This window comes from Streptomyces sp. NPDC001194, assembly GCF_042896985.1.
Lineage (GTDB): Bacteria > Actinomycetota > Actinomycetes > Streptomycetales > Streptomycetaceae > Streptomyces.
This window is the reverse complement of sequence record NZ_JBIAXU010000008.1, coordinates 1-113673: the sequence shown is the minus strand read 5'-3', so window position 1 is coordinate 113673 and position 113673 is coordinate 1. Positions and strand designations below refer to the sequence as shown.

98 protein-coding genes, 5 tRNA genes and 1 pseudogene (1 of these 104 only partly in view) are annotated in these 113673 nt (G+C 71.8%); 31 read left to right on the top strand and 73 right to left on the bottom strand.

Translation table 11 applies throughout. The features are described from left to right. The 3 genes from rsmD to ACFY1T_RS19300 all read right to left on the bottom strand — a co-directional run. On the bottom strand, positions 1 to 86 hold the 5' end (the start) of the coding sequence (rsmD, locus tag ACFY1T_RS19310; RefSeq protein WP_390789205.1) for a 16S rRNA (guanine(966)-N(2))-methyltransferase RsmD. 493 nt of this gene lie to the left of the window's left edge; 86 of the gene's 579 nt are visible here — the first part of the coding sequence; its start codon is at positions 84 to 86; its stop codon lies off the left edge, out of view. Between the two features lie 96 nt (positions 87 to 182). After that, positions 183 to 2387, bottom strand: a complete 2205-nt coding sequence (recG, locus tag ACFY1T_RS19305) for an ATP-dependent DNA helicase RecG (protein WP_390789204.1) — start codon at positions 2385 to 2387, stop codon at positions 183 to 185. A gap of 16 nt (positions 2388 to 2403) precedes the next feature. Continuing rightward, positions 2404 to 4074 carry a DAK2 domain-containing protein gene (locus ACFY1T_RS19300; protein ID WP_390789203.1) on the bottom strand — a complete coding sequence of 557 codons (1671 nt, stop codon included), beginning with the start codon at positions 4072 to 4074 and terminating at the stop codon, positions 2404 to 2406. Positions 4075 to 4324: 250 nt separating this feature from the next. Here ACFY1T_RS19300 and rpmB point away from each other — a divergent pair, with 250 nt between their 5' ends. Then, positions 4325 to 4510 carry a 50S ribosomal protein L28 gene (rpmB, locus tag ACFY1T_RS19295; protein WP_030298506.1) on the top strand — a complete coding sequence of 62 codons (186 nt, stop codon included), beginning with the start codon at positions 4325 to 4327 and terminating at the stop codon, positions 4508 to 4510. Positions 4511 to 4661: 151 nt separating this feature from the next. Here rpmB and thiD read toward each other — a convergent pair whose 3' ends face one another. Both thiD and ACFY1T_RS19285 read right to left on the bottom strand, forming a co-directional pair. Continuing rightward, entirely contained in the window at positions 4662 to 5465 is an 804-nt protein-coding gene (thiD, locus tag ACFY1T_RS19290) for a bifunctional hydroxymethylpyrimidine kinase/phosphomethylpyrimidine kinase (protein WP_390789202.1), read from the bottom strand. Next, positions 5462 to 6445 (bottom strand): thiamine-phosphate kinase, encoded by a 984-nt coding sequence (locus ACFY1T_RS19285; protein WP_030859915.1) that lies wholly within the window; start codon positions 6443 to 6445, stop codon positions 5462 to 5464. The genes thiD and ACFY1T_RS19285 overlap by 4 nt, the downstream gene beginning before the upstream one ends. 244 nt (positions 6446 to 6689) lie before the next feature. Between ACFY1T_RS19285 and ACFY1T_RS19280 the strand changes: the two genes are divergently transcribed. Further along, positions 6690 to 6923 carry an Lrp/AsnC family transcriptional regulator gene (locus tag ACFY1T_RS19280; protein ID WP_030162831.1) on the top strand — a complete coding sequence of 78 codons (234 nt, stop codon included), beginning with the start codon at positions 6690 to 6692 and terminating at the stop codon, positions 6921 to 6923. Between the two features lie 23 nt (positions 6924 to 6946). Then, positions 6947 to 7447 carry a DUF3515 domain-containing protein gene (locus ACFY1T_RS19275; protein ID WP_390789278.1) on the top strand — a complete coding sequence of 167 codons (501 nt, stop codon included), beginning with the start codon at positions 6947 to 6949 and terminating at the stop codon, positions 7445 to 7447. A gap of 83 nt (positions 7448 to 7530) precedes the next feature. On the opposite strand, the gene ACFY1T_RS19270 is transcribed toward ACFY1T_RS19275, so the two are convergent. Genes ACFY1T_RS19270 through ACFY1T_RS19260 form a run of 3 tightly spaced genes read right to left on the bottom strand, consistent with a single transcriptional unit; the run spans position 7531 to position 10487 of the window. Then, positions 7531 to 8688, bottom strand: a complete 1158-nt coding sequence (locus ACFY1T_RS19270) for a D-alanine--D-alanine ligase family protein (protein WP_030859919.1) — start codon at positions 8686 to 8688, stop codon at positions 7531 to 7533. A gap of 39 nt (positions 8689 to 8727) precedes the next feature. Then, a complete protein-coding gene (locus ACFY1T_RS19265; protein ID WP_390789201.1) occupies positions 8728 to 9738 on the bottom strand; it encodes an NAD(P)H-dependent glycerol-3-phosphate dehydrogenase in 1011 nt (336 codons plus the stop codon). Beyond that, positions 9735 to 10487, bottom strand: a complete 753-nt coding sequence (locus tag ACFY1T_RS19260) for a 1-acyl-sn-glycerol-3-phosphate acyltransferase (protein ID WP_030859922.1) — start codon at positions 10485 to 10487, stop codon at positions 9735 to 9737. Before ACFY1T_RS19260 ends, ACFY1T_RS19265 begins: the two co-directional genes overlap by 4 nt. 186 nt (positions 10488 to 10673) lie before the next feature. Here ACFY1T_RS19260 and cofC point away from each other — a divergent pair. Next, positions 10674 to 11333 (top strand): annotated as a pseudogene (gene cofC, locus ACFY1T_RS19255) (2-phospho-L-lactate guanylyltransferase); the annotation flags it as partial. 273 nt (positions 11334 to 11606) lie between these two features. Here cofC and ACFY1T_RS19250 read toward each other — a convergent pair. The 4 genes from ACFY1T_RS19250 to leuC form a co-directional block, all read right to left on the bottom strand. Next, on the bottom strand, positions 11607 to 12275 hold the full coding sequence (locus tag ACFY1T_RS19250; protein ID WP_327133737.1) for an HU family DNA-binding protein: 669 nt from the start codon (positions 12273 to 12275) through the stop codon (positions 11607 to 11609). A 144-nt stretch (positions 12276 to 12419) separates the two neighbouring features. After that, positions 12420 to 12647, bottom strand: coding sequence for a hypothetical protein (locus ACFY1T_RS19245; protein WP_008739877.1), 228 nt, complete (start codon positions 12645 to 12647; stop codon positions 12420 to 12422). Positions 12648 to 12784: 137 nt separating this feature from the next. Next, positions 12785 to 13378 (bottom strand): 3-isopropylmalate dehydratase small subunit, encoded by a 594-nt coding sequence (leuD, locus tag ACFY1T_RS19240; protein ID WP_366100927.1) that lies wholly within the window; start codon positions 13376 to 13378, stop codon positions 12785 to 12787. A gap of 3 nt (positions 13379 to 13381) precedes the next feature. Continuing rightward, positions 13382 to 14806, bottom strand: coding sequence for a 3-isopropylmalate dehydratase large subunit (gene leuC / locus ACFY1T_RS19235; protein ID WP_390789200.1), 1425 nt, complete (start codon positions 14804 to 14806; stop codon positions 13382 to 13384). Between the two features lie 119 nt (positions 14807 to 14925). Here leuC and ndgR point away from each other — a divergent pair, with 119 nt between their 5' ends. Further along, the gene (gene ndgR / locus ACFY1T_RS19230; RefSeq protein ID WP_037837458.1) at positions 14926 to 15642 is read left to right on the top strand and encodes an IclR family transcriptional regulator NdgR; all 717 of its coding nucleotides are present in this window, start codon (positions 14926 to 14928) and stop codon (positions 15640 to 15642) included. A 180-nt stretch (positions 15643 to 15822) separates the two neighbouring features. Here ndgR and ACFY1T_RS19225 read toward each other — a convergent pair. The 9 genes from ACFY1T_RS19225 to ACFY1T_RS19185 form a co-directional block, all read right to left on the bottom strand. Next, a tRNA-Glu gene (locus tag ACFY1T_RS19225) sits at positions 15823 to 15895 on the bottom strand. A gap of 15 nt (positions 15896 to 15910) precedes the next feature. Then, positions 15911 to 15982, bottom strand: a tRNA-Gln gene (locus ACFY1T_RS19220). Positions 15983 to 16003: 21 nt separating this feature from the next. After that, positions 16004 to 16076: transfer RNA gene (locus tag ACFY1T_RS19215), tRNA-Glu, on the bottom strand. 63 nt (positions 16077 to 16139) lie between these two features. Next, positions 16140 to 16212: transfer RNA gene (locus tag ACFY1T_RS19210), tRNA-Glu, on the bottom strand. A gap of 27 nt (positions 16213 to 16239) precedes the next feature. Next, a tRNA-Gln gene (locus tag ACFY1T_RS19205) sits at positions 16240 to 16311 on the bottom strand. A gap of 85 nt (positions 16312 to 16396) precedes the next feature. Next, on the bottom strand, positions 16397 to 17125 hold the full coding sequence (locus tag ACFY1T_RS19200; RefSeq protein WP_390789199.1) for an HAD family hydrolase: 729 nt from the start codon (positions 17123 to 17125) through the stop codon (positions 16397 to 16399). 168 nt (positions 17126 to 17293) lie between these two features. Then, a complete protein-coding gene (gene gltX, locus ACFY1T_RS19195) occupies positions 17294 to 18769 on the bottom strand; it encodes a glutamate--tRNA ligase (protein WP_390789198.1) in 1476 nt (491 codons plus the stop codon). Then, positions 18762 to 19550, bottom strand: a complete 789-nt coding sequence (locus ACFY1T_RS19190) for a fumarylacetoacetate hydrolase family protein (protein ID WP_030859936.1) — start codon at positions 19548 to 19550, stop codon at positions 18762 to 18764. Before ACFY1T_RS19190 ends, gltX begins: the two co-directional genes overlap by 8 nt. Before the next feature lie 98 nt (positions 19551 to 19648). Next, positions 19649 to 19831 carry a hypothetical protein gene (locus ACFY1T_RS19185; protein ID WP_030859938.1) on the bottom strand — a complete coding sequence of 61 codons (183 nt, stop codon included), beginning with the start codon at positions 19829 to 19831 and terminating at the stop codon, positions 19649 to 19651. 565 nt (positions 19832 to 20396) lie between these two features. Between ACFY1T_RS19185 and ACFY1T_RS19180 the strand changes: the two genes are divergently transcribed. The 8 genes from ACFY1T_RS19180 to ACFY1T_RS19145 all read left to right on the top strand — a co-directional run bounded on the left by ACFY1T_RS19180 (position 20397) and on the right by ACFY1T_RS19145 (position 30764). After that, positions 20397 to 24062 (top strand): nitrate- and nitrite sensing domain-containing protein, encoded by a 3666-nt coding sequence (locus ACFY1T_RS19180; RefSeq protein WP_390789197.1) that lies wholly within the window; start codon positions 20397 to 20399, stop codon positions 24060 to 24062. Positions 24063 to 24071: 9 nt separating this feature from the next. Continuing rightward, entirely contained in the window at positions 24072 to 24485 is a 414-nt protein-coding gene (locus tag ACFY1T_RS19175) for a roadblock/LC7 domain-containing protein (RefSeq protein ID WP_008739864.1), read from the top strand. A gap of 150 nt (positions 24486 to 24635) precedes the next feature. Next, the gene (locus tag ACFY1T_RS19170; protein ID WP_030859942.1) at positions 24636 to 25028 is read left to right on the top strand and encodes a DUF742 domain-containing protein; all 393 of its coding nucleotides are present in this window, start codon (positions 24636 to 24638) and stop codon (positions 25026 to 25028) included. Further along, the gene (locus ACFY1T_RS19165; RefSeq protein WP_048475966.1) at positions 25009 to 25590 is read left to right on the top strand and encodes an ATP/GTP-binding protein; all 582 of its coding nucleotides are present in this window, start codon (positions 25009 to 25011) and stop codon (positions 25588 to 25590) included. The genes ACFY1T_RS19170 and ACFY1T_RS19165 overlap by 20 nt, the downstream gene beginning before the upstream one ends. Before the next feature lie 333 nt (positions 25591 to 25923). Continuing rightward, positions 25924 to 29124, top strand: a complete 3201-nt coding sequence (locus ACFY1T_RS19160; RefSeq protein ID WP_390789196.1) for a nitrate- and nitrite sensing domain-containing protein — start codon at positions 25924 to 25926, stop codon at positions 29122 to 29124. Positions 29125 to 29134: 10 nt separating this feature from the next. Further along, positions 29135 to 29548 (top strand): roadblock/LC7 domain-containing protein, encoded by a 414-nt coding sequence (locus ACFY1T_RS19155; protein ID WP_008739857.1) that lies wholly within the window; start codon positions 29135 to 29137, stop codon positions 29546 to 29548. Positions 29549 to 29641: 93 nt separating this feature from the next. Continuing rightward, positions 29642 to 30202 (top strand): DUF742 domain-containing protein, encoded by a 561-nt coding sequence (locus tag ACFY1T_RS19150; RefSeq protein WP_390789195.1) that lies wholly within the window; start codon positions 29642 to 29644, stop codon positions 30200 to 30202. Beyond that, the gene (locus ACFY1T_RS19145; RefSeq protein WP_037792108.1) at positions 30183 to 30764 is read left to right on the top strand and encodes an ATP/GTP-binding protein; all 582 of its coding nucleotides are present in this window, start codon (positions 30183 to 30185) and stop codon (positions 30762 to 30764) included. The genes ACFY1T_RS19150 and ACFY1T_RS19145 overlap by 20 nt, the downstream gene beginning before the upstream one ends. An 84-nt stretch (positions 30765 to 30848) precedes the next feature. Here the strand turns inward: ACFY1T_RS19145 and ACFY1T_RS19140 are convergent, their stop codons facing one another. Both ACFY1T_RS19140 and ACFY1T_RS19135 read right to left on the bottom strand, forming a co-directional pair. Continuing rightward, positions 30849 to 31052 (bottom strand): acyl-CoA carboxylase subunit epsilon, encoded by a 204-nt coding sequence (locus ACFY1T_RS19140; protein WP_030857470.1) that lies wholly within the window; start codon positions 31050 to 31052, stop codon positions 30849 to 30851. Between the two features lie 21 nt (positions 31053 to 31073). Beyond that, on the bottom strand, positions 31074 to 32657 hold the full coding sequence (locus ACFY1T_RS19135; protein WP_229336310.1) for an acyl-CoA carboxylase subunit beta: 1584 nt from the start codon (positions 32655 to 32657) through the stop codon (positions 31074 to 31076). 265 nt (positions 32658 to 32922) lie between these two features. On the opposite strand from ACFY1T_RS19135, the gene ACFY1T_RS19130 reads away from it, so the two are divergent. Then, on the top strand, positions 32923 to 33534 hold the full coding sequence (locus ACFY1T_RS19130; protein WP_390789194.1) for a YceI family protein: 612 nt from the start codon (positions 32923 to 32925) through the stop codon (positions 33532 to 33534). A 50-nt stretch (positions 33535 to 33584) separates the two neighbouring features. Here ACFY1T_RS19130 and ACFY1T_RS19125 read toward each other — a convergent pair whose 3' ends face one another. From ACFY1T_RS19125 to ureA, 6 genes are all read right to left on the bottom strand, one after another. Then, positions 33585 to 34931, bottom strand: coding sequence for a hypothetical protein (locus ACFY1T_RS19125; RefSeq protein WP_390789193.1), 1347 nt, complete (start codon positions 34929 to 34931; stop codon positions 33585 to 33587). 96 nt (positions 34932 to 35027) lie between these two features. Continuing rightward, complete coding sequence (cimA, locus tag ACFY1T_RS19120; protein ID WP_390789192.1) at positions 35028 to 36662, bottom strand: citramalate synthase; 1635 nt, start codon at positions 36660 to 36662, stop codon at positions 35028 to 35030. Positions 36663 to 36957: 295 nt separating this feature from the next. Beyond that, positions 36958 to 37566 carry a TetR/AcrR family transcriptional regulator gene (locus ACFY1T_RS19115; RefSeq protein ID WP_390789191.1) on the bottom strand — a complete coding sequence of 203 codons (609 nt, stop codon included), beginning with the start codon at positions 37564 to 37566 and terminating at the stop codon, positions 36958 to 36960. A 29-nt stretch (positions 37567 to 37595) separates the two neighbouring features. Beyond that, on the bottom strand, positions 37596 to 38633 hold the full coding sequence (locus ACFY1T_RS19110; RefSeq protein WP_390789190.1) for an agmatine/peptidylarginine deiminase: 1038 nt from the start codon (positions 38631 to 38633) through the stop codon (positions 37596 to 37598). Between the two features lie 45 nt (positions 38634 to 38678). Further along, positions 38679 to 40412 (bottom strand): urease subunit alpha, encoded by a 1734-nt coding sequence (locus ACFY1T_RS19105; protein WP_390789189.1) that lies wholly within the window; start codon positions 40410 to 40412, stop codon positions 38679 to 38681. Continuing rightward, complete coding sequence (gene ureA / locus ACFY1T_RS19100) at positions 40409 to 41131, bottom strand: urease subunit gamma (protein ID WP_390789188.1); 723 nt, start codon at positions 41129 to 41131, stop codon at positions 40409 to 40411. Before ureA ends, ACFY1T_RS19105 begins: the two co-directional genes overlap by 4 nt. A 156-nt stretch (positions 41132 to 41287) precedes the next feature. Here ureA and ACFY1T_RS19095 point away from each other — a divergent pair, with 156 nt between their 5' ends. Further along, the gene (locus ACFY1T_RS19095; RefSeq protein ID WP_390789187.1) at positions 41288 to 42730 is read left to right on the top strand and encodes a cytosine permease; all 1443 of its coding nucleotides are present in this window, start codon (positions 41288 to 41290) and stop codon (positions 42728 to 42730) included. Between the two features lie 81 nt (positions 42731 to 42811). Here the strand turns inward: ACFY1T_RS19095 and ACFY1T_RS19090 are convergent, their stop codons facing one another. From ACFY1T_RS19090 to ACFY1T_RS19070, 5 genes are all read right to left on the bottom strand, one after another. Next, positions 42812 to 43246, bottom strand: a complete 435-nt coding sequence (locus tag ACFY1T_RS19090; RefSeq protein ID WP_099889316.1) for a hypothetical protein — start codon at positions 43244 to 43246, stop codon at positions 42812 to 42814. Between the two features lie 398 nt (positions 43247 to 43644). Further along, positions 43645 to 44745, bottom strand: coding sequence for a branched-chain amino acid aminotransferase (locus tag ACFY1T_RS19085; protein WP_030857447.1), 1101 nt, complete (start codon positions 44743 to 44745; stop codon positions 43645 to 43647). A gap of 242 nt (positions 44746 to 44987) precedes the next feature. After that, positions 44988 to 46028 carry a 3-isopropylmalate dehydrogenase gene (locus ACFY1T_RS19080; RefSeq protein ID WP_390789186.1) on the bottom strand — a complete coding sequence of 347 codons (1041 nt, stop codon included), beginning with the start codon at positions 46026 to 46028 and terminating at the stop codon, positions 44988 to 44990. Between the two features lie 81 nt (positions 46029 to 46109). Next, the gene (locus ACFY1T_RS19075; protein WP_266625109.1) at positions 46110 to 46238 is read right to left on the bottom strand and encodes a hypothetical protein; all 129 of its coding nucleotides are present in this window, start codon (positions 46236 to 46238) and stop codon (positions 46110 to 46112) included. A 261-nt stretch (positions 46239 to 46499) separates the two neighbouring features. Further along, positions 46500 to 47393: a LysR family transcriptional regulator gene (locus ACFY1T_RS19070; RefSeq protein ID WP_390789185.1), complete on the bottom strand. Its 894-nt coding sequence runs from the start codon at positions 47391 to 47393 to the stop codon at positions 46500 to 46502. A 101-nt stretch (positions 47394 to 47494) separates the two neighbouring features. Here ACFY1T_RS19070 and ACFY1T_RS19065 point away from each other — a divergent pair, with 101 nt between their 5' ends. Beyond that, a complete protein-coding gene (locus tag ACFY1T_RS19065; protein WP_390789184.1) occupies positions 47495 to 48511 on the top strand; it encodes an NADP-dependent oxidoreductase in 1017 nt (338 codons plus the stop codon). A gap of 119 nt (positions 48512 to 48630) precedes the next feature. Further along, the gene (locus tag ACFY1T_RS19060) at positions 48631 to 50658 is read left to right on the top strand and encodes a phosphocholine-specific phospholipase C (RefSeq protein WP_390789183.1); all 2028 of its coding nucleotides are present in this window, start codon (positions 48631 to 48633) and stop codon (positions 50656 to 50658) included. A 4-nt stretch (positions 50659 to 50662) separates the two neighbouring features. Here ACFY1T_RS19060 and ACFY1T_RS19055 read toward each other — a convergent pair whose 3' ends face one another. Continuing rightward, on the bottom strand, positions 50663 to 51199 hold the full coding sequence (locus ACFY1T_RS19055; protein ID WP_390789182.1) for a GNAT family N-acetyltransferase: 537 nt from the start codon (positions 51197 to 51199) through the stop codon (positions 50663 to 50665). Between the two features lie 98 nt (positions 51200 to 51297). On the opposite strand from ACFY1T_RS19055, the gene ACFY1T_RS19050 reads away from it, so the two are divergent. Then, positions 51298 to 51999, top strand: coding sequence for a nitroreductase family protein (locus ACFY1T_RS19050; protein WP_390789181.1), 702 nt, complete (start codon positions 51298 to 51300; stop codon positions 51997 to 51999). Here ACFY1T_RS19050 and ACFY1T_RS19045 read toward each other — a convergent pair. Next, complete coding sequence (locus ACFY1T_RS19045) at positions 51996 to 52448, bottom strand: MarR family winged helix-turn-helix transcriptional regulator (protein WP_390789180.1); 453 nt, start codon at positions 52446 to 52448, stop codon at positions 51996 to 51998. The two genes, ACFY1T_RS19050 and ACFY1T_RS19045, sit on opposite strands and share 4 nt — an antisense overlap. An 88-nt stretch (positions 52449 to 52536) precedes the next feature. Between ACFY1T_RS19045 and ACFY1T_RS19040 the strand changes: the two genes are divergently transcribed. Further along, complete coding sequence (locus ACFY1T_RS19040; protein ID WP_390789179.1) at positions 52537 to 53463, top strand: zinc-binding alcohol dehydrogenase family protein; 927 nt, start codon at positions 52537 to 52539, stop codon at positions 53461 to 53463. Positions 53464 to 53561: 98 nt separating this feature from the next. On the opposite strand, the gene pruA is transcribed toward ACFY1T_RS19040, so the two are convergent. Together pruA and ACFY1T_RS19030 are read right to left on the bottom strand one after the other, a co-directional pair. Beyond that, complete coding sequence (gene pruA / locus ACFY1T_RS19035) at positions 53562 to 55193, bottom strand: L-glutamate gamma-semialdehyde dehydrogenase (RefSeq protein ID WP_390789178.1); 1632 nt, start codon at positions 55191 to 55193, stop codon at positions 53562 to 53564. Positions 55194 to 55224: 31 nt separating this feature from the next. Then, on the bottom strand, positions 55225 to 56151 hold the full coding sequence (locus ACFY1T_RS19030; protein WP_390789177.1) for a proline dehydrogenase family protein: 927 nt from the start codon (positions 56149 to 56151) through the stop codon (positions 55225 to 55227). A 198-nt stretch (positions 56152 to 56349) separates the two neighbouring features. Here ACFY1T_RS19030 and ACFY1T_RS19025 point away from each other — a divergent pair, with 198 nt between their 5' ends. Both ACFY1T_RS19025 and ACFY1T_RS19020 read left to right on the top strand, forming a co-directional pair. After that, complete coding sequence (locus ACFY1T_RS19025) at positions 56350 to 57552, top strand: helix-turn-helix domain-containing protein (RefSeq protein ID WP_390789176.1); 1203 nt, start codon at positions 56350 to 56352, stop codon at positions 57550 to 57552. A gap of 114 nt (positions 57553 to 57666) precedes the next feature. Continuing rightward, a complete protein-coding gene (locus ACFY1T_RS19020) occupies positions 57667 to 59205 on the top strand; it encodes an MFS transporter (RefSeq protein ID WP_390789175.1) in 1539 nt (512 codons plus the stop codon). An 82-nt stretch (positions 59206 to 59287) separates the two neighbouring features. Here ACFY1T_RS19020 and serA read toward each other — a convergent pair whose 3' ends face one another. From serA to ACFY1T_RS18990, 6 genes are all read right to left on the bottom strand, one after another. Beyond that, a complete protein-coding gene (serA, locus tag ACFY1T_RS19015) occupies positions 59288 to 60877 on the bottom strand; it encodes a phosphoglycerate dehydrogenase (protein WP_132756984.1) in 1590 nt (529 codons plus the stop codon). Between the two features lie 272 nt (positions 60878 to 61149). Continuing rightward, positions 61150 to 62151: a ketol-acid reductoisomerase gene (ilvC, locus tag ACFY1T_RS19010; protein WP_030857428.1), complete on the bottom strand. Its 1002-nt coding sequence runs from the start codon at positions 62149 to 62151 to the stop codon at positions 61150 to 61152. 113 nt (positions 62152 to 62264) lie between these two features. Beyond that, positions 62265 to 62789, bottom strand: a complete 525-nt coding sequence (gene ilvN / locus ACFY1T_RS19005) for an acetolactate synthase small subunit (protein WP_030857425.1) — start codon at positions 62787 to 62789, stop codon at positions 62265 to 62267. Between the two features lie 32 nt (positions 62790 to 62821). Further along, positions 62822 to 64708 (bottom strand): acetolactate synthase large subunit, encoded by a 1887-nt coding sequence (locus ACFY1T_RS19000; protein WP_390789174.1) that lies wholly within the window; start codon positions 64706 to 64708, stop codon positions 62822 to 62824. Between the two features lie 204 nt (positions 64709 to 64912). After that, positions 64913 to 67813 carry a putative bifunctional diguanylate cyclase/phosphodiesterase gene (locus ACFY1T_RS18995; protein ID WP_390789173.1) on the bottom strand — a complete coding sequence of 967 codons (2901 nt, stop codon included), beginning with the start codon at positions 67811 to 67813 and terminating at the stop codon, positions 64913 to 64915. A gap of 282 nt (positions 67814 to 68095) precedes the next feature. Next, positions 68096 to 69043 (bottom strand): 2-hydroxyacid dehydrogenase, encoded by a 948-nt coding sequence (locus ACFY1T_RS18990; RefSeq protein WP_390789172.1) that lies wholly within the window; start codon positions 69041 to 69043, stop codon positions 68096 to 68098. Between the two features lie 79 nt (positions 69044 to 69122). On the opposite strand from ACFY1T_RS18990, the gene ACFY1T_RS18985 reads away from it, so the two are divergent. The 3 genes from ACFY1T_RS18985 to ACFY1T_RS18975 all read left to right on the top strand — a co-directional run bounded on the left by ACFY1T_RS18985 (position 69123) and on the right by ACFY1T_RS18975 (position 71759). Next, entirely contained in the window at positions 69123 to 70130 is a 1008-nt protein-coding gene (locus ACFY1T_RS18985; RefSeq protein WP_390789171.1) for an aldo/keto reductase, read from the top strand. Positions 70131 to 70316: 186 nt separating this feature from the next. Next, positions 70317 to 71540, top strand: a complete 1224-nt coding sequence (locus tag ACFY1T_RS18980; protein WP_390789170.1) for a PQQ-dependent sugar dehydrogenase — start codon at positions 70317 to 70319, stop codon at positions 71538 to 71540. A gap of 33 nt (positions 71541 to 71573) precedes the next feature. Then, a complete protein-coding gene (locus ACFY1T_RS18975) occupies positions 71574 to 71759 on the top strand; it encodes a DUF6191 domain-containing protein (RefSeq protein WP_390789169.1) in 186 nt (61 codons plus the stop codon). Here ACFY1T_RS18975 and ACFY1T_RS18970 read toward each other — a convergent pair. The 5 genes from ACFY1T_RS18970 to ACFY1T_RS18950 all read right to left on the bottom strand — a co-directional run bounded on the left by ACFY1T_RS18970 (position 71725) and on the right by ACFY1T_RS18950 (position 78955). Continuing rightward, positions 71725 to 74826, bottom strand: coding sequence for an AAA family ATPase (locus ACFY1T_RS18970; RefSeq protein WP_390789168.1), 3102 nt, complete (start codon positions 74824 to 74826; stop codon positions 71725 to 71727). The two genes, ACFY1T_RS18975 and ACFY1T_RS18970, sit on opposite strands and share 35 nt — an antisense overlap. Positions 74827 to 74858: 32 nt before the next feature. Beyond that, a complete protein-coding gene (locus ACFY1T_RS18965) occupies positions 74859 to 75026 on the bottom strand; it encodes a hypothetical protein (RefSeq protein ID WP_390789167.1) in 168 nt (55 codons plus the stop codon). A gap of 232 nt (positions 75027 to 75258) precedes the next feature. After that, the gene (locus tag ACFY1T_RS18960; protein ID WP_390789166.1) at positions 75259 to 75864 is read right to left on the bottom strand and encodes a hypothetical protein; all 606 of its coding nucleotides are present in this window, start codon (positions 75862 to 75864) and stop codon (positions 75259 to 75261) included. Positions 75865 to 76078: 214 nt separating this feature from the next. After that, positions 76079 to 78328 (bottom strand): MMPL family transporter, encoded by a 2250-nt coding sequence (locus tag ACFY1T_RS18955; RefSeq protein ID WP_390789165.1) that lies wholly within the window; start codon positions 78326 to 78328, stop codon positions 76079 to 76081. Positions 78329 to 78553: 225 nt separating this feature from the next. Then, positions 78554 to 78955 (bottom strand): signal peptidase I, encoded by a 402-nt coding sequence (locus ACFY1T_RS18950; protein ID WP_390789164.1) that lies wholly within the window; start codon positions 78953 to 78955, stop codon positions 78554 to 78556. Between the two features lie 61 nt (positions 78956 to 79016). Here ACFY1T_RS18950 and ACFY1T_RS18945 point away from each other — a divergent pair, with 61 nt between their 5' ends. Together ACFY1T_RS18945 and ACFY1T_RS18940 are read left to right on the top strand one after the other, a co-directional pair. Then, complete coding sequence (locus tag ACFY1T_RS18945) at positions 79017 to 79820, top strand: GNAT family N-acetyltransferase (RefSeq protein ID WP_390789277.1); 804 nt, start codon at positions 79017 to 79019, stop codon at positions 79818 to 79820. Positions 79821 to 79853: 33 nt separating this feature from the next. Next, positions 79854 to 80354 carry a DinB family protein gene (locus ACFY1T_RS18940; RefSeq protein WP_030857402.1) on the top strand — a complete coding sequence of 167 codons (501 nt, stop codon included), beginning with the start codon at positions 79854 to 79856 and terminating at the stop codon, positions 80352 to 80354. Positions 80355 to 80407: 53 nt separating this feature from the next. On the opposite strand, the gene ACFY1T_RS18935 is transcribed toward ACFY1T_RS18940, so the two are convergent. Next, a complete protein-coding gene (locus ACFY1T_RS18935) occupies positions 80408 to 81142 on the bottom strand; it encodes a siderophore-interacting protein (RefSeq protein ID WP_390789163.1) in 735 nt (244 codons plus the stop codon). A gap of 66 nt (positions 81143 to 81208) precedes the next feature. Between ACFY1T_RS18935 and ACFY1T_RS18930 the strand changes: the two genes are divergently transcribed. The 3 genes from ACFY1T_RS18930 to ACFY1T_RS18920 all read left to right on the top strand — a co-directional run bounded on the left by ACFY1T_RS18930 (position 81209) and on the right by ACFY1T_RS18920 (position 85861). Next, entirely contained in the window at positions 81209 to 83323 is a 2115-nt protein-coding gene (locus tag ACFY1T_RS18930; RefSeq protein WP_390789162.1) for a penicillin acylase family protein, read from the top strand. Continuing rightward, positions 83320 to 83934 carry a GNAT family N-acetyltransferase gene (locus ACFY1T_RS18925; RefSeq protein ID WP_390789161.1) on the top strand — a complete coding sequence of 205 codons (615 nt, stop codon included), beginning with the start codon at positions 83320 to 83322 and terminating at the stop codon, positions 83932 to 83934. The genes ACFY1T_RS18930 and ACFY1T_RS18925 overlap by 4 nt, the downstream gene beginning before the upstream one ends. 73 nt (positions 83935 to 84007) lie before the next feature. Then, the gene (locus ACFY1T_RS18920) at positions 84008 to 85861 is read left to right on the top strand and encodes a protein kinase (protein WP_390789160.1); all 1854 of its coding nucleotides are present in this window, start codon (positions 84008 to 84010) and stop codon (positions 85859 to 85861) included. Between the two features lie 98 nt (positions 85862 to 85959). Here the strand turns inward: ACFY1T_RS18920 and gatB are convergent, their stop codons facing one another. The 11 genes from gatB to ACFY1T_RS18865 form a co-directional block, all read right to left on the bottom strand. Further along, positions 85960 to 87471, bottom strand: a complete 1512-nt coding sequence (gene gatB / locus ACFY1T_RS18915) for an Asp-tRNA(Asn)/Glu-tRNA(Gln) amidotransferase subunit GatB (RefSeq protein WP_390789159.1) — start codon at positions 87469 to 87471, stop codon at positions 85960 to 85962. 16 nt (positions 87472 to 87487) lie between these two features. After that, positions 87488 to 87667 (bottom strand): hypothetical protein, encoded by a 180-nt coding sequence (locus ACFY1T_RS18910; RefSeq protein ID WP_229345000.1) that lies wholly within the window; start codon positions 87665 to 87667, stop codon positions 87488 to 87490. Positions 87668 to 87729: 62 nt separating this feature from the next. After that, positions 87730 to 89226, bottom strand: a complete 1497-nt coding sequence (gene gatA, locus ACFY1T_RS18905; protein ID WP_390789158.1) for an Asp-tRNA(Asn)/Glu-tRNA(Gln) amidotransferase subunit GatA — start codon at positions 89224 to 89226, stop codon at positions 87730 to 87732. Between the two features lie 5 nt (positions 89227 to 89231). After that, positions 89232 to 89528: an Asp-tRNA(Asn)/Glu-tRNA(Gln) amidotransferase subunit GatC gene (gatC, locus tag ACFY1T_RS18900; protein ID WP_010984178.1), complete on the bottom strand. Its 297-nt coding sequence runs from the start codon at positions 89526 to 89528 to the stop codon at positions 89232 to 89234. Between the two features lie 183 nt (positions 89529 to 89711). Further along, entirely contained in the window at positions 89712 to 91910 is a 2199-nt protein-coding gene (locus tag ACFY1T_RS18895; RefSeq protein WP_390789157.1) for a putative bifunctional diguanylate cyclase/phosphodiesterase, read from the bottom strand. A gap of 397 nt (positions 91911 to 92307) precedes the next feature. Continuing rightward, positions 92308 to 94521, bottom strand: a complete 2214-nt coding sequence (gene ligA, locus ACFY1T_RS18890; protein WP_390789156.1) for an NAD-dependent DNA ligase LigA — start codon at positions 94519 to 94521, stop codon at positions 92308 to 92310. A gap of 31 nt (positions 94522 to 94552) precedes the next feature. Further along, entirely contained in the window at positions 94553 to 95536 is a 984-nt protein-coding gene (locus ACFY1T_RS18885) for a methionine synthase (RefSeq protein WP_390789155.1), read from the bottom strand. Then, the gene (locus tag ACFY1T_RS18880) at positions 95533 to 96222 is read right to left on the bottom strand and encodes an SDR family oxidoreductase (RefSeq protein WP_390789154.1); all 690 of its coding nucleotides are present in this window, start codon (positions 96220 to 96222) and stop codon (positions 95533 to 95535) included. Before ACFY1T_RS18880 ends, ACFY1T_RS18885 begins: the two co-directional genes overlap by 4 nt. A 42-nt stretch (positions 96223 to 96264) precedes the next feature. Then, a complete protein-coding gene (locus ACFY1T_RS18875; protein ID WP_390789153.1) occupies positions 96265 to 97275 on the bottom strand; it encodes a hypothetical protein in 1011 nt (336 codons plus the stop codon). Next, positions 97275 to 97619: a DUF1330 domain-containing protein gene (locus tag ACFY1T_RS18870; protein WP_390789152.1), complete on the bottom strand. Its 345-nt coding sequence runs from the start codon at positions 97617 to 97619 to the stop codon at positions 97275 to 97277. Before ACFY1T_RS18870 ends, ACFY1T_RS18875 begins: the two co-directional genes overlap by 1 nt. 93 nt (positions 97620 to 97712) lie before the next feature. Further along, entirely contained in the window at positions 97713 to 98702 is a 990-nt protein-coding gene (locus ACFY1T_RS18865; protein WP_390789151.1) for a GlxA family transcriptional regulator, read from the bottom strand. Positions 98703 to 98844: 142 nt separating this feature from the next. Here ACFY1T_RS18865 and ACFY1T_RS18860 point away from each other — a divergent pair, with 142 nt between their 5' ends. Next, entirely contained in the window at positions 98845 to 99768 is a 924-nt protein-coding gene (locus ACFY1T_RS18860) for an NADP-dependent oxidoreductase (protein ID WP_030857367.1), read from the top strand. Positions 99769 to 99831: 63 nt separating this feature from the next. Here ACFY1T_RS18860 and ACFY1T_RS18855 read toward each other — a convergent pair whose 3' ends face one another. Further along, positions 99832 to 100323, bottom strand: coding sequence for a CAP domain-containing protein (locus tag ACFY1T_RS18855; protein ID WP_390789150.1), 492 nt, complete (start codon positions 100321 to 100323; stop codon positions 99832 to 99834). A 109-nt stretch (positions 100324 to 100432) separates the two neighbouring features. Continuing rightward, positions 100433 to 101596: a tRNA 2-thiouridine(34) synthase MnmA gene (mnmA, locus tag ACFY1T_RS18850; RefSeq protein WP_390789149.1), complete on the bottom strand. Its 1164-nt coding sequence runs from the start codon at positions 101594 to 101596 to the stop codon at positions 100433 to 100435. A gap of 69 nt (positions 101597 to 101665) precedes the next feature. Here mnmA and ACFY1T_RS18845 point away from each other — a divergent pair, with 69 nt between their 5' ends. Further along, a complete protein-coding gene (locus tag ACFY1T_RS18845; RefSeq protein ID WP_390789148.1) occupies positions 101666 to 102364 on the top strand; it encodes an N-acetylmuramoyl-L-alanine amidase in 699 nt (232 codons plus the stop codon). Here ACFY1T_RS18845 and ACFY1T_RS18840 read toward each other — a convergent pair. The 10 genes from ACFY1T_RS18840 to ACFY1T_RS18795 all read right to left on the bottom strand — a co-directional run bounded on the left by ACFY1T_RS18840 (position 102357) and on the right by ACFY1T_RS18795 (position 113459). Beyond that, on the bottom strand, positions 102357 to 103520 hold the full coding sequence (locus ACFY1T_RS18840; RefSeq protein WP_390789147.1) for a cysteine desulfurase family protein: 1164 nt from the start codon (positions 103518 to 103520) through the stop codon (positions 102357 to 102359). The genes ACFY1T_RS18845 and ACFY1T_RS18840 overlap by 8 nt on opposite strands. A 104-nt stretch (positions 103521 to 103624) precedes the next feature. Further along, the gene (locus tag ACFY1T_RS18835; RefSeq protein WP_390789146.1) at positions 103625 to 104476 is read right to left on the bottom strand and encodes a thioesterase family protein; all 852 of its coding nucleotides are present in this window, start codon (positions 104474 to 104476) and stop codon (positions 103625 to 103627) included. A gap of 58 nt (positions 104477 to 104534) precedes the next feature. Further along, positions 104535 to 105191: a trimeric intracellular cation channel family protein gene (locus ACFY1T_RS18830; protein ID WP_030857355.1), complete on the bottom strand. Its 657-nt coding sequence runs from the start codon at positions 105189 to 105191 to the stop codon at positions 104535 to 104537. A gap of 112 nt (positions 105192 to 105303) precedes the next feature. Next, entirely contained in the window at positions 105304 to 106383 is a 1080-nt protein-coding gene (locus ACFY1T_RS18825; RefSeq protein ID WP_390789145.1) for an ABC transporter ATP-binding protein, read from the bottom strand. Positions 106384 to 106388: 5 nt separating this feature from the next. Further along, positions 106389 to 107453, bottom strand: coding sequence for an ABC transporter ATP-binding protein (locus tag ACFY1T_RS18820; protein WP_390789276.1), 1065 nt, complete (start codon positions 107451 to 107453; stop codon positions 106389 to 106391). A 35-nt stretch (positions 107454 to 107488) separates the two neighbouring features. Next, positions 107489 to 108490: an ABC transporter permease gene (locus ACFY1T_RS18815; RefSeq protein WP_390789144.1), complete on the bottom strand. Its 1002-nt coding sequence runs from the start codon at positions 108488 to 108490 to the stop codon at positions 107489 to 107491. 141 nt (positions 108491 to 108631) lie between these two features. Beyond that, entirely contained in the window at positions 108632 to 110398 is a 1767-nt protein-coding gene (locus ACFY1T_RS18810; RefSeq protein ID WP_390789143.1) for an ABC transporter substrate-binding protein, read from the bottom strand. A 41-nt stretch (positions 110399 to 110439) separates the two neighbouring features. Then, the gene (locus ACFY1T_RS18805; RefSeq protein WP_030857345.1) at positions 110440 to 111432 is read right to left on the bottom strand and encodes an ABC transporter permease; all 993 of its coding nucleotides are present in this window, start codon (positions 111430 to 111432) and stop codon (positions 110440 to 110442) included. 492 nt (positions 111433 to 111924) lie between these two features. After that, on the bottom strand, positions 111925 to 112665 hold the full coding sequence (locus ACFY1T_RS18800) for an enhanced serine sensitivity protein SseB C-terminal domain-containing protein (RefSeq protein WP_390789142.1): 741 nt from the start codon (positions 112663 to 112665) through the stop codon (positions 111925 to 111927). A 56-nt stretch (positions 112666 to 112721) separates the two neighbouring features. After that, the gene (locus ACFY1T_RS18795; RefSeq protein ID WP_030857341.1) at positions 112722 to 113459 is read right to left on the bottom strand and encodes an enhanced serine sensitivity protein SseB; all 738 of its coding nucleotides are present in this window, start codon (positions 113457 to 113459) and stop codon (positions 112722 to 112724) included. Positions 113460 to 113673: the final 214 nt, after the last annotated feature.

The window sequence follows — 113673 nt, the reverse complement described above, 5'->3', positions numbered from 1 at the left end:
ATCCGGTCCGAGGTCGGCCGGGTGCCGGTGCCCGGGGGCACGGTCAGCCGTCGCCCGCCGGCGCTGCCGGCGATCACGCGGGTCATCTGGGGTCCTTCGGTACGACGGTCATGGCTACTGCGGAGTTCCACGATAGGTCGTACCGCCCGGGACGGCCCCGGGCGGTACCGGGCGACCGCGGCTCAGCCCTTCTCCAGGTACTGCTCCCGCTCGGCGTCCAGCAGGGCCTCCAGTGCGCTCCGCAGGCCCGGCAGCCCCCGCAGCTCGGGGTCGTCGGCGACCACGCGGGTGGCCTCCTCCCGGGCCTGGGCGATGACCTCCTCGTCCTCGATGACCGCGAGCATGCGCAGCGAGGAGCGCACGCCCGACTGGGCCTGGCCGAGGACGTCGCCCTCCCGGCGCTGTTCCAGGTCGATGCGGGAGAGCTCGAAGCCGTCGAGGGTGGCGGCGACCGCGGCGAGCCGGGCCCGGGCGGGGCTCGCCTCGTGCATCTCGCTGACCAGCAGGCACAGGCCGGGCGCGGAACCGCGGCCGACGCGGCCGCGCAGCTGGTGGAGCTGGGAGACGCCGAAGCGGTCCGCATCCATGATCACCATGACCGTGGAGTTCGGGACGTTCACCCCGACCTCGATGACGGTGGTGGCGACCAGCACCTTGACCTCGCCGGCCGCGAAGCGGCGCATGACGTCGTCCTTGTCGGCCGGGTCCATCCGCCCGTGCAGCACCTCCACCGACAGCCCGGCGAGCGGCCCGCGCCCGAGCTGCTCGGCGATGTCCAGGACGGCCAGCGGGGGCCGCTTCTCCGCGTCGTCCTCGGCGGAGGCCTTCTTCTTGGGGTCGTCCTCGCCGTCGCCGATGCGCGGGCACACCACGTACGCCTGGTGCCCGTTCTCGACCTCTTCGCGCACCCGCTCCCAGGCCCGGGCCAGGAAGTGCGGCTTGTCCTTGGCCGGTACGACGTGGGTGGCGATCGGGGAGCGGCCGGCGGGCAGCTGGTCGAGGACGGAGGTCTCCAGGTCCCCGAAGACGGTCATCGCGACGGTGCGCGGGATCGGGGTCGCGGTCATGACCAGCAGGTGCGGGGGCTGCTTCCCCTTGGAGCGCAGGGCGTCGCGCTGCTCGACGCCGAAGCGGTGCTGTTCGTCGACGACGACCAGGCCGAGGTCGTGGAACTGCACCTTGTCCTCGATGAGCGCGTGCGTGCCGATGACGATGCCGGCCTCGCCGGTGACCAGGTCGAGCAGGGCCTGACGGCGCGCGGGCATCCCCATGGAACCGGTGAGCAGCACGACCTTGGTCCCCTGGTCGGAGCCGCCGAGCATCCCGCCCTCGGCGAGCTCGCCCATCATCTCGGTGACGGACCGGTGGTGCTGCTGGGCGAGCACCTCGGTGGGCGCGAGCATGGCGGCCTGCCCGCCGCAGTCGACGACGGCGAGCATGGCCCGCAGCGCGACCATCGTCTTGCCCGAGCCGACCTCGCCCTGGAGGAGGCGGTGCATGGGGTGTTCCGTGGCCAGGTCGTCGAAGATCTCGCGGGAGACCGTCTGCTGGCCGTCGGTGAGGGTGAAGGGGAGCTTGGCGTCGAAGGCGTCGAGCAGGCCGCCCGGGGCGGGGCGGCGCGGGACGGCGGGGAGCTGGGAGTCGGCGTGCCTGCGGCGGGCCAGGGCGACTTGGAGGACGAAGGCCTCGTCCCACTTCAGCCGCCGGCGGGCGTCCTCGATGTCGGCCTTGGTGCCCGGCCGGTGGATCTTCAGCAGGGCCTCGGTGAGCGGGACCAGTCCGCGGCCCTCGCGCAGGGCGTCCGGCAGCGGGTCCACGGCCTCCCCGGCGCTGGGCAGTACGGCGTCCACGCACTTGGCGATCTTCCAGGACTCCAGCTTGGCGCAGGCCGGGTAGATCGGGATGAGCTGGTTGGCGAAGGCGGTCGCGGCGTCCCGGTCGGAGGCGTCCGCGCCGAGCGGCTCGTACGCGGGGTGGGAGAGCTGGAGCTTGCGGTTGAACAGGCCGACCTTGCCCGCGAACATGGCGCGGGTGCCCGGCAGCAGGTCCTTGTGCGGCTTGTGGACGCCCGCCCCGAAGAAGACCAGCTGGAGGCGGCCGCTGCCGTCGGTGATGGTCACCTCCAGGCGTTTGCCGCGGCCCCCGTTGAAGGTCAGGATCCGGGCGTCGGCGACCTGGGCGACGACCGTCACGTGCTCGTCGATCTGGTCGGCGAGCTCGGCCAGCGAGGTCAGCTCGCCGCGCTCGGCGTACCGCCGCGGGTAGTGGTGCAGCAGGTCCAGGGCCGTGTGCAGGCCGAGCTGCTCGGCCAGCACCTTGGCGGTGGCGGGGCCGAGCGTCTTCTTGAGGTCTTCGTCGAGCGCGGGCACGCCTTCATTGCACACCATGGCGCTGACAAGTCGGCTATTCGACCCCGATGAGGAGGGGCGCCGAGTACCGCCCGCCGCGGTAGGTGACCGTGTCCACCGCCAGGTGTCCGTGCTGTACGTACGCCTCCAGGCGTTCGGCGAGGGCGTCCGGCACCTCCGGTCCCAGGACCAGGGTGACGAGTTCGCCGCCGGAGCCCAGCATCCGCTCCAGGACGGCCTGGGCGGTCTCGTCGAGGCCGGAGCCGATGACGGCGACGTCGCCGTCGATGAGCCCGAGCACGTCCCCGGCCTGGCAGATGCCGGCGGAGGTGAAGGACTGCCGTTCGGCGACGGCGAGTTCGCCGTAGCGGGTGGCTCCGGCGGCCGCGGTCATGGCGACGACGTCCTCGTCGAAGCTGCCCTGCGGGTCGTGGACGGCGAGGGCGGCCAGGCCCTGGACCGCGGACCGGGTGGGGATCACGGCCACCCGTACGCCGTCGGCGCGGGCCTGTTCGGCCGCCGCGGAGGCGACGGCCCGCTGGTCGGCTCCGCCGGGCAGCAGCACCACCTCGCGGGCGTGCGCGCGCCGGATGGCGTCGACGAGCGCGGCGGCGTCCGGGACCTCTCCGGGGCGGGCGAGCACGGTGGTCGCGCCCGCCTCCCCGCACAGCCCGGCCAGCCCCTCGCCCGGGACCACGGCGACCACGGCCCGCTGGACGCGCTCCCCGCGCGCCCGGCGCCGCTCGTCGCCGAAGTGGGTGATGCGGATCCGGTACGGCCGCCCGGCGACCACGCCGGCCTCCACGGCGGCGCCGGGGTCGTCGACGTGGACGTGCACGTTCCACAGTCCGTCGCCGCCGACCACCACCAGGGAGTCCCCGAGTCCGTCGAGGCGCCCGCGCAGCTCGGCCACGGCCGGCTCGGCGGCCTCCAGCAGGTAGATCACCTCGTACGCGGGCCCGCCCTGCTCGTCGGCGTCGCAGGGCTGCGGCGGCCGCGGCACGGGAACGGCCCGGCCGCGTACGGCCTCGGCGGCGGGCGGGCGGCCCGACAGCGCCTGCGACAGCGCCCCGAGTACGGCGACCAGCCCGCAGCCCCCCGCGTCGACCACTCCGGCCCGGCCCAGCTCGGCCAGCTGTCCCGGGGTGTCGGCGAGGGCGGCGCGGGCCCCGTCGTAGGCGGCCAGGGCCACGTCGGCGGCGGCCGCCCCGGACGCCCCGGCCGCCTCTGCGGCGCGGGCCGCCGCCGCGGCGGCGACGGTGAGCATCGTGCCCTCCACCGGGTGCGCGACGGCCCGGTAGGCCTCCTCGGCGGCCCGGGTCAGCGCCTCGGCCAGCAGCCGGCCGGGCCCGCGGCCCGCGGGCTCGTCGCCGAGCACGTCGGCCACTCCGCGCAGCAGCTGCGCGAGGATCGTCCCGGAGTTTCCGCGGGCGCCTATGAGGGCGCCGTGCGCGTAGGCCCGTACGGCCTCCGACAGGGTGGCGTCCGCTGTGGTCTCGCTCACGCCCGCGGGTGGTGTTTTGAGGGCCTCGGCCAGGGCGCGGTCCGCCGACTCGGCGGTCAGGTAGAGGTTGGTCCCGGTGTCCGCGTCCGCGACGGGGTAGACGTTGATCGCGTCGATGTCCTCGCGGGCCCGGCCCAGCGCGGCCACGGCCAGCGAGCTCCAGGTGCGCACCGCTTCGGCGTCGAGCTCGTCGGCGGGCTGCGGCTGCGGCTCGTGCTGCACCGGGCGTTCCTCCTCGTGCGGGCCAGGGTTCACCGCAGGGTAACCAAGGACTGCGGGGTGTCAGGGGCCACGGGCGGGATCGGCGGCGGCCATGGTAGTTTTCTTGGACGGACGCAGTCGTTGTATGCTGCTCCGGTTGCCCGATGAGAGTCGGGCCAATTTCCCCCGGCAAACCACTCAGACTTCTCAGACTTCTGATCCGGTGCGCCGGATTTCACTGTAAGTGCATCTGAAGTCTTTGGAGTGACCTGTGGCTGCCAACTGCGACGTTTGCGCCAAGGGGCCGAGCTTCGGCAACAACATCTCCCACTCGCACCGCCGCACCTCGCGTCGCTGGAACCCGAACATCCAGCGCGTTCGTGCCATGGTCAGTGGGACGCCGAAGCGCCTCAACGTCTGCACCTCGTGCATCAAGGCCGGCAAGGTCTCGCGCTGACGCCAACCGTCGTAGCGCAGCCCTTTCCGGTTGCCAAGAAGGCCGGTCCACCTCGTGGGCCGGCCTTTTGCCTTGTACTTGCCTGGACCGACCGGGCAGGGGAAGACCACCGCGTCACGTGACGCGGTGGTCTTCTGCCGTTCCGGCACCGTCAGCGGTGCCATTCCCAGGCGTGGTCCACCGGGCCGATGCCGCCGCCGAGCGCGAAGCCGGCCGCGATGGCGCCGCTCACGTACTCCTTGGCCTCCATGGCCGCCTGCGGGACGTCCTGTCCCTTGGCGAGCCCCGCGGCGATCGCGCTGGCGAGGGTGCAGCCGGTGCCGTGGGTGTGCCGGTTGTCGTGGCGCGGCGCGCGCAGCCACAGCTGCGTGTCCCCGTCGGTGAGCAGGTCGGCGGCCTGGCCCCCGTGGGCGGCCAGGTGCCCGCCCTTGACGAGCGCCCACTGGGGCCCGTAGGCGAGCACGGCGTCGGCGGCCCGCCGCATGTCGTCCTCGCTCTCCACGACGACGCCCGTGAGCTGGGCCACCTCGTCCAGGTTCGGGGTGGCCACGGTGGCCCGCGGCAGCAGCTCCTTGCGTACGGCGTCCAGCGCCGAGGCGGCGAGCAGCGGGTCCCCGTGCTTGGAGACCCCGACCGGATCCACGACGGCGGGGGCGGAGGTGGCGGCCAGCAGCTCGGCCACCGTCTCCACCAGCGCGGTGGAGGCCAGCATCCCGGTCTTGACGGCGTGGACGCCCATGTCGTCCACGACGGCCCGGTACTGGGCCTTCACGGCTTCGGCGGGCAGTTCCCAGACTCCCTGCACCCCGAGGGAGTTCTGCGCGGTCACGGCCGTCACCACGCTCATCCCGTGCACGCCGAGTGCCAGCATCGTCTTGAGGTCGGCCTGGATCCCGGCGCCGCCGCCGGAATCGGATCCGGCGACGGTCAGGCACAGCGGTGGCGCGTCGGTCATCTGGAGGTCTCCTCGATGGACGGGTCGGAGCCGAAGTGGTCCCAGCCGCCGGTGCTCGTCCAGGGGGCGCCGTCCACGGTCACCTGGGGCAGCGCGGACCGGTTCAGCACCTCCCCGATGACCTTCCACCGGGCCGGCAGTTTCACGTCGGGCGGGAAGGTCGCCACGATGGCGTGATCTTCCCCTCCGGTGAGCACCCACTGCAAGGGGTCGACCCCGACGGCCTGCCCGATGTCGTGCATCTGCGTCGGGATGTCGACGGCCGCCGAGCGCAGGTCGATCCGTACCTTGCTGGCCTCCGCGATGTGCCCGAGGTCGGCGATCAGGCCGTCGCTGACGTCGGTCATCGCCGTGGCGCCGAGCCCGGCGGCCGCGGGGCCCGCGTGGTACGGGGGCTCGGGGCGCCGGTGCGCCTCGACGAAGGCCCGCGGGGAGCGGAACCCGCGCGAGAGCACGGCGAATCCGGCCGCGGACCAGCCCAGCCAGCCCGTGACGGCCACGACGTCGCCGGGCTGGGCGCCGGAGCGCAGCACGGGCTCGTGGTTGCGCAGGTCGCCGAGGGCGGTGATGGCCACGGTGATGGTGTCGCCGCGGACGACGTCGCCGCCGACCACGGCCGCACCGGCGACCTGGCACTCGTCGCGGATGCCGTCCATCAGCTCGGTGGGCCAGGTGACCGGCAGCTCGGCCGGGACGACGAGGCCGAGCAGCAGCGCCGTCGGCACCGCCCCCATGGCCGCGATGTCGGCGAGGTTCTGCGCGGCGGCCTTGCGGCCGACGTCGTACGCCGTGGACCAGTCGCGCCGGAAGTGCCTGCCCTCGAGCAGGATGTCGGTGCTCGCCACGACCCGCCGGTCGGGGGCCGACACGACCGCGGCGTCGTCGCCCGGTCCGAGCCGGACCGCCGGGGTGGTGGTGAGCCGTGAGGTGAGCTCCCGAATGAGCCCGAACTCCCCCAGCTCGCCCACAGTGCCCTTCATCGCTGTGCCCCTTCTTGCCCAGTCCGCTTGCGGTCGCGAGCCGTCACAGCTCTGGGTACCGTCAACAGATACGTCAACTTCTGCTCTCCGTACGCCCCGCCGTGCGTGGCGCCGGGCCCCCGGGTCTCCCCGTGGTGCTCGGCAACGCGGTACCGTGGCGTCCCTTCTTCCCCGGGCCCACCCGAATCCCTGGGCCCACCCGAAGGTTAGGGGAATCGATCCTCGTGGCCGCCCTGGAGGTTCCGTGGTACAGGCGTACATCCTTATCCAGACCGAGGTGGGCAAGGCGTCGTTCGTCGCCGAGTCCATCAGCCAGATCCCGGGGGTGATCCAGGCCGAGGACGTGACGGGCCCGTACGACGTGATCGTGCGCGCCCAGGCGGACACCGTCGACGAGCTCGGCCGCATGGTCGTCGCCAAGGTGCAGCAGGTGGAGGGCATCACCCGCACCCTGACCTGCCCGGTGGTCCATCTGTAGCCCCCGTCTACTCTTGGCCGGTGATGACCCTCCACCGCCGGCCCCTGCGTCTGCCCGCCCTGCCCGTACTGGCCGCGGTACTGGCCCTCGCGGGCTGTGCCCCGGGTGATTCCGAAGCCCGGGTGGACCCGCCGCCCACGCCGCCCGCCGACGTCGCGGGGTTCTGTGCAGCACTGCACAAGGAACTCCCGGAGACGGTGGCCGGCCTGGCGCGGGCCGAGGCAGCGCCGGAGTCGGATCTGACCGCCGCGTGGGGCGGCTCGGCGATCGTACTGCGGTGCGGTATCCCCAAACCCCCCGAGATGGCGGATGTGAAGCAGGAGGGCGTCGAGGTGAACGGCGTCCGGTGGCTTGCGCTGAAGGTCCCCGACAGCGCCGGCGGGGGCTTCCGGTTCATCACCGGGATGCGGCTCGCGTACACCGAGGTCCGGGTCGACAAGGAGCATGCCACGGATGCGGGGATGCTGGTCGGGCTGTCCACCGTGGTGGCCAGGACCGTCCCCGAGGGCATCTCCTCGTACTGACGGGGCCGGACGCCCCTTCGCACACCGACCGCCCGCCGGGAATCCCGGCGGGCGGTCGGCATGTACGGCGCCTTCGGCTGGTGCTAGCGCAGGCCGGTGGAGCGGCTCAGGGCCGCCTGGATCAGGCGGTCCACCAGCTCCGGGTACTCGATGCCCGACTCCTGCCACATCCGCGGGTACATGGAGATCGGGGTGAAGCCCGGCATCGTGTTGATCTCGTTGATGACGAACGTGCCGTCCTCCGTGAGGAAGAAGTCGGCGCGCACCAGGCCCTCGCAGGACGCGGCGTCGAACGCCTCGATCGCGAGCCGCTGCACCTCGGCGGTCTGCTCCGGGGTGAGCGGAGCGGGCACGAGCCCGGAGGCGGAGTCGATGTACTTCGCCTCGAAGTCGTAGAAGTCGTGGCTGGAGACCGGAGGGATCTCGGCGGGCACGCTCGCGCGCGGCCCGTCCTCGAACTCCAGCACCCCGCACTCGATCTCGCGGCCGCGCAGGAGCGCCTCCACGATGATCTTCGGGTCGTGGCGCTGGGCCTCGCGGACCGCCGCGTCCAGGCCGGACACGTCGTCGACCTTGGTGATGCCGATGGAGGAGCCGGCCCGGGCGGGCTTGATGAAGAGCGGCCAGCCGTGCTCGCCGGCGAAGTCCAGGATCCGCGCCTTCGCGGCGTCCCGGTCGGCGTCCCACTCGCGGGGCCGGATGGTCACGTACGGGCCGACGGGGAGGCCGAAGGAGGTGAAGACGCGCTTCATGTACTCCTTGTCCTGGCCGACGGCCGAGGCGAGGACGCCCGAGCCGACGTACGGGATGCCGGAGAGCTCCAGGAGGCCCTGCAGGGTGCCGTCCTCGCCGTACGGGCCGTGCAGCATCGGGAAGACGACGTCGACCTCGCCCAGCGCCTTGGGGACGGCGCCCGGCTCGGTGTAGACGACCTCGCGGTTGGCCGGGTCGACGGAGAGCACGACGGCGCCGTCCTCGGAGTCCGCGAGCTCCTCGACGCTCGGGAGCTTGCGGTCGGCGATGGCCATCCGCTCGGGCTCGTCGGCGGTCAGCGCCCACCGGCCGTCCGTGGTGATGCCGATGGGCAGCACCTCGTACTTGGACCGGTCGATGGAGCGCAGCACGGCGCCCGCGGTGACGACCGAGATGGCGTGTTCCGAGCTGCGGCCGCCGAACACGACGGCCACGCGGGGCTTGCGGCCCTGCTGCTCAGGGGTCTGGGGGAGGTTCTCGCTGCTCATATCGCCACGACGATACCCGGTCATGCGTCCGGAAAGGAGTCAGCGGCGTTCCGGTTTGGCGCTGCGTCCCATCAGTTCCTTCAGCGCGACCAGCGGCGGCTTGCCGTGGTGGACGATGTCGACGACGGTGTCGGTGATCGGCATGTCCACCCCGTGGCGGCGGGCCAGATCGGCCACCGACTCGCAGGACTTGACGCCCTCGGCGGTCTGCCTGGTGACCGCGATGGTCTCCTCCAGCGTCATTCCGCGGCCGAGGTTGGTGCCGAAGGTGTGGTTGCGGGAGAGCGGCGAGGAGCAGGTGGCCACGAGGTCGCCGAGGCCCGCGAGGCCGGAGAAGGTGAGCGGGTCGGCGCCCATCGCCAGGCCCAGCCGGGTCGCTTCGGCCAGGCCGCGGGTGATGAGGGAGCCCTTGGTGTTGTCGCCCAGGCCCATGCCGTCCGCGATGCCGACGGCGAGGCCGATGACGTTCTTGACGGCGCCGCCCAGCTCGCAGCCGATGACGTCGGTGCTCGTGTACGGGCGGAAGTACGGGGTGTGGCAGGCGGCCTGGAGGCGCCGTGCGACGGCCTCGTCGGAGCAGGCGACGACGGCGGCGGCCGGCTGCCGGGCGGCGATCTCACGGGCCAGGTTGGGGCCGGTGACGACGGCGACGCGCTCGGCGGGGACCTTGGCCACCTCCTCGATGACCTCGCTCATGCGCTTGGCGCTGCCGAGTTCGATGCCCTTCATGAGGGAGACGAGCACGGCGTCGGCGGGCAGGAGCGGGGCCCATTCGGCGAGGTTGCCGCGCAGGGTCTGGGAGGGGATGGCGAGGACCGCGAAGTCGGCGCCGGCCGCGGCCTCGGCCGGGTCGGTGGTGGCGCGCATGTTCGCGGGGAGTTCGACGTCCGGGAAGTAGTCCGGGTTGGTCCGGCCGGTGTTGATGGCGTCGACGACCTCGCTGCGGCGGCCCCACAGGGTCACCTCGCAGCCCGCGTCGGCGAGCACCATGCCGAAGGCCGTGCCCCAGGAGCCGGTTCCGAAGACGGCTGCCTTCACGGGACGTGTCACTTCTGGTCCTCCCCCGCGGCCTTGCGCCGCTGTTCCAGCCTTGCCTTGCGATGGTCGTACGGCTGCTCGGGCGCCTTCTCGCCGCGCAGCTCCTCCAGCAGCTCCGTGATGGCCGCCATGATGGTCTCGGTGACCTCCCTGAGCACCTCCGGGGTGGGCTCCCGGTCGTAGAACCCGGAGAGGTCCACGGGGGGTCCGGCCAGCACCTGGAGGGTCTTGCGCGGGAACAGCCGGACCTTGTCCTCCTTGGCGTACGGCGGCATGGCGAGGTTCGCGCCCCACTGGGCCACCGGGATGACGGGCGCCTTGGTCATCAGCGCCACCCGCGCCGCGCCGGTCTTGCCGGCCATCGGCCACATGTCCGGATCGCGGGTGAGGGTGCCTTCCGGATAAAAGGCCACGCATTCGCCGCGTTCGATCGCGTCCACGGCGGCCCGGAATGCGTCCAGGGCGTCGGTGGTCTCGCGGTAGACGGGGATCTGGCCGGAGCCGCGCAGGATCGCGCCGACAATGGGGACCTTGAAGAGGGCCGCCTTCGCGAGCAATCGGGGCACCCGGCCGGTGTTGTACTGGAAGTGCGCGTAGGAGAGCGGGTCCAGATACGAGTTGTGATTGACGGCCGTGATAAACCCGCCGTCGGCCGGAATGTGATCCATTCCCCGCCAGTCCCGCTTGAAGAGCACGACCAGCGGCGGTTTTGCGATGACCGCCGCCAGGCGGTACCAGAAGCCGATTCTGCGGCGGGACACTCGGACACCTTCCTCTAGGACCGGTGCGCGGCTTGGGCACCCCTGGGCGGACAAGTGTGGCCTCAGGTCCGGTCTCTGTCGAGAACACCGTACGCCCCGCCCGGAGCACCGGACCTCCGGGTCGACCGGGCAGAGGCGACAATGGGCCGACGCATGACCGGGCCATGACCCGGCCGTGGTCCACGCATGGACGGACGCGCACCGGAGGGAAGGAGTGCCGCCACGAACGCGGTCTGGAGTCTGGTGGTCCCGCTGAAGCCCCTGGCGGTGGCCAAGAGCCGTCTGGCCGCGGCCGTGGGTGCCTCCCGCGCCGGGCTCGCGCTGGCGTTCGCGCAGGACACCGTGGCGGGGGCGCTGGCCTGCGCGGCGGTCGCGGATGTGGTGGTCGTCACGGACGACGCCGAGGCCGGAAGGGAACTGGCGCGGCTGGGGGCGCGGATCGTGCCGGACGCCCCGGCCGCCGGGCTCAACGCGGCGCTGGCCCATGGGGCGCGGGAGGTACGCCGGGCCCGGCCCGGGGCGGCGGTGGCGGCGATGAACGCGGACCTGCCCGCGCTGCGGCCGCCGGAATTGCTACGCGTGCTCGAAGCCGCATCGGTATTTCCGCGGGCATTTCTGGCGGATGCCGCAAAAATCGGCACGACCCTGCTTTCCGCTGCGCCGGACGTGGAATTGGCACCCTCGTTCGGGGGCCCGTCACGGGCTCGGCATTCGGCCTCGGGAGCTGCGGAAATATCCCTCGCGGGCGTCGAGAGCGTACGCCGGGACGTGGACACGGGAGCGGATCTGCGGACGGCCCTCGTCCTCGGCGTGGGCCGTCACACGGCCCGATACAGTGCCCGTATGCAGGCGACCGCGTACACGTACGACTCCCAGACCCGCAGCGGCAGTGTGCTGCTGGACGACGGCACCCCGGTGCCCTTCGGGGCCCCGGCCTTCGACGCGGGCGGCCTCAGGCTGCTGCGGCCCGGACAGCGGGTCCGGATCGAGACGGACGGCGAGGGGCCGGCCCTGCGGATCACGCTGGTCACCCTGCAAACCTTCTGACCTGCACGAACAGCACCGCGGGCCGGCTTCCCCAGGAGGGGGAAGCCGGCCCGGCGTGTGTGACTCGTGGCCTTACTTCTTGCGGGCCGTGGTCTTCTTCGCGGTGGTCTTGCGCGCCGTCGTCTTCTTGGCGGGCGCCGTGGTCTTCGCGGTGGCCTTCTTGGCCGCCGGAGCCGTCTTCTTGGCGGTGGCGGTGGTCTTCTTCGCCGTCGTCGCGGCCTTCTTGGCCGTGGCGGTGGCCTTCTTCGCCGTCGCCGTGGTCTTCTTCGCGGCGGTCTTGGCGACCACCTTCTTCGCGACGACCTTCTTCGCGGTGGTCTTCTTGGCGACCGCGGTCTTCGCCGCCGCCTTCTTGGCGGTGGTGGCCTTCTTGGCCGCGGCCTTCTTGACCGTCGCGGAAGCGCCGCCGGAAAGGCTGCCCTTGGGCGCCTTCTTCACCGACACCTCGCCGCCCTTGGGCAGCTTCTTGGTGCCCGCGACCAGGTCCTTGAAGCCCTGGCCCGCGCGGAAGCGGGGAACAGAGGTCTTCTTGACCCGGACGCGCTCACCCGTCTGCGGGTTGCGGGCGTAGCGGGCCGGGCGGTCGACCTTCTCGAACGAGCCGAAGCCCGTGACCGAGACCCGGTCGCCCGCGACCACAGCGCGGACCATCGCGTCCAGTACCGCGTCGACAGCGTCCGCGGCCTGCTGGCGGCCGCCCAGCTTGTCGGCAATCGCTTCTACGAGCTGCGCCTTGTTCACGTCTTCCCCTTCGGAGACTTCGCCAGAACGAATGTGTTCAAGCTTATTTCGCACGTTAGGCGGATATATACCGCAAATCAAACACGAAACGGGCTAATCACCCTAGTGCCGCAACGGTGTAGGTCGTTACGGAGTTCCTTCGCATCAGTCGCCTTCAGGGAATCGACCCTCGTCGAGGTCCTTCATCAACCTGTCCAGGCGCCTTGCCGCATCGGCGAGATCGTGCTTCGCCGCGGCCGTGACGACCAACAGCTTCCGGGACAGCGCCATCCTTACGCCCTCCGGGACTTGCAGTGTGCGCACCCTTGTGTGTGCTTCTTTCAGCCGGTCCGCGACGAGTTCGTAGAGCTCAAGTTGACTGTCGCGTTCCATGCACAGATTGTGCCATCTGGGGCGAGTTGTCGCCTCACGGGGCCTCAACACACGGCTGTGCCCCCCGCCGGAAGGCGGGGGGCACAGTGTTGTCGATGTGATCACCCGTAGGTGAATAAGCGCTGATCAGGCTGGAATCAGACCCTAATCGTGCGCGGCTTGAAGCTGGGTCGGGCGCTTTCGTACGTGTCGATGTCCGCTTCGTTCTGAAGGGTGAGCGAGATGTCGTCCAGACCCTCCAGCAGGCGCCAGCGGGCGTTGTCGTCGAGTTCGAACTCCGCCTCGATTCCCGCCGCGCGGACCTGGCGGGCGACCAGGTCGACCGTCACCTCGGCGGTCGGGTCGGCCTCGGTCAGCGCCCACAGCCGGTCCACGGTCTCCTGCGGCAGGACCACCGTCAGCAGACCGTTCTTCAGCGAGTTGCCGCGGAAGATGTCGGCGAAGCGGGAGGAGATGACCGTCTTGAACCCGAAGTTCTGCAGGGCCCAGACGGCGTGCTCGCGGGAGGAGCCGGTGCCGAAGTCGGGGCCGGCGATCAGCACGGTCGCGCCCTGGCGCTCGGGGCGGTTCGTGACGAACTCGGGGTCCTTGCGCCAGGCCTCGAAGAGCCCGTCCTCGAACCCGTCGCGGGTGATCTTCTTCAGCCAGTGGGCCGGGATGATCTGGTCGGTGTCGACGTTGGAGCGGCGCAGCGGGACGGCCCGGCCAGTGTGGGTGGTGAAGGCTTCCATGGTTCAGACTCCGGCGGTCGCGGTGGCGTCGGACAGGTCGGCGGGCGAGGCCAGATGGCCCAGCACCGCGGTGGCGGCGGCCACCTGCGGGGAGACCAGGTGGGTCCGCCCGCCCTTGCCCTGCCGGCCCTCGAAGTTGCGGTTGGAGGTGGACGCGGAGCGCTCACCGGGAGCCAGTTGGTCGGGGTTCATGCCCAGACACATCGAGCAGCCCGCGTGCCGCCATTCGGCGCCGGCCTCCTTGAAGACCTTGTCCAGGCCCTCCTCCACGGCCTGCAGGGCGACCCGGACGGAGCCCGGGACGACCAGCATCCGTACGCCGTCGGCGACTTTGCGGCCCTCGACGATGGAGGCGACGGCCCGCAGGTCCTCGATGCGTCCGTTGGTGCACGAACCTACGAAGACGGTGTCGACCTTGATCTCGCGCAGCGGCTGCCCGGCCGTCAACCCCATGTACTCCAGGGCCTTTTCGGCGGCGTGGCGCTCCGAAGCGTCCTCGTACGAAGCAGGGTCGGGGACGTTGGCCGACAGGGGCGCGCCCTGGCCCGGATTGGTGCCCCAGGTGACGAACGGCGACAGCGTGGCGCCGTCGATGACGACCTCCGCGTCGAAGACCGCGTCCTCGTCGGTGCGCAGGGTCTGCCAGTAGGCGACCGCCGCGTCCCAGTCCGCACCCTCGGGGGCGTGGTCGCGGCCCTTCAGGTAGTCGAAGGTGATCCGGTCGGGGGCGATCATGCCCGCACGGGCGCCGGCCTCGATCGACATGTTGCAGATGGTCATGCGCGCTTCCATCGAGAGCTTCTCGATGGCCTCGCCGCGGTATTCGAGGATGTAGCCCTGCCCGCCGCCGGTGCCGATCTTCGCGATGATCGCCAGGATCAGGTCCTTGGCGGTGACGCCCTCGGCCAGCTCGCCGGTGACGGTGATCGCCATCGTCTTCGGGCGGGCCAGCGGCAGGGTCTGGGTGGCCAGCACGTGCTCGACCTGGCTGGTGCCGATGCCGAAGGCCAGCGCGCCGAAGGCGCCGTGCGTGGAGGTGTGCGAGTCACCGCAGACCACGGTGGTGCCCGGCTGGGTCAGGCCCAGCTGCGGTCCCACCACGTGGACGACGCCCTGCTCGACATCGCCCAGGGAGTGCAGGCGCACGCCGAACTCGGCGCAGTTCGCCCGCAGCGTCTCCAGCTGGGCCCGGGAGACCGGGTCCGCGATCGGCTTGTCGATGTCCAGGGTCGGGGTGTTGTGGTCCTCGGTGGCGATGGTGAGGTCGAGCCGCCGGACCTTGCGGCCGGCCTGGCGCAGGCCCTCGAAGGCCTGGGGGCTGGTCACCTCGTGCAGCAGGTGCAGATCAATGAAGAGGAGGTCGGGCTCGCCCTCGGCGCGCCGGACGACGTGGTCGTCCCAGACCTTCTCCGCGAGTGTCCTACCCATCGCTTTCCCTCCGGCTCACCGTCCCGGATCCAGTGGTTCGTGGACCCGTACATACAGACTCGCTGGTTCTTGGAAAAATTGAACTTGCGTTTCACAGTGTGAGACGCGAATATCGTTTCATGGACAACTCTAGCGGCGTCGGCGTTCTCGACAAGGCAGCTCTGGTATTGAGCGCACTGGAGTCCGGTCCGGCCACCCTCGCCGGGCTGGTCGCGGCGACAGGGCTCGCACGACCCACGGCACATCGCCTGGCCGTGGCACTGGAACACCACCGGATGGTGGCGAGGGACATGCAGGGCCGGTTCATCCTCGGACCGCGGCTGGCGGAGCTCGCCGCCGCGGCCGGCGAGGACCGCCTGCTGGCCACGGCGGGACCGGTACTCACCCACCTCCGTGACGTGACGGGCGAGAGCGCGCAGCTCTACCGCCGTCAGGGAGACATGCGCATCTGCGTGGCGGCCGCCGAGCGGCTGTCGGGCCTGCGGGACACCGTCCCGGTGGGCTCGACGCTCCCGATGAAGGCGGGCTCGGCCGCGCAGATCCTGATGGCCTGGGAGGAGCCCGAGCGGCTCCACCGCGGGCTGCAGGGCGCGCGCTTCACCGCGACGGCCCTGTCGGGCGTACGGCGCCGCGGCTGGGCGCAGTCGATCGGCGAGCGGGAGCCCGGCGTGGCGTCCGTCTCCGCGCCGGTGCGCGGGCCGTCGAACCGCGTGGTGGCCGCCGTGTCGGTCTCCGGGCCGATCGAGCGCCTGACCCGCCACCCGGGCCGGATGCACGCCCAGGCCGTCATCGACGCGGCCGCCCGCCTGTCGGAGGCCCTGCGCCGCTCCGGCTGACGCCCACCGGGCCGCAGGCCCCTCCCCCATCCCCCGGGCCCGGGGGCGCGTACGACGCCGCACACGTCCGAACACGCGCCTCCGGGCCCGCACTTGTACGGGCCCGGCGTCGACGCCGGAGTACGTACGGGAACAGCGAAGAGGCCCTCCGCGATGAACGCGGAGGGCCTCTTCCGTGCGTACCCCCGACCGGATTCGAACCGGCGCTACCGCCTTGAGAGGGCGGCGTGCTAGGCCGCTACACAACGGGGGCTTGCTCTGTACTGCGCTGGGCTACCAGGACTCGAACCTAGAACAAAGGAACCAGAAACCTTCGTGTTGCCAATTACACCATAGCCCAATGTGGTCTATACCAGACCAGTACCCCCGACCGGATTCGAACCGGCGCTACCGCCTTGAGAGGGCGGCGTGCTAGGCCGCTACACAACGGGGGCCCTAGCGATCCTGCATCAAGACGTCCGGGAGCTACCCAATGGAGATCTTGCGGGAAGGATCTGTACCCCCGACCGGATTCGAACCGGCGCTACCGCCTTGAGAGGGCGGCGTGCTAGGCCGCTACACAACGGGGGCAAAGCACTGCGTTACTGCTGCACTGCGCTGGGGTACCAGGACTCGAACCTAGAATAAGGGAACCAGAAACCCTCGTGTTGCCAATTACACTATACCCCACCGAAAGTCAACCCCTGGGGGGCTTTTCTTTCGAGTGGCGCCTCCGTCCGGCCTTTCGGCCCGCTCCGGCGGCGCAGAAAGAACATTACCGGATGCCTGACCGTGCTCCAAAACGGGTATCCGAGGCCAGCAGCTCCGGGAGCCGGGCGAGACCGTCGATCCGGTGCACGCCGTCGGGGCCCGGCCCGCGCGCGCCGTCCCGGTCGAGCCAGACCGCGGTCAGCCCGGCGTCACGGGCCCCGCGCGCGTCGATCTCCGGCTGGTCCCCCACGTACGCGACCTCGCCCGGCGGCAGTCCGAGCGCCTCGCAGGCGGCGAGGAAGGCCTGCGCCTCGGGCTTGCTGACGCCCAGTTCCGCGGCGCAGAGCAGCACCTCGAAGCGCTCGCGCAGGCCGAGACGGCGCAGCTTCGGGTCCTGGTTGACCGTGGAGGAGTTGGAGAGCACCCCGTGCCGGTATCCGCCCGCGAGGGCGTCCAGGACGGGCACGACGTCGGGGAACAGCGTCCAGGCGGCCTTGTAGTGCTCGACGTACCGGTCGAACCAGCCGTCGGCCTCGGCGGAGCTCATCCCGGGCTCGCCGAGGAAGTCCCGTACCCGGTCCCGGCGCTGCTCCTGGAAGCCCACCTCCCCGGCGGCGAAGCGGTCCCAGTGGCGGGTCGTGATCTCCCGCCACAGGGCGAGCGCCTGCGCGGGGGAACCGTAGCGCTCCGCGATGCCCTCCTCGGCGAGCCGGCGCGCGAGGCCGGCGCTGTCCGCCCCGGTGTAGTCGAACAGGGTGTCGTCGATGTCCCACAGCACGGCGCGGATCGGCATACCCCCGACGCTACGACATCGCCGGGCGACGTCTGAAGGGTTTGCCCAAGTCCGTGGTCCCCCGGCTCCGGGCGCCCGCGGACGTCCGCGGGCGCCCGGACAACGCCTCGGGGGGCGGCCGCCGGATGTCCGGCTGCCGCCCCCCGGGGGACCTGCGTACGGGCGCGCCTACGCGGCGAGCTTCGCCAGGGCCGCGTCGATGCGCGACAGCGAGCGCTCCTTGCCCAGGATCTGGAGGGACTCGAAGAGCGGCAGGCCGACCGTGCGGCCGGTGACCGCCACGCGGACCGGGGCCTGCGCCTTGCCGAGCTTGAGGCCGTGGGCCTCGCCTGCGGTCAGGACGGCCTGCTTGAGGGACTCGGGGTCGCTCCAGTCGGCGGCGTCCAGGTTGGCGCGGGCGGTGGTCAGGAGGGCCGCGGGCTCGCCCTTCATCGCCTTGTCCCACGACGGCTGGTCCTCGACCGGCTCCTTGAGGAACAGGAAGTCGACATTGGCCGTGATGTCGGACAGGACCGTCACGCGGGTCTGGGCGTACGGCGCGATGGCCGCCCAGGCCTCGGCGTCGAAGTCCTCGGGCGCCCAGTTGGCGTGCGGGGCCCGGAGCCACGGGGTGCAGGCGTCCGCGAAGGCCTTCGGGTCGAGGAGGCGGATGTGGTCGCCGTTGATCGACTCGGCCTTCTTGAGGTCGAAGCGCGCCGGGTTGGCGTTCACGCCGTCGATGTCGAACTTCGCCACCATCTCCTCGATCGAGAAGACGTCCTGGTCCTTGGAGAAGGACCAGCCGAGGAGCGAGAGGTAGTTCAGCAGGCCCTCGGGGAGGAAGCCGCGCTCGCGGTACAGGTTGAGCGAGGACTCGGGGTCGCGCTTGGAGAGCTTCTTGTTGCCCTCGCCCATCACGTACGGCAGGTGGCCGAACCGCGGGATGTCCGTCGCGACGCCGATCTCGATCAGCGCCTTGTACAGCGCGATCTGGCGCGGGGTGGAGGACAGCAGGTCCTCGCCGCGGAGCACGTGCGTGATCTGCATCAGCGCGTCGTCGACCGGGTTGACGAGCGTGTAGAGCGGCGCGCCGTTGGCCCGCAGGATGCCGAAGTCCGGCACGTTCTCCGGGGTGAAGGTCAGCTCGCCGCGGACCAGGTCGGTGAAGGTGATCGGCTCGTCGGGCATCCGGAAGCGGACGATCGAGGGGCGGTGCTCGCCCTGGTACGCCTCCAGCTGCACCTGGGTGAGCTCGCGGCAGTGGCCGTCGTAGCCGGAGGGCTTGCCGGCGGCGCGGGCGGCGGCGCGGCGGGCGTCCAGCTCCTCGGTCGTGCAGTAGCAGTCGTACGCGTACCCGCCCTCGCGCAGGCGCTGGGCCACGTCCGCGTAGACGTCCATGCGCTCGGACTGGCGGTACGGGGCGTGCGGGCCGCCGACCTCGGGGCCCTCGTCCCAGGTGAAGCCGAGCCAGCGCAGCGAGTCGAGCAGCTGCTCGTACGACTCCTCGGAGTCGCGGGCCGCGTCGGTGTCCTCGATGCGGAAGACGAACGTACCGCCGTGGTGGCGGGCGAACGCCCAGTTGAAGAGGGCGGTCCGGACCAGGCCCACGTGGGGGTTGCCGGTCGGGGAGGGACAGAAACGTACGCGGACGTTCGCGTTAGCCACGCTTGATCACCTTGTTGGTGAGAGTGCCGATGCCTTCGATGGTGACGGCGACCTCGTCGCCGACGTTGAGGGGGCCGACTCCGGCCGGGGTCCCCGTGAGGATGACGTCGCCGGGGAGGAGCGTCATGGCCTCGGTGATGTGGACGATCAGGTCCTCGATGGACCGGACCATGTCACTGGTGCGGCCGAGCTGGCGCTGTTCGCCGTTGACGGTGCACTGGATGGTCAGGTCGGTCGGGTCGAGGTCGGTCTCGATCCAGGGGCCGAGGGGGCAGGAGCTGTCGAAGCCCTTGGCCCGGGCCCACTGCTTCTCGCGCTGCTGGACGTCGCGCGCGGTGACGTCGTTGGCGCAGGTGTAACCGAGGATCACGTCCTTGACGCGCTCCTTCGGGACCTCGCGGCACATGCGGCCGATGACCACGGCGAGCTCCGCCTCGTGGTGGAGGTCCTGGGAGAAGGAGGGGTACGCGATCGGGTCGCCCGGGCCGACCACCGAGGTGGAGGGCTTGAAGAAGGTGATCGGAGTCTCCGGGACCTCGTTGCCGAGCTCTGCCGCGTGCTCCGCGTAGTTGCGGCCGATGGCCACGACCTTGTTCGGGAGCACGGGCGGCAGCAGCCGGACCTTGTTCAGCGGGACCTTCGTGCCCGAGAGCTCGAAGTCCGCGAACGGAATGCCCTTGATGATGTCGAGGACGAGCTCACCCTCGGCGCCGGGGGCAGTGCTGCCCTCGACCGCGCCGAACGCGACATTGCCGTCGATGGAGAACCTGGCGATGCGCACGTGTTGCGTCTGCCCCTCTGTATTTCCGCTGGCTGGAGTCTGCGTGTCCAGGCTAACGCGGCGGGCAGCGGCGCTTCGCGCTCCTTTTCCCGAGTGGCTTACTGCGCGGCGGCGACCGGCGCGTTCATGAGGGTCGTGCGGCGCGGGTTCGCGGTCTGGGCGGGCAGCTCGACGGCGTGCTCCGGAGCCTCGACCGCCTGCAGCTCTTCGGCGTCCTTGAGGTGCGCGAGGGTGGTGCGGCGGGGGTTGGCTATGTTGCGGAACATCATCGTCGTCTTCACGGTGTTTCGGGCCCTCGGCTCGTGTTGTGGGGTGGGGGTTGTCGGATCCTTCAACCCTGTAAAGGGCAAGGCTAAACATCCGATTCCCCGGCCCAACCGGGAAGTAATGGCCACGGCTGTGTGAGTTTGCTCACCCGTGACCCGACAATACGGGCATAGCAGGCAGTCAATTCCGGGTGGCGAAACGGACATTGCGCCACTGAATCAGCCATTCCGCTCCTGATCATCTCGACTGGGACACCTTGCCAGCCACCGCGTTTGGTCGGCGTAAGTCCGATTCACCCCGAAACGCGGCCCACACGGCGTGACACATTCACTGCGGAACGTCACCGCCGCCCCAGGCCGACACGCGCACCTTGTTGGAGATCCGCCACTGTGCTGGAATTCGCGGGACCGCCGCGGGAACAGCCGGCGCGCAGGTGGCGCGACACAGCGCCGCGCGCGGCGGCAAGGAGAGGGAGACGCGCCGGTCACCGACGACCACCATGGGGCCGAAAGGCCCCACGACTCGACACCGTCCCACCGGTCGCCCGGCGGGACGCCTGGTCCAGAGGTTGCGACGCTAGTGCAGGGACGATTCAAGAGGGATGGCAGCGCTGCGGCGGAGCAGGAGCCGCGCGGCGGGACCGACCGTGGCTCCTCGCCCCAGCACGCCCAGAACCGCGGGCCGGCTGCCGATGGCGCAGGCCCCGACTCCTCCACCACGGTGAACGCGGTGAAGGCGAAGGCGCGCCTCAAGCCCCGGGGCAAGACGAAGAGCGAAGAGCCGGCCGACAAGGACGTGGCGATACCGAAGGCCCCCAGCGGGCCCGGTTCGCGATTCGCCATGCAGAACTGGCGCATCAGCACGCGACTCGTGTCGCTGCTGACCCTGCCGGTCGTCGCCGCCACCACGCTCGGTGGCTTCCGCATCAACGACTCGCTGAACGACATCGACCAGCTGGAGCACATGCAGCTGCTCACGACGATGACCCGGCAGGCCACCAACCTGGCCGCCATGCTCCAGGAGGAGCGGGACAAGTCGGCGGGTCCGCTGTCGGTCGACAGGTCGGGCAAGCCCAACAGCCTCGTCGTGGGCGTACGCGACCAGACCGACGCCGCCGCGAAGGCCTTCCAGGCCGCGACCGACAAGGTCGACAGCGCGGAGGACAAGGACGAGACCCTCAAGTCGATCCGCAACAACATCCTGCAGATCGGCCGCCAGCTCACCGGCATCGAGGAAATCCGCAAGAAGGCGTACCAGAACGGCGCCCAGCAGACCGTCACCGAGTACAACGCGCTGATCGTCTCGCTGCTCTCGCTCTCCCAGGACATGGCGCAGGCCACCTCCAGCCCGGAGATGATCAAGCGTACGCGTGCCCTGGCGGCCTTCTCCTCCGCCAAGGAGTACGCCTCGATCCAGCGCGCCGTCATCGCCGCCTCGCTCCCCGAGAGCAGCGAGAAGCCGGGCACGCTCACCGAGAACGACCGCCTGTACGCCCTCTCCGCGCTCCGCGGCGAGAGCCAGGCGAAGAAGACCTTCGAACTCGTCTACCAGGGCAAGCCCGAGGAACTCCTCGCGGCGCTCGGCGACGGCAACACGGAGATCGGCACCGCCGACCACTACGCGCGCCGCGTCCTGAGCACCCAGGGGCAGTTCGGCAAGGAGAAGAACCGGTCCTGGATGGACTGGTACGACGCGGACGACACCAAGCTCCAGGCCATGAAGGTCATCGAGCTGACCCTGCTCGAGGACATGGAGCAGAAGGCCCGCGAGCTGAAGAACTCCTCGCAGCAGGACGCCATCATCAACGGTGCCCTGATCCTGCTCGTCCTCGGCGTCTCCCTCGTCGGCGCGTTCGTCATGGCGCGGTCCATGATCCGCTCGCTGCGCCGCCTGCAGGACACCGCGACCCGGGTCGCCCAGGACCGACTGCCCGAGCTCGTCAAGCAGCTGTCCGAGTCCGACCCGCAGGACGTGGACACGTCCGTGGAGTCGGTCGGCCTGCACACCCGCGACGAGATCGGCCAGGTGGCCGCGGCCTTCGACGACGTGCACCGCGAGGCCGTCCGCCTCGCCGCCGAGCAGGCCCTCCTCCGGGGCAACGTCAACGCGATGTTCACCAACCTCTCGCGCCGTTCGCAGGGCCTCATCCAGCGCCAGCTCTCGCTCATCTCCGAGCTGGAGTCGCGCGAGGCCGACCCGGACCAGCTGTCCTCGCTCTTCAAGCTCGACCACCTCGCGACCCGTATGCGCCGTAACGGCGAAAACCTCCTCGTCCTCGCGGGCGAGGAGCCGGGCCGCCGGTGGACCCGCCCCGTCCCGCTCGTCGACGTGCTCCGTGCCGCCGCGTCCGAGGTGGAGCAGTACGAGCGCATCGAACTGGCGTCGGTGCCCGGCACCGACGTCGCCGGCCGCGTCGTCAACGACCTCGTGCACCTCCTCGCCGAGCTGCTGGAGAACGCCACCTCGTTCTCCTCCCCGCAGACGAAGGTCAAGGTCACCGGTCACGCGCTGCCCGACGGGCGCGTGCTCGTCGAGATCCACGACACCGGCATCGGCCTCTCCCCCGAGGACCTCGCCGCGATCAACGAGCGGCTCGCGTCGCCGCCGACCGTGGACGTCTCCGTCTCCCGCCGCATGGGCCTGTTCGTGGTCGGCCGCCTGTCCCTGCGACACGGCATCCGCATCCAGCTGCGCCCGTCCGACTCGGGCGGTACGACGGCCCTCGTCATGCTGCCGGTGGACGTCGCCCAGGGCGGCAAGAAGCCGGGTCCGATGCCGGGCCAGGGTGGCCAGGGCGGTCCCGGCGGTGCGGGCTCCGGTGCTCCGCAGGGCATGCCGGGCGCTTCGGCCCAGGGTTCGGTCCCGGGCGGCGGCGCACGCCAGCCCGTCGGCGCCGGCCAGCAGCGCGGCCAGGTCTCCGGCGGCGCCCAGCGTGCCGCGCTGCCGGGCCGCGACGGCGGTCCGGGCCAGCAGGGCCCGCAGGGCGGTCCCGGTACGCGTCCGCAGCAGGGCGGCCCGAACGCCCGTCCGCAGGGCGGTCCGGGCATGACCGGCACGCCGGGTGCCCCGACCTCCCAGGGTCAGGGCGGCTTCCCCGACGGCGCCTTCGGCGGCGGTGCCCCGCTGCCGGGCCGCGGTCCGGCCGGCGGTCCCGGCTCCCGTCCGATGCCCGCGCCCGCGGCTCCCGGCCAGGGCGGGTTCCCGCAGGGCAACGGCTTCGAGCGTCCGCAGCCCCCGCAGCAGCAGCCCGCCCCCACGGGGCCGGTCCCCTCGGCCCCGGCGCCCTCCGCCCCGGCTCAGCGCGGCTCCCGGCCGCAGCTGCCGCCGCGCGGTGGCGCCTCGCGTCCGGAGCTTCCGGGTGCGGGCGGCGGTCCCGCCGGGATCCCGCAGACCACCAGCTGGGGCGCCGACCAGGCGCGTCACGCCGGCCACGAGGTCCCGCGCGGCCACGACGAGCTCTCGGGCCCGGGTTCGACGGCGGAGTTCCCCCGTCCGGACTTCAACGCCCCGCGCCCGCCGGCCGGCAACAGCACCACCGGGCAGTTCGAGCGCCCGGAGCCGCGCGGTGCGGCGGACCCGTCCACCACGGGCCAGTTCGCCCGCCCGGACTTCCAGGCCCCGCGGCCCGGCGGTCCCGGTGTCGGCGGATTCGCCCCCCAGCAGCCGCAGGCTCCGCAGCTGCCGCAGGCCCACCAGCCGGAGGCGCTGCCGCCGGCCGCGAGCACCGGCAACGAGCGCAGCCCGATCTTCGACACGCTGGAGTCGAACTGGTTCCACCAGGAGGGCCCCCAGGCCCCCGGTCAGGCGCCGGTTCCCCAGCAGCCGCAGCAGTCCGCCCCGGCTCCGGCTCCCCAGCAGCGCCTGCAGCAGCCGCTGCCGCAGCGCGGCCAGGAGCCCGCGGCCGAGTCCGCCCCGACGACGACCGGCAGCTCGCCGACCGTCAGCTGGCGGTCCTCGCCCAACGACGAGCTGATGCGGCAGGCCGAGCGCGTGCGCCAGCCCGCCGCCGGCGGCATCACCACCTCGGGGCTGCCCCGCCGAGTACCGCGGGCGAACCTCGTGGCCGGCACCGCGCAGCAGCAGTCCGACGCACAGTCGGGCCCGCAGGTCTCGCGAGCGCCGGACGACGTCCGCGGCCGTCTGACCAACCTCCGACGGGGTATCCAGCAGGGCCGTCAGGCCGGCAACAACGGCCCGGCGACCGGCAGTTACCACATCGACCCCACTTACCAGCAGGAGCGTTAGTTGAGTTCGATGAGCCAGGCGGCACAGAACCTGAACTGGTTGATCACCAACTTCGTGGACAACACCCCCGGGGTGTCCCACACGGTGGTGGTCTCCGCCGACGGCCTCCTTCTGGCGATGTCCGAAGGCTTTCCCCGTGACCGCGCCGATCAGCTGGCGGCCGTGGCCTCCGGTCTGACGTCGCTGACCGCAGGAGCCTCCCGCATCTTCGAGGGCGGCGCCGTCAACCAGACCGTGGTCGAGATGGACCGGGGATTCCTCTTCCTCATGTCCGTCTCGGACGGTTCCTCCCTGGCCGTGCTCGCGCACCCCGAGTGCGACATCGGCCTTGTCGGCTACGAGATGGCCCTCCTCGTGGACCGCGCCGGCAGCGTCCTCACCCCGGACCTGCGCGCGGAGCTGCAGGGAAGCCTGCTCATCTGACGCCACATCTCCCGGCCGGACGGTACTTCCGGCCGGGGGACCGGGGGCCAGCCCCGGAACCCAGTACCACCGTCAGGCCGTCATACCGTCCCCCCACCGGCCGCCCCGTCAGACGGCACGCTGACCACTGCTGTCCAGCCCGGAGGATCAATGACCCCGCCCCCCGCCTACTCCGATTCGTACGGTGATTCGTACTCGGAAGGCGACCAGCCGCTTGTTCGCCCGTACGCGATGACCGGCGGACGGACCCGGCCGCGCTACCAGCTCGCCATAGAGGCGCTGGTCAGCACCACGGCCGATCCGATGCACCTGTCCGGCCTGCTTCCCGAGCACCAGCGCATATGCACGCTGTGCCGTGAGGTCAAGTCGGTCGCGGAGGTCTCCGCACTGCTGTCGATGCCGCTCGGTGTCGCCCGGATCCTCGTCGCCGACCTGGCCGAGGCCGGAATGGTGGCCATCCACCAGCCGGGCAATGGAGAGGCCGGCGGCACGCCGGATGTAACGCTGCTCGAAAGGGTGCTCAGTGGACTTCGCAAGCTCTAATGGCGGAACCGCCCGCTCCACCACCTCCGCGAAGATCGTGGTGGCGGGCGGGTTCGGCGTGGGCAAGACCACGTTCGTCGGGGCCGTCTCGGAGATCAATCCGCTGCGCACCGAAGCCGTGATGACCTCCGCGTCCGCCGGCATCGACGATCTGACCCACACCGGGGACAAGACGACCACCACGGTCGCCATGGACTTCGGCCGCATCACCCTGGACCAGGACCTCATCCTGTACCTGTTCGGCACCCCCGGACAGGACCGCTTCTGGTTCATGTGGGACGACCTCGTACGCGGCGCCATCGGCGCGATCGTGCTGGTCGACACCCGCCGCCTCGCCGACTGCTTCCCCGCGGTCGACTACTTCGAGAACAGCGGGCTGCCGTTCGTCGTGGCCCTCAACGGCTTCGAGGGGCACCAGCCCTACACCCCCGAAGAAGTCCGCGAGGCCCTGCAGATCGGTCCGGACGCCCCGATCATCACCACGGACGCCCGCCACCGGGCGGACGCCAAGAGCGCGCTCATCACACTCGTCGAGCACGCCCTCATGGCCCGACTCAAGTAACACGGTTCGGGGAACGGCGCTCAAGGGGCACCACTCAAGTACCACGGGTTCTTCACAACGTGAGAGGGCGGGCTGTGTCATAGGACACGGCCCGCCTTCTCTGTTCATAACGTTTCGACAGTGAATTGCCGCCACTTGGACACAGGGCGCGTTCGGGCGGTGCCGCTGCGCTCACAACTGGCTCCATTTTTGCCGCAGCTCGCTCTTTATGTCCGTTTTATGCGTGACATAAGGCTCTTGGAATGGCTGATTCCAACTGTTTGGAACACGGCCGTTAACCGTGCTGGAATTCAACTAACTAGCTAGTAGCACCGCCGGAAGGTTGTTGGTCGAGTGAGGCGAAGCAACTCAAGCCCCGCGGATGAACCCGCGCGCGGCAACTTCACCCCGCCGCAGCGTGCGGGCACGTCGCCGGTCGACGTACCCGTCGACCCGCCGGCGAAGAGCGGCAGCACCAGCAGGTTCTCCCCCCGCAACTGGCGCGTGCCGACCAAGCTGAACGCCATCCTGCTCGTCCCCGTCCTCGTCGGACTGGTGATGGGCGGCTTCCAGGTGAAGGGCTCGGTCGACCGCTGGAACGAGGCCAAGGACGCCGAGAAGACGGCCCGCATCGTCCAGGCGGCGGCCGAATACGGCCAGGCCCTCCTCAACGAGCGCGACCTCACGGCCGAGCCCCTCCTCAGGGGCGACCGGAACAACGAGGCCGTCGCGAAGGCGTACGCGGCCACCGACGCGGCCAAGGAGAAGTTCGCCCAGGCCTCGAAGGACCTCCCCTCCAACTCGGACTCCGGACTGGAGCGCCGCCTGGAGCTCTTCCACCAGGAGGAGCCCAAGCTCGCCGCCGTCCGGCAGACGGCGTACTCCTCGCAGGAGACGGCGAAGAAGAACCCGCCCAGCGCGAACGGCCCCATCCCGACCGAAGAGGGGTACGTGCTGGTCCAGCACTACCTCATGACGTTCTCCAACGAGCTCGGCCTGGGCACCGGCAACGTCACCAGCTACGGCCGCATGGTCTACGCGGTCGAGCTGGCCAAGGCCGCCAACTCGCTCCAGCGTTCGGTCGGCACCCACCTGCTGGTGCGCCCGAACGAGAACGAGGACATCCGCAAGGCCCAGCTCGTCGCCTTCTCCTCGTACGCCTATCTCGAGGACATCGCGATCGGCGAGTACGTCGCGGCCGGCACCGAGGAGGACGTGAAGCGCCTCCAGGACGTCATGGGCAAGAAGTCCCAGGAGGGCGCCGAGAAGCTCGCGCTGGCCAAGCGCGCGGCGGAACAGGCCGGCACCCCCTTCAAGGCGCCGCCGATCGTGAACAACTCCGCCCTCACCGGCATGACCGAGGCGATCGCCAGCGGCGAGAGCAAGAGCAAGGTCATCGCGGGCGGCACCACGCCCCAGGCCTGGCAGGCCGGCGCCACGGCGAAGTTCGAGGGCTACGCCGAGATCGAGAAGGAACTCCTCGGCAAGGCCGTGACCGACTCGGTCGCCGTCTCCGACGAGGCCCGCAACGACGCCATCCTGACCGGCGCCATCGTGGTCGTGGCCCTGCTCGCCGCGTTCATCCTGGCCGCGATGATGGCCCGCCAGATGAGCAACTCGATGCGCCGTCTGCGCACCGCCGCCTTCGACGTCGCCGAGCAGCGCCTGCCGATGCTCGTCGACCAGCTCTCGCGCACCGACCCGGGCAAGGTCGACACCCGTGTCGCGCCGATCCCGATCAACTCCCAGGACGAGATCGGCGAGGTCGCCCGCGCCTTCGACCAGGTCCACCGGGAAGCGGTCCGGCTCGCCGCCGAGCAGGCGCTCCTGCGAGGGAACGTCAACGCGATCTTCACCAACCTCTCCATACGCAACCAGTCGCTGATCGAGGGCCAGCTGACCCTCATCACCGACCTGGAGAACAACGAGGCCGACCCGGACCAGCTGGAGAACCTCTTCCGCCTGGACCACCTGGCCACCCGTATGCGTCGCAACGGCGAGAACCTCCTCATCCTCGCGGGTGAGGAACCGGGCCGCCGCTGGGACCAGCCGGTCCCCCTCGTCGACGTGCTGCGCGCCGCCTCCTCCGAGGTGGAGCAGTACGAGCGCATCGAGCTCTCGGGCGTCTCGGAGGCCGAGATCCACGGCCAGGCCGTGACCGACCTCGTGCACCTGCTCGCCGAGCTCCTGGAGAACGCCACGACGTTCTCCTCCCCGCAGACCAAGGTCCGCGTCAACGCCACGCGTCTGCCCGACGGCCGCGTGATGGTCGAGATCCACGACAAGGGCATCGGCCTCACCGCCGAGGACTTCGCGGACATCAACCACAAGCTGGCCAACCCGCCCACCGTGGACGCCGCGATCTCCCAGCGCATGGGTCTGTTCGTGGTCGGCCGGCTGGCGGACCGCCACAGCATCCGCGTCCAGCTGCGCCCCTCGGGCGAGGCCGCCGGCACCACCTCGCTGGTCATGCTCCCGGACGCGATCACCCACGGTGGTGGTGGCGAGGGGATCCCGGACGACGACTTCACGGTGTCGTCGATGATCCCGCAGCAGCAGTCGCAGCAGGCCGTCCCGATGCGTACGGCCGCCGAGCTGGGCTTCGACGACTCCCGCTACGAGGGCAGGGGCACCGAGGACCAGGGCGACGGCACCGGGCTGGACCCGGTCGGCCGCTCCCTGGCCCACCAGGAGCGCCGTGCCGCGCTCGAGGCCCAGGTGGGCTACGGGCAGGAGCAGCAGGGCGAGTTCGCCGAGCAGGAGTATGCGGAACCCCAGCCGGAGCACGGGTACCAGCCGTACCAGGGTTACGAGCAGCAGCCCGAACAGGGGTACGACGCCTCGTACGACTCCCGGCAGGCTCAGGTGGCCCCGCAGGGCTACGAGGCGTACCCGCAGCAGGACTACGGATATCCGGAAGCCGGATACCAGGATCGCCAGCAGGACGCCCCGGCGTACGACGGCGGCTACGCATCCCAGTCCCCGCAGGCGGAGTGGCCCGAGCAGAACACCTATTCGGGCGGCTACCAGCAGGGCTACGGGACCGAATCGGAACCCCCGGCCGCTCCCGAACCCGCCGCGGACCGCGTAGGCTTCGACCGTCCGGGCGCCGCTGCCGACACCGGCCACGAAGTGACCGGAGCGGGCCTGCCGCGCCGCGGCAGCCAGCAGCAGTGGCAGCCGGCACAGAAGGAAACGGAGTCCTCCGGATCCCTCTTCGAGCAGCGGCCGCAGCGACAGCAGCAGCCCGCCGCCCCGGAGCGGGACGAGGATGGCGGCACCGACTGGCGCTCGAACAACGACGAGCGCTGGCAGCAGGCCTCCAAGCTCCGTGAGCCGAAGGCGGGCGGGGTCACCCCGTCCGGTCTCCCTCGGCGCGTGCCCAAGGCCAACCTGGTCGAGGGCGCGGCGGAGACGACCCCGCAGGGCGGCCCCCAGGTCTCCCGCGCACCGGAGGACGTCCGCGGCAGGTTGAGCAACCTGCGGCGCGGTGTCCAGCAGGGACGCAGCGCGGGTTCTGAGCAGTCAAGTAACAGCTATGACCAGGAGCGTTAGTGTGAGCCCGATGAGCCAGGCGGCACAGAACCTGAACTGGTTGATCACCAACTTCGTGGACAACACCCCCGGGGTGTCCCACACGGTGGTGGTCTCCGCCGACGGCCTTCTTCTGGCGATGTCCGACGGATTCCCGCGCGACCGCGCCGATCAGCTGGCGGCCGTGGCCTCCGGTCTGACGTCGCTGACCGCAGGAGCCTCCCGCATCTTCGAGGGTGGCGCCGTCAACCAGACCGTTGTGGAGATGGACCGCGGGTTCCTTTTCCTCATGTCCGTGTCCGATGGATCGTCCCTCGCGGTGCTCGCGCACCCCGAGTGCGACATCGGCCTCGTGGGCTACGAGATGGCCCTCCTCGTGGACCGAGCAGGCAGTGTTCTCACCCCGGAACTGCGTTCGGAGCTGCAGGGAAGTCTTCTCAACTAGCAGACAGGCAGTGCGTTTCGCGTCATCGCACCATAGGGTGCGGTGGCGCGGTTCCACAGGGAGTACTGCGTTCTTGGAGTCGGAGGAGGAAACGTGACAACACCCGGAGGACATCCTTATGGCGGCGCGCAGCAGCCGCAGGGTGGGCAGCACGACCAGAACCGCTTCAACTTCCCCTCCGCTCCCAGCCGGCAGGTTCCGGAGCACAATCCCTACCAGCAGCAGCCGTACGGCCAGCCCCAGCAGGCTCAGCCGCCCCACCGGCCCTCGCAGCAGCCCCTCCGGGGTCAGCAGCCGCAGGCCCCCAAGGCGCACAACCCTCTGGTGCGTCCGTACGCGATGACCGGTGGCCGTACCCGGCCGCGCTACCAGCTCGCCATCGAGGCGCTGGTCAGTACCACGGCGGATCCCGCGCGGTTGCAAGGGCAGTTGCCCGAGCACCAGCGCATCTGCCGCCTGTGCCAGGAGATCAAATCCGTCGCGGAGATCTCGGCACTTCTCTCCATTCCTCTTGGTGTCGCCCGCATCCTCGTCGCCGACCTGGCGGAGGCGGGCCTTGTCGCCATTCACCAGCCCGGCGGCGACGAGTCTGCCGGCGGCCAGCCAGATGTGACACTGCTCGAAAGGGTGCTCAGTGGACTTCGCAAGCTCTAACGGCGGAGCGGCTCGCTCCACCACCTCCGCGAAGATCGTGGTGGCGGGCGGCTTCGGCGTGGGCAAGACCACGTTCGTCGGCGCGGTCTCCGAGATCAACCCGCTGCGCACCGAAGCCGTGATGACGTCCGCGTCCGCCGGCATCGACGATCTGACCCACACCGGGGACAAGACGACCACCACGGTCGCCATGGACTTCGGCCGCATCACCCTGGACCAGGACCTCATCCTGTACCTGTTCGGCACCCCCGGACAGGACCGCTTCTGGTTCATGTGGGACGACCTCGTACGCGGCGCCATCGGCGCCGTCGTCCTCGTCGACACGCGGCGCCTGGCGGACTGCTTCCCGGCCGTGGACTACTTCGAGAACAGCGGCCTGCCGTTCGTCATCGCCCTCAACGGCTTCGACGGCCACCAGCCGTACACGCCGGAGGAGGTCCGCGAGGCCCTGCAGATCGGCCCGGACGCCCCGATCATCACCACCGACGCCCGCCACCGCGCGGACGCCAAGAGCGCGCTCATCACCCTGGTCGAGCACGCCCTCATGGCCCGCCTGCGGTAGGCAGCACGGCAAGCATGCGAAAGGCCCCCGCACTCCGAGGAGTGCGGGGGCCTTTCGGCGTGTTCCGGGAGGAGCCGGTGACTGCTAGCCCTGCCAGCTGTGCGGGGCGCGGAAGCCGGGGGTGCGCTCCAGGCGCCGCCAGCGGGCCTGGGAACCGATGCGGTGCACCGTGGGGCCCTCGGGGGCGGACGCGGCGCGGGCCAGCAGGATCGCGGTGATCGCGGCCAGCTCCTCGGGGGCGGCGTTGCCCTTTTCGACGCGCAGCAGGGTGTCGGCGGTGTTGGTCATGGGTGGCAGGTCTCCTTCGCTCTACTGCGGCGGGTTGCCGTGCTTGCGGGACGGCAGGTCGGCGTGCTTGCTGCGGAGCATCGCCAGCGAGCTGATCAGGGTTTCGCGGGTCTCCGCCGGGTCGATGACGTCGTCCACGAGACCGCGCTCGGCCGCGTAGTACGGGTGCATCAGCTCGGCCTTGTACTCCTTGACCATGCGCGCGCGCATCGCCTCGGGGTCCTCGGCCTCCGCGATCTGCTTGCGGAAGATGACGTTGGCGGCGCCCTCGGCGCCCATGACCGCGATCTCGTTCGTCGGCCAGGCGTAGGTGATGTCCGCGCCGATGGACTGGGAGTCCATGACGATGTACGCGCCGCCGTAGGCCTTGCGCAGGATCAGCGAGATCCGCGGGACGGTGGCGTTGCAGTACGCGTACAGCAGCTTGGCGCCGTGGCGGATGATGCCGCCGTGCTCCTGGTCGACACCCGGCAGGAAGCCGGGGACGTCCAGCAGCGTGATGATCGGGATGTTGAAGGCGTCGCACATCTGGACGAAGCGCGCGGCCTTCTCGGAGGCCTCGATGTCGAGGACGCCGGCGAGGTGGGCGGGCTGGTTGGCGACGATGCCGACGACCTGGCCGTCGAGCCGGGCCAGGGCGCAGATGATGTTGCGGGCCCAGCGCTCGTGGATCTCCAGGAAGTCGCCTTCGTCGACGAGCTCCTCGATCACCTTGTGCATGTCGTACGGGCGGTTGCCGTCCGCGGGGACCAGGTCCAGCAGGACGTCAGAGCGCCGGTCGGCGGGGTCGGACGTCTCGTGGACCGGCGGGTTCTCCCGGTTGTTGGAGGGCAGCATCGAGATGAGGTAGCGCACCTCGGAGATGCAGGTCTCCTCGTCGTCGTACGCGAAGTGCGCGACTCCGGAGGTCTCGGCGTGCACATCGGCGCCGCCGAGGCCGTTCTGGGAGATCTCCTCGCCGGTGACGGCGCGGACGACGTCGGGGCCGGTGATGAACATCTGCGAGGTCTCGCGGACCATGAAGACGAAGTCCGTCAGGGCCGGGGAGTACGCGGCGCCGCCGGCGCACGGGCCCAGCATGACCGAGATCTGGGGGATGACCCCCGAGGCCCTGGTGTTGCGCTGGAAGATGCCGCCGTAGCCGGCGAGGGCGGAGACGCCCTCCTGGATGCGGGCGCCGGCGCCGTCGTTCAGGGAGACCAGGGGGGCACCGGCCGCGATGGCCATGTCCATGATCTTGTGGATCTTCGTGGCGTGGGCTTCGCCCAGGGCGCCGCCGAAGATGCGGAAGTCGTGCGCGTAGACGAAGACCGTGCGGCCCTCGACCGTGCCCCAGCCGGTGATGACACCGTCGGTGTACGGCTTCTTGCCCTCGAGGCCGAAGCCGGTCGCACGGTGGCGGCGCAGCTGCTCGACCTCCTTGAAGGAACCCTCGTCGAGCAGCAGCGCGATGCGCTCGCGCGCGGTCAGCTTGCCCTTGGCGTGCTGCGCCTCGGTCGCCCGGTCACTGGGTCCACGCCGCGCCTGCTCTCGCAGGGAATGCAGCTCGGCCACGCGCCCGCGGGCGTCCGTCGGCTCGCTCGGAGTCTGGTCCACAACGGTCATGTATCGACCTTACGAAGCGGTCGAAGAAAAACCTCCGTTGATTTCACACAGTCTCGGAAGTGTTCCGCTGTCCGGGCCAAACAGAACCGCCACGTGATGCGCGGACACCACCAGGCCGGACCCCCCTCCTTTGTGGGAGTCCGACAAAACGGCGGCGCACCGCCCCTAGATGTTGAAATTTGAACGGAATAGGTCTAGCGTCGTTCTCGTTGAAAGTTCAACCAACACGGGGCGCATCAGCCCCACCAGCACCAGGGAGCACATCATGGGTCTGTTCAACCGCCGCAGCCAGGACACCGCGGCCGCCACCGTCGCCACCCTCGACGTGGACCCGGCCCTCGCCGCCCTCACCGGCGACTACGTCATCGACGCCGCGCACAGCAGCATCGGCTTCACCGTCCGCCACGCGATGGTGACCAACGTCCGCGGCAGCTTCACCGACTACTCCGGCACCCTGGCGCTCGACGGCGCCGACCCGGCCCGCTCCGCCGCCTCCATCGAGGTGAAGATCGCCTCCGTGGACACCGGCATCGCCGACCGCGACGGCCACCTGCGCAGCGGCGACTTCTTCGACGCCGAGGCCTTCCCGCTGATGACCTTCCGCTCCACCGAGGCGGCCCGGCTCGGCGGCGACGGGTACCGCATCACCGGCGAGCTGACGATCAAGGACGTCACCCGCCCGCTCTCCATCGACCTGGAGTTCAACGGCTCGGCCACCGACGTCTACGGCAACGAGCGCGTCGGCTTCGAGGGCTCCGCCGAGATCCTGCGCTCCGACTGGGGCCTGACGTGGAACGCCGCGCTGGAGGCCGGCGGCGTCATGGTCAGCGACAAGGTGAAGCTGACCTTCGACATCTCGGCCATCAAGCAGGCCTGAACCGCCTGACTCCGCCGGGTCCCGGGGGCGGTGCCGGGGGGTGGCACCCCCTAGAAGCCGCCCCCGCCGTCGAACCCGCCGCCACCGTCGAACCCACCGCCGCCGCCGAAGTCCCCTCCCCCGAAGTCGGAGGAGTCGAAGTCGGCGCCGGAGTAGTCCCCGCCGTCGTAGCCGCCCATGTCGGAGGCGTAGGCGGGGCTCGACATCATCGAACCGAGCATCGTGCCCACGAGCAGGCCGGGCAGGATGCCGCCGCCGAAGTATCCGCCCGCCCAGGGGCCGTACGCCGGGCCCGCGTCGTAGTACGGACGCGGCCCGTACTCGGTGTCGACCGTACGGACCATCGGGTCCTTGCCGTCGCGCAGCCGGACGGCGTCCGCCGCGCACACGGGGACGGTACGTGCCGTCCCGCCGGCCGGCGACCACGCGGCGTCCTCCGTGCTCGGACCGTGCCGCGGGTCGAAGAAGCAGGGCGAGCGGCGCTCCGGCAGCGGCCTGCCCTGACGGCGGGCATCGAGGCTGGCCAGCGCGAACCGCCCGTCCTCCAGGGCCTGCGTGACGCCCTTGACCTCTTCGGGGTGCTGGACGGAAGCCATGATGTCCTTGGCCTTCTCGTACGAGTCGAGGCCCTTCTCGTAGTCCCCGCGCATCGCGTCGTCCGCACCGGGCTCACCGGGGTGGAAGTCCAGCCGGTCGAGCTCCTCGCCGAAGGCCGTGATGTCCTCGTCGACGACCACGCGCAGCTTCTCGACGGCCTCGCGCTCCGCCTCTTCCTTCTTCTTCCGGTTCCGGCGCACCAGCGCGTACGCACCGCCGCCGCCGATCACCGCCACCGCGCCGAGCGCGACCAGACCGCCGACCGGGACGCCGGCGTCGGCTCCGGTGTCACCCCAGGAGGCCGGGGCCCTGCCCTTGGCCTGCGTCAGCGCCTGGTCCACGAAGTTGTTCAGCTCCGTGCTCGCGTTCACGGGCCCGCCGGCCTTCACGGCGTCCGTCAGGTTGCGGACGGCGCCCGGGGACATGACCGCCCGGTCCGCGCCGGCGTTGAACCCGTCGCCGAGCCGGATCGCGTAGAGCCCCGTGATGCCGGTCTCGGTCCGGACCGTACGCAGCACGCTGTCGGCGGGGAACTCGGCGCCGGCCGGCAGTACCGCGACGAACACCGGCTTCCCGGCGTCCTTGATCTTCTTCGCGAGCGCGTCCGCCTGCTCCTTCGGCAGCTGCGCCGCCGCCCGGGGGTCCACATAGACCGGGCCCTGCTTGAGGGCCTCCGCCACGGCAGCGGGCCCGGTGGCCGCCGATGCCTGCGGGGCGGCCACGAGCGCGGTCGCGGACAGGGCCAGCAGCAGAGCGGCCAGCAGCCGACCGGGTCGTACGGATATCAGCCTGGTCCTCATACTCCAGACGCTACCGGAACCGGAACTTTCCTGTGTGAGCTGGACATAAACCCCACCACCCCGGCCACGAGGGCGCGGGGCGGCGGGGCCCGCCCGCTATTCGGCGGGCTCGACGCCCACGTGCAGGAGCCCGTACGTGAAGGCGTCCTCCAGGGCCTGCCAGGACGCGGCGATCACGTTCGGGGCGACGCCCACCGTCGACCACTCGCGGGTGCCGTCCGTCGTGGCGATCAGCACGCGCGTCGTGGACTCCGTGCCGTGCTTGCCCTCCAGGATGCGGACCTTGTAGTCCACCAGCTCGAACTTGGCCAGCTGGGGGTAGAAGCGCTCCAGGGCCACCCGCAGCGCCCGGTCCAGGGCGTTGACCGGGCCGTTGCCCTCCGCCGTCGCGACGATCCGCTCGCCCTTGGCCCACAGCTTGACCGTTGCCTCGTTGGCGTGGGTGCCGTCGGGGCGGTCCTCGACGATGGCCCGCCAGGACTCCGTACGGAAGTACTTGCGGGCGCGGCCCTCGACCTCGGCGCGCAGCAGCAGCTCGAAGGAGGCGTCGGCCGCCTCGTACGTGTAGCCCTGGAGCTCCCGCTCCTTGACCCGCTCGACGACCCGCGAGATCAGCGCGCGGTCCCCGCCGAGGTCGACGCCGAGCTCCTTGCCCTTGAGTTCGATCGAGGCACGGCCGGCCATGTCGGAGACCAGCATCCGCATCGTGTTGCCGACCCGCTCGGGGTCGATGTGCTGGTAGAGGTCCGGGTCGACCTTGATGGCCGAGGCGTGCAGGCCCGCCTTGTGCGCGAAGGCGGAGACGCCGACGTAGGGCTGGTGCGTGGACGGCGTCAGGTTGACGACCTCGGCGATGGCGTGCGAGATGCGGGTCATCTCGGCGAGCGCGCCCTCGGGGAGGACCTTGCGCCCGTACTTGATCTCCAGCGCGGCGACGACCGGGAAGAGGTTGGCGTTGCCGACGCGCTCGCCGTAGCCGTTCGCGGTGCACTGGACGTGCGTGGCGCCCGCGTCGACGGCGGCCAGGGTGTTGGCGACGGCGCAGCCGGTGTCGTCCTGCGCGTGGATGCCCAGGCGGGCGCCGGTGTCGGCGAGCACGGTCGCGACGACCGCGGTCACCTGGGCGGGCAGCATGCCGCCGTTGGTGTCGCAGAGGATGACGACGTCGGCGCCGGCCTCGTGGGCGGCGCGCACGACCGACTTCGCGTACTCGGCGTTGGCCCGGTACCCGTCGAAGAAGTGCTCGCAGTCGACGAAGACGCGGCGGCCCTGGGCGACGAGGTGGGAGACGGTGTCGCGGACCATCTCCAGGTTCTCGTCGAGCGTGGTGCGCAGGGCGAGCTCGACGTGCCGGTCGTGGGACTTGGCGACCAGGGTGATCACCGGGGCGCCCGACTCCAGCAGCGCCCGTACCTGCGGGTCCTGGGCGGCCGAGCCGCCCGCCCGCCGGGTGGCGCCGAAGGCGACCAGCTTGGCGTGCTTGAAGTCGATCTCGGCGCGGGCGCGGGCGAAGAACTCGGTGTCGCGGGGGTTGGCGCCCGGCCAGCCGCCCTCGATGAAGCCCACTCCGAAGTCGTCCAGGTGCCGGGCGATCGCCAGCTTGTCGGCGACGGTGAGGTTGATGCCCTCACGCTGGGCGCCGTCGCGCAGGGTGGTGTCGAAGACGTGGAAGCCGTCCGCGTCGGCGGCGGGGTCCTGAGCCGCCGGCCCTGTCGCCTCTGTCGTCGTCATGCTGATCTGACTCCTGTCGGATGAGTGGTTCCGGATACCCGCCCGAGGGCAGGCTGCCGCCACTGCCCCCATCATCGCGCGCGGCCCGCTCCCGGCAGGAATGGAGCCGGGAAACGAAAAGACCTCTCGCGGGTGCGAGAGGTCTGCGCGCGGGTCTGGGGCACTGTGGCCGCTTCCGCGAAGTTCTTCCACGGTTCAGCGGCCACTGCGGACCGGCGCGCTGCTGTCCATAATCATGAGCTGAGCAGGCACGCTCGCAGTGTGCCATACCGTCTCAGCGCAAGAGCAGCGCGTCTCACGATACGAGAGCCTCGTCGAGGAATTCCGAGACGTGGGCCAGGATGTCCGCCCTCCCCATCCCGGGCAGGCCGACGGCGACCTGGATGCTGAACCCGTCGAGCAGGGCCCGCAGCCGGGCGCCGAAGCGGTCGGGGTCCACGGGCCGGAACTCCCCGCGCGAGATGCCCTCGGCGAGCAGGGCCACCAGGTCGCGGTGCCAGGCGCCCTCGATGGCGGCCTGGCGCTCGCGTTCCTGGGGGCCGGCGTTCTGCGAGCGGTTCCAGACCTCCAGCCACAGGGTCCAGTGCGGATCCCGGGCCTCCTCGGGCACGTACAGGTCCACGTACGCCTGGAGCCGCTCGCGCGCCGAGCCGCTGCGGGCCAGCAGGGCCCGGCGCCGGGTGCCCAGGGCCGCCTCGCTCCACTCCAGCGTCTGCAGCAGGAGCTCGTCCTTGCTGCCGAAGTAATAGAGGAGGTGGCCGCTGCTCATGCCGACCTGCCGGCCGAGCCCGGCCATGGTCAGGCCGTCCAGGCCGCGCTCGGCGATCGTGGCCATGGCGGCGACGAGTACGTCCTCGCGCGGCGGCGCGTTCTTCCGCACCGCACGTACTCCACCCGCCGCCATGGGCCACTCCTTCGTCGATCCGCCGCAGGTCAGACCTTCGGCTGCTGCTGGGTGATGCAGTGGATGCCGCCACCCCCGGCGAAAATCGTACGTGCGTCGACCAGTGTCACGGTCCGCTCGGGGAACAGGCCGCGGAAGATCTCGGCGGCCTCCTCGTCGCGCGGGTCGTCGAAGGAGCACAGCACCACGCCGCCGTTGCACAGGTAGTGGTTGATGTAGGAGTAGTCCACCCACTCCCCGTCCTCTTCCAGCACGGTCGGCGCCGGGATCTCCACGACCTCCAGCCGCCGGCCCCGCGCGTCCGTGGAGGAGCGCAGGATGGCGGCGATGGTCTTGCAGCGCTCGTGGTCCGGGTGGGCCGGATCGGGCTGGGTGTGGACCATCACCACGCCGGGGCGGGCGAAGGCGGCCACGATGTCCACGTGGCCCTGGGTGCCGTAGGTGCCGTAGTCGCCGGCCAGGCCGTACGGCAGCCAGATCGCCTTGGTGGTGCCGAGGTGGGCGTGGATCTCCTCCTCGACCTGCTGGCGGGTCCACTCGGGGTTGCGCCCGGCGCCCAGCTGCACGGTGTCGGTGAGGAGCACGGTGCCCTCGCCGTCCACGTGGATCGCACCGCCCTCGTTGACCAGCGGGGTGCTGTACGTACGGGTGCCGGCGAGGTCCGAGACGTGCCGGGCGACCTTGGAGTCGTGCTCCCAGCGGGCCCACTCCTGGGCGCCCCAGCCGTTGAAGGTCCAGTCCACGGCGGCGATCTCGCCCGCCCCGTTCGTCACGAAGGTCGGACCGATGTCGCGCATCCAGGCGTCGTCGAGCTCGCGCTCCACCAGCTGCACGTCCTCGCCGACGACCGCTCGGGCGCTCTCGGCGTCGCCGGGCGAGACGACCAGGGTCACGGGCTCGTACGCGCGCACCGCGCGGGCGACGGCGCCCCAGGCCTCGCGGGCCTCGGCGAGCTCCTGGGCGTTGGTGAAGGTCGGGTTGGGGCTGGGCCAGGCCATCCAGGTGCGCTCGTGGGGCGTCCACTCGGCGGGCATCCTGAAGCCGTGGTCCGTGGGCTTTGCAGTCATGGCAGGGGTCCTTAAGAGCCGTGTGCCGTACGCGGAGTACGGGCGTTACAGGAAGTACAGGCGGTTGAGGGAGACCGAGTCGGCCGCTTCGGAGCGCAGCGGGTCGCCGTCGAGGGTGACGAGACCGCTGCGCGCGTCCACATCGACCGCGCCCACCCGGGAGTTGAGGAGGAGGTTCCCGGGGCCGATGCCGCGGGTGCCGCGGACGGCGACGCGACGGCGGCGGGTCGGCATCTGGTCGCCGCCCAGGGTGGCGGCCGCGGCGGAGACGAAGGCGACGGAGATGTCGGCGGGGGTGGCCCCGTACGCTCCGAACTGCGGGCCGAGCACCAGTGGTTCGCAGGTGTCGGTGGCCGCGTTGGGATCGCCGGTGACCCCGTACGCGGGGAAGCCGGACTTGAGGACCAGCTGCGGCTTGGCGCCGAAGAACTGGGGGCGCCACAGCACGATGTCGGCGAGTTTGCCGACCTCGATGGAGCCGATCTCGTGGGCCAGGCCGTGGGCGATGGCCGGGTTGATGGTCAGCTTGGCCATGTAGCGCAGGACGCGGGCATTGTCGTCGCCCTCGCCGTCGCCTTCCAGCGGGCCGAGCTCGCCCTTCATCTTGGCGGCCATGGCGAACGTGCGGCGGATGGTCTCGCCGGCGCGTCCCATGCCCTGGGCGTCGGAGGAGGTGATGCCGATCGCGCCCAGGTCGTGCAGGACGTCCTCGGCGCCCATGGTGCCCGCCCGGATCCGGTCGCGGGCCATGGCGGCGTCGCCGGGGAGGTCCGGCTTGAGGTCGTGGACGGAGACGATCATGCCGTAGTGCTCGGCGACCGCGTCCCGGCCGAAGGGCAGGGTGGGGTTGGTGGAGGAGCCGATGACGTTCGGCACGCCCGCCATCTTCAGGACGTTGGGGACGTGGCCGCCGCCGCAGCCCTCGATGTGGAAGGCGTGGATCGTACGCCCGTCCAGGACGCGCAGGGTGTCCTCCACGGACAGGCACTCGTTGAGGCCGTCGCTGTGCAGGGCGACCTGGACGTCGTGCTCCTCGGCCACCCGCAGCGCGGTGTCCAGGGCGCGGGTGTGCGCGCCCATGTCCTCGTGCACCTTGAAGCCGCTGGCACCGCCCTCGGCCAGGGCCTCGACCAGGGGCGCGGCGTCCGAGGAGGAGCCGCGGGCAAGGAAGCCGATGTTGACGGGCCAGGCGTCGAAGGCGTTGAAGGCGTGCTTGAGGGCCCACGGGGAGTTGACCCCGACGCCCCAGACCGGACCGAACTCCTGGCCGATGACCGTGGTGACGCCCGCGGCGAGCGAGGCCTCCATGACGCGCGGCGACAGCAGGTGGACGTGGGTGTCGACGGCCCCGGCGGTGGCGATCAGGCCCTCGCCGGAGACGATGCTCGTGCCGGTGCCGACGACGACGTCCACCCCGTCGAGGGTGTCCGGGTTCCCGGCGCGGCCGATCGCGTGGATCCGGCCTTCGCGGATGCCGACGGAGACCTTGCGGATGCCGAGGACGGCGTCGATGACCAGCACGTTGCTGATGACGACGTCGCAGGTCTCGCGGACTGCGGCGGCCTTCAGGTGCAGCCCGTCGCGGGCGGTCTTGCCGAAGCCGGCCAGGAACTCGTCGCCCGGCTTCTGGGAGTCGGACTCGACCCGGACGGTGAGCCCGGAGTCCCCGAGCCGGACCCGGTCGCCGGCGCGGGGGCCGAAGACGGAGGCGTACTCGTGGGGGTCGATGTGCCGGCTGCCCGGCGCGCAGTGGTCGCTGTGCCTGGTCTGCCTGCTCACGCCCGCTCTCCCTCTGCCGTGTCGCCGACGTCGCCGGTTCCGGTCCCCAGGTAGCCGCAGGCGGCGGCGCGGCGCAGGGCCTCGTCCTTGGCCCCGGGGGCGTCCAGGGGGCCGTCGACCAGTCCGGCGAAGCCGATGGCGATGCGGTCGCCGCCGATGGGGACGAGGCCGACCTCGGCCTCGCCGTGCGGGTCGAACCGTACGGAGGAGCCCGCGGGCACGCACAGCCGCATGCCGTAGGCGGCGGCGCGGTCGAAGTCGAGGCGCGGGTTCGCCTCGAAGAAGTGGAAGTGGGAGGTGACGCTCACCGGCACGGAGGCCGTGTTGCGCACGTGCAGGTGCAGCGCCGGCTCCGGCTGGGGGGCGCCGGGGCCCGGCACGACCGCGCCCGGGGCGTTCTCGCCGAGCGGCACCGCGCCCCGGATCGGGGCCGAGACCACCGCGAGGCGGGAGCCGTCGTCGAAGACGGCCTCCACGTGCACCTCGGTGACCACGTCGCAGACGCCGGGCAGGACATCGGCCGGGCCCAGCACGGTGCGGGCCTCCTCGATGGCCTCCGCGAGCCGTTTGCCGTCGCGCGCGGCCTCGCAGACCGTGTCCGCGATGAGCGCCGTGGCCTCCGGGACGTTGAGCCTGAGTCCGCGGGCCCGGCGGGCCCTGGCCAGTTCCGCCGCGCTGCGCAGCAGCAGCCGGTCGCGCTCCGTAGGGGTCAGCCGCACGCCGATCCACCACCTTTTGAGTCGATGGGTTAGAGCATCACTCTAACTCTTCATTTCCACGCAATGAAGGATTGACCTGGGACCAGGGGTTAGGTCACATTGAATGTCGCTCAAACAATTGCGAACCACCCCCCGCCCTGCCAAGGGAGTCCCCCCATGCCCATAGAACAGCGCGGAGTCGACACCATCCCCGAGGAGGAGCGGACGAGCGGTCCCCGTGACCTGATCTCGATCCTGCTCGGCTCCAACCTCTGCCTCGGCGTGATCGTGTTCGGCTGGCTGCCCCCGTCCTTCGGACTGGGTCTGTGGCCGTCGGTCACCGCCATCGTGACCGGCACGCTCGTCGGCATCGCCTTCACCGCGCCGCTGGCACTGGTCTCCCTGCGCACGGCGACCAACCTGTCCACCTCCAGCGGAGCCCAGTTCGGCGTCCGCGGCCGGCTCGTCGGCTCGGTGGTCGGCCTGCTGCTCTCGCTCGGCTACACCGCCCTCACCCTGTGGATCGGCGGCGACGTCATGGTCGGCGTCCTGTCCCGGCTGACCGGGCTGCCGGACACCGGCGTCTCGCGGGCCGTGATGTACGGGGTACTGGCCGCCTGTACCGTCGTCGGGGCCGTCTTCGGCTACCGGCTGCTGCTGCGCATGAGCAAGGTGCTCTCCATCGGCATGGTGATCCTGCTCGCCGTCGGCTTCTTCGCCTACGCCCCCGACTTCACCACCGCCGCCCCGCCGCAGACCTCGTACCTGCTCGGCTCCTTCTGGCCGACCTGGCTGCTGGCCGCCGTCGCCGCCGGGCTCAGCGGGCCCGTCGCCTTCATCACCCTGCTCGGCGACTACACCCGCTACATCTCCCCCCGCGAGCACAGCTCCCGCAAGGTGTTCTGGTCCACGGCACTGGGCCTGCTGATCGGCCTGCTGATCCCGCAGCTGTTCGGTACCTACACCGCCCTCGCCGCCAAGGCCGGCGCCGAGTACGCCGGGCCCCTCGTCGAGGCCGCGCCGTACTGGTACCTGCTCCCGCTGCTCGCCGCCGCCGCGGCCGGCTCGGTGGGCAACGCCGGGCTCATGCTCTACTCCATGGGCCTCGACCTCGACGCCATCGTGCCCAAGGCCACCCGCGCCAAGGCCACGCTCGTCGCGGCCGCCGTGGCCACCGCCTTCGTCTTCATCGGCTCCTTCGAGTGGGACGTGCAGTCCGCGATGACCTCGTTCGTCCTGCTGCTGACCGCGATCGGCACCCCGTGGGCCGTGATCACCCTGATCGGCTACGTCCGCTGCCGCGGGCAGTACGACGCCGACGCCCTCCAGGTGTTCAACCGCCGCTCGGTGGGCGGGATCTACTGGTACCGCGGGGGCTGGAACGCGGCCGCCACCGTCTCCTGGGCCATCGGCGCCGGAGTCGGCCTGCTCGCGGTGACCACCCCCTTCTACGAGGGCCCGCTGCTCGCCCTGACCGGCGGCGTGGACTGTTCCTTCGTCCTCTCCGGCCTGGCCGGCGGCCTGGTCTACACGGCCCTGACCGCACGGCGTTCCTCCGCCGCGGCCGGGTCCGCGGAGCCGGCCGCACCGGCCGACAGGGTCGCGGTCGCCGCCGACTGACGGCGGGCGCCGGGACCGGCATGCGGCGCGGGCCCCGGGAGGACGTCCTCCCGGGGCCCGCGCCGCCGTCGCCGCCGCGCGCTAACGGCAGTTGTTCGCGGTCGTCGCCTGAGTGGCCGCGGTGTCCAGTGCCTGGATCTGCGGCTGGAGCTGGGTGATCGCGTCCTTGCCCGTGGTGTCGCCCGGCAGGTCCTCGTAGGCCTTCTTGAGGTTCTCCGCGGCCGAGGTCACGGCGTCCTTCTCGGCGGACTTCAGGGCCGAGGTGTTCTCCTTGACGTTCTTCCAGTCGTTCTGGACGGCGTCGTACGCCGACTTCAGCTGGTCCTTGGTGGCCGTGGCCGGATTCAGCGCCTTCAGCGCGGCGTTGTCCGACTTCAACTGGACGAGGTTGGTGCACAGCGCGGCACTGGCCGACGAAGCTGCCTCCGCCGGCGTCGTGTCGTCGCTGCTGGAGCATGCCGAGGCGCCGAGTACCGCGGCCGTGCACAGCAGGCCGGAGGCAACGAACCGCTTCATGGGGATCCGCCTTCCCGCCGGCCGCATCGGCCGACGCACGAGAGATTCACGCCACGGGGGCGTGCCGTGCCGCCCGGGACCGGTGTCCGGCACCGCATGGGCAGCCGGGATCAACGTCGCACGCCGGTAGGTCCGCCGCACTTCCGAACGGACCGGACCCGTGCGCCCCCACCCGGCGGAGGGCGGGGCCGCAACACCGGCGGGCCCTGGCGCGGACGGCCCCCGCGCCCCCGGCGGGGCGACGCCGGGCAACCGCGCCGGCGTACCCCCGTACGGGTGGCACGGACCGATCGCACGCGCGGCGCTCCCCCACCGTGCGGCGGGCCGGGTCCCGGACACGCGAAGAGGCCCCGGCCTCCCGGCCGGGACCTCTTCTTCGTGACGGGCGCGCCGCGGTCCTAGCCGAGCGGGTGCATCCAGCCGTGGGTGTCGGCGGTGCGGCCGGTCTGGAGCTCCAGCAGCGCCTTGCGGAGCTTCATCGTGACCTCGCCGGGCTCGCCGGTGCCCTGGGTCCAGTTGGCGCGCTCGGACTTGACCGAGCCGACCGGGGTGATGACGGCGGCGGTGCCGCAGGCGAACACCTCGGTGAGGGTGCCGTTCTCGTTGTCGCGCTTCCAGTCCTCGGTGGAGATACGTCCCTCCTCGGCGGTGTAGCCGAGGTCGCGGGCGATGGTGAGGAGGGAGTCGCGGGTGATGCCCGGCAGGAGGGAGCCGGTGAGTTCCGGGGTGACGATGCGCTGCGTCCCGTCCTCGTCCCCGTACACGAAGTACAGGTTCATGCCGCCCATCTCCTCGATCCAGCGGTGCTCGACGGCGTCGAGCCAGACCACCTGGTCGCAGCCGTGCTCGGCGGCCTGGGCCTGGGCCACGAGGGAGGCCGCGTAGTTGCCGCCGGTCTTGGCCGCGCCCGTACCGCCCTTGACGGCGCGGACGTACTCCTCGGAGAGCCAGACGGAGACCGGCTTGACGCCGCCGGGGAAGTACGCGCCGGCGGGCGAGGCGATGACCATGAAGAGGAACTCGTTGGCCGGGCGGACGCCGAGGCCGACCTCGGACGCGAACATGAACGGCCGCAGGTACAGGGAGGCCTCGCCGGAGTCCGGCACCCAGGCGCGGTCCTGCTTGATCAGCGCGTCGCAGGCCTCGATGAAGAGGTCGGCGGGCAGCTCCGGCATCGCCATGCGGCGGGCGGAGGCCTGGAAGCGCTCGGCGTTGGCCCGCGGCCGGAAGGTGGCGACGGTGCCGTCGGGCTGGCGGTAGGCCTTGAGGCCCTCGAAGATCGTCTGCGCGTAGTGCAGGGTCATGTTCGCCGGGTCCATCGACAGCGGCGCGTAAGGGACCAGCTCGGCGTCGTGCCAGCCGCGACCCTCGGTCCACTTGATCGTCACCATGTGGTCGGTGAAGTGGCGGCCGAAGCCGGGGCTGGCCAGGATCGCCTCGCGCTCCGCATCGGACAGCGGGTTCGAGGAGGGCTTGAGCTCGATCGTGGGCGTCGTCATGAGTGCTTGTCCTTCACCGGTTTCGTAGGGCGGACCGCGCTCACGGCGTACCAGGACGTCCGAGCTTCCCCGCATTCCGCGGTCTCGCGTTCGATTATCGCGCGCGAGGTGCCTTCGGAGAAGCAGGGTGAAGCGGAGTGATTGCGGCCCAGGGGAGATGGTGGCACCCGGGGCCGCACAGGAAAAGCCGCCGGGTGCGTCGTACGCGCGGCCCGGCGGCCTCCTGAGGTGGAGCTGCCGGGTCAGCCGGCTACTCGGGCGGCGAGCGCGTCGCCGATCTGCTCGGTGGAGCGGAAGGTGCCGTCGCGCTCCGCGAGGTCGGCGCTGACCGCGTCCTCGATGCGGGCGGCGCGGTCCTCGTGGCCGAGGTGGCGCAGCAGGAGGGCGACCGAGAGGATCGTCGCGGTCGGGTCCGCCTTGCCGGTGCCGGCGATGTCCGGGGCCGAGCCGTGGACGGGCTCGAACATGGACGGGAAGGCGCCGGTCGGGTTGATGTTCCCGGAGGCGGCGAGGCCGATTCCGCCGGTCACGGCGGCGGCCAGGTCGGTGAGGATGTCACCGAAGAGGTTGTCGGTCACGATGACGTCGAAGCGCTCGGGCTGCGTGACGAAGAAGATCGTCGCGGCATCGACGTGCAGGTAGTCGGTGGTGACCTCGGGGTACTCCTGGCCGACCCTGTCGAAGATGTTCTTCCACATGTGGCCCGCGTACACGAGGACGTTGTTCTTGTGGACCAGCGTCAGCTTCTTGCGGGGGCGGGAGGCGGCCCGCTCGTACGCGTCACGGACGACGCGCTCCACGCCGTACGCGGTGTTGATGCTGACCTCGGTGGCCACCTCGGCGGGCGTACCGGTGCGCAGGCTGCCGCCGTTGCCGGTGTACGGGCCCTCGGTGCCCTCGCGGACCACGACGAAGTCGATCTCCGGACGCCCGGCGAGCGGGGTCGCGGTGTTCGGGAAGAGCTTCGACGGGCGCAGGTTGATGAAGTGGTCGAAGGCGAAGCGGAGCTTCAGCAGCAGTCCACGCTCCAGCACGCCGGACGGGACCGACGGGTCGCCGATGGCGCCCAGCAGGATCGCGTCGTGGTGCCTCAGCGCTTCGAGCTCCCCGTCCGGGAGGGTCTCACCGGTGCGGTGCCAGCGCTGAGCGCCGAGGTCGTACTCCTTGGTCTCCAGCTTCACATCCTGGGGCAGGACCGCGGTAAGGACCTTGAGGCCCTGAGCCACGACTTCCTGGCCGATGCCATCACCGGGGATCACTGCGAGATTGATGCTGGTCGACATGTCGGAACCGTACTCCCTGTCCCAGCCCTCGGGCATATCCCGTCCACCATGTGGACCAATACGCCCGAGGGGCAGGGCTGCTCAGTGGCCGGTCGAGCCGCCGTTGTCCCGGCGGTCGAGGGCGCGCTGGAGGGCGGCCGCGGCGTTCTTGCGGTCGGCGTCGGCCGTGGAGGAGTGGCGGACGCGGCGGGCTGCGGTGGATGCGGTCATGGTGATCGACTCCTTGAGATCACGGCGTGGCGGGGCCACGGATGAGGGGTTCCTTCAAGGCGCCGGAAGAGGCGGGGAGCGGTGCGCGGCAGGGGTTGCCTGCCCAGGGGCGCGCGCTCTCGACCGCCATTCGCCGGATCGGCGAGACGTTCGGCTTCTACAAAGCTAGGGCAGCTCCCGTTGTATGTCTCCGCAATTAGTCGGGCTTCCTACTATCTGAGACGGACGAGCCCTCGGAAGGCCCCTTCACGGACCTCCGATTCAGTCCTTCTCGGAGCGAAGTTCCCTGATCAGAGCGCGTACGACGAGTGTCGAGGCCGATTCCGGCGTGGTGACGTATCCCACGCGTCTCACCGGCCCCGAAGGGCCCAGTCCGGTGATGTCCACGGCGTCCGTGGCCTCGCGGAGCGACAGCTCGGGCAGGATCGCCATGCCGAGCCCGCGCCCGACCATGGTCAGCACCATCGCGTCGTCCTCCGCCTTGACGGTGGCGGGCGGGATCCAGTCCTGGGCCCGCCACCAGTCGCGCGTGTACGAGCCGCAGTTCTCGTCCCAGTCCAGCAGGGGCAGGGCCTTCGGGTCCGGGTGTCCGGCGGGGTGGACCAGGGCGTACACCTCCTCCCGGAGCACCCCCGTCAGCAGGCCGGCCGCGCCGCCGTCCCGCGCCGCGGGGCCGGTCCCGTTCAGCGTGGCGATGCCGAGGTCGGCGCGGCCCGCGGCCACCTCCCCGGCCGTGCCGGCGCCGAGCTCGCGCACCACCCGGACCTCGGGGCGGATGCCGGGGTGGCGGGCCGTGAGCCGCTCCAGGGCCGGGGGCAGCAGGTGCAGGGCCGCGCTGCGGAACGCCGCGATGCGCAGCACGCCCCCGACCTCGTCCCCGGCGTCCCGGCCGGCGCCGCGCACCTCGGCGCCCAGGACCTCGTACAGCCTCAGGATCCGGCGGGCGAGGCCGACGGCCCGCTCCCCCGCCGGGGTGGGCGAGGCCCCGGTGCGCCCGCGCTCGAAGAGGACCGCCCCGACCTTGGCCTCGCTGCCGCGCACCGAGTGCGACACGGCCGACTGGGTGAGGCCGAGCCGGGAGGCCGCGGCGGAGAAGCCGCCGGTCTCGGCCACGGCCACCAGGACGCGGAGTTCGTGCGGAGCGAGCTCGGCCACGGTGGCTCTCACCTCGTTCTATGAGCGGTTTTCATGGATGTGCGGCTTCCATGAGCGCAACCCCCTGCCCGGGCCGGTGATTCCTTCCTAGCGTCCTGTCCATGACCACGAACCACACCGCCCACGCCGTCCACCTGACCGCCCGCCCCGCCGGCTTCCCCGTCGCGAGCGACTTCGCGTACGTCCAGACCCCGCTCCCCTCCCCCGCCCCGGGCACCGCCCTGGTGCGGAACCTGCTGCTCTCGGTGGACCCGTACCACCGCGGGATGATGGACGGCGGCGAGGGCGGCTTCGAGCTGAACACCCCGCTGGAGGGGCGCTCGGTGGGCCGGGTGCTCGCCTCCCGCGACCCGGGGCTGCGCGAGGGCGACCTGGTCTTCCACCGCGAGGGCTGGCGCACGCACGCCCTCGTCACCCTCGGCGTGAACGGCACCCGCACCCTGCGCGGGCATGCGGGCGTCCCGCTGGAGGCGTACCTGGGCATCCTCGGCGGCACCGGTCTGACCGCGTACGCCGCCCTCACCCGGACCGCGGCGCTGCGCGAGGGCGAGGACCTGTTCGTCTCGGCCGCCGCGGGCGGCGTCGGCACCGCCACCGGGCACATCGCCCGGCTGCTGGGCGCCCGCCGGATCATCGGCAGCGCGGGCTCGGCGGCGAAGGTCCGCCACCTGACCGGGGTGCTCGGCTTCGACGCGGCGTTCGACTACCACGACGGGCCGGTCGGCGAGCAGCTCGCGCTGGCCGCGCCGGACGGCATCGACGTGTACGTGGACAACGTGGGCGGGGACCATCTGGCGGGCGCGATCGACGTGCTGCGCGAGTACGGGCGGATCGCCTGGGTCGGCGGGATCTCGATGTACAACGGGGACCGCTCGCCGGCCGCGCCGCGCAACCTCTTCGAGATCGTCCACAAGTCGCTGCGGCTGGAAGGGGTATTGGTTCGCAATCACACCAATTTGCAGGACGAGATGGAGGACTTCCTGGTCCCGCACCTGCAGAGCGGCCGGATCGGCACGGACACCACCGTTGTCCAGGGATTTGATCACACGGTGGATGCCTTCCTGGGCATGCTGCGAGGGGACAATCTGGGCAAGATGCTCGTCGGTCTCGGGGAGTGAATCCAGCCAACCGGATGTTCACCGACTTCTTACCGCACGGATGTAGACCTTTGGCCCGGCGCCCGCCACTCTTTCCGTCAATGTGCCAGCGGGGCACTTGAGTTGGAGGCGAGTAGCCAGTGACACCGATCAGCCGCAGAGGTTTCGTGGGTATCGGCGCCGGGCTGATGGCCGGGGCCGCCCTGCCGGCGATCGCGCCGACGTCGGCGGCCGCCGCCGCCGCGACCGGCACGATCACCGACGTGAAGCACGTGGTGATCCTGATGCAGGAGAACCGCAGCTTCGACCACTACTTCGGCAGGCTGAAGGGTGTCCGCGGCTTCGGCGACCGCGCCGCCGGCAACATCCCGGGCGGCTGGGGCATGTTCAACCAGCCCAACTGGGGCGGCCGCCAGTACCCGTGGAAGCTCAGCTCCACCCCCGCGGCCGGCGGCGTCGACGGCGAGACCCTCGCCCAGTGCAACGGCGACCTCCCGCACAGCTGGACCTCCCAGCACGCCGCCTGGAACAAGGGCCGGATGGACAACTGGGTCCTCGGCGTGGGCAACACCCGCACCCTCGGCCACCTCGACCGCGGGGACATACCCTTCCACTACGGGCTCGCCGACAACTACACCGTCTGCGACGCGTACTTCTGCTCCACCCTGAGCGCGACCGGCCCGAACCGCACCTTCCTGTGGAGCGGCAAGGTCGACGCGGGCAGCAAGGACGGCGGCGACGAGTCCGGGCTGACCTGGGAGACGTACGCCGAGGCCCTCCAGCGCGCCGGCATGAGCTGGAAGGTCTACCAGAACGCCCAGGACAACTACGGCGACAACGGTCTGGCCTACTTCAAGAAGTTCACGGACGCGGCGCCCGGCAACCCGCTGTGGGACCGGGGCATGGCATCCGTCCCCAAGGCCACCGGCTCCACCCCCGACGACATCGCGGCCGCCATCCGCGCGGACGTCGTCGCCGGCACCCTGCCGCAGGTCTCCTGGGTCGTCGCGAACGAGGCCTTCTCGGAGCACCCGTACGCCCCTCCCGGCGACGGCGCGCACTTCGTGGACCTGGTCTACCGGGCGCTCTCCGCGAACCCCGAGGTCTTCGACTCCACCGTCCTCTTCCTCAACTACGACGAGAACGACGGCTTCTTCGACCACGTCCCGCCGCCCGTCGCCCCGCCCGGCACCCCGGACGAGTACATCGACGGCACCCCGATCGGCCTCGGCTTCCGCGTCCCGATGATCGTCATGTCCCCGTGGACGCGGGGCGGCTGGGTGAGCTCGGAGGTCTTCGACCACACCTCGGTGCTCCGCTTCATGGAGAAATGGACGGCGGCCCTCGGCACCCCGGCGAACTGCCCGAACATCAGCGCCTGGCGCCGCAAGGTGACCGGCGACCTGACCGGCGTCTTCGACTTCGCGCGCCCGGTGTACGGGGTGCCGGCCGGCCTGCCCTCGACCGCCAAGGTCATCGGCCAGGCGACCTGCGGTCCGCTCCCCAACCCGGTGCCGCAGGACAACGCGCTCCCGGTCCAGGAGCCCGGAACCCGCCCGGCGCGGGCCCTTCCCTACCAGGTCAACGGCAACCTGGACCGGTTCGAGTTCGGGGCGGCCGGCAAGATCCTGGCCTGGTTCTCGATGACCAACCAGGGCGCGCAGGCGAAGCAGGCGGCGCACTTCTCGATCCACCCGCACCAGTACCGGGACACGGCCGCCTGGCAGTACACGGTGGAACCGGGCGCGACGGGGACGGACTACTTCAACATCGGCCTCGGCAGCGGCTCCGGCAAGTACGACATCTCGATGTACGGACCGAACCGCTTCCTGCGCCGGTTCATCGGCGACGCGTCGAAGGCGGGCAAGGCGGTCGAGGTGGCGGCCCGCTTCGCGGTGGAGCCGGGCACGGGCAAGACCGCGGTCTGGTTCAAGATGACGAACGCGTCGGCCGCGCCCGTCACCTTCACGATCCGCTCGAACGCCTACCGCTCGGACGGCCCGTGGACGTACACCGTCCCGGCGAACTCCTCGCGCGAGGACTACTTCAACGCGGTCGCGTACAACGACGGCTGGTACGACTTCACGATCCTCGCGGACAACGACGGCACCTGGTCGCGCCGCTACACGGGCCACATCGAGACGGGCGCGCCCAGCATCTCGGGCTGACGCGCTACAGCACGTCGCCGTCACGCCAGTCGAAGTCGAGCCGCCCGGCGGGGTCCTCCAGCACCCCGCCGGGCGGCAACCACACGTACGTCGACCCCTCCTCGTCGGGGAGCCGCACCGGCCCGGCGGGTGACAGCGCCCCGATCCGCCCGCCCCACACGGCCCACCCCCGCCCCTCGTACAGCCGGGCCCCGTCGGCGGAGGCCGACAGCGCACCGAGTACGTAGGCCCGCTCGATGACGCCCTCCAGCGCGTCCATGACCCACCCGCCGAGTCCGCGCCGGCGCCGGTCCGCCCGTACGGCGACGGCCTCGACGTACCCGGTCCGCAGGGCCCGGCCCCGGTGGAGGACCCGCCGCTGCACCACGCTCCCGTGTGCGACGAGCTCCCCGCCCTCCCGGACGAGGGCGTGCATGCCGCCGAGGGCGTGCTCGAAGTCCTCGTCGGCGAAGTCCCCGCCGAAGGCCCGGTCGAGCAGTTCCCGCAGCTCGCGGAGCTCGCCGTCCCCGAGTCGGGAGGTGTGCTTCAGCAGGATGTCCATACGGCGAAGTTATCAACGGCCGCGGGAAGGGCCGGAAATCCGCGGGAGCGACCGGAACGGGCCGTGCCCCGCGCGGCCGCACCCGTGAGGATCGGTGCATGCCTCCCGAGACCCGGCAGTGGACCCCCACCCACGGCGCGCCCTACCGGCCCGTCGCCCACCGGCCCGCGCGGCTGCCGAGCGCGGAATCGCTCGCGCGGGCCGCGGAGTTGCGCAGGCGCATGGACGAGCGGCGCACCGTCCGCCACTTCTCCCCCGACCCCGTGCCGGAGCAGGTCGTGCGCGACGCGATCGCCTGCGCGGCGACCGCCCCCTCCGGGGCCCACCAGCAGCCGTGGACCTTCGTCCTGGTCAAGGACGCGCAGGTGCGCCGGCGGATCCGCGACGCCGCCGAGCAGGAGGAGCTGATCTCGTACGACGGCCGCCTCGGCGACGAGTGGCTGGCCGCCCTGCGCCCGCTGGGCACGGACGCGGTCAAGACCCACCTCACCGACGCCCCCGCCCTGCTCGTCGTCTTCCGGCAGCGCTACTGGCTCGGCCCGGACGGCGCCAAGCGCAAGCACTACTACGTCGACGAATCGGTCGGCATCGCGGTCGGCATGCTCCTGACCGCCCTCCACCTCAGCGGCCTCGCGGCCCTGATCCACACCCCGAGCCCGATGCGCTTCCTCTCCCACGTGCTGCACCGCCCGGAGAACGAGAAGGCCTTCGCGGTCATCCCCATCGGCTACCCGGCCGACGACTGCGAGGTCCCGGACCTCACCCGCAAGTCCCTCGGCCAGGTCATGACCGAGGTCTAGCCCTCGGGTCGCGGTTCGCCCGGGGCTTCGTGGACGCGGGTCAGGAGGGCGGTCAGCTGGTCGCGTTCGGCGGGGGTGAGGGGCGACAGGAACGCGGCGTTGGCCTGCTCGGCCAGGGTGGCGCAGCGGGTGAGGGCGGCCGCGCCCGCCGGGGTGAGGGTGACGGCGTTCTTGCGGCGGTCCGCCGGGTCCGGGGCGCGCAGGAGGAGGCCGGCGGCTTCGAGGTGGTTGAGGAGTCCGACCAGGTCCTTGGGGTCGATGCCGAGCCGGCGGCCGAGGTCGGCCTGGGCCACCGGGCCGTACTCGGCGGTCGCCGCCAGCACCGCGTGGTGCGCGAGCTTCAGCCCCTCCGCGGCGAGAGCCTCGGCTACCAGGCCGCGGCCGCGCGCCGCGACCCGCCCCACGAGCCAGCTCGGGAGGGTCTGGATGTGCGCGAGGGCCGAGTTCACGGGCCCAGCCTAGCAATTCGTTGGGATTCCCCACGATCTCCTATATCGTTGGGACTCCCAACGAATTCGACACGGTCCGGGAGGTCCTGTGCTGCGCATCCGCCACGAGGTCAACGGCGGCCCCGAAGTGCTGTTCGCCGAGGAGGTGGCCGCGCCCGTCCCCGGGCCCGGGGAGCTGCTCGTCGCGGTCGAGGCCGTCGGGGTCACGCTGCCCGTCGTGCGCAAGGTGCGGGAGGGCCGCGAGCCGCTGCCGCTCGGCGGGGAGGTCGCGGGGACCGTGGCCGCGCTCGGAGAGGGGGTGCGGGGGTTCTCCGTCGGGGACCGGGTCACCGGGCTGTGCTTCGGCCACGGGTACGCCGAGTACGCGCTCCTCGCGGCCCCCTTCGCCTCCGCCGTCCCCGACGGGGCGAGCTCCGTGGACGCCGTCGCGCTCGTGCGCAGCGGGCTCGTCGCCCGGGGCGCCTGGGAGGCCGGGCGGGTCCGGCCCGGGGAGTCCGTGCTGGTCACGGCGGCCGCGAGCGGGGTCGGCAGCCTCGCTCTGCGACTGGCCCGGGCGGGCGGGGCCGGCCGGCTGGTCGCCGCCGTGTCCCGTCCGGACAAGGCCGGGTTCGTACGCGGCCTCGGCGCCGACGAGGTGGTGCTGTACGACGACCCGGCCGCCTGGGGCGACCCGTACGACGTGGTCCTCGACGGGGTCGGCGGCGACCTGCTCGGCCCCGCCGTGCGGGCCTTGGCCACGGGCGGCCGGCTGGTGGCCTACGGCTCCGGCGGGGGCACGGTGGACGCGTACGAACTGCTGGTGCGCGGCGCCTCGGTGACCGGATTCCAGATCCGGGCCGTCGCACAGGGCCGACCGGAGGTGCTCGAGGGCTGGCGGCGCGAGCTGTGGACGGCGTACGCGGGCGGCTCGCTGCGCCCCGCCGTGCACGGGGAGATCCCGCTGGCCGAGGCGGCCCGGGCGCACGCGCTGATCGAGGAGCGGCGCAACCTCGGCAAGGTCGTCCTGATCCCCTGACGGCCCGGCTCCCCGACCACGAGGGGGCGGAACTGGGACCGCCCCCGATCCGGACTTGGGGGTACCGGAACGGGGGCGGGGTTCAGATGGGGGCCGGATCAGCCCATGTGCGGGTAGCCGTACTCCGTCGGGGCGACCAGGGTCTCCTTGATGGAGCGCGTCGAGACCCAGCGCGTCAGGTTGCTCGCCGCGCCCGCCTTGTCGTTCGTGCCCGAGGCACGGCCGCCGCCGAAGGGCTGCTGGCCGACCACGGCGCCGGTCGACTTGTCGTTGATGTAGAAGTTGCCCGCCGCGAAGCGGAGCTTCTCCATCGCGTCCGCGGCCGCGTAGCGGTCACCGGCGATGATCGAGCCGGTCAGCGCGTACGCCGACACGGACTCCATCTGGGCCAGCATCGCGTCGAACTCGGCGTCCTCGTACACGTGGATCGCCAGGATCGGGCCGAAGTACTCGGTCGTGAAGACCTCGTTCTCCGGGTCGGTGCACGCGATGACGGTCGGGCGGACGAAGTAGCCCTCCGAGTCGTCGTACGTGCCACCGGCGATGATCTCGCAGGTCGGGTCGGCGATCGCACGGTCGATCGCGGCCTTGTTCTTGGCGAACGACCGCTCGTCGATGACGGCGCCGATGAAGTTGGTCAGGTCGCGGACGTCACCCATGGTGATGCCGTCGACCTCGGCCGCGAAGGCCTCCTTGAAGCCGTCGTTCCAGATCGAGGCCGGGACGTAGGCGCGCGAGGACGCCGAGCACTTCTGGCCCTGGAACTCGAAGGAACCGCGGGTCAGGGCGGTCTTCAGGACGGCGCGGTCCGCGGACGGGTGCGCGACGACGAAGTCCTTGCCACCGGTCTCGCCGACCAGGCGCGGGTAGGACTTGTACTTCTCGATGTTGTTGCCGACCGCCTTCCACAGGTACTGGAAGGTCTTGGTCGAGCCGGTGAAGTGGATGCCGGCGAGCTCGGGGTGGTTCAGGGCCACCTCGGACACGGCGATGCCGTCGCCCGTCACCAGGTTGATGACGCCCTTCGGCAGGCCGGCCTCCTCCAGGAGCTCCATCAGGAGGACCGCGGAGTGGGTCTGCGTCGGGGACGGCTTCCACACGACCACGTTGCCCATCAGCGCGGGGGCGGTCGGCAGGTTGCCGGCGATGGCCGTGAAGTTGAACGGCGTGATCGCGTAGACGAAGCCCTCGAGCGGGCGGTGGTCGCTGCGGTTCCACACGCCGGCGGAGTTCGCGACCGGCTGCTCGGCCAGGATCTGGCGGGCGAAGTGGACGTTGAAGCGCCAGAAGTCGACGAGCTCGCACGGGGTGTCGATCTCGGCCTGCTGCGCGGTCTTCGACTGGCCCAGCATCGTCGAGGCGGCCAGCTTCTCGCGCCACGGGCCGGACAGCAGCTCGGCGGCGCGCAGGATGATCGCGGCGCGGTCGTCGAAGGACATCGAGCGCCAGGCCGGGGCGGCGGCCAGGGCGGCGTCGACGGCCTCCTGGGCGTCGGCCTGGGTGGCGTTCGCGTACGTGCCGATGACCGACTTGTGGTCGTGCGGCTGCACGACGTCGAAGCGCTCGCCGCCGCCCATCCGCTTGACGCCGTTGATCGTCATGGGCAGGTCGATCGGGTTCTCGGACAGCTGCTTCAGCTGCGTTTCGAGGCGCGCGCGCTCCGGGGTGCCGGGGGCGTACGAGTGGACCGGCTCGTTGACCGGCACGGGGACCTGGGTCACAGCATCCATGGGGCTGGTAACTCCTTGACCTGGTTCTGGGCTAGTTCTTGGTGATCATCGAGCGGAGGAAGAACAGGAGGTTGGCGGGCTTCTCGGCGAGGCGCCGCATGAAGTAGCCGTACCAGTCCGTCCCGTACGCGGTGTAGACGCGCATGCGGTGGCCCTCGGCGGCGAGCCGCAGGTGCTCCTCGCTGCGGATGCCGTACAGCATCTGGAACTCGTACTCGTCCAGCTTGCGCCCGGCCGTGCGGCCGAGCTCCTGCGCGATGGCGATCAGGCGCGGGTCGTGCGACCCGATCATCGGGTAGCCCTCGCCGTCCATCAGCGTCTTCAGGATGCGGACGTACGCCTTGTCGATCTCGGCCTTGTCCTGGTACGCGACCTCGGCGGGCTCCTTGTAGGCGCCCTTCACGATCCGGACCCGGCTGCCGGCGGCGGCCAGGCGGCGGGCGTCGCCCTCGGTGCGGAAGAGGTACGCCTGGATCACGCAGCCGGTCTGCGGGAAGTCCCGGCGCAGCTCCTCGTGGATGGCGAACATCGAGTCGAGGGTGGTGTGGTCCTCGGCGTCCAGGGTGACGGTGGTGCCGATGGCCGCGGCGGCCTCGACGACCGGGCGGACGTTGGCGAGGGCGAGCTCGTGGCCGCCCTCCAGCGCCTGGCCGAACATCGACAGCTTGACCGACATCTCGGCCTTCTCGCCGAGGCCCAGGCCCGCCAGGTGCTCGATGAGTTCGAGGTAGGCGTCACGCGCGGCGTGGGACTGCTCCACCGTGGTGATGTCCTCGCCCACCACGTCGAGCGTGAGCTCCAGGCCCTTCTCCGCGAGGTCCACGACGATCGGGATGACCTGGTCGACCGTCTCACCGGGGATGAACCGGTTCACCACGGGCTTGGTCACCGGGGCGGCAGAGACGATTCGGCGCATCTTGTCGCTGCGCGAAGCGGCGAGGATCGCGGGACCCAGCACGGGGCACCTCCAACAGGTGGCAGAAGCAGGCATACGGTCCGCGAAGGGGTGGGCGGGGCCGTAAAGAAAACGCAAGTAAAACCACCGTGAAACCTAAGGATCGCTTTGATCCTCTGCCATCGACAGCTGTCACGCATCCGTGTCCCCGATCTCATACATCTGTCTGAAGACCGGCTTTCCGGGTGGGAGAATGTCCGGGTGAAGGGCGATTACCAGGACCTGGTGGATGAGATCTCGGCGCTCCTCGGCGCCCCGGCAACGCTGGAGAACCGGGATTTCCGTCTCATCGCCTTCGGCGCGCACGACAGCGAGGACGACCTCGCGATGGACCCGGTGCGCACCCGCTCGATCCTGACCCGGCAGTCCACGGCGGCCGTGCGGGCCTGGTTCGAGGGGTTCGGGATCGCGCGGGCGACCGGGCCGGTGCGGATCCCGGCGGCCCCGGACGCGGGGGTCTTCCGGGGGCGGATCTGCCTGCCGGTGCGCTACCGCGGGATCGTGCAGGGGTACGTGTGGCTCCTCGACCAGGAGCCCGGCCCCGGGCCGGACGCCTTGGCGGCGGCCATGGAGGTGGCCGAGCGCATCGGGATCCTGCTCGCCGAGGAGGCGAAGGCGGGGGCCGACCTGTCCCGGGAGTTCCGGGAGGTGCTCACGGCCGGACGGGGCTGGCAGCAGGACATGGCGGTGGCCGCGCTGCGGGTGGCGCTGGGCCCGGGGGCGGACGGGCTGCACGCGGTGGTGTGCGTGCGGCCGTGGTCCGGCGAGGCCCCGGCGTCCGTGCCGGGCGCGGCCGCGGTGTGCACCGTCCCCCTGCCGGAGCGCGGGGACGGGAGCGGGCCGGGCGTCGACGCCGGGCCCCGCGACGCGGGCGCCCCGTCCGAGCGGAAGGCCGGCCAGGCGCTCGCCGTGCTGGTCAGGCTCCGCTCGGCGGAGGTGCTCGCACCCGCCGAGGGCGTCGCGACCCGGCTGCTGGCGGGCGGCGCGGCGACCGCCGGGATCGCGGAGCCCCGCCGGGGGCTCGCGGCCCTGGCCGACGCCTGGTCACAGGCCTCGGCGGCGGCGCAGGCGGCCGCGGCGCAGCCCCGGTTCGCCCCGGTGGCCCAGTGGTCGGCGATCGGCCCGTACCGGATGCTGGCGGCCCTGGCGGCGGCCGGCCCGGCGGGCGACCCGGCGACCCGGGTCCTGCTCGGGCCCGCGCACCGTGAACTCGCCCGTACGGCCGAGCTGTTCCTGGACTGCGCGGGCCAGGCGGGCCGCGCGGCGGCGGCGCTGGGCATCCACCGCCAGACCCTGTACTACCGGCTCGCCCGGGTGGAACAGCTGACGGGCCTGGACCTGGACGAGGGCGAGGACCGGCTGTTGCTCCACATGGCCCTCAAGGCGAGCCGTCTGTACGGCTGAACACCCGACCGACCAACCGACCGGCTCAGGCGGGCTCGTCGGCCGTCGCCGCCTCTGGCGCGTTCTATACGCTCGTACTAGACAAGCGTTTATGACACTTGTACATTGCTGCTCATGACGAACTCCGCCGCACGTCCCGCCGGCCGCCGGGAATGGATCGCCTTCACCGTCCTCCTGCTGCCACTGCTCCTGGTCTCGATGGACGTCTCCGTCCTCTACTTCGCCATCCCGGCGATCACCCGCGAGCTCGACCCGAGCGCCACCCAGCAGCTCTGGATCTTCGACAGCTACGCCTTCGCCCTCGCGGGCCTGCTGATCACCATGGGCTCGCTCGGTGACCGGATCGGCCGCCGCAAGCTGCTGATGATGGGCGCGACCGCCTTCGGACTCGCCTCCGTCTGCGCCGCCTACGCCACCAGCGCCGAGATGCTGATCGCGGCCCGCGTGCTGCTCGGGATCGGCGGAGCGACCCTGATGCCTTCCACCCTCGCCCTCGTACGCAACCTCTTCCAGGACGCCGCCCAGCGCGGCCGGGCCATCGCCATCTGGTCCGGGGCCATGACCGGCGGCATCGCCCTCGGCTCGGTGATGAGCGGCGTGATGCTGAACCACTTCTGGTGGGGTTCGGTCTTCCTGGTCAACGTGCCCGCGATGCTGCTCCTGCTGGCCCTCGTCCCCGTGCTGGTACCGGAGTTCAAGGACCCGGCGCCCGGCCGCTTCGACCTGCTGAGCGTGCCGCTGTCGACGGCCGCCGTCCTCCCGCTGGTGTACGGCCTCAAGGAGATCGCCGCCGAGGGCCCGGCCCCGCTCCACCTGGTCTCCGTCGCCGTGGGCCTGGCCTTCGGGTTCCTCTTCGTCCGCCGCCAGCGCACCCGTGACGACGCCATGGTCAACCGGGCCCTGTTCCGGGGCCGCGGATTCGGCGCCGGGATCGCGCTCAACACCCTCGCCGCCTTCGCCATGATGGGCTCGGCCTACTTCACCACCCAGTACCTGCAGTCGGTGCTCGGCATGGGCACGCTGGAGGCCGCCCTGTGGAGCCTCGCGCCCTCGCTCTTCATCGGAGCCGCCGCCCCGGTCAGCGCGGCCCTGGCGCAGAAGACCGACCGGGCGTACGTCATCGCCGGCGGATTCGTCCTCGCCGCGGCCGGGTTCGCCCTGATCGGGCTGGTCGACAGCGACTCGCTGTGGCTGCTGCTGACCGGCGCGGGCGTCCTGGCCAGCGGCATCGTCACCGTGATGTCCCTGGTCGCCGACATGGCGCTCGGCGCGGCCCCCGCGGAGAAGGCCGGCTCGGCCGCCTCCCTGCTGGAGACCGGCCAGGAGTTCGGCGGCGCGCTCGGCATGGCGGTGCTGGGCAGCCTGGGCACCGCCGTCTACCGCTCCGACCTGTCGGGCGCCGAACCCGCCGTCCGGGAGACCCTGGGGGGCGCGGTCGCCAGCGCCCGGCAGCTCGGCGGCCCGGCCGGCGAGCAGGTGCTGGCCCTGGCCCGCGAGGCCTTCGTCCACGGCATGCAGTACGCCGCCTGGGGCGGTACGGCCCTCCTGCTGGCGGCGGCGCTGCTCGCCGCGGCCCTGCTGCGCGGGCTCGGCGCCCCCGCGGCGCAGCCCTCCGGGGAGACGGCCGCGCAGGCCCCGGCCCTGGCGGTCTGATCCCCGTACGGCCGGGGGAACGGCGGCGGAACACGGAGAAGGGCCCGGGGAGTTCCCCGGGCCCTTCTCCGTGTCGTGCGGGTCAGCCGAGGCTGACCGTACGCGCCGAGACCGCGCCGATCTCGGCGGAGATCTCCGCGAGGACGTTCACCGGCACCTCCGCGTCGACCGTGAGGACGCCGAGCGCCTCGCCGCCCTCCTCGGCGCGGGCGACCTGCATGCCCGCGATGTTCAGGCCGGCTTCGCCGAGGATGCGGCCGACGGTGCCGACCACGCCGGGGCGGTCGGTGTAGCGCAGGACGAGCATCTGGTCGGCGAGCGCCAGGTCCACGTCGTACTCGCCGATGCCGACGATCTTCTGCAGGTGCTTCGGGCCGGCGAGGGTGCCGGAGACCGACACCTCCTGACCGTCCGACAGGGTGCCGCGCACGGTCACCACGTTGCGGTGGTCCGGGGACTCCGAGCTGGTGGTCAGGCGTACCTCGACACCGCGCTCCTGCGCGAACAGCGGGGCGTTGACGTAGGAGACGGTCTCGTCGACGACGTCCTCGAAGACACCCTTGAGGGCGGAGAGTTCCAGCACCTTGACGTCGTGCTGGGTGATCTCGCCGCAGACCTCGACGTCGAGGCGGACCGCGACCTCGCCCGCGAGGGCGGTGAAGATGCGGCCGAGCTTCTCGGCGAGCGGCAGGCCCGGACGGACGTCCTCGGCGATGACGCCGCCCTGGACGTTGACCGCGTCCGGTACGAGCTCGCCCGCGAGCGCGAGGCGCACCGACTTGGCGACCGCGATGCCGGCCTTCTCCTGGGCCTCGTCCGTGGACGCGCCGAGGTGCGGGGTGCAGACGACCTGGTCGAGCTCGAAGAGCGGGGAGTCCGTGCAGGGCTCCTTCGCGTACACGTCGAGGCCGGCGCCGGCGACGCGGCCCTCCTTGATGGCCGAGTACAGCGCGGCCTCGTCCACGATCCCGCCGCGCGCGGCGTTGACGATGCGGACGGACGGCTTGACCTTGTGCAGGGCCTCGTCACCGATGAGACCGAGGGTCTCGGGGGTCTTGGGCAGGTGCACGGTGATGAAGTCGGCGACCTCGAGGAGCTCGTCGAGCGTCAGCATCTTGACGCCCATCTGGGCGGCGCGCGCGGGCTGCACGTAGGGGTCGTACGCGACGATCTTCATGCCGAAGGCCGACATGCGCTGGGCGACCAGGACGCCGATGCGGCCGAGGCCGACGACGCCCAGGGTCTTCTCGCTGAGCTCGACGCCCGTGTACTTGTTCCGCTTCCACTCGCCGTTCTTCAGGGCGGTGTTGGCCTGCGGGATGTTGCGGGCCGAGGCGACGAGCAGGCCGCAGGCGAGCTCGGCGGCGGTGACGATGTTGGAGGTCGGTGCGTTCACGACCATCACGCCGGCCTTGGTGGCGGCGGAGACGTCGACGTTGTCGAGACCGACACCGGCGCGCGCGACGACCTTCAGCTTCTTGGCGGCGGCGATGGCCTCCGCGTCGACCTTGGTCGCGGAGCGCACCAGGATGGCGTCGACGTCCACGATCGCGGGGAGCAGCTCCGCGCGGTCGGCTCCGTTGACGTGCCGGATCTCGAAGTCCGGACCGAGCGCGTCGACGGTGGCGGGCGACAGCTCTTCGGCGATGAGTACGACAGGTTTCGAGCTCACGTGGGTCATCCTCACAAGTCCAGTGCGGACGGCCGTCCCGACGGCCGCAGGCGGTGGAGGGGGTAGCCGCGTGGAAGACGCACGACACTGTGGGCCTGACGCGTTGTGTTGAGCAGTGTAGTGGCGGATTCCGCATGGAATTCCGCCTGTCCGGAAGGATCACCCGTCCGGGGTTGGCCGGGGTGGACAAGCACCGTGTGCGCCGCGGTCCGATCCGGCTCGTCCTGCGCGGCGGGGCCGGGACCCGTCGTCCCGGCCCCGCCGCGTACGGATCAGCTCTCGTCGCTGTCGACCCAGCTCATGAGCTTGCGCAGCTTCTTGCCGGTGGTCTCCAGCAGGTGCGCCTCGTCGGCCTTCTTGTACTCGTTGTACTTCGGCAGACCGGCCTTGTACTCGGCCATCCAGGTGTTCGCGAACTCGCCGCTCTGGATCTCCGCGAGGACCTGCTTCATCTCGGCCTTGGTGGCGTCGGTGATGATGCGGGGGCCGGTGATGTAGTCGCCCCACTCGGCGGTCTCGGAGACCGACCAGCGCATCTTCTCCAGGCCGCCCTCGTACATGAGGTCGACGATGAGCTTCAGCTCGTGCAGGCACTCGAAGTACGCGATCTCCGGCTGGTAGCCGGCCTCGGTCAGGGTCTCGAAACCGGCCTTGACCAGGGCGGAGGCGCCACCGCAGAGGACGGCCTGCTCACCGAACAGGTCGGTCTCGGTCTCCTCGGTGAAGGTGGTCTTGATGACGCCGGCGCGGGTGCCGCCGATGCCGGCCGCGTACGAGAGCGCGAGGGCGAAGGCGCTGCCGGAGAAGTCCTGCTCGACGGCGGCGATGCAGGGCACGCCGCGGCCTTCCTCGTACTGGCGGCGCACCAGGTGGCCCGGGCCCTTCGGGGCGACGAGGGCGACGTCCACGTTGGCCGGGGGCTTGATGAAGCCGTAGCGGACGTTGAAGCCGTGGCCGAAGAAGAGCGCGTCGCCCTCTTCCAGGTGCTGCTTGATCGACTCTTCGTAGATCTCGGCCTGCAGCGGGTCCGGCGTCAGGATCATGATGACGTTGGCCCATGCGGCGGCCTCGGCCACGGGGACGACCTTCAGGCCCTGCTCCTCGGCCTTGGCCTTGGACTTCGAGCCCTCCTTCAGGCCGACGACGACGTCGACGCCGGAGTCACGGAGCGACAGCGCGTGGGCGTGGCCCTGGCTGCCGTAACCGATGACCGCGACCTTGCGGCCCTGGATGATGGACAGGTCGGCGTCGTTCTCGTAGAACAGCTCGGCCACTGGGATATCTCCTTGGTGCGCTGGTGTTGCACCCACCGTACGGCGGGGAACGTAGAGGAAGTTTCTTGGTCTCGCCATGCGAGAGGCAACGCGGTGCTGGGGTGTCGCGGCGCTCAGGCGCTGCGGTCGAGCGCGCGCAGGCTGCGGTCCGTGATGGACCGTCCGCCACGCCCTATGGCGATCGTGCCGGACTGCACGAGCTCCTTGATGCCGAAGGGCTCCAGCATTTTGAGCATCGCGCCGAGCTTGTCCGCGCCGCCCGTCGCCTCGATGGTGACGGCCTCCGGGGAGACGTCGACCGTCTTGGCGCGGAACAGCTGGACGATCTCGACGATCTGGGAGCGGGTCTCGTTGTCGGCACGGACCTTCACCAGAACGAGTTCGCGCTCGATGGCGTTGTGCGGCTCCAGCTCGACGATCTTGAGCACGTTGACCAGCTTGTTCAGCTGCTTGGTCACCTGCTCCAGCGGGAGGTCCTCGACGTTCACGACGATCGTGATGCGCGAGATGTCGGGGTGCTCGGTGACGCCGACCGCGAGGGAGTCGATGTTGAACCCGCGGCGGGAGAACAGCGCGGCGATCCGGGCGAGGATGCCGGGCGTGTTCTCGACCAGGACGGAGAGCGTGTGCTTGGACATGTGAGTCGTTCTCTCTCTCAGGCTCTCTCGGCTCAGTCGTCTTCGTTGTCGCCGAAGTCGGGACGGACGCCCCGGGCTGCCATGACCTCGTCGTTGGAGGTGCCGGCGGCGACCATCGGCCACACCATGGCGTCCTCGTGGACGATGAAGTCGATCACGACGGTACGGTCGTTGATCGCGTTGGCCTCGGCGATGACCCTGTCCAGGTCGGCCGGGTCCTCACAGCGCAGCGCCACGCAGCCCATGGCCTCGGACAGCTTGACGAAGTCCGGGACGCGGGTGCCCTTGCGGGGGGCGGTGGACTCGCCGAGCTGGGAGCCGACGGTGTCGTGGCCCGTCTCGTCCGCGTGCAGGACGGTGTTGGAGTACCGCTGGTTGTAGAACAGGGTCTGCCACTGGCGGACCATGCCCAGCGCACCGTTGTTGATGATCGCGACCTTGATCGGGATGTTGTTCAGCGCGCAGGTGACCAGTTCCTGATTGGTCATCTGGAAGCAGCCGTCGCCGTCGATCGCCCAGACCGTGCGGTCCGGCATGCCGACCTTGGCGCCCATGGCGGCCGGGACCGCGTAGCCCATGGTTCCGGCGCCGCCGGAGTTCAGCCAGGTGCGGGGCTCCTCGTAGTTGACGAAGTGCGAGGCCCACATCTGGTGCTGGCCGACGCCGGCCGCGTAGATCGTGTGTTCGGGGGCGAGCTCGCCGATGCGCTGGATGACCTGCTGCGGGGAGAGCATGCCGTCCCCGGGGGTCTCGTAGCCCAGGGGGTACGTCTCGCGCCAGCGGCTGAGGTCCTTCCACCAGGCGGTGTAGTCCCCGGCGTTGCCCTCGGTGTGCTCGGCCTGGACCGCCTGGATCAGGTCGGCGATGACCTCGCGGGCGTCGCCGACGATCGGGACGTCGACCTCGCGGTTCTTGCCGATCTCCGCCGGGTCGATGTCCGCGTGGATGACCTTCGCGAACGGGGCGAAGCTGTCCAGCTTGCCGGTGACGCGGTCGTCGAAGCGGGTGCCGAGCGCGATCAGCAGGTCCGACTTCTGCAGGGCGGTGACGGCGGTGACCGCGCCGTGCATGCCCGGCATGCCCACGTGCAGCGGGTGGCTGTCGGGGAACGAGCCCAGCGCCATCAGCGTGGTGGTGACCGGGACCCCGGTCAGCTCGGCCAGGACCTTCAGCTCTGCGGTCGCGCCGGACTTCATGACGCCGCCGCCGACGTACAGGACCGGGCGCTTGGCCTGGCAGATGAGCTTGGCGGCCTCGCGGATCTGCTTGGCGTGCGGCTTGGTGACCGGCCGGTAGCCCGGGAGGTCCTGCGAGGGCGGCCACGAGAAGGTGGTCTTCGACTGCAGGGCGTCCTTGGCGATGTCGACCAGGACCGGGCCGGGGCGGCCGGTGGAGGCGATGTGGAAGGCCTCCGCGATCGTCTTCGGGATGTCCTCGGCCCTGGTCACCAGGAAGTTGTGCTTGGTGATCGGCATCGTGATGCCGACGATGTCCGCCTCCTGGAAGGCGTCCGTGCCGATCGCCTTGGAGGAGACCTGGCCGGTGATCGCGACGAGCGGCACCGAGTCCATGTGCGCGTCGGCGATGGGGGTGACCAGGTTGGTGGCGCCCGGGCCGGAGGTCGCCATGCAGACGCCCACCTTGCCGGTGGCCTGCGCGTAGCCGGTCGCCGCGTGGCCGGCGCCCTGCTCGTGGCGGACCAGGATGTGGCGGACCTTGGTGCTGTCCATCATCGGGTCGTACGCCGGGAGGATGGCCCCGCCCGGGATACCGAAGACGGTGTCGCACCCCACCTCTTCGAGAGAGCGGATGAGGGACTGCGCACCCGTGACGTGCTCAACTGCGGCGGGCTGGTGTCCGCCGGAACGGGGCCGCGGCTGCGGATGGTGGGCCCCGGTGGCCTGCTCGGTCATCGGCATTCTCTTCTCGAAGCTGAGGGTTTTACGAGGATTCGAAGGTGTGCCAGTGCAACAAAAAACCCCTCGTGCCGGGAGGCAAGCGAGGGGAGCGCGTCGGGTGTGCGGAGCGGGGACATGCTGGTCCCAGCTTCAGCCGACGCGCTTTCCAAGTACGAGAATTCGGGTGCGCATGGCACTGACCCTCCCTCCGGCGGGAGGGGGATGTCAAGCGGGTGGGACGGGCGTCTCATTATGTGAGCCTCTGCGGATGGCCATCGAGCCCCCGGACGAACCACCGGCCAAGGCAGGCTGGACCGCCCCGCCCGGTACTGGGAACGTACCGCGCACGAGCGCGCGGCGCAGCCTGTACTCGTCGAGAGGGCCGGAAAAAGCCACTCCCTGGCCGTGTGTGCACCCCATCGCACGCAGCGCCATGACCTGCTCCGGCAGGTCCACGCCGTCGGCGACCGACTGCATGCCCAAATCATTTGCAATGCGCAACAAACCAGCGGTGATCTTGTGGAGGCGGGCGGACTCGACCACTCCCTCGACCAGGCCGCGGTCCACCTTGAGGACGTCCACGGGGAGTCTGCGCAGGGCGCTGATGGCCGCGTAGCCGCTGCCGAAGCCGTCGAGGGAGATCAGGACCCCGAGGCGGCGCAGGGCCGCCAGACGCCGCTCCAGCTCGTCGAAGGGCACTCTGGGGTCGGACACGGTCAGTTCGATCACCAGCGCCCCGGACGGCAGCCCGTGCCGGGTTAGCAGGGCTTCCACGGAGCCGAGCGGCGCGGCCCGGTCCAGCAGCCGCTGGGCGCTCATCCGTACGGCCACCGGCACGTCGTGCCCGATCCGGTGCCGCTCGGCGGCCTGTGCCACGGCCTCCCCCAGCAGCCAGTGGCCCAGCTCGGCGGCCCGGACGGGCGGGCCCGCGGGGAGGCCGGAGCGGCCGTCGGACCCCGCCGCCGCGCCCTCGCTGTATTCGGCCACCCGGAGGAATTCCGCCGGGGTGAACAGGATCCCCTGTGCGGAGCGCCACCGGGCCTGCGCCGCCACGGCCGTCACCTCGCCGGTCGCCAGCGAGACCACGGGCTGGTGCAGGAGGGCGAACTCCCCGTCGTGGAGCGCCGTGCGCAGCCGCCCCGCGAGCTCCGCCTTCCGTACGACCTCGGCCTGCATCTGGGGCGCGTACAGCTCGACCCGGTTCTTGCCGCCCGCCTTGGCGCGGTACATCGCGAGGTCCGCGTTGCGCATGAGGTCCGAAGGGGTGATCCCGGGGTCGGCGAAGGCCACGCCGATGCTGGCGGCCACCCGGACTTCGCTGCCGGCGATCCGGTACGGCTGGGACAGGGTGGTGCGCAGCCGGTCCGCGATCTCCTGCACCTGGTGTTCGCGGGCGCTGCGCTCGCGGGCGCCGTCGCCCAGGATCAGCGCCGCGAACTCGTCGCCGCCGAGCCGGGCCGCGGTGTCCCCGGCGCGCACCGAGTCCTGGAGCCGGCGCGCGGCCTCGGTCAGCAGCTCGTCGCCGGCCTGGTGGCCGATGGTGTCGTTGACCGCTTTGAACCCGTCGAGGTCGATGAAGAGCACCGCGGTGCTGTGGTCCCCCGCCCGCCGCCCGGTCAGGGCCTGGCGGACCCGGCGGGTGAACAGGGCCCGGTTGGGCAGGTCGGTCAGCGGATCGTGCTCGGCGCTGTGCTGGAGCTGCGCCTGGAGGCGGACCCGCTCGGTCACGTCGCGGCTGTTGAGGATGAGGCCGCCCTGGTGGCGGTTGACCGTGGACTCCACATTGAGCCATTCGCCGCTGCCGGACTTGAAGCGGCATTCGATGCGGGTGGTCGGCTCCTCGGCGGGCGGCGCGGCCAGGAAGCGGCGCACCTCGTGGACCACCCGGCCCAGGTCTTGCGGGTGGATCAGGGTGGCCAGCTCGGAGCCGACGAGCTCTTCGGCCTCGCGCCCGTAGACCCCGGCCGCCGCGGGACTGACGTACCGCAGGGTCCCGGTGGGGGCGGCGATCATGATGACGTCGCTGGAGCCCTGGACCAGGGAGCGGAAGTGGTTCTCCTTCTGGGCGAGTTCCTGCGTCAGCGCGATGTTGTCGATGAGCATGATGCCCTGCCGGATGACGAGGGCGAGGACCACCGTGCAGCCCGTGAAGACGACGACGCGGTCGACCTTCCGGCCATCCACCACGTTGTACAGGATGCCCAGGGTGCAGACGGCGGCCGCGAGGTAGGGGGTGAGGGCGGGCAGCGAGCCGGTGATGGGGCGGCTGACCTGCCGGTCGGGGCGCGGCAGGCCCGGCGTGCCCGGGCCCGGATGGGCGCGCCGGGCCCCCCAGGGCGCGTACGCGAGCAGCAGCGAGCCGGCGAACCAGCCGGCGTCGAGCAGCTGGCCGGACTGGTATTCGGCGCTCAGCAGCGGCGAGGTGAACAGGGCGTCGCTGAGCACGGTCAGGGCCAGGGCCGCGATGGCGGTGTTGACGGCCGAGCGGTTGGCCTCGGAGCGCCGGAAGTGCAGGACCAGCACCATGGAGACGAGCGCGATGTCCAGCAGCGGGTAGGCGAGCGAGAGCGCGGCGCGCGGGACGCTGCCGGGGGCTCCGGACTGGGCGGTCCGCGCCGCGTGCGCGAGGGCCAGGCTCCAGGACAGGGTGAGCAGGGAGCCGCCGATGAGCCAGGAGTCGAGCCCGAGGCAGACCCAGCCGGCGCGGGTGACGGGGCGTTTGGCGAGGACGAGCAGGCCCACGATGGCGGGCGGGGCGAAGCAGAGGAACGCGAAGTCGGCGAGCGAGGGCTTCGGCACGGCCTCGCCGAGGACCACCTCGTACCAGCCCCAGACGCCGTTTCCGCAGGCTCCCATGAGGGAGGAGAACGCGAAGAGCAGCCAGGCCGGACGCTCACGGCTGTCGATCGTCCGCGCGTACGCGTAGCAGGAGACGGCGGCGAGTAACGCGGCGGCGCTGAGTCCGAAGTCGCCCATGATCTCGGCAAGTTCCCCGGAGCCCCAGCCGAGGGCGGCGCCGACGGCGTATCCGCCGCTGACCACGGCGAGGAGCAGCTGCATCGCCAGGCTCCTGCCGCCGCCCGGGGCGGGCGGCCTGGTCAGCAGCGCCGCCCCCGGGGCACTCACCGGTCCCCCTCGCCGGCTGGTTCCGGCGCAGCCCAGTCCTTGCAGCGTCGCCTTCGGCGGCTGTGCCGCATCGGATCCTTCGTCCATTGGCCGTGCATCGCCCGTCGCCCCCCAAAGTGTCCGATCACTCCCCAGCGCCAGACGAAAGCGCTGCAGCCCCTTGTTCCGGACGATACACCACTTTCGTCACTCAGGGACATAGACGGTCTACGCTCCGTTACCACACGGGGAGTTGTTGCCACTGTGCGCGTCCGGACGGATGCGGAGCGTGCGCACTGCGCGTCAGTCGGTGATCAGGACCGTGTTCTCCACGGGCTCCCCGGCGGCGAACCGCCGGAGCTGGCGGGCGACCAGGCGCCTGGCCCGCGGCGCGAACGCCGTGCTGCTGCCGCCCACGTGAGGCGTGATCAGGACATTCGGAGCATGCCAGAGCGGGTGGCCGGCGGGCAGCGGTTCCGGGTCGGTGACGTCGAGCGCCGCGCGCAGCCGGCCCGACTCCAGCTCCGCCAGCAGCGCACCGGTGTCGGCGACGGGGCCGCGCGCCACGTTCACCAGCAGGGCGCCGTCCTTCATCCGGGCGAGGAAAGCGGCGTCGGCCAGGCCCCTCGTCCCGTCGGTCAGCGGGGTGGAGAGGATCACCACGTCGGCCTCGGGGAGCAGCCGGGGCAGTTCGGCGTGCGCGTGCACGGGACCGCGCGTGGTGGTGCGCGCCGAGCGTGCGACCCGCGCGACCCGCGCGCACTCGAAGGGGGCGAGCCGGTCCTCGATGGCCGCGCCGATCGACCCGTACCCCACGATCAGCACGGACTTGTCGGCGAGGGCCTCGTAGAAGCCCGAGCGCCACTCCTCGCGGTCCTGTCCGCGCACCATCCCCGGGATCCCGCGCAGCGAGGCGAGGGTGAGGGTGAGGGCCAGCTCGGCGGTGCTCGCCTCGTGGACGCCCCGCGCGTTGCACAGCCGTACGCCGGGACGCAGGCGGTCGAGGCCGCCCAGGACGTGGTCGATGCCCGCGGTCAGCGTCTGCACGACTTCCAGGTCCGGCATGCCGGCCAGCGGGCGCAGGGTGACCTCGGAGGACTTCATGTAGGGCGTGACGTAGAAGACGCAGGCGGCCGGATCGGCCGGGTAGGTGTCCTCACCGTCCCACCGGCGGTAGGTGAAGGCGTCGGGGAGGCCCTCGATCTCCTCGGCGGGGAACGGCAGCCAGACGTCCGCTGTCTTTGCATCCATGACCAGGAGGCTATGCCAAGGCCAATGGATCCTGATCAAGCCGTTAGTTTGTTTGCCGGACCGGGAGGGGGACCAACGGGTGGAGCGCAGGTCGATCGGGGCGGGGGCGCTGACGGTGGGCGCCATCGGGCTCGGGTGCATGCCGATGAGCTGGGCGTACGCGCCCTCGCGGCGCCGCGGGGCGGAGTCGCTGGCCACGGTGCACGCGGCGCTGGACCTCGGGGTGAACCTGCTGGACACCGCCGACGTCTACGGGCCCTTCACCAACGAGCTGCTGCTCGGGCGGGTGCTGCGGGAGCGGCGGACGGAGGCGTTCGTGTCCGCCAAGGTGGGGCTGCGGGCGGGCGAGCAGCACGTCGTGGCGGACGGGCGGCCCGGGTACATGCGGCGGGCCTGTGACGCCTCGCTGCGGCGGCTGCGGACGGACGTCATCGACCTCTACCAGCTGCACCGGGTAGATCCGGACGTGCCGGTGGAAGAGACCTGGGGGGCGATGGCGGAGCTGGTGGGCGCCGGGAAGGTGCGCTCGCTCGGGTTCTGCGCGCTGGGGGCGGGCGCCGGGCCGGGGGCGGGGCGGCGCGGGGACCGGGCGTACGAGGTGACCTTGGGGCACCTGGAACGGGTCCAGCAGGTGTTCCCGGTGAGCGCGGTCCAGGCGGAGCTGTCGGTGTGGTCCCCGGACGCGGCGCGGCGGCTGCTGCCGTGGTGCGCGGCGCGCGGGGTGGGGTTCCTGGCGGCGATGCCTCTGGGCAGCGGGTTCCTGACCGGGACGCTCCGGCCGGGCGAGGGCTTCGAGTGGGAGGACGTGCGGGCCCGGCATCCGCGCTTCACGGCGGAGTCGATGGCGGCGAACCAGGTGCTGGTGGCGGGGCTTCGGCGGGTCGCGCGGCGGCTCGGGCCGCAGGTGACGGCGGCGCAGGTGGCGCTGGCGTGGGTGCTGGCGCAGGGGCCGCACGTGGTGCCGGTCCCGGGTGCCGACCGGGCGCACTGGGCGGCGGAGAACGCGGGGGCGGCGGAGCTGCGGCTCACGGCCGGGGACCTGGCCGAGATCGCGGCGCTGCCGGCGGCGGTGGGAGCCTGGGACTGAGTCCCGGCGCGAGCGGGACCCGGGTCCGGGGCGGCCTCGGGACCGGGCCGAGGCCGGGCCGGGACCGGGCCGGGACCGGGTCCGGACAACCACTCGATCGGGTGTACGAGGGCCGGAACTTCGGGAAGTGCCGCAGCTGTTGAGACAGGTGAAAGGCGCGATCGCCGACCGGAGGGGAGCAGGACGATGGGATACGGACAGGGGCACCGGAGGTACGAGGGCCCGCGCACCCGGACCCGTGGAGTGCTGGCGGCATTCGCCCTGGCGGGATGCGGGGCGCTGCTCGCGGCGGGCTGCGCGCCGGCGGGCTCCCCCGCCGCCAAGCCGGGCACGTCGCCACCCGGCGCGGCGCCTGCCGCATCGGGATCCGGGCCCGCCGGCTCCCCGTCCGGCTCCTCGGAGGCCGCGCCGCCGGCCAAGGGCTCGGTGACGGTGTCGGGCGAGGTCGCCAAGGGCCTGGAGTCCCCCTGGGGCGTGGCCCCGCTGCCGGGCGGGGACCTGCTGGTCGCCTCGCGGGACAAGGGGACGATCAGCAGGGTCGCGGCGGCCACCGGCACGGTGACGCAGATCGGCAAGGTGCCGGGCGTGGCCCCGGGCGGCGAGGGCGGGCTGCTGGGGCTCGCGCTGTCGCCCTCGTTCGCCTCGGACCGGATGGTGTACGCGTACTTCACGACGGAGTCCGACAACCGCATCGCCCGGATGCGCTACGACGAGCAGCGGGACCCCGGCCAGCAACTGGGCGCTCCGGACACGGTGTTCCGGGGCATCCCCAAGGGCCTGATCCACAACGGGGGCCGGATCGCCTTCGGCCCGGACAAGATGCTCTACGCGGGGACGGGCGAGACCGGAGACACGGGGCTCGCCCAGGACAAGAAGTCGCTGGGCGGCAAGATCCTGCGGATGACACCGGACGGACAGCCGGTGCACGGGAATCCCGAGGCGGACTCGGTCGTCTACTCCTACGGGCACCGCAATGTGCAGGGTCTGGCCTGGGACAAGGACAAGAGGCTGTGGGCGGCCGAGTTCGGCCAGAACACCTGGGACGAGCTGAACCTGATCGAGCCCGGGGCGAACTACGGCTGGCCGGAGGCCGAGGGGAAGGCCGGCAAGCCGGGGCTGCGCGATCCGGTGGCGGTGTGGAAGACGGACGAGGCCTCGCCTAGCGGGATCGCCTGGGCGCAGGGCTCGGTGTGGATGGCGGGGCTGAAGGGCGAGCGGCTGTGGCGGATCCCGCTGGCCGGGGCGAATCCGGTCGCCGAGCCGGAGGCCTTCCTGACGGGGAAGTACGGCCGGCTGCGCACGGTGATCGCCCTCGGCGGGGACAGATTGCTGCTGGTCACGAGCGAGACGGACGGGCGCGGGTCGCCGGAGGCGGGCGACGACAGGATCCTGACACTGACAGTGCGGTGACCGACGGGGCCCCGGTGGGGGGCGAAAGGCGCGGTGGACGCGGTGTTCAACATGATCGAGGAGCTCTTCAACCCGGGACGCAAGCACACGGACGAGGAGAAGAAGCGGCTGGAGCTGTCCCGGACCGACGTGAACGACGGCGATCCGGGACGGGGGCCGATAGACCTGGACTCCGGCACGGTCCTCATACGCCCGGCGGAGAAGTCCCCGCGGCAGTGAGCGGGGCGAACAGCCGCAGGCGGTGGGCCAGGGCGGCCGCCTCGCCGCGGCCTGCGACGCCCAGCTTGGCCAGGATGTTCGAGACGTGCACGCTGGCCGTCTTCGGGGAGATGAACAGCTCCTCGGCGATCTGACGGTTGCTGTTGCCCGCCGCGACCAGGCGCAGGACGTCCCGTTCACGGCTGGTCAGGCCCAGGGCCTCGACGGGGTCGGGGGCCGGTGCGGGCAGGGCCGGGGGCGTGCCGGTCCCGGTGAGCGGGAGCCGGGCGCGCTGGGCGAGCAGGGCCAGGTCCTCGCGGAGCCTGCGGGAGCCGAGCCGTTCCGCGGTGGCGTGGGCCTCGCGGAGCAGGGCCGTGACGGGCTCGCGGTCGGCGCCGGAGGCCAGCAGGGCCTCGGCGAGCCGGTGGCGGGCCCGGGCCAGCAGGTAGGGGCGCTCCAGCGGGCGGATGGCCCGCTCGACGCCGGCCCAGTCGGCGGCGGTGTCCCGGCCCTCGGCCCGCAGCAGCTCCGCCCGGAAGAACTCGGCGTGGGCGGCCCATACGGGCACGGGGGTGGCCAGGGTGCGGGCGGCGGCCCGGAGCACGTCCAGGGCGGCTTCGCGGCCGGCGTCGGCGACCGGGAGTCCCCGGGCGTCCGCCTCGGCGGAGGCGGCGGCGAGCAGCAGCGGCCAGGCGTAGCGGTGGTGGCCCAGCGGGAAGCCGTAGGCGACCGCGTCGGTGATCTCCGCGCGGACGTCGGTGATCCGGCCCTCGCCGGCGGCGATGCCGACGGCGAGGCGGTAGAGCGGTATGCGGTGCTGGGGCTGGCTGTCGTGGGTGCCGAAGTGGGCGTGGGCGGCGGTGAGCCGGCCGGTCGCCTCGGTCAGTTCGCCGCGCGCCAGGGCCAGGTAGGACAGGCGTGCGGAGGCGGAGCCGCGCGGGGCGGCGCTCTGGCCGACGCTCAGACCGCGCTGGGCGGCTTCGGCGGCCTCGTCCCAGCGGCCGAGGCTGTACAGGCTCTCCGCCATGTTCCCGCTGAGCCAGGCCTCGGTGTCCAGCAGCCGTGACTTCTTGACGAGTTCGACCCCTTGTTCGGCCAGTTCCACGGCTTCGCGGGACCGGCCCATGCTTTCCAGCTGAGAGGTGAGGTTGATATGTGCACGTCCCGCCAGCATGACGAGCCCGAGTTCGGCGGCCCGCTCCCGGACCACGAGCATCTCGGCGAGTCCGCGCTCGAGGTCGCCGGAGTCGGTGAGCAGGGAGCCCACCGTGATCCGGGCGTTGAGCTCGATCTCCTCCGCCCCGAGCATGCGGGCGTAGGCCGCGGCGCGTTCCGCGGCTTCGAGGTTGCCGGGGCCGGGGTTGTGGAGCATGCCCCAGCCCGCGGCCCGGACCAGGACCTCGGCGTGCACCTGGGACGGGGGCAGCCCCTTGACGAGCTCCTGGGCCTTGGCGAGTTCCTCCCAGCCGTCGCCGCGGGCCAGGCTGGAGACGAGCCGGGAGCGCTCGGTCCAGAACCAGGCGGCGCGCAGCGGGTCCTGGTCTTCTTCCAGCAGGCGCAGCGCCGTCTTGGTGAGCTTGAGGGCGCGTTCGCGTTCGCCGCCGAATCGGGCGGCGACGGTGGCCTCGGCCAGCAGGTCGAGCCGCTTCAGCGGGGTGGTGGCCGGATCGCAGCCGCACGGAGGGTAGACGTCGGTGTAGTCGACCGGGCGCAGCGCCGCGCGGACCTCCTCCGGCGCGCTCTCCCACAGGTCCAGCGCCCTCTCCAGCAGGTTCAGCTGCTCGGAGTAGGCGTGCCGGCGGCGGGCGGCGACCGAGGCGGCGAGGACGGCGGGCAGTGCCTTGGCCGCGTCGTTGGCGCAGTACCAGTAGCTGGCCAGCCGGATGACCCGCTCCTCGGCCCGGATCAGCCAGTCGTCGGCTTCCATCGCCTCGGCGTAGCGGCGGTTGACGCGGGCGCGCTCGCCGGGCAGCAGGTCGTCGCTGACGGCCTCGCGGACCAGCGAGTGCCGGAAGCGGTAGCCGTCCCCGTCGGGGGTGGCGAGGAGGATGTTGGCGCCGACGGCGGCCCGCAGGGCCTCGATCAGCTCGTCCTCGGTCAGTCCGGCGACGGCGCGCAGGAGCGGGTACTCCACGGTGGAGCCGCCCTCGGCGACGATGCGCACCACCCGCTGGGAGGCCTCGGGCAGCACCTCGACGCGGACGAGCAGGAGGTCGCGCAGGGACTCGGTGAGTCCCGCCCGGCAGCCGCTCCGCTGGCAGGCGGCGAGTTCCTCGACGAAGAACGCGTTGCCGTCGGAGCGGTCGAAGACGGAGTCGACGAAGGCCTCGTCGGGCTGCGAGGCGAGGATGCCGGCGAGCTGGCGGCGCACCTCGGCCCGGTTGAAGCGGGGCAGTTCGATGCGCTGGACGGTGCGGAGCCGGTCGAGTTCGGCGAGCAGCGGGCGCAGCGGGTGGCGGCGGTGGACGTCGTCCGCCCGGTAGGTGGCCACGACGACGAGCCGGCCGCTCGCGAGGGTGCGGAAGAGGTAGGAGAGCAGGTGGCGGGTGGAGGTGTCCGCCCAGTGCAGGTCTTCCAGGACGAGGACGACGGTGCGGTCGGCGGCGAGTCGTTCCAGCATCCGGGCCGTCAGTTCGAAGAGCCGGGCGGTGCTCTCCTCGTCGTGCGGTCCGCGGGGGGTGTCGCCGAGTTCGGGGAGGATGCGGGCGAGTTCGTCCTCCTGGCCCGCGGCCGCGGCGGCCAACTCCCCCGGGAGCTGCCGGTGCAGGGTGCGCAGGGCCGTCGAGAACGGGGCGAAGGGAAGGCCCTCCGCCCCGATCTCCACACAGCCTCCGACGGCCACCACCGCGCCGCGGCGGGCCGACTCGCAGAGGAACTCCTCGGTGAGGCGGGTCTTTCCGACCCCGGCCTCGCCGCCGATGAGCATCGCCTGCGGCTCCCCGCCCGCCGCGCGGGCCAGTGCGTCGGTGAGTACGGCCAGTTCGTCGGCTCGGCCGACGAACACCGGGCTGACAGATCTGGTCTCCACGTCGCCGAGCATCGCACAGGAGTCCTGGCCCGCGGCACTGGTCGGGGGTGCGCTTCTCATCACGTGTCAGTCCACGCGGTTCGCTGCGCGGGTCACGCGGCGCGCGTGAAGCGGCTTCGCTGGCCTGTCACCTGCCGTTCGGGTTCCTGGCTGCGCGAGGAGGCGCGGCGCGCCTTCTTGGCCTCCTGGACCAGGCGGTACCGGTCGGCCTGGCGGATGAGGTCGGCGCGGCGGCTGTTGGCGATCTCGTACTCGAACATCTCGTACTCCTCGGTTCGCGTTTCTCGGCACCTCGTTCGGTGTGATCCAAGATTCGCGTCCCAGGGGGTGCCGGCGCATCGGGCGCATGCCGCATCTGTACGGGACGGGGGTCCTTAGGCCGCGGCCGAAGGACCCCGGGTCGGACCGGGAGTGCCTAGGAGGGGGTCCTAGGCACGTGGGTGGAGGTCCTCAGCACGTGGGTGCGGGGCGGGCGGGACTTTGCGGACGGCCCTAGGCGGCGGCCTTGGGGAGGGGAGCGAGGATGTCGAAGTACATGAGGCCGAAGAGCAGTACGCCCAGGGCGCCGAGGGCGACGGCGGCCCAGGAGACGGCGCGGACCCAGGTGGGGAGGGTGCGGCCGGGGGCGCCGAAGGCGGGGCGGGCCAGTACGAAGACGGCGAGCAGCAGGGCGAGGGTGGACAGGACGCCGTTGACGAGGGCGGTCATGTGCCAGGCGTCGCCGTACAGGGCTTCGATCTTCGCCTCGGTGGTGGCGGCGTTGACCGATTCGATCTGCCCCACGAGGGTCTGGCGCTCGGCTATGACGCGGGAGACCCAGCTTCCGCTGAGGGCGACGAGTCCGAGCCCGGCCGCGACGACGGCGGAGGCCGCGGCGCCGACACCCTCGGACCGCTGCTCCGTCTCCTCGAGCTCGTCGTGGAGCTCGTCCTCGAGGTCCTCGTCGGCGAGGTCGGCCTCGGGGGCGTCGGCGGCCTCGGCGGCCTCCGCGGCGGGGGCGTCCTTGAGGTCGGCCGTGGCCTCGGTGGCCTCGGTGGCCTGGGGCTCGGCGGTGTCCGCCTCGGGAGCGGTCGGGGCGGCGGTCTTCGTGGTGTCCATGCGGGGCACCGTAGGCGGCTTGTCTGAGAGGTTTCTGAGAAGGCCCGGGCGCCACCCGGCCGGGCCGGCCGAGGGCCCGGGACCGGGACCGCGGCAGCCGGTGTCAGGCGGTGGGGGGCCGCCGGACCTCCGGCGGGAACGGCCGGGCGTCGTCGGCGAGGACTGTCGAGGGCATGCGGGTTCTTCCTCGGGTCTCATACGGCGGGTTGCCGGATCACCGGGATGCCGTGGCGGGCTCGGCGCCGTCCTCGCTCGTGGCGGGGGACTCGGCGGGCCGCTGCGCGGGCAGTGTCGCACGCGGGTGGCGTTCGGGGGGCTCGATGCTGATCTTGGGCAGACGGCGGTCCAGCCAGGCGGGGAGCCACCAGTTGGCGCCGCCGAGCATGTGCATCAGCGCCGGGACGAGGAGGGTTCGCAGGACGAAGGCGTCGAGTGCGACGGCCGCGGCGAGCGCGATGCCGAACATCGCAATGATCCGGTCGCCGCTGAGCACGAAGGCCAGGAAGACGGAGATCATGATGACCGCCGCCGAGTTGATCACCCGGCTCGTCTCGGCCAGGCCGACGCGGACGGCCCGCCGGTTGTCGCCGGTCTCCATCCACTCCTCGTACATCCGGCTGACCAGGAACACCTGGTAGTCCATGGAGAGTCCGAAGAGGACGGAGACCATGATCACCGGCAGGAAGGGCTCGATCGGGCCGGCGCTGCCCAGACCCAGCAGCTCACTGCCCCAGCCCCACTGGAAGACCGCGACGACGACGCCGAAGGAGGAGGCGACGGCCGCGACGTTCATGGCGGCCGCCTTGAGCGGGATGCCGAGGGAGCGGAAGGCCAGCAGCAGCAGGACGCAGCCGAGGGTGATCACCACCGCGACGAACAGCGGAAGTTTCCCGACGATGACGTCGGCGAAGTCGTCGTAGCCCGCGGTCACGCCGCCGACGTGGACGGTCATCGAGTTGCCGTGCCCGGCGGCCGGGATGACGTTCTCGCGCAGCGTCGTGACCAGCTCGCTGGTGGCCCGGGACTGCGGGGCGGAGTCCGGGATGACGGTCAGGACCGCGGTGTCCCCGCTGCGGTTGAAGACGGCCGGGCCGGCGGCCGCGACGCCGTCGGTCCTGCGGAGCGCCTCGGCCAGTTGCCCGACGGCGAGCCGGTCCCCGGCGCCGTCGAGTCGGGAGACGACCGTGAGCGGGCCGTTGACTCCGGGCCCGAACCCGTCGGCGAGCAGGTCGTACGCCTGCCGGGTGGTGGAACCGGCCGGGTTGTTGCCCTGGTCGGAGGTGCCCAGGTGGAGCCAGAAGGCGGGCAGCGCCAGAACTGCCATGACCAGTGTGGCGACGGCGCCGAGCAGCTTGGGGCGCCGCTCCACGAAGGCCGACCAGCGGGCGGCGAACCCGGTGGGCGTCTCGGGCCGCGGGCCTTCGGCGGCCAGCCTGCGGCGCTCGCGGCGCGAGAGGGCGCGCATCCCGATGCAGGCAAGGAGGGCGGGGAGCAGGGTGACCGAGGCGGCGACGGTCAGCACCACCGTGAGGGAGGCGGCGATCGCGACGCCGTTGAGGAAGTTCAGCCGCAGCACCAGCATGCCGAGCAGCGCGATGCAGACGGTGGCCCCGGCGAAGACGACGGCCCGGCCGGTGGTGGCGACGGCCCGCTCGGCGGCCTCCTCGACCGGCAGGCCCCTCATGAGGCCCTTGCGGTGCCGGGTCACGATGAACAGCGCGTAGTCGATGCCCACGCCGAGCCCGACGAGGGTGCCGAGCATCGGGGCGAAGTCGGCGACGGGCATGGCGTGGCCGAGCAGGGTGATGCCGAAATAGGCGGTGCCCACGCTGACCAGGGCGGTCGCGATGGGCAGCAGGCTCGCGGCGAGCGAGCCGAAGGCGAGGAAGAGGACGACGGCCGCGACGGCCACTCCGATGACCTCGGCGAGGTGGGCGGTGGGCGCCTCGGTCAGCGCGACGGCCTGGCCGCCGAGCTCGACCTGGAGTCCGTCCGCCTCGGTGGTGGGGTTCTTCGCGGCGGCGACGACGGCCTTGGCCTGCGCCTTGGGTACGGAGTCGGCCGGCCGGTCGAAGGTCACCACGGCGTAGGCGGTCCGCCCGTCCGGGCTGATCTGCGCGGCGCTCTCGGGGCCGGCGCCGTACGGGCCGGCGACCGAACCGACGCCGGGGAGCCCGGCGATGGCGTCGAGGGCCTTGGCCATGCGCTGCTCGACGGCGGGAGTGCGGGCGTTCTGATGCTCCGGGGTCCGCCACACGACGGTGTCGGTGTCGCCGCCCTGGCCGTGGAAGCCCGCGCGCAGGAGGGCGTGGGCGCGGCTGGACTCGGTGCCGGGGACCTCGTAGTCGTTGGAGAACGCCGATCCGGCGGCCGCGGCGGACGCGGCGGTGCCGCCGAGGGCGAGCAGCCAGAGGAGGACGGTCACCAGGCGGTGCCGCAGGCACCAGCGCGCGATCACTGCCAACGGACGTGCTCCCTGGTGGTTCGGATCTTTACCGGGGCTGCCCGACGCAAAGACGCTGGAACTCGTGAAGGCCCGGCGGACGGCCCGGGGATCGCCCGGGGACGGGCCGGATGCCGGCCGGATATCGGCCGAGATGGACTACACCGCCACGATCCCAGCGTTTCGTGATCGTTGGCCGCTTTCGTGTGCATCGTCACAGGGGCACGGGGCGGTCCGGGACCAAGGTCATCCGCCGGACGGGCCGTTCGACGGGCCGTCCGGCCCGTCCGCCCGGTAGCCCGGGACGGAGGGCCACCTGACGGTGAGCACCACCGCGTCCTCCTCGGCGTACCAGGAGTGGTCGACGCCGCGGCCCCAGACCACGTAGTCGCCCTGCTCGGCGAGGACGACGGTCCGGCCGGGGAACTCCAGCCGGAAGCGGCCGCTGATCAGCACCTGGAGCGCGGTGCGCTCCTCGCCCCGCACCCACCGGGCCCGTTCCTCGCCCTTCGGGTGGACCCCCCATTTGATCTCCACGTCCTCGCTGTGGCGCGGATCGGCGGGGTCCTTGAAGTGGCCGAGCAGCCAGCCTCGGTCGGCGGCGGCGTCCGGGGCGGCCTTGCCGGTGTAGATGGAGTCGTCGTTCACGGGGGTGAGGCTAATGCAGTTGTGCGGGCAGGCTGACGGCTGGTGAGCTGGGCCGATGACGATGGATGCTGACGAACTGGCGGACGTACGGGCCGCATACGACCGGGAGATGCGCCGTGACGCGCTGCCCGACACCGCGGACGCCCGGACGGAGCGGGTGGGGGCGGTCGTGCGGCACACCGCGGCGGGCACCGGTGCCGGGTGGAACGGTGTGCTCTGGTCGGACCTCGACGAGCGGACGGCGGACGCGGAGATCGCGGCGCAGGTGGCGTACTTCGCGGGACGCGGGGCCGGCGAGGTCGAGTGGAAGCTGTACGGCCACGACCGCCCGGCCGACCTCGGGGACCGGCTGCACGCGGCGGGCTTCGTGCCGGAACCGGCCGAGACCCTCATGGTGGGACGGGTGGACGCGCTCGCCGCCCTGCCGGTGGAACCGCCCGAGGGGATCACCCTGCGGGTGGTGACGGACGAGGCGGGCGTGGACCTGATGACGGACGTCCACGCGAAGGCCTTCGGCAGGGAGCGCCCCGCGCTCCGGCACCTCCTCCTCACCCTGCTGAGGGAAGAGCCGCAGAACCTCGCGGCGGTGGTGGCGATGGCCGGGGACACCCCGGTGAGCGCGGCCCGCATGGAGATGCGTCCGGGCGCCTCGTTCGCCGGGCTCTGGGGCGGCGGCACCCTGCCGCAGTGGCGGGGCCGGGGCATCTACCGCCTCCTGGTCGCCCACCGGGCCCGCATCGCCGCGGCCCGCGGCATCCGGTACCTCCAGGTCGACGCCTCCCCCGACAGCCGCCCGATCCTCCAGCGCCTGGGCTTCGCGACCCTGGGCACGACCACCCCGTACATCTGGACCCCGAAGCCGTAGCGGAAGGGGAAGGCCCCGGGAGAGGATCGGGGGATGGAACGTATCGGGCCACCCCTGACCGGGGACGAGCGGGAGACGCTGCGCGCGTTCCTCGACTATCACCGGGCCACCCTCGCCTGGAAGTGCGAGGGGCTCACGGACGAGGAGCTGCGGCGGCCCTCGATGCCGCCGTCCACCCTGTCCCTGCTGGGGCTGGTCCGGCACATGGGCGAGGTGGAGCGGCACTGGTTCCGCCGCACCCTGAACGGCGAGGAGCTCCCCCACCTCTGGTCCGACACCCACGACTTCCAGGCCGCCTACGACGCCTCCGGCTCCACCCGCGAGGAGGCGTTCACGGCCTGGGAGGCCGAGGTCGCGCACGCGCGCCGCATCGAGGCGGCCGCCGAGTCCCTCGACGTGACGGCGTACGTGACCAGTTGGAAGGAGGAGGCCTCACTGCGCCTCGTCATGCTCCACCTGATCCACGAGTACGCGCGCCACAACGGCCACGCCGACTTCCTCCGCCAGGCCGTCGACGGCGCCACCGGAGCCTGATGGTCCGCCCCGACGGGACCGCCCTGCCCTCCGGCGGCCCGTCCGGGGATCCGTCAGGCCGCCCGCCAGTAGCCCAGGCCGTTGACCCGCTGCTTCGGGAGGGACAGGTCCTTGCGGAGGTAGGCCGTCAGCGTGCGGGTCGTCGCCGTGTCGCACGCCAGCCAGACGTACGCCGACTCCGGGTCCGCGACGAGCTCCGGGAGCTCCGCCTTGACCTGCTCCACCAGCGCCGAGCCCGCGCGCTCGACCCGCCTGATCTCGTGCCGGGCCGGGTCGAGCCGCACCGGGAGCCCGGCGTCCGAGGCGTGCTGGGTCTCCAGCCAGATCGTGGCCGGGGTCTGCGGGTAGGCGTCCAGCAGGGAGTTGATCGCCGGCACCGAGGCCGGGTCGCCGATCACCAGGAGCCGCTCGGGCGCCGGCGCCGGGGCGGTGAAGCCGGTCCCCTGGACGGTGGCCTCGATGGTGTCGCCCGCCTTCGCGGCCCGCGCCCACGCACTCGCGGGGCCGTCGTGGAGGGCGAACTCCAGGGCGAACGTTCCCGCTTCCGGATCCGGGTCGACGAGCGTGTACGCCCGCGTGTGCGGCTTGCCCGCGTTGTCGAACCACAGCCGCACCCACATCGTCGGGTGGAGCGATTCACCGGCGGCCGCGAGCAGCCCGCCGTCCGTCACGTACACACGGCGGTAGTGCTCCGTGACCTCTTCCGCGCCCGTGACCGTGAACGTGAAGTCCTTGCCGCGCAGAAGCCGCAGGACCACGCCTTCCCATCCCTTGCCGACGCCCGCCATGTGCGACCACCCCTCCCTCTCACTCTATAGTTAGGGCAGCCTAACCTAATGCACTGGGGGAAGAGCATGAGCCTTCTGAACGACGCCGGCACGTTCGACCTCTACCGGGACGACTGGGGCATCCCCCATCTCCGCGCCGCCGACCCCGACCGCCTCGCGTACGCCCAGGGCTACGCCACCGCCCTCGACCGCGCCTGGCAGCTCGAGGTCGAACGCCACCGCGCCCAGGGCTCCAGCGCCGCCTTCCTCGGCCAGGACTCCGTCTCCTGGGACCGGTTCGTCCGCCAGGCCCGGCTCGCCGACACCGCCCGCCGCTGCCACGAGGCCCTCGACCCCGAGACCGCCGCCTGGGTCGGATCCTACGTGGACGGCGTCAACGACGGCCTCGCCCGCGGCGCCGCCCGCGACGAGCGGTTCGCGCGCACCGGCCACGCCCCGACCCCCTGGGAGCCGTGGGTCCCGCTCGGCATCTGGATCGCCACCCACATCCTCTTCGCCGGGTTCGCCACCAAGCTGTGGCGCGAGCGCGTGGGCCGCGCCCTCGGCGACGAGGCCGTCACCCTCTTCGCCACCGACGGCCCCGGCACCGCTGGCAGCAACGGCTGGCTGGTCCCGGGCGAGCGGACCTCCACCGGCTCCGCGCTCATCGCGGGCGACCCGCACCGGTTCATCGAGGACCCGGGCGTGTACCAGCAGATACGGCTCTCCTGCCCCGAGTACGACGTCATCGGTCTGGCCGTCCCCGGCATCCCCGGCCTCGGCCACTTCGGCCACACCGGCAGCGCCGCCTGGGCGATCACCAACGCCATGTCCGACTACCAGGACCTGTACGTCGAGCGGCTGCGCCCCGGCGCCGACGGCGCCGGCATCGAGGCCCTCGGCCCCGGCGGTGTCTGGGAGCCCGTCCACCGGCACACCGAGACGATCGCCGTCGCCGGCGCCGACCCCGTCGAGGTGGAGGTGCTGGAGACCGCCCGCGGCCCCGTGATCACCCGCGGCGCAGCCGCGGACCACGACCAGGACCAGGCGCAGGACCGGGACCCCGACCGCGAGCAGACCCTCTCGCTCCGCTACCCGCCCCGCGTCCGCCGCGACCTCGGCTTCGCCGTCCTGCCCGCCCTGCTGCGCGCCCGTACGGTAGCCGACATCGACCGCGCCCTCGACGGCTGGGCCGAGCCCGTCAACGTCGTCCACGCCGCCGACACCGAGGGCGGCCTGCTGCACCGCGTGGCCGGCGCCGTCCCGCTGCGCGACCCCGCCAACCGGCTGCGCCCGGTGCCCGCCTGGGACCCGCGGTACGCCTGGCAGGGCTGGGCCGAGACCCCCTCCGAGCCCGTGCAGGGCTTCGCCGTCATGGCCAACGCCCGCGGCATCGCCTCGCCGCTCGGCGTGGAGTTCGCACCCCCGCACCGGGCCGACCGCATCCGCGAGCTGCTCTCCGGCTCGGCGGACTGGTCCGCGAAGGCGATGGCCGACGTACACCGGGACACCCATCTGGCCTCGGCCGCACCGCTGCTGGCCCTGCTGCCCGGGCTCGACGGCCTGTCCCCCGCCGCGCAGGCCCTGCGCGCCCGGCTGCTCGCCTGGGACCGGCACATGGCCGCCGAGAGCACCGACGCCACCGCCTTCTCCGCCTTCCGGGCCGCGACCGTACGCCGCTTCGCCGCCGATCCCGCCCTCGCCGGGCTGGCGGGGGCGCCGGCCGGCCCCGACGTGTTCCACCCCTGGCTGTACCTGGTCCCCCGCGTCGGCTACGCCCTCGAGGGGCTGCTGGGCACCGCCCTCCTGCCCGGCCTGGACCGGGCGGCCCACGTACGCGCCGCCCTGGAGGAGACCGCCGCGGCGGACACCCCCGACACCCCGTGGTCGCAGGTGCACCGCCTGACGCCCTGGTCGGCGCTGCCCGACCCGGACGCGCAGTGGCCCGGCCTGGGCGGCGACCACGACTGCGTGAACGCCACCTCCACCGTGCCCGGTTTCACCGACCTCACCGCCCGCGCCTCGGCCGCCCGCTACGTGTGGGACCTGGCCCGCCGCGAGGACAGCCTCTGGGCGGTCCCGCTCGGCGCGGACGGCGTCACCGGGTCGCCCCACCACCGCGACCAGCTCCCGTACTGGGCCGAGTGCGAACTCGTCCCCGTCGTCACCGACTGGACCCGCCTGACCAAGGAATCCGTATGACCAGCAGCAACGCGTCCGCCTCCGGCGCCGGCACCCGGCAGCCCGTGTACTCCCAGCGCGTCGAGGGGCTCGGCACGATCACCCTCACCCCCGTCGACCCGGCCGCCGACGCCACGCTGATCCACTCCTGGGTCACCGAGGAACGGGCCCGGTTCTGGGGCATGCGCGAGGCCGGCCCCGAGCTCGTCCGGGAGATCTACGAGGACGTCGACCGCCGCACGACCCACCACGCCTTCCTCGCGCGGCGCGACGGCGAGCCCGTCGGGCTGTTCCAGACGTACGACTGTGCCGAGGACCGGATCAGCGAGTGCTACGAGGTCCTGCCCGGGGACACGGGCGTGCACCTCATGGTCGGCCCGGCGCGGGGTGCCTCCGAACGCGGTTTCAGCGCGGGCCTGATCGGGGCCTTCCTCTCGTACGTCGTCGCGCAGGACACCACCCGCCGGGTGGTCGCGGAGCCCGACGCCCGCAACGAGAAGGCCATCGCCCGCCTGGTGCGCAGCGGCTTCGAGCTCGGCCCGGAGATCGAGCTCCCGGAGGTCGACCTGCCCGAGGTCTACCTGCCGGCGAAGAAGGCCCGTCTCGCCTTCTTCCACGCCGGGGCAAACTGACCGTTCCGATTGACCGTGTGATTCCGGCCACGCCAGACTGATGCCCACTCAAAGCATCGGAGCTGGGGGGAAATTGACCAGCCAGAATCTGCACATCGGGCCGGACGCGGCAGCCGACCGGTACCGGCTGCTCCGGTCGATCGGGCGCGGCGGGGAGGCCGTTCTCTATCTCGCGGAGATCGAACTCGCGGGTGGCAGCGAACCGGTGGTCGTCAAGGTGCTCGATTCCAAGACGACCATCACACCCGACGAGTTCGACCGGATCAGCCGCAAGTGGAACGAGCAGGCCGAGCTCCTGCGCTTCGTGCACCGTCCGGGCGTCGTCGGTGTCCGGGAGCACTTCGAGGGGCCTCCCATCCACCGGTCGGGAGAGTCCGGGACGCTGACCGGGCGGGCCCTCGTCCTCGTGATGAACCACGTGGACGGGCTCGACCTGCGCGACTGGCGGGCCGAACGGAACCTCGCCACCGCCGCCGAGCGGCGTGAGGTGATGCGGACGCTGGAGCAGCTGGCCGACGTCCTGGACTGGCTGCATTCCGGGAAGGCCACCCCGTCAGGGCGCCAGGTCATCCACGGTGACCTGTCACCGGGCAATGTGATGGTGGACGGCCACGGACAGGCCACCCTGGTGGACTTCGGGCTCAGCAAGCTGACCGCCGACCACCAGACGGCGGAGGTCTGGTTCACCCCGGGGTACGCGGCGCCCGAGGTCTTCGACGGCAAGCGCACCCCGGCGGCGGACCGCTACGCCTTCGGGGCCATCGCGTACTTCCTGCTGAGCGGCGAATCGCCGCCCAACTCCCCGGAGCAGCTGGCCCGGGCGATGGCGGCGCTGCCGCAGATCGCGGTGCTGGACGCCGAGCGGCGCGAGCGGATCACCGCCGTCTACGCGGGTGACCCGACGCAGCGGCCCGTCAGCCTGGCCGGGTGGATGAAGGACGTACGGCACGCGGTCGTGTCCACGACCGCGTCCACCTCGCAGCGGGCCGTGCAGGACGCGGTCCCGGCGCCGGTCCCGGTCAAGCCCGTGCTCCCTCCGCAGCCCGCGAGCCCTCCGGCGGCCGCGGCGCCGGTCCACACGCCGGTCCAGGAGTCCTCCTACTCCCCGCCCCCGCCGGCCCGGGAGACCTGGCCCCAGCCGCAGCCCCAGCCCCAACACCCAGAGCCCCAGCCGCCGACCCAGCCCGAGCACGTGCCGGCCGGCTACGGGCCCACGTACCCGCTGCACGAGTCCCCGCCGCCGGGGGCCGCCGCGCCGAAGAAGCGCCGGGCCGCGATCGTCCTGGGCTCGGTGGCCACCGTCCTGGTCATCGCGGCGCTCGCCGTGCTCGGCGTACGGCTGCTCGACAAGGACAAGGGCGACGGGCAGGCCGCGGGCGGCAAGGGCGCCGGCTCCGCCTCCGAGCCGGCCGTACCGGAAGAGGAGTCCCCGACGCCCACCCCCTCGCCGAGCGCGAGCGAGAGCGGCAGCGACGACTCCGGGGCGACGCCCGATCCCACCGCCAGCGGCACCCAGCCGGGAGGCGTGGCAGCGGACATCAAGGCCGCCGACCTGACCCAGCTGACGCCCATCGACGGTCTGGGCAACTTCACCGTCGGAGCCGCGAAGATCAACACCAAGCAGTACGGGGCGGCGTTCATCGCTCATCCGGACTGCAACGACGAGGCGATCACGGAGTTCGACCTCAACCGCGAGTGGAAGCACCTGGAGTTCACCGCCGGCATCGACGACGGCTCCACGAACGCGAAGGGCCGGGTCAGCATCTCGCTCGACGGGAAGCCCGCGGCCTTCTCCGAACTCGTCGAGCTCGGCAAGCCGGCCACCAAGTCGGTGGACGTGACCGACGCCCTGCGGCTGCGCGTCAAGGTGGACATGGGCTGCGACAACGGCACCGTCGTCATCGCCGCCCCGCAGCTCACCCGCTGAACCGCACCGGGCCGAAACGGCGGGCGCGGCAGGCCCGGGACGCACGGCGGCCCCGCACCGGTGTCCGGTGCGGGGCCGCCGCCGTACGCGGAGTGCCGTTACTCGGAAACGCCCAGGCGCTCCAGGATGAGCTCCTTGACGCGGGCCGCGTCGGCCTGGCCGCGGGTGGTCTTCATGACCGCGCCGACCAGGGCGCCCACGGCCGCGACCTTGCCGCCGCGGATCTTGTCCGCGATGGCCGCGTTGCCCGCGATGGCCTCGTCGACGGCCGCGCCGAGCGCGCCCTCGTCCGAGACGACCTTCAGGCCGCGCTTCTCGACGACCTCGTCCGGGGTGCCCTCGCCGGCGAGGACGCCCTCCAGGACCTGGCGGGCCAGCTTGTCGTTCAGCTCGCCGGCCGCGACCAGGGCCGCGACGCGCGCCACCTGCGCCGGGGTGATCGGCAGCTCGTCGACGACGACGCCCTGCTCGTTGGCGTTGCGGGCCAGCTCGCCCATCCACCACTTGCGGGCGGCCGTCGAGTCGGCGCCGGCCTCGATGGTGGCGACGATGGAGTCCACCGCGCCCGCGTTGAGGATCGACTGCATGTCGTGCTCGTTCACGCCCCACTCCTCGCGGAGGCGGTTGCGGCGCACGCGCGGCATCTCGGGCAGACCGCCGCGCAGCTCCTCGACCCAGTCGCGGGCCGGGGCGACGGGGACCAGGTCGGGCTCCGGGAAGTACCGGTAGTCCTCGGCGTTGTCCTTGATGCGGCCGGCGGTGGTGGAGCCGTCCTCCTCGTGGAAGTGCCGGGTCTCCTGCACGATCGTGCCGCCGGACGAGAGCACGGCCGCGTGGCGCTGGATCTCGAAGCGGGCCGCGCGCTCGACGGAGCGCAGCGAGTTGACGTTCTTCGTCTCGCTGCGGGTGCCGAACTCGGACTCGGGGGTCGGGCGCAGCGACAGGTTCACGTCGCAGCGCATCTGGCCCTTGTCCATGCGGGCCTCGGAGACGCCGAGGGCCTTGATGACCTCGCGCAGCTCGGCGACGTACGCCTTGGCGACCTCGGGGGCCCGCTCGCCCGCGCCCTCGATCGGCTTGGTGACGATCTCGATGAGCGGGATGCCGGCGCGGTTGTAGTCCAGCAGGGAGTGGGACGCGCCGTGGATACGGCCGGTGGCGCCGCCGACGTGCAGCGACTTGCCGGTGTCCTCCTCCATGTGGGCGCGCTCGATCTCCACGCGGAAGATCTCGCCGTCCTCCAGCTGCACGTCGAGGAAGCCGTTGAAGGCGATCGGCTCGTCGTACTGGGAGGTCTGGAAGTTCTTCGGCATGTCCGGATAGAAGTAGTTCTTCCGGGCGAAGCGGCACCACTCGGCGATCTCGCAGTTCAGCGCGAGGCCGATCTTGATGGCCGACTCGACGCCGATCGCGTTGACGACGGGCAGCGAGCCGGGCAGACCGAGGCAGGTGGGGCAGGTCTGCGAGTTGGGCTCGGCGCCCAGCTCGGTCGAGCAGCCGCAGAACATCTTGGTCTTGGTGCCGAGCTCGACATGGACCTCGAGGCCCATGACGGGGTCGAACGAGGCGAGAGCGTCCTCGTACGACAGCAGTTCGGTGAAGGTGGTCACGGTGAAACTTTCCCTCTCAGCCCAGCAGGACGTCGTCGTCGCCCAGGCGCTTCAGCTCGCGGTACAGGATCGCGAGACCGGTGACGATGGCGGCGGCGGACACGACGGCGTCGACGAGCTTCAGCGTGTCGTGCTCGGTGCGGGCCTTCTTGACCTGCTTGATCACGCCGAGGGCGCCGAAGGCGGTGGTGCCCATCGACAGGTACGTGCCGGTCTTGGACTTCTTGAAGCCCTTGGCCTTGGTCAGTGCACTGGTGCTCACAGGGACGGTGCCTCCTCAAGCAGCGGGTGACCCCAGCGTGCGACGAAGGCCGCCTCGACGGCGGCGCCGACCTTGTACAGCCGGTCGTCCTTCATCGCCGGGGCGATGATCTGCAGCCCGACCGGCAGGCCGTCCTCCGGTGCCAGGCCGCAGGGCAGCGACATGGCGGAGTTGCCGGCCAGGTTGGTCGGGATGGTGCACAGGTCCGCGAGGTACATCGCCAGCGGGTCGTCGGTGCGCTCACCGATGGCGAAGGCGGTGGTCGGCGTCGTCGGGGAGACGATCACGTCGACCTGCTCGAAGGACTTCTCGAAGTCCCGCGTGATGAGCGTGCGGACCTTCTGGGCGGAGCCGTAGTACGCGTCGTAGTAGCCGGAGCTCAACGCGTACGTACCCAGGATGACGCGGCGCTTGACCTCGTCGCCGAAGCCGGCTTCGCGGGTGAGCGCGGTGACGTCCTCGGCGGACTTGGTGCCGTCGTCGCCGACGCGCAGGCCGTAGCGCATGGCGTCGAAGCGGGCCAGGTTCGAGGAGCACTCGGACGGCGCGATCAGGTAGTACGCGGCCATCGCGAGGTCGAAGGAGGGGCAGTCCAGCTCGACGATCTCGGCGCCCAGCTCCTTGAGGAGCTCGACGGACTCGTTGAAGCGCTGGACGACGCCCGCCTGGTAGCCCTCGCCGGCGAACTGCTTGACGACGCCGACGCGCATGCCGGCGACGGAGCCGTTGCGGGCCGCCTCGACGACGGGCGGGACCGGGGCGTCGATGGAGGTGGAGTCCATCGGGTCGTGGCCGGCGATGACCTCGTGCAGGAGCGCCGCGTCCAGGACCGTACGGGCACAGGGCCCGCCCTGGTCGAGGGAGGAGGAGAAGGCGACCATGCCGTAGCGGGAGACGCCGCCGTACGTGGGCTTCACGCCGACCGTGCCGGTCACGGAGGCGGGCTGGCGGATGGAGCCGCCGGTGTCCGTGCCGATCGCGAGGGGGGCCTGGAAGGCGGCCAGCGCGGCCGCGGAGCCGCCGCCGGAGCCGCCGGGGATGCGGGTGAGGTCCCACGGGTTGCCGGTGGGCCCGTATGCGCTGTTCTCGGTGGAGGACCCCATGGCGAACTCGTCCATGTTGGTCTTGCCGAGGATGACGACGTCGGCTTCCTTCAGCTTGCGCGTCAGGGTGGCGTCGTACGGCGGGATCCAGCCTTCGAGGATCTTCGAACCGACGGTGGTCGGGACCCCGACGGTCGTGAAGATGTCCTTGAGGGCGAGCGGGACGCCGGCCAGCGGGCCCAGCTTCTCGCCGCGCTCGCGCTTGGCGTCGACGGCGCGCGCCTGGGCGAGGGCGCCCTCGCGGTCGACGTGCAGGAAGGCGTGGACCTTCTCGTCCGTCGCGTCGATGCGGGCCAGGTGGGCCTCGGTGACCTCGACGGCCGTGAGCTCGCCGGAGGCGATCTTCTCGGCGGTCTGCGCGGCCGTGAGCTTGATGATCTGGTCAGTCATGGTTGTTAGTCCTCCCCCAGGATCTGCGGCACCTTGAAACGCTGCTGCTCCTGGGCGGGAGCGCCGGAAAGCGCCTGCTCGGGGGTGAGCGACGGTCGGACCTCGTCCGCGCGCATGACGTTCGTCAGCGGCAGCGGGTGGGAGGTCGGCGGGACGTCTTGGTCGGCGACCTCGGAAACGCGGGCGACCGCGCCGATGATGTCGTCGAGCTGTCCGGCGAAGTGGTCCAGCTCTTCGGCCTTGAGCTCCAGACGTGCCAGCCGAGCGAGGTGGGCAACCTCCTCGCGCGTGATGCCAGGCATGCAGCGATCCTCTGGGGGTGGTGAGTGTGTAGTTTCGTGCCCAATCCTATGGGGCGGGGCCCCGGACCCACGAAACCGTTTCCCTCCAGGGGCGCCCCGGGCCCGGTGGGGGCCGCGGGGCGCACCGCGCGTACCACTGCTCGTACGGCCGCTTCACGGGGGCCGGCCCCCGCTCCCGGCCCGCTACTGGGCCGGGGTTTCCGCCGGGGCCTGGGCTGCGGACAGCTCCGCCGTGATGTCCGCCGGGCGGCGCCAGCCGCGTTCACCACGGGCCAGCAGCCACGCGGTGGCCTCCTGCGGGGGCATGGCGGCCGCGACCAGCCAGCCCTGGACGGCGTCGCAGCCGAGGTCCCGCAGCCGCTCCCAGGTCTCGTCGTCCTCGACGCCCTCGGCGACGACGAGGAGCCCCAGCGAGTGCGCCAGGTCGACGGTGCAGCGGACGATCTCCGCGTCCTGCGCGTCGACCGCGAGCCGCGCCACGAACGAGCGGTCGATCTTCAGCTCGCTGACCGGCAGCCGCCTCAGGTGCACCAGGGAGGAGTAGCCGGTGCCGAAGTCGTCGAGCGACATCTTCACGCCGTGGCCGGTCAGGCCCGCCATGGTGTCGGCGGCCCGCTGCGGGTCTTCGAGCAGGACGTGTTCCGTTATCTCCAGCTGGAGACCGCTGGCCGGGACCCCGTGGCGGGCCAGCCGGGCCGCGACCGCGCCCGCGAAGCCGGGGGTGTGCACGTCGCGCGGCGAGACGTTGACGGCGACCGGGACCTTCAGGCCCTGCGCCCGCCACCGGGCCACCTGGGCGAGGGCGGTCTCCAGCACGTACTCGGTGAGGTGGGGCATCAGCCCCGAGGTCTCGGCGATGGCGATGAACTCGTCGGGCGAGACCCGGCCGCGCTCCGGGTGCACCCAGCGCACCAGGGCTTCGAGCCCTGCCACCTGGCCGTCGAAACGGACCTTGGGCTGGTAGTGGAGTTCCACTTCGCCGGCGTCGAGGGCGCGGCGCAGGTCGCCGAGGAGGCCGAGCCGGTCGGGCGTGTTGCTGTCGCGCTTGGACTCGTACACCTCCACGCCGGTGCGGTCCCGCTTCGCCTGGTACATCGCGACGTCGGCGCGGCGCAGCAGACCCTCCGCGTCGAGGGCGTGGTCGGGGAAGACGGCGAGGCCGGCGCTGGCCTCCAGCACGAGGGTCAGTCCGTCCAGGTCCAGGGGCGAGCTGAGCTCGGCGACGAGGTGGCGGGCGACGCGCTGGGCGCTGGTGGTGGAGTCGGCGACGGGCAGCAGTACGGCGAACTCGTCGCCGCCGAGGCGTGCGGCCTCGGCGTCCTCGGGCAGGGCCTGGCGGAGCCGGTCGGCGATCTGGAGCAGCAGCCGGTCGCCGGCGAGGTGGCCCAGCGTGTCGTTGACCGCGCGGAACCGGTCCAGGTCGATCAGCACGAGAGCCGACCGGGTGCCCAAACGTTCAGCCTCGTCCAGGGCGGACCAGGCCCGCTCCAGCAGCCACTGCCGGTTCGGCAATCCGGTCAGCGGATCGCGCAGCTGTTCCTCGGCGCGCGCCCGGGCGATCCACAGCGTGGAGTCCAGGGCGATCAGGGGTACGGCGAACAGCGGCAGCAGCACGGGCTGCGTCACGGCGACCACGCAGATCAGCGGGGCGATGCCGAGCAGGGCGACCGCGACTAAGGCCTGGCGGAGCAGGGCCGTACGGGCGACGGTGGGCAGGGCGCCGCCGCGCGGGGTCTGCGCGAGCCACAGCAGCGCCTTGGTGACCAGCAGGTAGGCGAGCGCCACCAGGACGATCTCGGGTACCGCCTCCAGACCCCAGGTGGTGGGCCGCCACGGGGTCTCGACGGTCGGCTCGTCGCCGAACGCGGCGAGTACGAGGGCGCCCGCGCCGATGCCGAGGATGTCGGTGGCCCCGTGCAGCAGCCCTTGGCGCCAGCGGTGCCGGCGCGCGGCCCCGACCAGGGAGACCACCGCGAGCGAGACGAGTCCCGCGGGCACCCAGCCGTAGAGGACGAGCACGCCGAGGGTCAGCGCCGCCCCCGAGCCGGTGCCGCCCCACCAGCGGTCGCGGCCCAGCGCGACCAGATGGCCGACGATGATGCCCGTCAGCAGGGCGAGCGCCCAGCCGACCGGGCCGCCGGGGAAGAGGGCGTGACGCTCGCTCAGCGCGGAGACGACGCCGATCGCGAGGACCACGGCGGACAGGCCCACGACGATGAACGGCAGGACGGTGCGCTGCTCCGCTCTGCCCGATCCCGAGCCGCCGTCGAGCGCATGGGTGTCCGGCGTCCTGGCACCCAGGACGTTCAGCCGGCCCGTCCGCATGGACGGGATCTCCCCGCCGACATCAGGTGACGGGTCGGCGCTTTCGGTGGGTTTCATGCCCGTCCCTCTCACAGCCGGCAATGCCGATGCCACGCGATGGCCCCGATGCCATGCCATCACGGCCGGAAGCGCATCACGCAGCCGTGCACGACAGGCGCCCCCCTCAACAGTAGGACGCGAGAGGCCCCCAGGGGCAGCGGTCGGCGGCGGTTGCCCGAATGCGACCCAGCCATCCTCATCAGTACGGTATCCGCCGAACGGGTGAGTTTGGACCAGGAATCCCGGGTCACCCATCCGATGATCCGACAGGTCACCGCCCTGCGAACAGCCCTGTACCGGCCTTTTACCACCGGGAGTTGCGCCTGGCGTGCGCCCGCCCGTACGGCCGCACGCCACGCATCCGTTCGCCTTCGCTACTCCTCTGGTACGAGACCTGCGTGTCGCCCGGGGGGTGTTACTCCGCTTCGGCGCCGCCGTCCACCGGGAGCGCCGCCTCGCGGGCCGCGTCCGGGCCCTGTTCGAGCAGCACCGCGAAGCCCGCGTCGTCGAGGACGGCCAGTTTCAGCTGCATCGCCTTGTCGTACTTGGAGCCCGGGTTCTCTCCGACGACGACGAAGGAGGTCTTCTTCGAGACGGATCCGGTCACCTTGGCGCCGCGGCTCTGCAGGGCCTCCTTCGCACCGTCCCGGGTGTGGCTCTGCAAAGTGCCGGTGACGACGACGGTCAGGCCCTCCAGCGGGCGCGGCCCCTCCTCCTCGCCGGTGCCTTCGTCCTCCATCCGCACCCCGGCCTCCCGCCACTTGCGCAGGATCTCCTGGTGCCAGTCGACGGCGAACCACTCCTTGACCGCCGCCGCGATGATCGGTCCGACGCCCTCGGTCGCCCCGAGCTCCTCCTCGGTGGCCTGCTCGATCCGCTCGACGGAGCGGAACTCGCGGGCCAGGGTCTGCGCGGCGACGGGCCCCACGTGCCGGATGGAGAGGCCGTTGATGAACCGGGCCAGCGGACGGTCCTTGGCGGCCGCGATGTTCTCCAGCATGGACAGGGCGTTCTTCTTCGGCTCGCCCTTCTGGTTGGCGAAGACCGTGACGATCTTCTCCTCGCCGGTCTTCGGATCGCGCTTGGGCAGCCCGCTGTCGGCGTCCAGCACGTACGCCTTGATGGGCAGCAGCTGCTCGATCGTGAGGCCGAACAGGTCGCCCTCGTCGAGCATCGGCGGCTCGGCCGGCTCCAGGGGGTTGGTGAGCGCGGCCGCGGCCACGGAGCCGAAGTTCTCGATGTCCAGGCAGTCGCGGCCGGCCAGGTAGAAGAGCCGCTCGCGCAACTGGGCCGGGCAGGACTGCCCGTTGGGGCAGCGGAGGTCGATGTCCCCCTCCTTCATCGGCCGCAGTGGCGTCCCGCACTCGGGGCACTCGGCCGGCATCACGAACTCCCGCTCGGTGCCGTCGCGCAGGTCCACCACGGGGCCGAGGATCTCGGGGATGACGTCGCCGGCCTTGCGCAGCACCACGGTGTCCCCGATGAGCACGCCCTTGGCCTTGACGACGTCCTGGTTGTGCAGGGTCGCGAACTCGACCTCCGAGCCGGCCACCGTCACCGGCTCCACCTGCGCGTACGGGGTCACCCGACCGGTGCGGCCGACGCCGACCTTGATGTCGATCAGCTTGGTGTTGACCTCTTCGGGGGCGTACTTCCACGCGATCGCCCAGCGCGGGGCGCGGGCCGTGGAGCCCAGCCGTCCCTGGAGCGGGATCTCGTCGAGCTTGACGACGACCCCGTCGATCTCGTGCTCCACGGAGTGCCGGTTCTCGCCGAAGTACGCGATGAACTCGCGGACCTCGGCGAGGGAGGAGACCGCCTTGTTGTGCCGGGCCGTGGGCAGGCCCCACTCGCCGAGCAGCTCGTAGGCGTGCGACAGCTTGTCGATCTCGAAGCCGTCGCGCGCGCCGATGCCGTGCACCACCATGTGCAGCGGGCGGGTGGCGGTGACCTTCGGGTCCTTCTGGCGCAGTGAACCGGCGGCCGCGTTGCGCGGGTTGGCGAAGGGCTTGTCGCCGGCCTCGACGAGCCGGGCGTTGAGCTCCTCGAACTTCTCCATCGGGAAGAAGACCTCGCCGCGGATCTCGACCAGCTCGGGGATCCGGTCGCCCTTGAGGCGGTCCGGGATCTCCGCGATGGTGCGGACGTTGGGCGTGATGTCCTCGCCGGTGCGGCCGTCGCCGCGGGTGGCGGCCCGGGTCAGGCGGCCCTTCTCGTAGGTGAGGTTGACGGCGAGGCCGTCCACCTTGAGCTCGCACAGGTAGTGGAAATCGGGGGTGTTGACGTCCCGGGCCACCCGCTCGGCCCAGGCCGCCAACTCCTCGTCGTCGAAGGCGTTGTCGAGGGAGAGCATGCGCTCCCGGTGCTCGACGGACGTGAAGTCCGTCTGGTACGCCCCGGCCACCTTCTGGGTGGGTGAATCGGGCGTGCGCAGCTGCGGGTACTGCTCCTCCAGCGCCTCCAGCGAGCGCAGCAGCTTGTCGAACTCGGCATCGCTGACGACCGGCTGGTCGTTCACGTAGTACCGGAAGCGGTGCTCCTCGACCTGCTCGGCCAGCAGCGCGTGCTGCTCGCGCACCGCCGCCGGTGCGGCCGCGCCGTCGCCGGCCTGCTTCTGTTCGGCTGCCATGCCGTGTCCTCCCGTGGCCCGTCTTTTTCCGTCACTCAGGGTTGTCGGCGAGCGACCTCGCCGCCCGGACGCAGTGCGCCTGCACGGCGCGGGCGTAGGCGGGCGAAGCGCCCGCCAGACCGCACGCCGGGGTGACCACGACGGACTCCGCCAGAGTCCCCGGGGCCAGTCCCAGCCTGCGCCAGAGCTTCCTGACACCCATGACGCTACCGGCAGGGTCCGACAACGGGGCGTCGGTGCCCGGCACCACTCCGGCGAAGAGTTTCGTGCCGCCTTCGACGGCCTCGCCGATGGCGTCGTCCTCGCGCTCCGTGAGCAAGGAGAAATCGAACGACACCCCCGTGGCGCCGGCCCGCCGCAGCAGCCCGAAGGGCACCTCGGGGGCGCAGGAGTGGACGACGACCTCCCCGTCGTGGACGGCGAACACCTCGCGCAGGGTGCCCTCGACGACCTGCCGGTCGACGGCCCGGTACGTGCGGTACTTGCTCGCGGACCGCACGCGCCCCAGCAGTACCGCGGTCAGCGACGGCTCGTCGAGCTGGAGCACGATCTCGGCGCCGGGGATGCGCTTGCGCACGTCGGCCAGGTGGTCGCGCAGGCCCTCCGCGAGCGATCCGGCCAGGTCGCGGCAGGCGCCGGCGTCCTGGAGGACGGCCTCGCCGCCGTGCAGTTCCAGGGCGGTGGCCAGGGTCCACGGGCCGACGGCCTGCACCTTGAGCCTGCCGGTGTACCCCTGGGTGAACTCCTCCAGGGCGTCGAGGTCCTCGCCGAGCCAGGAGCGGGCCCGCTTCGCATCGCGGCCCGGGCGGTCGCTGATCCGCCAGCCGCTGGGCTCGACGTGGGCGTACATGTCGACGAGCAGTCCGAGGGAGCGGCCGATCATGTCCGCGCCGGGCCCGCGCGCGGGCAGCTCGGGGAGGTACGGGAAGTCCTCGAAGGAGCCGGTGGCGGTCTTGGCGGCCTCGCGGGCGTCTCCGCCGGGGAGGGAGCCGACGCCGGTGGCGCCCGCGGTCATCGGCCGGGCCTGACGCTCAGGTCGCTGACCTCGGCGTCGCGCGGCAGGTCGACGGCCATGACGACCGTGGTGGCCACGGACTCCGGGTCGATCCAGGCGGCGGGGTCGTACTCCTTGCCCTCCTGCGAGTGCACCTTGGCCTGCATCGCGGTCGCGGTCCGCCCGGGGTAGACGGAGGTGACGCGGATGCCGTTCGGCTTCTCCTCGGCGCGCAGCGAGTCGGCCAGGGCCTTGAGCCCGTGCTTGGAGGCGGCGTACGCGCTCCAGTCGGCGTGGGCGTTCAGTCCGGCGCCGGAGTTCACGAAGACCACGGTGGCGCGGGAGGCGCGCAGGGTGGGCAGCAGCAGCCGGGTGACCTCGGCGGGGGCGATCAGGTTCACGTTGAGCTGCTGGTGCCAGGTCTTGGGGCGCAGCTCACCGACGGGTCCGAGGTCGACGATCCCGGCGATGTGCAGGAGCGAGTCGATACGCTCGGGGAGGGGCTGCTTGGAGAACGCCCACGACAGCCGGTCGGGGTCGCAGAGGTCGCCGACGAGCGCGCGGGAGCCGGGGTAGCGTTCGACGAGCTGCTTGCCGCGGGCGGCGTCGCGGGCGAGCAGGACGAGGTCGTCGCCGCGGGCGTGCAGCCGGGCGGCGACGGCGGCGCCGATGCCCGCGCCGGCACCGGTGATCAGGTGAGTAGCCATACGCCCCATGCTCGCACCCCCGGCGGGCTGCCCCGGCCCCGGTCAGCGGCGCCCGGCGGCGGCGACGGCCGCGCGGTGGGCCGCCTCGATCACGGCGCGGGCGGCCGCCGCCCGTTCGGCGGTGACGGGGGGGGGCAGGTACGCGTGCCCGACCAGGGCCCCCGGGGCCGCCGCCACGACCTCCGCCCGCATGTCGCGGGGTCCGGCCCAGAGCTCCAGCGCGTCGTCCCTTACTCCCCCAGCTACCGCTGGGTGGTGCCCCCAGGCCAGCGCGGCGGCGTGGTCCGGCGCGGCCGGGGCGAAGCGGCCGCCCGCGGCCCGGACGTGCTCGCTCCAGCGGTCCTCCCAGAACTCCACGGTCCAGCCGGCCCAGAGGGCTGCCGCCCGCTCCGCCCGGGGCTGGGCGCCGAGCAGCCACCAGCCGACGCTGCGGCGGGCGGGGTCGACGTGCAGTCCCGCCCCGGCATGGGCCGTGTACGCGGTGTGGCGGGGGGCGTCCTCGAGCCGGCGGAGGAGGCCGGGGCCCTCGGCGAGGGGGTGGTCCGTGCCGAGGTCGAGCACGTGGCAGCGGTCGGCGCCGATGGTGACCACGGACGTCATCGGCACGACGTCGGCCAGTTCCTCGCCGTCGGGGCCGAGCGGGAACAGGGGGTACGTGGTTGCGGTGGTGCTGTGGTCGTCGGCCGGGTCCAGGCCGAGCCGGGTCCGCAGGCCGGTCTGGCCCTCGTAGGCCCAGCGCACCTGCCAGTCCGGCCAGGCACGGCGCAGCAGGGCGAAGGCCGCGCTCCGCGTGCGCATCGTGGCCGCGGCCCCCTCCTGGGCGAAGAGGAGCAGCTCCCGGCGGACGGGGTCGACCAGGACTCCGGCCTCGACCGAGTCGTCGGAGCGGCGGAACGCCTCGTCGCGGGCGGTGTGCGTGCGCAGCAGCGGCAGCGGCAGCAGGACGTCCGGGCCGGCCAGGAGGTGCAGGTCCAGAGCGAGGGAGCCCCAGGAGTCGTAGGCGCCCCGGTGGCCGCGGGCGCCCGCGAGGACGTGGACGGCGGGGTGGCTCATCACAGCCCCGCTTCGGCGCGCAGGCGGGCCGCCGTCTTCGTCGCGTCGTAGCCGGGCGGGACGCCGTCCACGAGGATGACCTCGCCCCGGATGTGGCGGGTGCGCAGCGGGATCAGGGCCTGGTAGGCCGGGGAGGCGTACCAGGCGCGGGCGCGCCCGATGTCCGGGAAGCCCAGGACCACCACGGTCCCGGGGAAGGGGCCCTCCACGACCTCGACCTGCGCCCCGTGGACCAGGAAGCGGCCCTCGAAGGGGTCCATCGTCGACTGGATCTCCTCGATGTAGCGGAGGACGTCCTCGTTCATGGTCTCGGGGCGTATGTGGGCGATGGCGTACGCGGTCACGGGGCTGACCTCCGCGGTCTCAAGTGGTGGTCCGGATCGGACTGTTGATCCGATCCTGCCAAGCCGGGGAGCCCGAGGCCATGACCTCCGGGGTCATGCCTCCACGGTCACCGCGCTGCCGGGCCGGAAGGTCCGCCGGTAGGCGATCGGCGAGATGCCGAGGGCGGCCCGCATGTGCTGGCGCAGCGAGTTGGCGGAGCCGAAGCCCGACCGGTGCGCGACCAGGTCGACCGGCAGGTCGCTGGATTCCAGCAGCTGGCGGGCGACTTCGAGGCGCTGGACGGTGAGCCACTGCACCGGGGTCATGCCCACCTCGTCGCGGAACCGCCGGGTGAAGGTGCGCAGGCTCATCCGGGCGTGGGCGGCGAGCTCGGCCAGCGTGACCGGCTCCGCCAGCCGCTCCAGCGCCCAGGCGCGGGTGGCGGTGGTGGTGGCGACGGTGGGTTCGGGAACGGGCCGGTCGATGTACTGGGCCTGCCCGCCGTCGCGCCACGGCGGTACGACGCACAGCCGCGCGGCGCGGTTGGCGGCGGCGGTGCCGTGGTCGGCGCGGATCAGGTAGAGGCACAGGTCGATGCCGGCGGCCACGCCCGCCGAGGTGAGGATGTCGCCGTCGTCGACGAAGAGCACGTCCTCGTCGAGCCTGACGCGCGGGAAGGAGCGCTGGAACTCGGGCGCGTGCTCCCAGTGCGTGGTGGCGGGCCGCCCGTCGAGCAGGCCGGCGGCGGCGAGCACCTCGGAGCCGGTGCAGATGGACACGATCCGGGTGCCGGGGCGGATGGCGGCGAGGGCGTCGGCGAGCTCCGGCGGCAGCGGCTCGCCGCGCAGCAGCCCGGGCATGGCGTGGGTGGGCGGGACGATCACCGTGTCGGCGGCCGCGAGGGCCTCGGGGCCGGCGGTCACGCCGATGGTGAAGCCCGCGTCGCTGGTCACGGGCCGGCCGTCGGCGGTGCAGACGGTGACCTCGTACAGGGCGCCGCCGTCCTCGTCGCGGGCGTTGCCGAACACACGGGACGGCATTCCGAGCTCGAAGGGGGCGACGCCCTCGAGGGCGAGTACGGCGATCCGATGCAAAACGGGCATGGCCAGATCCTGTCACATGGTGGCCGTACGGCCAACACCACGGGGTGCCGGATGCGGCCAAGCTGGAGCCACGGCCGGGAAAACCGGCACGGAGCATCCCAAGCACTACCAAGTGTCACCAAGCACACCTGAGGAGACAGTCATGCGCGCGGTCGTCGTGAGCCAGTGGGGCGGACCCGAGGTACTCACCGAGGTCGAGACGGAGCGGCCGGAGCCGGGCCTGAACGAGATCCTCGTACGGGTCCACGCGGCCGGCGTGAACCCGGTGGACTGGAAGACCCGGGCCAGCGGCGGCCTGATCGGCTGGGGCGAGGTCCCCATGGTCGGCTGGGACGTCTCGGGCACCGTCGAGGCGGTCGGCCCGGGCGTGACCCTGTACCGCGAGGGCGACGAGGTGTACGGCATGCCGAACTTCCCGCGTCAGGCGGGCGGCTACGCCGAGTACGTGGTCGCCCCGGCCCGGCACTTCGCCCGCAAGCCGGCCTCCCTGGACCACGTGCAGGCGGCGGCCCTGCCGCTGGCGGCGCTGACCGCCTGGCAGGCCCTGGTGGACACGGCCGGGGTCACGGCCGGGCAGCGGGTGCTCGTCCACGCGGCGGCGGGCGGGGTGGGCCACCTGGCGGTGCAGATCGCCAAGGCCCGCGGCGCGTACGTGATCGGCACGGCCAGCGCGGCCAAGCACGAGCTGCTGCGCGGGCTGGGCGCCGACGAGGTGCTCGACTACCGCACCACGGACTTCGAGGACGCCGTCTCCGACGTGGACGTCGTGCTCGACGCGGTGGGCGGGGACCACGGGCAGCGTTCGCTGAAGGTGCTGAAGCCCGGCGGGCACCTGGTGACCCTGCCCGGCCCGGACGGGCTCCCGGCGGACCCGCAGGGCGTGCACGCCTCCTGGGTGCTGGTGGAGCCGGACCTCAAGGGGCTGGAAGAGATCGCGGCGCTGGCCGACCGCGGCCTGCTCCGTCCGCTGATCGACACGGTCCTGCCGCTGGAGCAGGCCGCCAAGGCCCACGAGATCGGCGAGCGGGGCCGCACCACCGGCAAGATCGTCCTCACGGTGGCCTGAGGGCCGGACCGGCCGTGCCGGGCGCGTCCCGCGCGCCCGGCGGACCGGACCGGCGCGGTGGCGTCACATGGGCCGGGCGAACATCTGGACGGCGCGGTCACCCGAGACCCCGACTCCGGTCTCGGTGAAGTTGCAGTTCAGCATGGCCCCCTTGTGGGGCGCGCTCTTCAGCCAGCCTTCGACGTGGGCCTTGGAGTCGGGGAAGCCGGAGGAGACGTTCTCGCCCCAGGCGCTCCACTTGTAGTCGACCTTGGCGAGCCGCGCCTCCTCGTTGGAGCCGTCGGACCCGGTGTGTCCGGTGAGGTTGTTCTTGGCCATGTCCTCGGCGTGGGCCTGCGCGGCCTGGGTGAGCTTCGGGTTCACGGTCAGCGGCTCGCAGTTCGCCTTGGCCCGCTCCGCGTTGACCAGCGAAACGATCTCACCGGCGTTCGAGTCCCGCACGGTGTCGGGCGCGGTCGCCGCGCCGGCCACTCCGGCGGCGGCCCCGGTGAACAGCAGCGGGGCCGCGCAGGCGGCCACGGCCAGACGGCGGACGCGATGGGTTCTGGTGCTCATGTGGTGTCCCCTTGGCGGTACGGCCCGGAGGTTCCTGCACCCTCCCGCCCCCGGGATCCCCAGTTCCGAGTCTGGGCGCGCCGCCCCGCTCCCGCACCCGGGGAGGGGCTCACACGGACGCGGACGCGGCCCGGGTCGTCGTCGCGATGGTGGCGGAGCCGACCACGCGCGTGCCGTCGTACAGCACGATCGCCTGGCCCGGGGCCACACCGCGGACCGGCTCCGTGAAGCGGACCCGCAGCTCGCCGTCCACGACCTCGGCGAAGACCTCGCTCTCGCCGCCGTGGGCGCGCAGCTGCGCGGTGTACGTGCCGGGGGCGGCGGCCGTGGAGCCGCACCAGCGGGGGCGGATCGCGGTCAGGGCGCTGACGTCGAGGGCTTCGACGGGGCCGACGGTGACCGTGTTGTTCACCGGGGAGATGTCGAGGACGTAGCGCGGCTTGCCGTCGGGGGCGGGGTGGCCGATCCGCAGGCCCTTGCGCTGGCCGATGGTGAAGCCGAACGCGCCGTCGTGGGTGCCGACCTTCTCGCCGGTGGTCCCGTCGACGATGTCGCCCTCGGCCTTGCCCAGGCGGCTCGCGAGGAAGCCCTGGGTGTCGCCGTCGGCGATGAAGCAGATGTCGTGGCTGTCGGGCTTCTTCGCCACGGCCAGACCGCGCTCCTGCGCCTCGGCCCGGATCTCTTCCTTGGTGGTGAGGGTGTCGCCGAGCGGGAAGAGCGCGTGGGCGAGCTGCTTCTCGTCGAGGACGCCGAGGACGTACGACTGGTCCTTCGCCATGTCGGAGGCGCGGTGCAGCTCGCGCGAGCCGTCCTCGCCCAGGACGACGGTGGCGTAGTGGCCGGTGCAGACGGCGTCGAAGCCGAGGGCCAGGGCCTTGTCGAGCAGGGCCGCGAACTTGATCTTCTCGTTGCAGCGCAGGCAGGGGTTCGGGGTGCGCCCGGCCTCGTACTCGGAGATGAAGTCCTCCACGACGTCCTCGCGGAAGCGCTCGGCGAGGTCCCACACGTAGAACGGGATGCCGATGACGTCGGCGGCGCGGCGGGCGTCGCGGGAGTCCTCGATGGTGCAGCAGCCGCGGGCACCGGTCCGGAAGGACTGCGGGTTCGCGGACAGCGCGAGGTGGACACCGGTCACGTCGTGCCCGGCTTCGACGGCGCGGGCGGCGGCGACGGCGGAGTCCACGCCGCCGGACATGGCGGCCAGGACGCGAAGTGGGGGTCCCCCCGGCGCAGCGAGGGGGAGGCGGGAGGCGCGCGGCAGGTTCTCAGTCATAGCACCGTCCAGAGTACGGGGGAACCGGCCGGGGTCACAGCGCGTTATCACGTGCAGGGGGTGGATCACATGGGGAGCAAGGTGGATGCCGCGCCGAAGGCGGGGCCGCGCAGGACCCGCCGGGCGGTGCTGTTCGGGGGTCTCGGGGTCTTCGCGGTGGCGGCGGTCGCCGGGCAGGACGAGCTGCGGCGCGCCTGGTGGCTGCTGCCGGGCGTGGGCAAGCCGCGCAAGGAGGGCGAGGTGGATTACGCGGGCGCGGGCTGGACTTCGGCCTCGCCGGCGAACTGGCGGATGGCGGACCGGCCCGAGGAGTACCGGGTGGACCGGATTGTCGTGCATGTCACGCAGGGCGGCTTCGCGTCCTCGGTGGACGCCTTCAAGAGCCCGTTCCACCAGGCGTCGGCGCATTACATAGTCGGCCAGGACGGCCGCGTGGAGCAGATGGTGCGCGAGATGGACGTCGCCTTCCACTCGGGCAACCGCACGATGAACGAGCGCAGCGTGGGCATCGAGCACGAGGGCTTCGTGGACCGTCCGCAGGACTTCACCGAGGCGATGTACGCGGCCTCCGCCCGCCTCGCCGCCGACGTCTGCCGCAGGTACGGCATACCCGTGGACCGTTCACACATACTGGCCCACTCCGAGGTCCGGGGCACCGACCACACGGACCCGGGCCCCCACTGGGACTGGGACCGGTACCTGGGCCTGGTCCACTCGGAGCTCGCGGCGGGCGGGGCGGCTCCCGCACCCGCCGCGCCCGCTAGCTGAGGCCCGCCGTACGGGCCCGCTCGACGGCCGGGCCGATGGCTGCGGCCACGGCCGCGACGTCCGCCTCGGTGGAGGTGTGGCCGAGGGAGAAGCGCAGGGTGCCGCGGGCCAGCTGCGGGTCGGTCCCGGTGGCCAGCAGGACGTGACTGGGCTGGGCCACGCCGGCGGTGCAGGCGGAGCCGGTGGAGCACTCGATGCCCTGGGCGTCCAGCAGGAGCAGCAGCGAGTCGCCCTCGCAGCCGGGGAAGCTGAAGTGCGCGTTGGCCGGGAGCCGGTCGCCGGGGTCCCCGCCGAGTACGGCGTCGGGTACCGCGCGGAGCACGGCGGCGACCAGTTCGTCGCGCAGCGCGCCGATCTCGGCGGCGAACCGCTCGCGCCGTTCGGCGGCGATCACGGCGGCCACCGCGAAGGCGGCGATGGCGGGCACGTCCAGGGTCCCGGAGCGCACGTGCCGCTCCTGGCCGCCCCCGTGCAGGACGGGTACGGGGGTCTGGTCGCGGCCGAGCAGCAGCGCGCCGATGCCGTACGGGCCGCCGATCTTGTGGCCGCTGACGGCCATCGAGGCGAGGCCGCTGTCCCCGAAGCGGACGTCGAGCTGACCGACGGCCTGGACGGCGTCGGAGTGCAGGGGGACGCCGAACTCGCGGGCGACCGCGGCCAGTTCGCGGACCGGCATGACGGTGCCGATCTCGTTGTTGGCCCACATGACGGTGGCCAGGGCCACGTCGTCGGGGTTGCGCGCGATGGCCTCGCGCAGGTCCTCGGGGTGCACGCGGCCGTAGCGGTCGACGGGCAGGTACTCGACGCGGGCGCCTTCGTGCTCGCCGAGCCAGTGCACGGCGTCGAGGACGGCGTGGTGCTCGACGGGGCCGGCGAGGACCCGGGTCCGGGCGGGGTCGGCGTCGCGGCGGGCCCAGTAGAGGCCCTTGACGGCGAGGTTGTCGGCCTCCGTGCCGCCCGCGGTGAACACCACCTCGCTCGGGCGGGCGCCGAGTGCCTCGGCGAGGGCCTCACGGGCCTCCTCGACCGTACGGCGGGCACGGCGGCCGGCGGCGTGGAGGGAGGAGGCGTTGCCCGTGGCGGCGAACTGCGCGGTCATCGCCGCAGCGGCCTCCGGGAGCATCGGGGTGGTGGCGGCGTGGTCGAGGTAGGCCATGATCCCCTGATTCTACGAGTCCCCTCACGGAGCCCGGACCCCCCGGTGCGACGGGGGGTCCGGAGCGGCGCGGACCGGGGACTCGCGGCGGCCGGGATCCCGGCTCAGCGCGGGGCGCGGGCCAGTTGGCGGGACTGGGCGACCAGGTGGTCCGCGGAGTCCCAGACCTCGGCGTCCTCCTCCAGGAAACCGCCGGCCAGGTTCCGCGTGGTGATGGAGATCCGCAGCGGGCCCGGCGCCGGGCGGCGGCGGACGTGCGCGGTGAGCTCGATGGTCGGGCTCCAGCCCATCAGACCCAGGTCGAAGCAGGTCGGCGGCAGCGCGTCCACCGCGAGCAGCATCGACAGCGGGTCGGCGTCGCGGCCGTCGGCGAGCTCGAACCAGGCCCGCATCTCGCCCTTCCCGGAGGGCGCGCCGACCGCCCAGCCCGCCGTCTCCGGGTCCAGCCGCAGCCGGAGCCGGTCGACGATCGCGTTGCTCCCGGGGATCGGGGCCGGGCCGGCCTCCGGGCCGAGGCAGTCCTCGTACGCCGGGAACCGCGGCGGGACCGCGGTGGTGCGGACGTCGTCCGGGAGGGAGGCGAGGTCGCCGTACGAGGCGACGACCCGGATCCGCTCGATCTCGGCGCCGCTCTCGTCGAACTGGAAGAGGGAGGCCTGGCCGGTGGAGAGGGTGCGCCCGATCCGGACGACCTCGGTGCGGATCACGGCGGGGCCGGGCACCGACGAGGTCAGGTAGTGGGCGGAGACGGTGAAGGGGTCCGGGTGCGGCAGGGCCGCCGACAGGGCCCGGCCGACCAGGGCCAGCAGGTAGCCGCCGTTCACGGCGGTGATGATCGTCCACCCGGCGGAGAGCTCCGCGTCGTACACGCCGGACTCGTCCGCGCGCGCGGTGACGGTGGTGTCCCGGTCGAATTCGCTGTCGCCGATGGAGGCCTGGGCCGCTGCGTATGCCATGGTTTTGAGCCTACAACGGGAGGCTACTAAGCGGTAGCTTTCCTTTGCTACATGGTGGTTACGGCTCTTCGGCCACCGAGGAGCGGCGGTTCCAGGCCAGCGGGGCGCGCCAGTGGTAGCGCATGGCGAGGAGCCGGAGCACGAAGGTGGTGATGATCGCCGCGCCGGTGGTCACGCCGTTGAGGCCGTCGAAGGCGATCGACAGGGCCACCATCGTGGCGCCGACGAGGGCGGGGACGGCGTACATCTCGCGGTCGCGCAGCAGCGACGGGACCTCGTTGGCCAGGACGTCGCGCAGCACGCCCCCTCCGACGGCCGTGGCCACGCCGAGCGCGGCGGAGGCGGTCAGTCCGAGGCCGTACTCGTAGGCCTTGGTCGTGCCCGTGACGCAGAACAGGCCGAGGCCGGCGGCGTCGAACACGTTGATCGCGCGGTTGATCCGCTGGACCTCGGGGTGGAGGAAGTACACGATGACCGCCGCGACCAGCGGGGTCACGAAGAAGCTGAGCTCGCCGAAGGCGGCGGGCGGGACGGCGCCGATGACGAGGTCGCGGAAGAGGCCGCCGCCGAGGGCGGTGACCAGCGCGAGCACGCAGATGCCGAAGACGTCGAAGTTCTTGCGTACGGCGAGCAGCGCGCCCGCGGTGGCGAAGACGAAGATGCCGGCGAGGTCCAGGGCATGCTGGATCCCGGGCGGGAAGAGATCGTGGAGCACCGCCCCATTGTGCAGCGCGCCCGGCCGGCGGCTCGACGGGCACGGTCCGGGCACCCGTACGCCGCCGCCCCGGGGCTCCTCTCAGTCCCGGGACGGCGGCGTGCGGGAGGGGTTACTCCGAGACCGTGGCCAGGGCTTCCGCCGCGCCCGGCAGGGCCGGGTCGCCCGGTGCCTGGTCGGGGGCGTTCTCCGGGTGGTGGCAGGCCACCTGGTGGCCGGCGGCCGGCGTCAGCATCGGCGGCTCCTGCGTCGTGCAGATCTGCGTGGCCTTCCAGCACCGCGTGTGGAACCGGCAGCCGGAGGGCGGCGAGATCGGCGACGGGACGTCGCCCTTGAGCAGGATGCGCCCGCTCTTGGCACCGCGCCGGCGCGGGTCCGGCACCGGCACGGCCGACAGCAGCGCCTTGGTGTACGGGTGCATCGGGCTCTCGTAGAGCGACTTGCGGTCGGTCAGCTCCACGATCTTGCCGAGGTACATCACCGCGATGCGGTCCGACACGTGCCGGATGACCGACAGGTCGTGCGCGATGATCACGTACGTGAGCCCGAGCTCCTCCTGGAGGTCGTCCAACAGGTTCACCACCTGCGCCTGGATCGACACGTCCAGCGCCGAGACCGGCTCGTCGGCGACGACCAGCTTCGGCTTCAGGGCCAGGGCTCGGGCGATGCCGATGCGCTGGCGCTGGCCGCCCGAGAACTCGTGCGGGTACCGGTTGTAGTGCTCCGGGTTGAGGCCCACCAGGGACAGCAGGCGCTGCACCTCCGCCTTCAGCCCGCCCTCGGGCTCGACGCCCTGGAGCTTGAACGGGGCGCTGACGATCGTGCCGACCGTGTGCCGCGGGTTCAGCGAGCCGTACGGATCCTGGAAGATCATCTGCACGTCGCGGCGCATCGGCCGCATCGCGGAGACCCCGAGGTGCGTGATGTCGCGCCCCTCGAACTCGACCGTGCCGCCGGTGGGCTCCAGCAGGCGCGTGATCAGCCGGCCCATCGTCGACTTGCCGCAGCCGGACTCGCCGACCACGCCCAGCGTCTCACCGCGCCGGACGTCGAAGTCGATGCCGTCGACGGCCTTGACGGCCCCGACCTCCCTGCGCAGCAGCCCCTTGTTGATGGGGAAGTGCTTGACCAGGCCGGTCACCTTCAGCAGCGGCTGCGCCTCGGCGGCCTGCGGCGCGTCCGTCTTCTTCATGTCGGTCACAGCTTCGGCGCAATCTCTTCGGTCCAGATCCGGGTCCGCTCCTCCTGCGACATGTGGCAGGCGGACCAGTGCCGGCCACCGTCCTCGGTGAGCTCGGGCCGCACGGTGCGGGTGATGCCGCCCTTGGGGACGTCGGCGTAGGGGCAGCGCGGGTTGAAGGCGCAGCCGCTCGGGATGTTGATGAGGCTGGGGGGCGAGCCCTTGACCGGGATCAGGCGGTCGGTCTGCTCGCGGTCGATGCGCGGCATGGAGCCGAGCAGGCCCCAGGTGTAGGGGTGGCGGGGTTCGTAGAAGACCTTCTCCGCGGTGCCGCGCTCGATGCACCGGCCGCCGTACATCACGAGGATGTCGTCGGCCATCTCGGCGACCACGCCCAGGTCGTGCGTGATCATGATGACCGCGGAGCCGAACTCCTTCTGGAGGTCACGGATCAGGTCGAGGATCTGCGCCTGGACGGTGACGTCGAGGGCGGTGGTCGGCTCGTCCGCGATGAGCAGTTCGGGGTTGTTGACCAGCGCCATCGCGATCATCGCGCGCTGGCGCATACCGCCGGAGAACTCGTGCGGGTACGCGTCCACGCGCCGATGGGGCTCCGGGATGCCGACCCGGTCGAGCATCTCGACCGCCCGGGTGCGGGCGGTCTTCTTGTCGACGTCGTGGTGGGTCCGGTACGCCTCGACGATCTGCTTGCCGACCGAGTAGTACGGGTGCATCGCGGACAGCGGATCCTGGAAGACCATCGCCATCTTGCGGCCGCGCAGCTTGCGCACGTGGTCGGCGTCGGCCCGTACGAGGTCCTCGCCGTCGAGCATGACCTCGCCGGAGATGTGCGGGCGGCTGCGGGCGTTCCCGGTGCGGTGCAGGCCCATGATGGCCAGCGAGGTCACGGACTTGCCGGAGCCGGACTCGCCGACGATCCCGAGCGTCTTGCCGCGCTCCAGGTCGAAGGAGAGCCCGTCGACGGACTTGACCAGACCGTCGTCGGTCGGGAAGTGCACCTTGAGGTCGCGCACGGAGAGGAAGGCGGCGCCCTCGGACGGCGGCCCGGCCTGCTCGGGCACGAACGCGGGCCCGCTGCCGGTGGTGGGGTTCTCGGTCACGTCAGCCTCACGCGCGGGTCGATGACGGCGTACAGCAGGTCCACGATCAGGTTGGCCATCACCACGAAGAGCGCGGCGAGCAGGGTGACGCCCATGATCACGGGCAGGTCGCCCTGGCCGATGGCGGCCACGGCCGCCGTCCCCAGACCCTGGAAGTTGAAGGTCGTCTCGGTGAGCACCGCGCCGCCGAGGAGTCCGCCGAGGTCCAGGCCGAACATCGTGACGATCGGGGTGAGGGTGGAACGCAGGGCGTGCTTGCGGATGACCACGCCCTCCTTGAGTCCCTTGGCGCGGGCGGTGCGGATGTAGTCCTCGCCGAGCACGTCCAGCATCGTGGCGCGGGTGATGCGGGCGTAGGTGGCGGCGAAGAGGAAGGCCAGGGTCACCCAGGGCAGGATCATGGAGTTGAGCCACGCCACCGGATCCTCGGTGAGTGGTTTGTAGTTGGACACGTCCAGCCAGCCGAGGCTGTAGACGAAGATCGCGGGGGCCACCATGCCGGTGAAGAAGATCGGCAGTGAGACGCCGGCGAGGGCGCCGACCATCACGGTGCGGTCGATGGCGGTCCGGCGCTTGAGCGCCGAGACCACACCGGTGGCCACACCGGCGATCACCCAGATGACCGCCGCGCCGAGGGCGAGCGAGAGGGTGACCGGCATGCGGTCGACCATGGTCTCCCAGACGGGGGCCTCGGTCTTGAAGGAGTAGCCGAAGCAGGGGGCGGCGCAGTGGGTGACATCGGTGCCGCCGTCGTAGTCGCGGCCGGCGAAGATGCCCTTGACGAAGGTCAGGTACTGCTCGGAGATGGGCTTGTCGAAGCCCATCTTCACGCGGATGCCCGCCAGGGCGGTCTCGTTGGTCTCGCGGCCGGCGTACATGAGGGCCGGATCGCTGCCTGTGATCTTGGGGACCGCGAAGAAGATGCCGAAGGTGACCACGGAGACCACCAGCAGCGTGGCGACGACGTTGAAAAGCCGCCGTATGAGGTAGACGAGCACTGCAGTCGGCCGCCCGGGGCGGGCGGCTGCCGTCCCTCGTGGGGACGACAGCCGCCGCCTGCGGCCTTCACCTGCCCTTCGGACTAGCGCATGTGCGGTGAAGGCACTTGCCTGTTGTTACGTGACGACTCGACGACTCGACTACTTGGCGGCGATACCGACGGTGGCCAGGTCGATCTTGCCCATGGAGTCGTTGAAGTAGACGTTCGTCAGACGCGGGTTGTGGTAGACGAAGGCCTTGTCGAAGTTGATGGGAAGGTAGAGGGCCTTCTCCATGACCTTCTTGTTGATGTCCGTGTAGAACGGAGCAGCGGCTTCCGGAGTCGCGGCGGCGGCAGCCGTCTTGAAGAGCTCGTTGATCTCCGGGTCGTTGATCTCGGTGTAGTTGTTGTTGCCGTTCGGCTGGATGAACTTGCCGTCGACGAGCGGCTGGAGGAAGCCCGAACCGGAGTTGTAGTCGGCGCCCCAGCCCATCACGATGATGCCGTAGCCCTTCTTCTTCACGTTCTCGGGCGAACCGATCACGGAGGAGGAGAGCTTGCCGTCGTACTGGTCGATGGTGACCTTGATGCCGACCTTGGCGAGCGACGCCTGGAGGGACTCGGCGGTCTTCACCTCGGGGGCGCGGTTGTTGCGCACCGCGATGGTGGTCTCGAACCCGTCCGGCTTGCCACAGGCCTTGAGGGCCTCCTTGGCCTTGGCCTCCTGCGGCTCGCCCTTGGTCAGGTTCCACGGGTCGAAGCTCTTGTCGGAGCCGGGGATGCCGGGCGGCAGCATGTTCGCGCCGAGGTCACCGCTGGTCGGGCCGCCGCGGGCGGTCTGCAGGGACTTCGGGTCGGCCGCGTAGATGACGGCCTTGCGGCACTCGATGTTGTCGAACGGCGCGACCGTGGTCGGGAAGGCGAAGTAGCGGATGTAGCCCGTGAACGGGTTGTCCGCGTTCTTCTTGAGGTTCTCGTCCTTCAGGACCTTGTTCTTGCCGGCCTGCTGCATGCCCGTGCCGTCGATGGCGAGGTCGATGTCGCCCGACAGCAGACGCGCGTCCATGTCGTCCGGGTTGGTGGTCACCGTGAAGGAGACCTTGTCCGGCAGACCCTTGCGGATCGTGTCGGTCTTCGGGTCCCAGTTCTCGTTGCGGACGAAGGTCGCGCCCTTGCTCGCGGTGAAGCTCTCGACCTTGTACGGGCCGGTGGAGACCGGCTTGTTGGTGTACGTGGCACCCGTGTCCTTGGCCGCCGGGACCGGCGAGGAGGACGGCATGGCCAGCAGGTAGCTGAAGTCGGAGTTGGCGCTCGCGAGGTTGAAGACGATCGTCTTGTCGTCCGGCGTCTCGACGGACTTCAGACCCATCTTGTTGGGGTCGGTGTCCTTGTACGGGCCGGGGTACTTCTGGCCCTGGTCCAGGAGGTCGATCAGGTACGTGGGACCGCCGGACAGCACGTCCTGCGCGAAGACGCGCTCGATGCCGTACTTGAAGTCCTTCGAGGTGATCGGCGTGCCGTCCTCGAACTTGACGCCGTCCTTGATCTTGAGGGTGTACGTCTTGCCCTCGTTGCTCAGGACCGGCAGGGCCTCGGCGAGGTCCGGGACGATCTTGCTGCCGTCCTTGCCCGGCTTGCTGTCGTACGCGAGCAGCTGACGCACGTAGAGGCGCTGGATGTCCCACACGAAGCCGTAGTAGGCACGCGCCGGGTCGAGGTAGTCGACGTCCTGCGGCGACCAGAGCTTGAGCTCACCGCCCTTGGCGTCCGAGGGGTTCACCATGCCGGTGGTGGCGGCGTTGAAGGCGGCACCGCCGCCACCGGCCTTGCCCTCGGTCTTCTTGTCGCCACTGCCACCGCACGCGGCGGTCAGGGACAGGGCAGCGATCACGGCGGTGATCGCGAATGCCTGCTTTCTGCGGATCACGTTGGTCCAACCTCCATTGGTGGGTGAATCGGTGAAGCGGTTCAGCTGCCCTTGGGGTCGAGTGCGTCGCGCAGCCCGTCCCCGAAGAGGTTGAACGCCAGGACGGTGATGAAGATCGTGATACCGGGGACCACCATGTACGCGGGGTCGTCCTGGTAGATGGGGATGGCGTCGGACAGCATCTTTCCCCAGGAGGCGGTGGGCGGTTTGACGCCGGCGCCGAGGAAGCTGAGGGCCGCCTCCGTCAGGATGTTGGTCGGGATGAGCAGCGTCGAGTAGACGAGGATCGGCGCGACCAGGTTGGGCAGCAGCTCCTTGATCAGGATGTAGCCGCGCCCGGCGCCGAGGCTGCGCGCGGCCTCGACGTACTCGCGCTCCCGCAGGGAGATCGTCTGGCCGCGCACGATGCGGCCGATGTAGGGCCAGCCGAAGAAGCCGATCACGACGATCAGTACGCCCATCCGGACGCCCGAACCCGAGAACCCCCACAGGGAGTTGGGGACGACGGAGACCAGGGCGATGGTGAACAGCAGCTGCGGGAAGGCGAGCAGCAGGTCCATGAGGCGGCTGATGACGCCGTCGACCCAGCCGCCGATGAACCCGGCGAGCGCGCCGAGCAGGCTGCCTATCGTGACCGACACGAAGGCCGACAGGAACGCGACGACCAGCGAGATGCGGGCGCCGTAGACGATCCGGCTGAACACGTCGCGACCGTTGGTGGGTTCGACGCCGAGCAGGAAGTCGGAGCTCATGCCGCCGAAGGAGCCGAGCGGCGTACCGAGGTCCGGGTCGATCAGGTCCTCGTGGAACTCGTTGGGCGGGTGGCCCAGCAGGCTCACGATCTGCGGCGCGAAGACCGCCACCAGGATCAGGAAGATCACGACCACGCCGCCGGTCAGCGCGACCTTGTCGCGCTTGAGCCGCATCCAGGCGATGCGGCCGGGCGAGCGGCCTTCGATGGCCTTGGCTGGGACGTCGGCTACGGACACGGGTGCGGGTGATTCCGCGCTCGTGTCATGCAGTGGTGCCGTCATCGTGGTGGGGACCCCTCTCGGCCGACGGGTTGCCGGCCCATGCCCGCCGCTGTGGCGGCGTTGGTGCGGAGTGGCGCTCGGAGTGCGTGGTGACACGCAGGACGCGTGTGAGGTGCAGGAACTGCGGGAAGTGCCGTGCAAAGCGACAAGCGAAAAATCATTTGCCGAACCGGGCCTTGGAGGACTGACCGGCTCTTGGGTGGGGAGTCTTCATCGGCGCTGCGATCAGCCGCCAGACCCGCAGATGAATGGATGCGCAACCGTGATGTGAGGGCCGGGTTCCCGTTATCCGGACTTCGCTCTCGCCTGAGCGGATCAACACCGTCCGTTCGGTACGCAATCGGACATGGCGCCCAACTCGCGGTAGGACCATGCCTTTTGGACCCACAAGGTTGGCGAAATCCGGACAAGCCGAAGGCCGCGGGGAACGGTGTTCCCCGCGGCCTCGGTTGGCTCGATACGGCCGTCCCGGTCCGTGGACCGGCGGCCCGGTCAGTAGCCGGCTGCCTGGCCCTCGCGGTCGTAGAAGGGCCGCGTCTGGGCGCGCAGCCACATCGCGACGGGGTCGTGTTCGTCCGCGAGCGCCACCGTGCACACCGGCACGCCCTCGGGCACCGCGCCGACCGACTGGCGCATCATCTCGCGTACGGATTCCAGCGCGGGCGCGGAGGCGTCGTACAGGTCGAGCCCGACCGCGAGGTACGGCGAGCCCAGCGAGGGCTGCACCCAGGCGCGGCGCAGCGAGCGCACGGCGGGGGTGCGGTGCGCGTGCTGGGTCAGCAGCCCGTAGAACTGCGGGAGCTCCAGGGCGGGCTCGGAGAGCCGCAGCGGGCCGGCCGGCATCCGGTCGAGGCCGGTGGCGATGCGGCGCAGGTCGGCCCAGGGGATGCCGAGGCCGCCGCCCTGGGCGTGCGGGTTGAGCCACAGGCCCCAGCGGTCCGGGTAGAGGGCGCGGGCGACGTCCCGGCCGGTGACCACCTCGTAGCCCCGGTTCCAGCCGCTGGCGGCCAGCTCCTGCGGGGAGGTCACGCAGGGCGCGTACCCGAGGCCCTCGACCTCCATGCCGCCGTACTGGGCGTCCGGGGAGCCCGGCTGCCCCTGCCAGAGCAGCATCCACAGGCGGCCCTCGGCGAGGGCGTGCAGAAGCGACTCGTAGCTCTCGAAGCGCCCGGGCGTCACCTGGCGCATCATGTGCTCGACCTGCCCGGCCGCGGCCGTGCCTGACGCACTCACCCGGTACCCCTCTTCGTCCGCCCGTCCACCCGTATCGGCACCCAGCTTAAGCGGCGCTAAGCCGTGTAGAAGGGGCGTACGCGCTCGGCGATGAAGTCGACCACCGGGTCCTGCGCGGCGTCGAGGAGGATCAACTGCACGGGCCAGGGCGGCGCCACGCGGCCCAGGGCGCGGCCGAGGGCGTCCATCGGGGCGTTGCGCATCCCGGGCTCCCATCCCAGCATCCGGACACCGATGTAGAGCTCCGGCGCCCCTCCCTCGACGCTGGCCAGGCAGCGGTGGGCGGCGGCGACCGCGCCGGTGGCGCGGAACTCCTCGGCGGCGGCGGTCAGGAAGTCCACCGGGTCCTCCTGCCAGTCGGGCTCGTAGAGCCGGACGCGGCCGCCGGTGGCGGGACCGTCGAGGGGGGTGCGGCCGGTGCGGCAGAGCTCGGCGACGGCGGGCGGGGGCAGCGGCACGCCGACGGCGCCCTCGGGGTTCACGGCGATGCCGAGCTGCGGGGGCAGGCCGCGGGCGAACTCGACGGCGGGGGCCACGGCGAAGTCCATGGCCGGGCCGACGCAGGCGCGGAACTGGGCCTCGGAGCTGTACACGGGCACGTACGGCGCCCCGTTGATCTCCATGGTGGGCAGGGTGAGGCCCCCGGCCGCGTCCGGGCCGCCACCGGCGGGCAGCGGCACCCAGAGCCGGCTGCGCCCGAGCACCTCGACGATGCGGGCCCCGGCGTCCGCCTGCCCGAGGGCCGCACCGAGCACCTGCTCCAGCTCGTTGTCCGGCCAGCCGCCGCCCTGCATGTACGCCTCCGCTGTGTTCCGCCCCACGCTGTCGGCCCGAGGTTAACGGCTCGTACGGACACGGCGGCCGGGGGCCCCGGCCGCCGTCGGCGCTCCACGGCCCCTAGGGGGTGTCCGCGAAGTAGAGCCGTCCGCCCGGAGGGCGGTCCCGCGGCGTCCGGTGCGTGCTCTCGGTGTGCCGGGCGGAAGCCCTTGTACTGGACGTACTCGGGAT

Excerpts from the sequence above, each read along its gene's own strand:
- recG (WP_390789204.1), bottom strand. The coding sequence starts at position 2,387 with ATGGTGTGCAATGAAGGCGTGCCCGCGCTCGACGAAGACCTCAAGAAG.
- thiD (WP_390789202.1), bottom strand. The coding sequence starts at position 5,465 with ATGACCGACGCGCCACCGCTGTGCCTGACCGTCGCCGGATCCGATTCC.
- ACFY1T_RS19285 (WP_030859915.1), bottom strand. The coding sequence starts at position 6,445 with ATGAAGGGCACTGTGGGCGAGCTGGGGGAGTTCGGGCTCATTCGGGAG.
- ACFY1T_RS19275 (WP_390789278.1), top strand. The coding sequence starts at position 6,947 with ATGACCCTCCACCGCCGGCCCCTGCGTCTGCCCGCCCTGCCCGTACTG.
- ACFY1T_RS19270 (WP_030859919.1), bottom strand. The coding sequence starts at position 8,688 with ATGAGCAGCGAGAACCTCCCCCAGACCCCTGAGCAGCAGGGCCGCAAG.
- ACFY1T_RS19245 (WP_008739877.1), bottom strand. The coding sequence starts at position 12,647 with ATGGAACGCGACAGTCAACTTGAGCTCTACGAACTCGTCGCGGACCGG.
- leuD (WP_366100927.1), bottom strand. The coding sequence starts at position 13,378 with ATGGAAGCCTTCACCACCCACACTGGCCGGGCCGTCCCGCTGCGCCGC.
- leuC (WP_390789200.1), bottom strand. The coding sequence starts at position 14,806 with ATGGGTAGGACACTCGCGGAGAAGGTCTGGGACGACCACGTCGTCCGG.
- ndgR (WP_037837458.1), top strand. The coding sequence starts at position 14,926 with ATGGACAACTCTAGCGGCGTCGGCGTTCTCGACAAGGCAGCTCTGGTA.
- ACFY1T_RS19200 (WP_390789199.1), bottom strand. The coding sequence starts at position 17,125 with ATGCCGATCCGCGCCGTGCTGTGGGACATCGACGACACCCTGTTCGAC.
- ACFY1T_RS19175 (WP_008739864.1), top strand. The coding sequence starts at position 24,072 with ATGAGCCAGGCGGCACAGAACCTGAACTGGTTGATCACCAACTTCGTG.
- ACFY1T_RS19170 (WP_030859942.1), top strand. The coding sequence starts at position 24,636 with ATGACCCCGCCCCCCGCCTACTCCGATTCGTACGGTGATTCGTACTCG.
- ACFY1T_RS19155 (WP_008739857.1), top strand. The coding sequence starts at position 29,135 with ATGAGCCAGGCGGCACAGAACCTGAACTGGTTGATCACCAACTTCGTG.
- ACFY1T_RS19140 (WP_030857470.1), bottom strand. The coding sequence starts at position 31,052 with ATGACCAACACCGCCGACACCCTGCTGCGCGTCGAAAAGGGCAACGCC.
- ACFY1T_RS19135 (WP_229336310.1), bottom strand. The coding sequence starts at position 32,657 with ATGACCGTTGTGGACCAGACTCCGAGCGAGCCGACGGACGCCCGCGGG.
- ACFY1T_RS19130 (WP_390789194.1), top strand. The coding sequence starts at position 32,923 with ATGGGTCTGTTCAACCGCCGCAGCCAGGACACCGCGGCCGCCACCGTC.
- ACFY1T_RS19125 (WP_390789193.1), bottom strand. The coding sequence starts at position 34,931 with ATGAGGACCAGGCTGATATCCGTACGACCCGGTCGGCTGCTGGCCGCT.
- cimA (WP_390789192.1), bottom strand. The coding sequence starts at position 36,662 with ATGACGACGACAGAGGCGACAGGGCCGGCGGCTCAGGACCCCGCCGCC.
- ACFY1T_RS19115 (WP_390789191.1), bottom strand. The coding sequence starts at position 37,566 with ATGGCGGCGGGTGGAGTACGTGCGGTGCGGAAGAACGCGCCGCCGCGC.
- ACFY1T_RS19110 (WP_390789190.1), bottom strand. The coding sequence starts at position 38,633 with ATGACTGCAAAGCCCACGGACCACGGCTTCAGGATGCCCGCCGAGTGG.
- ACFY1T_RS19095 (WP_390789187.1), top strand. The coding sequence starts at position 41,288 with ATGCCCATAGAACAGCGCGGAGTCGACACCATCCCCGAGGAGGAGCGG.
- ACFY1T_RS19090 (WP_099889316.1), bottom strand. The coding sequence starts at position 43,246 with ATGAAGCGGTTCGTTGCCTCCGGCCTGCTGTGCACGGCCGCGGTACTC.
- ACFY1T_RS19085 (WP_030857447.1), bottom strand. The coding sequence starts at position 44,745 with ATGACGACGCCCACGATCGAGCTCAAGCCCTCCTCGAACCCGCTGTCC.
- ACFY1T_RS19080 (WP_390789186.1), bottom strand. The coding sequence starts at position 46,028 with ATGTCGACCAGCATCAATCTCGCAGTGATCCCCGGTGATGGCATCGGC.
- ACFY1T_RS19075 (WP_266625109.1), bottom strand. The coding sequence starts at position 46,238 with ATGACCGCATCCACCGCAGCCCGCCGCGTCCGCCACTCCTCCACGGCC.
- ACFY1T_RS19065 (WP_390789184.1), top strand. The coding sequence starts at position 47,495 with ATGACCACGAACCACACCGCCCACGCCGTCCACCTGACCGCCCGCCCC.
- ACFY1T_RS19055 (WP_390789182.1), bottom strand. The coding sequence starts at position 51,199 with ATGGACATCCTGCTGAAGCACACCTCCCGACTCGGGGACGGCGAGCTC.
- ACFY1T_RS19050 (WP_390789181.1), top strand. The coding sequence starts at position 51,298 with ATGCCTCCCGAGACCCGGCAGTGGACCCCCACCCACGGCGCGCCCTAC.
- pruA (WP_390789178.1), bottom strand. The coding sequence starts at position 55,193 with ATGGATGCTGTGACCCAGGTCCCCGTGCCGGTCAACGAGCCGGTCCAC.
- ACFY1T_RS19020 (WP_390789175.1), top strand. The coding sequence starts at position 57,667 with ATGACGAACTCCGCCGCACGTCCCGCCGGCCGCCGGGAATGGATCGCC.
- ilvN (WP_030857425.1), bottom strand. The coding sequence starts at position 62,789 with ATGTCCAAGCACACGCTCTCCGTCCTGGTCGAGAACACGCCCGGCATC.
- ACFY1T_RS19000 (WP_390789174.1), bottom strand. The coding sequence starts at position 64,708 with ATGCCGATGACCGAGCAGGCCACCGGGGCCCACCATCCGCAGCCGCGG.
- ACFY1T_RS18990 (WP_390789172.1), bottom strand. The coding sequence starts at position 69,043 with ATGGATGCAAAGACAGCGGACGTCTGGCTGCCGTTCCCCGCCGAGGAG.
- ACFY1T_RS18980 (WP_390789170.1), top strand. The coding sequence starts at position 70,317 with ATGGGATACGGACAGGGGCACCGGAGGTACGAGGGCCCGCGCACCCGG.
- ACFY1T_RS18970 (WP_390789168.1), bottom strand. The coding sequence starts at position 74,826 with ATGAGAAGCGCACCCCCGACCAGTGCCGCGGGCCAGGACTCCTGTGCG.
- ACFY1T_RS18965 (WP_390789167.1), bottom strand. The coding sequence starts at position 75,026 with ATGTTCGAGTACGAGATCGCCAACAGCCGCCGCGCCGACCTCATCCGC.
- ACFY1T_RS18960 (WP_390789166.1), bottom strand. The coding sequence starts at position 75,864 with ATGGACACCACGAAGACCGCCGCCCCGACCGCTCCCGAGGCGGACACC.
- ACFY1T_RS18945 (WP_390789277.1), top strand. The coding sequence starts at position 79,017 with ATGGATGCTGACGAACTGGCGGACGTACGGGCCGCATACGACCGGGAG.
- ACFY1T_RS18940 (WP_030857402.1), top strand. The coding sequence starts at position 79,854 with ATGGAACGTATCGGGCCACCCCTGACCGGGGACGAGCGGGAGACGCTG.
- ACFY1T_RS18935 (WP_390789163.1), bottom strand. The coding sequence starts at position 81,142 with ATGGCGGGCGTCGGCAAGGGATGGGAAGGCGTGGTCCTGCGGCTTCTG.
- ACFY1T_RS18930 (WP_390789162.1), top strand. The coding sequence starts at position 81,209 with ATGAGCCTTCTGAACGACGCCGGCACGTTCGACCTCTACCGGGACGAC.
- ACFY1T_RS18925 (WP_390789161.1), top strand. The coding sequence starts at position 83,320 with ATGACCAGCAGCAACGCGTCCGCCTCCGGCGCCGGCACCCGGCAGCCC.
- ACFY1T_RS18910 (WP_229345000.1), bottom strand. The coding sequence starts at position 87,667 with ATGGGCACCACCGCCTTCGGCGCCCTCGGCGTGATCAAGCAGGTCAAG.
- gatA (WP_390789158.1), bottom strand. The coding sequence starts at position 89,226 with ATGACTGACCAGATCATCAAGCTCACGGCCGCGCAGACCGCCGAGAAG.
- gatC (WP_010984178.1), bottom strand. The coding sequence starts at position 89,528 with ATGCCTGGCATCACGCGCGAGGAGGTTGCCCACCTCGCTCGGCTGGCA.
- ACFY1T_RS18895 (WP_390789157.1), bottom strand. The coding sequence starts at position 91,910 with ATGAAACCCACCGAAAGCGCCGACCCGTCACCTGATGTCGGCGGGGAG.
- ligA (WP_390789156.1), bottom strand. The coding sequence starts at position 94,521 with ATGGCAGCCGAACAGAAGCAGGCCGGCGACGGCGCGGCCGCACCGGCG.
- ACFY1T_RS18885 (WP_390789155.1), bottom strand. The coding sequence starts at position 95,536 with ATGACCGCGGGCGCCACCGGCGTCGGCTCCCTCCCCGGCGGAGACGCC.
- ACFY1T_RS18880 (WP_390789154.1), bottom strand. The coding sequence starts at position 96,222 with ATGGCTACTCACCTGATCACCGGTGCCGGCGCGGGCATCGGCGCCGCC.
- ACFY1T_RS18875 (WP_390789153.1), bottom strand. The coding sequence starts at position 97,275 with ATGAGCCACCCCGCCGTCCACGTCCTCGCGGGCGCCCGCGGCCACCGG.
- ACFY1T_RS18865 (WP_390789151.1), bottom strand. The coding sequence starts at position 98,702 with ATGCCCGTTTTGCATCGGATCGCCGTACTCGCCCTCGAGGGCGTCGCC.
- ACFY1T_RS18860 (WP_030857367.1), top strand. The coding sequence starts at position 98,845 with ATGCGCGCGGTCGTCGTGAGCCAGTGGGGCGGACCCGAGGTACTCACC.
- ACFY1T_RS18855 (WP_390789150.1), bottom strand. The coding sequence starts at position 100,323 with ATGAGCACCAGAACCCATCGCGTCCGCCGTCTGGCCGTGGCCGCCTGC.
- mnmA (WP_390789149.1), bottom strand. The coding sequence starts at position 101,596 with ATGACTGAGAACCTGCCGCGCGCCTCCCGCCTCCCCCTCGCTGCGCCG.
- ACFY1T_RS18845 (WP_390789148.1), top strand. The coding sequence starts at position 101,666 with ATGGGGAGCAAGGTGGATGCCGCGCCGAAGGCGGGGCCGCGCAGGACC.
- ACFY1T_RS18840 (WP_390789147.1), bottom strand. The coding sequence starts at position 103,520 with ATGGCCTACCTCGACCACGCCGCCACCACCCCGATGCTCCCGGAGGCC.
- ACFY1T_RS18835 (WP_390789146.1), bottom strand. The coding sequence starts at position 104,476 with ATGGCATACGCAGCGGCCCAGGCCTCCATCGGCGACAGCGAATTCGAC.
- ACFY1T_RS18825 (WP_390789145.1), bottom strand. The coding sequence starts at position 106,383 with ATGAAGAAGACGGACGCGCCGCAGGCCGCCGAGGCGCAGCCGCTGCTG.
- ACFY1T_RS18805 (WP_030857345.1), bottom strand. The coding sequence starts at position 111,432 with ATGACGGCACCACTGCATGACACGAGCGCGGAATCACCCGCACCCGTG.
- ACFY1T_RS18795 (WP_030857341.1), bottom strand. The coding sequence starts at position 113,459 with ATGCAGGGCGGCGGCTGGCCGGACAACGAGCTGGAGCAGGTGCTCGGT.